An 85,083-nucleotide genomic window follows, 5' to 3' on the forward strand; every position below is an offset into this window, starting at 1 on the left:
CGCGTGTCCGTGGCCTTCCCTTCGGTCAGGCCGGCCCGGCTCCGCTCGGGCCTGGGGCCCCGCCCCCGCGGGCCCCCCGGCCCGGGGGGGGCGCGCCCGGGTCCGCGTCACGCCGGGGCCTAGGCGAAGGTGGCGAGCAGCGCCTCGGTCAGACCGGGGACCAGGTCCGGGCCGGTCAGCACCTCGCGCGCGACGTCCTTGGAACGCAGCCGCAGGGCGATCTCCTTCTTGCCGTCGCGCAGCACGGCGGCGGTGATCCGCACCTCCTCGCGCTTGGGGTGGTTGGCCACCCAGTCGGCGAGCTGGGCGTCGGAGGCGTTGCGCGGGCGGGACTGCTCGGCGCCCGGCGGCAGCATCAGGCGCTCGACCACCAGGGCGCAGCCGGCCACCGCGTCGGGCCAGGCGATGGTGGCGAGGAACTTGTCCAGCTCCATGCCGGCGGGCAGTTCGTCCTGCTCGACCGGGGTGAGACCGGCCTCCGTGCTGTCGGAGAGGCCGAGCTGCTCGGCGACCCGGGGGTCGGCCTTGCGCAGTGCTGCGCTGTCCACCAGGGCGAACAGTCGGGCCGGGAGGTCCCAGCCGAGGGTGGCGGCGTACTCGTCGATCTCCAGCGCGGCCCGGGTCAGCGGGGTCGCGGCCGGGAGCTTGGAGACGTCGTCGGGGGAAGAGGAGGCATCGGACATACCTCAATCCTCACACGCCGGGCGGGCCGGGCGGTGCCACCCGCGGTTCGGCGCGGGCGGTCGCGGCACGGGCGGCGGTGGCCGCGGGCCCCGGCGGGGGCGCCCCCGCCGGGGCCGGGTCCACGCCCGCGTTCCGGGGCGCGTTTCGGTGGCGCGTTCGGAGTCCGGACGGTCGGACGGCTGCGGCCGGGGAACGCCGGAGTAACCGTCTGCTAACGGTGGGAACTCGGCTAAAGCCTGGTTAAGTTGCACTGACGACCGATCGATTCGAGACGACACAGCTGAGGTGCCCCGTGGTATTCCAGATGCCGGAACGCTCAGGGCCGGGATTCCGGCGCAGGGTAGGCCCGCCCTCCCGGCGGGCGCGGGTGGCCCTGCTGACCCTGGGCGTACTCGCGGTGCTCTTCCTGCTGTTCGTCATGTTCGCCGGGTTCTGGACGGACTGGCTCTGGTTCAAGTCCGTCCACTACTCCTCGGTGTTCACCACCCAGCTCTGGACGAAGGTCGGCCTGTTCGCCGTCTTCGGCCTGCTGATGGCGCTGATCGTGGGCGCCAACATCTGGCTGGCGCACCGGCTCCGGCCGCCGCTGTCGGCGATGTCGGTGGAGCAGCAGAGCCTGGACCGCTACCGGTCCGGCCTGGCGCCGTTCAAGCGCTGGGCGCTGGTCGGGATCTCGCTGGTGATCGGCCTGGTGGCCGGCGCCGCTGCCTCGGGCCAGTGGCGGACGTGGCTGCTGTGGACCAACGGGACGTCGTTCGGCGTCAAGGACCAGCAGTTCGGCATGGACGTGTCGTTCTACGCCTTCGAGCTGCCGTTCTACGAGTTCCTGCTCGGCTTCGCGTTCAGCGCGGTGATCGTCTCGCTGCTGACCTCGACGCTGGTGCACTACCTCTACGGCGGGCTGCGGCTGCAGGGCCCGGGCCGTCGGGCCAGCGCCGGCGCACAGGGCCACCTCGCGGTGCTGCTCGGTGTGTTCGTGCTGCTGAAGGCGGTGGCGTACTGGCTGGACCGGTACGCGCTGGCGGTGAAGACCGGCTCGTACAAGGGCGTCACCGGCTGGACCGGCCTGCGCTACGTGGACGCCAACGCGTTCCTGCCGGCCAAGACCATCCTGTTCTTCGTCGCGATCATCTGCGCGGTGCTGTTCTTCCTGACCCCGATCCGCCGCACCTGGGCGCCGGCCCTGATCGGCCTCGGGCTGATGGTGCTCTCGGCGGTGCTGATCGGCGGGGTGTACCCGGCGATCGTGCAGCAGTTCCAGGTCAAGCCGAACGAGCAGGCCAAGGAGACGCCGTACATCCAGAAGAACATCGACGCGACCCGGCAGGCGTACGGGATCGCGGACAGCCAGACGACCCAGTACACCCCGCAGGGCTCGACCACGGCGGAGGCGCTCAAGCCGGACGCGCAGACCATCGCGGACATCCGCCTGCTGGACCCGAACGTGGTCTCGCCGACCTTCCAGTCGATCGAGCAGCAGCGCTCGTACTACGCCTTCCCGTCCACCCTGGACGTGGACCGCTACGGCAAGGGCGAGGGCGCCCAGGACACCGTGATCGGCCTGCGCGAGCTGGACCTCAACGGGGTCCAGCGCAACTGGATCAACGACCACTTCAAGTACACCCACGGCTACGGCGCCGTCGTGGCCAAGGGCAACCAGGTCAACGACAAGGGCCAGCCGGTCTTCACCGAGTCCGGCCTGCCGGCCACCGGTTCGCTGGGCGACTACCAGCAGCGGATCTACTACGGCGAGAAGACCGCCTCGTACTCGATCGTCGGCGGGACCAACCAGGAGATCGACTACACCACCGACACCGGTGAGAACAAGCAGTACCAGTACACCGGGGGCAGCGGCGTCTCGCTGGACAACCCGATCACCCGGGCCGCGTACGCGGTGAAGTTCGCCGAGCCGCAGATCCTCTACGCGGGGGCGATCACCGACGGCGCCAAGGTCATCTACGACCGGACGCCCAAGGAGCGGGTGGAGAAGGTCGCGCCGTGGCTGTCGATCGACGCCGACCCGTACCCGGTGGTCGAGAACAACCGGGTGGTCTGGGTGCTGGACGGCTACACCACCTCCGACGGCTACCCGTTCTCCTCCAAGACGACGCTGGGCACCGTCACCAAGGACTCGCTGACCAACCAGCGCGGTGAGCTGCTGACCGCCGCCAACCAGGTCAACTACATCCGCAACTCGGTCAAGGCCACCGTGGACGCGTACACCGGCGAGGTGACGCTCTACCAGTGGGACGAGAACGACCCGGTGCTGAAGACCTGGATGAAGGCCTTCCCGGACACCGTCAAGGCCAAGGCCGACATCCCGGGCACGCTGATGCCGCACCTGCGGTACCCGCAGGACATGTTCAAGGTGCAGCGCGACCTGCTCGGCCAGTACCACGTGACGGACTCCAACTCGTTCTTCAACGGCAGCGACATCTGGCAGATCCCGGTCGACCCGACCAGCGACACCAAGCAGCCGCAGCCGCCGTACTACCTCACCGTGCGGATGCCGGACCCGGCGGTCACCTCCGCCAGCTTCTCGCTGACCAGCACCTTCGTGCCGAGCGGCCGGGAGAACCTGGCGGCCTTCATGGCGGTCAGCGCCGACCCCGGGCCGGACTACGGGAAGATCCGGCTGCTCAAGGTGCCGGGGGACAGCAAGACGCTCGGCCCCAACCTGGTGCAGTCGCAGTTCAACTCGCGCCAGGAAGTGGCCCAGCAGATCACCCTGTTGAAGAGCGGCGGTGACTCGGAGCTGGAGTACGGCAACCTGCTGACCCTGCCGGTCGGCGGCGGCCTGCTCAACGTCGAGCCGGTGTACGTCCGCGGCCGCGGGGCCAAGTACCCGACGCTGCAGAAGGTGCTCGCGGTCTACGGCAACGACAACGTGGCGTTCGAGAACACCCTGGAGGAGGCGCTGAAGAAGGTCTTCGCGGGCGCCGCTCCGGCGACCACGCCCACCGCGCCGACCACCCCGGGGACGCCCACGCCGGGGACGCCCACCAGCCCCGGTACACCGACGCCCACCCCGACCGCGCCGACGCCGGGGACCGGCGGGGGCACCACTCCGGAGCTGCAGAAGGCCTGGGCGGACGTCGAGAAGGCGTACAACGACAGCCAGAACGCGTTCAAGAGCGGTGACTGGGCGGCCTACGGCCAGGCCCAGAAGGCGCTCGGGGACGCGATCAAGGCGGCCCAGGCGGCGCAGCAGAAGGCCGGCGGCACCCCCGCCGCCACGCCTTCGGCCACCGCGCCGACCGGCACCCCGCCGAGCCCCTCGGCGGGCCCGACCCCCTGAGCTGGGACAACCGATTTGATGTTCCACCCCGCGACCGTGCTATGGTTTGTTCACCGACGCGGGGTGGAGCAGCTCGGTAGCTCGCTGGGCTCATAACCCAGAGGTCGCAGGTTCAAATCCTGTCCCCGCTACTCAGTAGCACGAAGGCCCGGAGGATCATCCTCCGGGCCTTTGGCGTTTCCACCCGGGACCGGCGGGAGGCCCTCCGGTACTATCGACCGTCGCCAACGACGCCGGCATCGGGGTTTGTGGGACCCGAGTGTCGGGAAATCGACAAAGCGCCGAAGCAATTTCGTCGGCTTCGGTTCCGCGCCGCCGAATTCGGCCGGGGCAGGTGTACGCGGGTTGCGGGTGATGCGACGATGGGACACATGGGGGACGTTGCGCGGCTGCTGACCAGCCGTCGGATCCAGCGCGCCCCGTGGGGACCTCCTCGGCCGGTGGCCGGGGCCGGGTCCGTCCGGCCGCGGGCCGGGGGAGGATGCCGCGACACTCTGGGGGAGCGGGAGTCGGCATGAGGCTGATCGGCAAGAACGGGCCAGGAGCCAAGTCCGCCGCGACCACCGAGGCGGACACCGAGGGCTGGGCCGAGAGTTCCGAGAACCACCCCGGCGCCCTGCCGGCCCAGCGTACCGGCGGACTCATCGAGCGCCGGCCCGCCGGTGGCTACGGCCCCGACAGCCTGGTGCACGTCTCGGCGGGCCAGTTCGCCGCCGCCGTCGGCCCGTACGCCGCCACCACCGAGGACGAGGACGGCGGGGAGGGGCACGACCGCGCCGGGTTCGACTCCGCCAGCTTCGAGACCGCGCTGGCCGCCCGCGAGCAGGCCGCCTTGGAGACCCGGCACCGCCAGGCCGCCGACGACGGCGATCCGGACGCCGCGAGCCGGCTCGGCACCCTGCTGCTGCGCCGCGGTGACCTGGAGGACGCCGAGCCGTACCTGCGCGCGGCCGCCGCCGCCGGGCTGCGCGCCGCCGCCAACAACCTCGGCGTGCTGCTGCACCAGCAGGGTCACCGGTCGGAGGCCGCCCAGTGGTGGCGCCAGGCCGCCGTGGCCGGCAGCGCGCCCGCCGCGCACGCGCTGGGGCTGCACCTGCGGGACCAGGGCGAGGAGGAGGCCGCCGAGTACTGGCTGCACTTCGCCGCCGACCACGGCCACCCGCTCGGCGCCTACGCCCTGGGTGATCTGATGGAGCACCGGCGCGACGTGCGCGCCGAGCGCTGGTTCAAGGTCTCCGCCGACGCCGGCCACCGGGAGGCCGCCTACCGGCTGGCCCGGATGCGCGAGGCCGCGGGGGACAAGGGGACCGCCGAGACCTGGTACCGCACCGCCGCCGCGCGCGGCCACGCCCGCGCCGCACTGCGGCTCGGGGTGCTGCTGGAGGAGCGCTCCCGGGCCGACCACGCGCTGCTGGACGAGGCCGCCCGCTGGTACCGGCAGTCGGCGCAGAACGGCGAGCCGCGGGCGGCCTGCGCGCTGGGCTTCCTGCTGCGCGACTCCGGTGACCTCACCGCCGCCGCCGAGTGGTGGCAGGAGGCCGCCGAGGCCGGGGACGGCAACGCCGCCAACGCCCTGGGCGCGCTGCACGCCTCGCGCGGCCGGGCGGCCGAGGCCGAGCGCTGGTACCGCAGCGCACTGGACGCCGGTGACCAGAACGGTGCCTTCAACCTCGGGCTGCTCTGCGCCGGAGCGGGCCGCGACCAGCAGGCCGAGCAGTGGTACCGCCGCGCCGCGTACGCCGGACACCGGGAGGCCTGCAACGCACTGGCGGTGGTGCTGCTCCAGCGCGGCGACGAGTCGGGCGCCGAGCCGTGGTTCTCCAAGGCCGCCGAGGCCGGCAGCGTGGACGGCGCCTTCAACCTGGGCGTCCTGTACGCCGGGCGGGGGGACCAGCGGCAGGCGCAGGAGTGGTACGCGCGTGCCGCCGCCGAGGGCCACGGCGAGGCGGCGCTCCAACTGGCGGTGGTCCAGGAGCAGCGCGGCAACCTGGCGGGCGCGCTGGAGCGCTACCGGCAGGCGGCGGCCGGCGGATCGGCCGAGGGCGCGTTCCGGCTCGCCTCGGTGCTGGACCGGCGCGGTGACGCGGACGCCGAGGCGGAGCACTGGTACGCGGCGGCGGCCGACGCCGGCCACCGCCGGGCGCAGGTGCGGATGGGTGTGCGGGCGGCCGAGCGCGGGGCGTTGGAGATCGCGGAGAGCTGGTACCGGCGTGCGGCTGCGGCGGGCAGCCGCAGCGCCGCCTTCAACCTGGGCCTGCTGCTGGCCCGGCAGGACTGCGAGGCCGAGGCGATGCTCTGGTACACCCGGGCCGCCGACGCCGGCCACGGCCGGGCGGCGCTGCGGCTGGCCCTGCTGGCGCTGCGTCGTGGGGAGCCGGTGCAGGCGGAGAACTGGTGCCGGCGGGCCGCCGACCACGGCCCGGCCGAGGTCGCGGAGCGGGCCGGCCGTCTCCTGGGCGCGCTGCACGCGGAGTTGAGCGCGTAGCGCTCGCTCAGGGGCCGTTCGTACAGTCCGGACAGAGGCCCCGGTAGGTGATCTCGGCGCCGGTGACGGCGAAGCCGAACCGCTCGCTGTGCGGGAGGCCGGCCAGCGGGTCGCCCTGCGGCTGGACGTCGCGGATGGCGCCGCAGCCCGAGCAGATCAGGTGCTGGTGGGGCCGGTGCGCGTTGGGGTCGTACCGCTTGGCCCGGCCGTCGGTGGCGACCTCCAGCACCTCGCCGAGGCAGACCAGCTCGCCGAGCGTGTTGTAGACCGTCGCGCGGCTGATCTCGGGCAGGCGCTCCACGGCGCGGGAGTGCACCTCGTCCGCCGTGAGGTGGACGTGGTCACCGTCGAGGACCTCGGCCACGACCCGGCGCTGCGAGGTCAGCCGCCACCCACGTCCGCGAAGTCGTTCCAGCAGGTCGCTCATGCGTACAGGGTAAGTGAGGATCCGAACTTGGTTCCAGTGTTGACTTGGACAAAGTCCAAGTTAGGATCGAGTTGTTGTCACGACCGGATCACGTGGAGGCCCCGCTATGACCACTCAGGACGAACCGCGCCCCATCCTCACCACGGAGGCGGGTGCCCCCGTCGCCGACAACCAGAACACCGAGACCGCCGGCATCGGCGGCCCCGCGCTGATCCAGGACCAGCAACTCTTCGAGAAGCTGGCGCACTTCAACCGTGAGCGGATCCCGGAGCGCGTGGTCCACGCCCGCGGCGCGGCCGCCTACGGCACCTTCACCGTGACCGCCGACGTGAGCGCCTACACCCGGGCGCGCTTCCTGGGCGAGGTGGGCAAGCAGACCGAGACCTTCCTGCGGTTCTCCACCGTGGCCGGCAACCTCGGCTCCGCCGACGCCGTCCGCGACCCGCGCGGCTTCGCGCTGAAGTTCTACACCGAGGACGGCAACTACGACCTCGTCGGGAACAACACCCCGGTGTTCTTCATCAAGGACGCCACCAAGTTCCCGGACTTCATCCACACCCAGAAGCGGGACCCGTACACCGGCTCGCAGGAGGCGGACAACGTCTGGGACTTCTGGGGCCTGTCGCCCGAGGCGACCCACCAGGTGACCTGGCTCTTCGGCGACCGCGGCATCCCGGCCAGCTACCGCCACCTCGACGGCTTCGGCTCGCACACCTACCAGTGGCAGAACGAGGCCGGCGAGTACTTCTGGGTCAAGTACCACTTCAAGACCGACCAGGGCATCAAGAACCTGACGGCACAGGAGGCGGCCGCGCTCGCCGGCGAGGACCCCGACAGCCACCAGCGCGACCTGCGCGAGTCCATCGAGCGCGGCGAGTTCCCGAGCTGGACGGTCAGCGTCCAGATCATGCCGGCGGCGGACGCGGCCCAGTACCGCTTCAACCCGTTCGACCTGACCAAGGTGTGGCCGCACGCCGACTACCCGCTGGTCGAGTTCGGCACGCTGGAGCTCAACCGCAACCCCGACAACGTCTTCGCCGAGGTCGAGCAGTCGATCTTCTCGCCCTCGCACTTCGTGCCCGGCATCGGCCCGTCCCCGGACAAGATGCTCCAGGGCCGGCTGTTCGCCTACGCCGACGCCCACCGCTACCGCGTCGGCATCAACGCCGACCACCTGCCGGTGAACCGCCCGCACGCCACCGAGGCGCTCACCAACAGCCGGGACGGCTACCTCTACGACGGCCGCCACGGCCGCCGCAAGAACTACGAGCCCAACAGCTTCGGCGGCCCGGTGCAGACCGGCCGTCCGCTCTGGGCCGCCACCCCGGTCACCGGCGCCACGGGCACCCACGAGGCGCCCTCGCACGCCGAGGACGACGACTTCGTGCAGGCGGGCAACCTGTACCGGCTGATGGGCGAGGAGGAGAAGCAGCGGCTGGTCGCCAACCTGGCCGGCTTCATCGCCAAGGTGTCGGCCGACCGCGAGGACATCGTCGAGCGGGCGATCGAGAACTTCCGCCAGGCCGACGCCGACTACGGCCGCCGGCTGGAGACGGCTGTCCGGGAGCTGCGCAAGCAGAAGTAGCGGTACCCCGATGAGCCGCGGGCCCGGCGACCGGATGACCGGTCGCCGGGCCCGCAACCAGTTCGTCGCCCGCTCGCCGCTGTATCTTCGCCCGCTCGCCTCCGGGCCGCTTCGGTCCGGTGCCGACGGTCGGCGTTCCGGGCGCCGCTCGTTCCTCGCGTCGTCCTCGCTTCTTCCTTTCGGCACCGGCGCGGCCCTTCGGCACGGGGCGGGTGCGGCCGGGGCGAGCGTCAGACCTCGATGGCCGGGGTTCAGGCCTCCGGGTCGGGGTGTCCGGTCACGGCCGCTCGGGGCGGGGGCGCCCGATCGTGGTCGCGCCTGGGTCGTCAGACGCTCAGGCGGCGGAGGGCTTCGGCGTGCAGCAGGCCGTTGCTGGCCACGGCGTCCGCCCCGCCGGGGCCGGGGATGCCGTCCAGGCCGGTGAAGCGGCCGCCGGCCTCCTCGACGATGACGCAGTTCGCGGCCATGTCCCAGAGCGACAGCTCGGGCTCGGCGGCGATCTCCACCGAGCCCTCGGCGACCATCATGTACGACCAGAAGTCCCCGTAGGCACGGGTGCGCCAGCAGGCCCGGGTGAGGTCCAGGAACGGTTCGAGCCGGCCGCGCTCCTCCCAGCCGGAGAGCGAGGAGTAGGAGAACGAGGCGTCCTCCAGCCGGGAGACACCGGAGACGTGGATCCGGGAGGCCTTGGTCAGGCTGCGGCCGGCGAACGCGCCGAGGTCCTTGGCCGCCCACCAGCGGCGGTTCAGCGCCGGGGCGGAGACGATGCCCACCACCGGGCGCTCCACGCCGTCCGGGCCGTCCTCCAGCAGCGCGATCAGGGTGGCCCAGACCGGTACGCCGCGGATGTAGTTCTTGGTGCCGTCGATCGGGTCGATCACCCAGCGGCGCGGGCCGGTGCCCTGCAGGCCGAACTCCTCGCCGAGCACCGCGTCGCGCGGGCGGGCGCGCTGCAGCACGCTGCGCACCAGCTCCTCGGCGGCCTTGTCGGCGTCGCTGACCGGGGTGAGGTCGGGCTTGGTCTCGATCTTCAGGTCGAGGGCGCGGAAGCGCTCCAGGGTGACCGAGTCGGCCGAGTCGGCGAGGACGTGGGCGAGTCGGAGATCGTCGTGATAGTCGGCCATGGTCGAAACCCTAGCGAGCCCCACCCGATCGGGACAGTCGGGCTCGCGGAGCGGACCGCGGGTGCCCTCAGTGCGCCGATCCGCTCAGTTGGAGCCCGATCACACCGGCGATCACCAGGGAGATCGAGACCAGCTTGAGCACCGAGGTGGTCTCGTCCAGGAAGACCATGCCGTAGATCGCGGTGCCGGCCGCGCCGATGCCGGTCCAGACCGCGTAGGCCGGACCGACCGGCAGGCTCTTCAGGGAGAGGGTGAGCAGGCCGAAGCTGCTGAGGGCGAAGACGCAGAAGCTGATGGTGGGCCAGAGCTTGGTGAAGCCTTCACTGAGCTTGAGGTTGATCGCGAAGCCGGTCTCCAGCAGGCCGGCCAGGATCACCAGGGCCCATGCCATCGCGTGCTCTCCCTGTCGATCGTCGGGTCGGGCCGTGATCCGGCCCGACTTTCCTATGATCACCAGGCTGGCCCACTCCGACACCTCGAACGACCGAAAACGGCCGGGGCCGGCGCCGTCAGTCGCCCTCGCGGGCCTCCTTGCTCGCGAGCAGCCGGCGCAGCGAGTACAGCCGGGCCTGCTCCGCGTGGCCGTCCGCGATCCAGGCGTCCAGCGCGCAGTCCGGCTCGTCGTGGCTGCACGCGCGCGGGCAGTCCGCGGTGCCGGGCTCCAGGTCGGGGAAGGCGTGGATGACCCGGGACGGGTCGATGTGCGAGAGGCCGAAGGAGCGGAAGCCCGGGGTGTCGATCACCCAGCCCGGGTCGAGCGCCTTCTTCGAGCCCGGCTTGGCGCCCGGGGGCGGCGGCAGCCGCAGCGCCAGCGCCGAGACGGTGGTGTGCCGGCCGCGGCCGGTCACCGCGTTGACCACCCCGGTGGTCCGCTGGTGCAGCGGCACCAAGGCGTTGACCAGGGTGGTCTTGCCGACGCCGGAGTGCCCGATGAACACCGTCGAGCGTCCGCGCAGGTGCTCCCGGACGGCCTCGGCGCCCTCGGTGGCGAGTTCGTCCCGCCGGGTCACCACGTAGTCGATGCCGAGCGGCGCGTAGGCCTCCAGCAGCGGCTCGGCCGGTGCCAGGTCGGACTTGGTGAGCACCAGGAGCGGCTCCATGCCGGCGTCGTACGCGGCCACCAGGCAGCGGTCGATCAGCCGGGGCCGGGGCTCCGGGTCGGCCAGCGCGGTGACGATGGCCAGCTGCTGGGCGTTGGCGACGACGATCCGCTCGAACGGGTCGTCGTCGTCCGCGGTCCGGCGCAGCACCGAGCTGCGCTCCTCGACCCGGACGATCCGGGCCAGGGTGTCGGCGTCCCCCGAGAGGTCGCCGACGATGTTGACGATGTCCCCGACGACGACGCCCTTGCGGCCCAGTTCCCGGGCCTTCATGGCGACGATCTCGCGCTCCTGCTTCGTCCCGACATCCAGCAGGCAGGTCAGCCGGCCGCGGTCGACAGTGAGCACCATCGCCTCGGCCGCGTCGTCGTGCTTGGGCCGGATCCGGGTTCGCGGCCGGGAGCCCCGGCGCGCGGGGCGGTTGCGGATGTCGTCCTCGTCGGCGTCCTTGCCGTAGCGGCGCATGTGCCCAGTCTCCCGCTCAGCCGCCCACCACTGCCCCGCCGAGCAGCTCGTCCCACATCTTGGGGAAGTCCGGCAGGGTCTTGGCGGTGGTGGCCACGTTCTCCACCTGGACGCCCTCGACGGCCAGGCCGATCACGGCGGCGGCGGTGGCCAGGCGGTGGTCCTCGTAGGTGTGGAAGACGCCGCCGCGCAGCGCGCGCGGGCGGATCCGCAGACCGTCCTCGGTCTCGGTGACGTCGCCGCCGAGGTCGTTGATCTCCTTGGCCAGCGCGGCCAGCCGGTCCGTCTCGTGCATCCGCAGGTGGGCGATGCCGTACAGGTGGGACTCGGAGTCGGCGAGCGCGGCGACGGCGGCGATCACCGGGGTCAGCTCGCCGACGTCGTGCAGGTCCGCCTCGATGCCGTGGATCCGGCCGGTGCCGGTGAACTGCAGGCCTTCGTCGGTGAACTCGCAGACGCCGCCCATCTGCGTGTAGATGCCGCGCAGCTGGTCACCGGGCTGGGTGGTGTGCTTCGGCCAGTCGCGGACGGTCACCCGGCCGCCGGTCACCAGCGCGGCGGCGAAGAACGGCGCCGCGTTGGAGAGGTCCGGCTCGACCACCATGTCGCGGCCGAGCAGGGCGCCGGGGGTGACCCGCCAGACGTCCTTCTCGCCGCCGTCCTCCGGGGCGTCCACCTGGGCGCCGGCCAGTCGCAGCATCTCGACCGTCATCCGGATGTGGGGCAGCGAGGGGACCGGCCCGCCGACGTGGCGGACCTCCACGCCCTGGTTGTACCGGGCGCCGGAGAGCAGCAGGGCGGAGACGAACTGCGAGGAGGAGGAGGCGTCCAGCTCGACCACGCCGCCGTCCAGCGCGCCGGTGCCGTGCACGGTGAGCGGGAAGGCGCCGCGGCCGCCGTCCTCGATCCGGGCGCCGAGCGCGCGCAGGGCGTTGATCACGCCGTGCTGGGGGCGCTCGTAGCTGCGCGGGTCGCCGTCGAAGTGCACCGGGCCGTCGGCGAGCACGGCGAGCGGGGGGAGGAAGCGCATGACCGTGCCGGCGTTGCCGACGTCGACGGAGGCCGGGCCGCGCAGCGCGGGCGCCGGGATGACCCGCCAGGCCTCGCCGCCGCCGATGCCGCCGGAGTCGTTGTTGACCTGCTCCTCGATGCCGACGCCGAGCGCCCGCAGGCCGTCGGCCATCAGCTGGGAGTCGCGGCTGCGCAGCGGGCGCCGCACCCAGCCGGGTTCGGTGGAGAGGGCGGCCAGCACCAGAGCCCGGTTGGTGACCGACTTGGAGCCGGGGATGGTGACGGTGGCGTCAACGGGGGTGGTCGCGACGGGGGCGGGCCACAGGGTCTCGGTCATGGGGGCAAGTTTAGGGGCCGTACGGGAACTGTCGGCTCCGCGGCCGGATGCCGGAACGGCTCAGCGCGGCGGCAGCAGCCAGCTCGCGCCGAGCGCCAGGCAGGCCAGCGCGGTGATCAGGAAGAGGGCGACCCAGGCGAGGCCGGGTACACCGGTGAGCCGGGCCAGCTGGTCGGCGTCGGAATCCGGGGCCTGGCCGCGCCGCCGCTGGTACTGCAGTTCCAGTACCGGGCGGACGGCGCCGAACAGCAGGAACCAGCTGCCGAGCGAGGCGAAGCCGGCCTGGACGTCGGTGCTGCCGAACCAGGAGACCAGGAAGAACGCGCCGCCGGCGAGGACGACGGTGAGGAACCCGAAGGCGTTGCGGATCCGGACCAGCAGCGCCAGCAGCAGGGCGATCGCCAGCCAGAGCAGCAGGGTGATCCGGTCGGCCGCGAGCAGTGCGGCGGAGCCGAGGCCGAGCAGCGCGGGGGCGGTGTACCCGGCGGCGGCGGTGAGCACCATGCCCGGACCGGTGGGGCGGCCGTAGGAGAGGGTCACCCCGGAGGTGTCCGAGTGCAGCCGGATGCCCGCGAGCTTGCGGCCGGTGACGCGCGCGACCAGGCCGTGGCCGCCCTCGTGGGCGATGGTGACGGCGTTGCGGGCGAACCGCCAGAACGGGCGGACGGCCACGACCAGCAGCGCGACGGCGCCGGTGACCAGGGTGAGCCAGTCGGACGGGGCGGGCTGGGTGCCGGTGACGCGGTCCCACACCTCGCCGATGCTCTGTACGTCCATGCCCGCTCCCCGCTCTCGTCCGGCCCGCCCGGGTGCCTCCGTCGGCCCTGCCCGGGGTGGCAGCCTCCCATGCGGGGACGACCGGGCGGGAGCCGGTGGTTCGGACTTCGGGATGAGGAAGTGCTGAGAGCGGCGGCCGTGGCAAGCTGACGGCATGTGCGGTCGCTTCGCCTCCAGCAGCCAGCCCGAGGACCTCGTCGAGCTCTTCGGCGTCCAGCAGTGGGACCCGGCCGAGACCCTGGCCCCCAGCTGGAACGTCGCGCCCACCGAGCGCGCCTTCGTGGTGCTGGAGCGGCAGCGCAGGGGTGAGCCGGCGCCGGTCCGGCAGCTGCGGGTGCTGCGCTGGGGGCTGGTGCCGCAGTGGGCGAAGTCCCCGGAGACCGCGGTGAAGATGATCAACGCCCGCGCCGACACCGTGCACGAGAAGCCCTCGTACCGGCAGGCCTTCGCCTCCCGGCGGTGCATCCTGCCGGTCGACGGCTACTACGAGTGGCAGACCCTGCCGGGCGAGCGCGGCAAGCCCCGCAAGAAGCCCTTCTTCGTCTCCCGGGCCGACGGGGGGCCGCTGGCACTGGCCGGGCTGTACGAGTTCTGGCGCGACCGGGCGGTGCCCGCCGACCACCCGGAGGCCTGGCTGGTGACCTTCACCGTGGTCACCACCGAGGCGGAGGAACTGCTCGCCCCGATCCACGAGCGGATGCCGCTCTTCCTGGACCGGGAGTCCTACGACGACTGGCTGGACCCGGGGCAGGACGACCCGGACGCGATAGGCCGGCTGCTGGTCCCCCCGCCGCCCGGCGCGCTGCTGGCCACGCCCGTCTCGCCGGCGGTCGGCAGCATCCGCAACAACGGCCCGGAACTGACCCGGCCGTGGGCCGAGGTCGAGCACGAGACGACCCTGTTCTGACCTCCGGGCCCGCCGCCGCCCGGATGACGCCCCCTCAGCACCGCCCCCTTCCGAGCACTGGAGCCCACGTCGTGACGCAGGAACTCGTCCCCACCCCCGTCGGGGACGCCCGGATCAGCTACCACCGGGCGGACGCCCCGAGGGCGGTGCTGGCGCTCGGGCACGGCGCCGGCGGCGGGATCGGGGCGCGCGACCTGGTGGCCCTGGCCGGGGCGCTGCCGGAGCGGGGGATCACGGTGGCGCTGGTCGAGCAGCCCTGGCGGGTGGCCGGGAAGCGGCTGGGGCCGGCGCCCAGGACCCTGGACGCCGGGTGGACGCCGGTGGCCGAGCACCTCGCCGGGCAGGGGGTGCCGCTGGTGGTCGGCGGGCGCAGCGCGGGGGCCCGGGTGGCCTGCCGGACGGGCGCCGCCACCGGCGCGGTCGGGGTGCTGGCGCTGGCCTTCCCGCTGCACCCGCCGGGCAAGCCGGAGAAGAGCCGGGCCGAGGAGCTGCTGGAGTCGGGGCTGCCGACGCTGGTGGTGCAGAGCGTGGCGGATCCGTTCGGCGGGCCGGCGGAGTTCCCGGCGCTGCCGGCCGGGCACGAGCTGGTGCCGGTGCCCTACGGCAGCCACGGCTTCGAGGTGCCCAAGCGGGAACCGGCGGGACAGGACGAGGTGCTGGAGCTGATCACCGCGGCGGCCGGCGACTGGCTGCTCGGCCTGCTCTGACCTGCCGGGGAACGGACGGTCGCCGCCCGCTCACCCGGACGAGCGAGAACCTGCCGGGGAGCGGGAATGCGGGCGCCCCCGGCATGGTTGACATCCTCGTCAGCTTGAGTCCCGGGTGGAAGGCAGCACAGATGGGTTCGATCGCGTGCCCCGAGCGGCCCGAGGAGCGTGCGGCCTCCTCGGCGTTCGCCCCCTCATGGTCGGAGTGGCTTGTCGCGGGCGAGAAGCCCGTCAGCCCGATATCCTCCATTTCGGGGCGGCCCGCCGTGGGCCGCCATGCCGAGGAGGTGGGTCCGGTCGTCGGGACCGAGCACGAGGCCGAGCCGGGCCGGGGCCCGGAGGAGAGTCTGCCCGAGGGCGAGGCGCTCACCGGTGAGGAGCTGGCCGAGGCGATCGGTGAGGACACCTTCCGCGTGTCCGCGACGGAGAGCGAGGAGGCCCGGCGGGAGCGCTTCGAGCGCGACGCCCTGGGCTACCTGGACCCGATGTACTCGGCCGCGCTGCGGATGACCCGCAACCCGGCCGACGCGGAGGACCTGCTCCAGGAGGCGTTCGCCAAGGCGTACGCGTCGTTCCACCAGTTCCGCGAGGGCACCAACCTCAAGGCCTGGCTGTACCGCATCCTCACCAACACGTTCATCAACTCGTACCGCAAGAAGCAGCGGGAGCCCCAGCGGACCGCCGCCGAGGAGATCGAGGACTGGCAGCTGGCCCGGGCCGAGTCGCACATGTCGACCGGTCTGCGCTCCGCCGAGACCCAGGCGCTCGACCACCTCCCGGACAGCGACGTGAAGGACGCCCTCCAGGCCATCCCGGAGGAATTCCGGATCGCCGTCTATCTCGCGGACGTAGAGGGCTTTGCGTACAAGGAGATCGCGGACATCATGGGTACTCCCATCGGTACGGTGATGTCCCGGCTGCACCGTGGCCGTCGTCAGCTGCGCGGCATGCTGGAGGACTACGCCCGTGAGCGCGGGCTGGTTCCGGCCGGTGGCGGGGCAGGGCAGGAAGCGAAGGGCTCGGGCTCATGAGCTGCGGCGATCCGCACGACACCGAGTGTGGCGAGGTCCTCGACCACCTCTACGAATTCCTCGACAACGAGATGGCCGAGGGCGACTACGCCAAGCTGCGGGTGCACTTCGAGGAGTGCTCGCCCTGCCTGGAGAAGTACGGCCTGGAGCAGGCCATCAAGGCCCTGATCAAGCGGTGCTGCGGGTGCGACGACACCCCGGCCGACCTGCGGGGCAAGGTGCTGGCCAGGATCGACTCGATCCGCTCCGGTCAGCGGTCGGGCGAGGCGGTGGTGGTCGCCGTCGACGCCACGGTCGAGGCGCACGGTGACGTGGCCGGCCAGGTCCGGCCGTCGGCGAAGGCCTCCGCCGAGGCGGTGGCCAGGCCCGGTACACCGGTCGAGGCGGGCGCTCCGGCCGAGTGAGGGTGCGGCCCTCCCGCAGCGGGCCGTCCACCTGAGGACCCAGCGACCCCCGGAGCGTGTGCTCCGGGGGTCGCCCCCTTCCTGCTTGCGTGCGCCGTCACTCGTTCGAGTGAGTTGGTGGTGCGCCAACTGCGGCATTCCGCGATCATGCGTCCCCACGCCGGAACAGCGGCCTATCCTCCTGACGGACACTCACCGCCGGTAGCCCGGTGGGCTGAGCGCGGAGCGGGCCAGGACGGCGGGGAGGTCGAGATCGCTACCGACAGTGGAGACACGGACCTGCCGACGGGCGCGGTGTGCTATCTCGTGGCCGTCCCACTGGCGGCGCTCTGCTGTCTGGCGCCGCTGCTTCCACTGCCGGCCCCGGTGCGGGTACCGCGCTGGCTCGGCTCACCCGTGGACTGGCCCAAGGTCGGCCTGCTGGCCTTCCTGCACGGCTGCTGGGAGTCGCTCGCCCAGGGGCAGGCCACCCCCTGCCGGCGGATGCTGCGGGCGCTGCTGCGCCGGCCGCCGCTGCCGGTCCGGCCGCCGGCCCGGCCGCTCGCCAACGCCTTCTTCCCGGTGCTGTTCGCCGGGGTCCTGATGCTGGCGCCGGCCGCCGCCGCCCTGGTCGCGGTGCCGATCGCGCTGTTCGGCGACACCGAACCGGACTGCCGGCGGCGCCAGGTGTGGAACGGCGCGCAACTCGCCCTCTCCGCCTTCGCCGCCTCGGCGGTCTTCCACCTGCTCGCCGGGCCGCAACTGCTGCTCGGCTCCCGCTTCCCGGCCGCGCTGCTGCCCGGGTTCGCCGCCCTCGCCGCGTTCTGCCTGACCAACGGGGTGCTGGTGGGCGGCATGCTGGTGCTGGCCGAGGGCCGGCGGGCGGGCGTCCTGCTGCGCGGCCCGGCCGCCGCGCTCGGGCTGCCTGTTCTGGTGCACGCGGCCGGCGGGCTGATGGTCGCGGTGCTCTGGCAGGGCCCGTACGGAGCCTTCGCGGCACTGCTCGCCCTGCTGCCGCTCTCGATCTCGGCCTGGGTCTTCGCCCAGGGCCACCGTGAGCGGGACGCCCATCAGGCCACCGTCCGGGCGCTGGTGCAGGCCGTCGAGATCAAGGACTCCTACACCCGGGGCCACAGCGAACGGGTCGGCAAGGCGGCGGTGCTGATCGCCGGTCAGCTGGGAATGGAGGCGGAGCGGCTGCGCACCCTGCGGTTCGCGGGGATCCTGCACGACGTCGGCAAGCTCGGCGTCGCCACCGAGCTGCTGCGCAGAAACGGTCCCCTCGACGAGGCCGAGCGGCGGGCCGTCGAGGTGCACCCGGTGCACGGGTACGAGCTGGTGCGGGGGATCGCCTTCCTCGGCGAGGCGCACGCCGGCATCCTGCACCACCACGAGCGGATGGACGGCCGGGGCTACCCGAGCGGGCTGGCCGGCGAGCAGATCCCGGAGTTCGCGCGGATCATCTCGGTCGCCGACGCCTTCGACTCGATGACCTCCACCCGGTCCTACCGGCGCGGGCGGCCGGTCACCGAGGCGGTCGCGGAGCTGGAGCGCTGCTCGGGCAGCCAGTTCGACCCGGTGATGGTCCGGGCGCTGGTCGACGCGCTCACCGTGCACGACTGGCAACCGGTGCTGCCGCCCTCCGAGGACTGCATCCGGGCGGTGCCCGACATCCCGCTCGGTGTGCCCGAACCGGTGCGGGCGGGTCCGCGCCGGTTGCCCGCCCAGGGCGGCACCGTGCCGACGGCCGGACCCTCGTGAGCGGCGGCCCGCCGGCGGGCGGGGCGGCCGCGGTGCACGCCGGGGCCGTCGTCCTGCTGGCGTTCGCGTTCGGCGCGGTGGCGGTCCGCGGCATGGCCGAACCCGGGGTGGCCCTGGCCTTCACCGTGCTGATCGCGCTCGGCGAGTGCGTCCGGATCACTCTTCCGGGCGATCGCGAACAGGCGCCGATCGGCGCGGCCGGTGCGCTGGCGTACGCCCTGCTGGGGCCGCTGCGCGGGCTGCCGACCGCGCACGGCGTGCTCCAGGCGGTCGCGGTGACCGGCGCGGGCCTGCTGCTCGCCCTGCTGCCGGCGGTGGCGCTGCCCAAAGGCGTCCGGTGCCACCGCCCGGCGCCGTGGCGGGACCCGGCCCGGCTCGACGGCGCCGCCCGGCGGCTGCTCGGGGCGGGGTTCGCGGCCGCGATCTTCCAGCCGCTCTACAACGGCGGAGTGGTCGACCGGTTCTCGGCGGACGGTCCCGCGTACGGGGTCTTCCTCGCGCTGGTGGCGGCGCTGGCCGCGCTCTGCGACGCCACCCTGGCGGCGGTGCTGCGGCGGGCCCGGAGCGGGTTGCGGTTCCCGGCGGCGCTGGAGGACGAGCTGCGGTCGCTGTTCGGGATCGGCTCGGCGATCGCGGCCACCGGGATGCTGGTCAGCCTCGCGGCGGGCGAGGTCGGGCTCTGGGCGCTGCCGCTGTTCTGCGCGCCGCTGCTGCTGGCGCAGGTGTCGTTCCGGCGGGCCGCCGCCGTCCGGGCCACCACCGGGCAGACCATCGCCAGCCTGGCCAAGGCCACCGAGGTGGCCGGCTACACCCCGCGCGGCCACGCCCGCCGGGTCGCCGACACGGCGTGCGCGGTCGGCCGTGAGCTGGGGCTGAGCACCCGCGAGCTCGCTCTGCTGGAGTACGCGGCACTGATGCACGACATCGGGCAGCTGTCACTGGTGGAGCCGGTGCCGGGAGGGGCGACGGCGCTGCTCCCGGAGGAGGAACAGCGGCGGATCGCCCGGCTGGGCAGTGAGGTGATCCGGCGGACGGGGGTGCCGCGGCAGGTGGCCGAGCAGGTCGCCCGGCTGGCGGACCCCTGGCAGGGGCGGCCGGACGGGGACGAGCCGGCGGTCCCGCTCGCGGCGCGGATCATCCGGGTGGCGAACGCGCACGACGACCTGCTGACGGCCGCGCGGGGGCGTGGGGTGGGGGAGGCGGTGGGGCGGTTGGAGGTGTTGGAGGTGCTGCGGCTGGGGCGGGGGCGGATCTACGACGGGCGGGTGGTGGACGCGCTGGTGAGGGTGCGGGGGTAGCGGCGGGGCGTCCGGGGCGGGGGGTTGAGGGGGTTGGGGTTGAGGTGGGGCGCCGGGGCGGGCAGGCTGGGTAGGGGCGGGCGCCGGGAGCGGGCGGAAGCACGGTTGTGGGGAGCGCGGGCGGCGGCGGGCGTGGTTGGATGCGGTCGTAGCGTGGAACACCGACCCGGGGCACCGGGCCCGTGGCGCGGGAGCGGATACGGGACTTGAGCGGACGACGACGGCAGGGACGAACGTGAGGATCTTCCACCGGGCACGGCACCGGCCGTCCGCCACCTGGCGGCAGACGACCGATCGGGCTTTCACGCTGATCGGCGACGGCCGGTACGAGGACGCGGGTGCCCTGCTGGTGATGGCGGCCGATCTGGAGCCGTGGCTGTCGGACTCGTGGTTCAACCTCGCACTGCTGCACAAGTTCCGGCGGGACTGGGAGCAGGCCCGGGCGGCCGGGCTGCGCGCGGTGGCCCTGCTGGACCGGGAGCAGGGCGCCCCCGACTGGTGGAACCTCGGGATCACGGCGACGGCTCTGCAGGACTGGCCGCTGGCCCGCCGGGCCTGGCAGGCGTACGGGCTGCGGCTGCCGGGGGGCGCCGGTGCCGGCTCCCAGCCGGACGGCCCGGTCAGTCTGGACCTGGGGACGACGCCGGTGCGGCTGTCGCCGGACGGGGAGTCCGAGGTGGTGTGGGGGCGGCGGCTGGACCCGGCGCGGATCGAGGTGCTGTCCATCCCGCTGCCGTCCTCCGGCCGCCGCTGGGGCGAGGTGGTGCTGCACGACGGCGCCCCGCACGGTGAGCGGGTGACCGACGGGGTGGCCTACCCGGTGTTCGACGAGATCGAGCTGTGGGCGCCCTCCCCGGTACCGACCTACGTGGTGCTGCTGCAGGCCGCCACGGCGGCGGACCGGGACGCCCTGGAGAGGCTGGTCGCGGACGCGGGCTACGCGGCGGAGGACTGGACGTCCTCGGTGCGGCTGCTCTGCCGGGCGTGTTCGGAGAGCCGGATGGCCTCCGACGACGGGCACACCGCGCACCACGATCCGCACGACGACGGGGACGCGGCCCACCCGGGGCACCTGAGCCACCTGAGCCAGGGCGCGGGCGGGATGTCCTGGCTGGTGGAGCGGGAGTGCGGGATCGCGGCGCCGGCCGCGCTGGTGCGTGCACTGCTGGACCGCTGGGTGGCGACGGCCCCGGGGACGCGGGCATATCGGGATCTCGAAGAAGTCTGCTGAGCGGGCGGCTTACCCTTGATCGGTACGGCCAGACAGTCCAGGGAAGCGGAAGACAAGCAGCGATGGCGGAGCAGCACGACCACCAGCACGACCACGACCACGACCACCAGCACGACCACGAGCACGAGCACGGGTCCGCGCAGGGCGAGGCCCAGCCGGTGAAGGTGGTCGGCGAGGAGCCGGACCTCTCGAAGGGCACCGCGCGTCCGATCACCGTGTACGGCAACCCGGTGCTGCACCGGGAGGTCAAGACCGTCACGGCCTTCGACGGCGAGCTGTCGGCGCTGATCGACGACATGTTCCAGTCGATGTACGCGGCCGAGGGCGTGGGCCTGGCCGCCAACCAGATCGGCGTGGACCTCAAGGTCTTCGTCTACGACTGCCCGGACGACGAGGGCGTGCGCCACATCGGCCACGTCGTCAACCCGGTGCTGGAGGAGCTGCCGGCCGGCAGCAAGCGGGTGCTGGACGACGGCAACGAGGGCTGCCTGTCGGTGCCGACCGCGTACGCCGAGCTGGCCCGGCCGGACTACGCCGCGGTGACCGGGCAGGACAAGGACGGCAACCCGATCCGGGTCGAGGGCACCGGTTTCTTCGCGCGCTGCCTGCAGCACGAGACCGACCACCTGTTCGGGTTCCTCTACATCGACAAGCTGTCGAAGCGGGACCGCAAGGACGCGCTGCGGCAGATGGCCGAGGGCACCCCGCGCTACGCGACCGCCCCGAACGCCTGACCGTCCGTCGAAGGCCGGTGCGGGGGACCGCACCGGCCTTCGTGCCGCCCGGCCTCCTACGGGAGGAAGAGCCACTCCGGGCCGTAGCTGAAGCGGGGGTCGGCGGGGAGCTTGACGGCGTTGATCTGCTGGGCGGTGAGGCGCAACTCGCGCATCAGCGAGATCGCCCCGCCGATCGAGCCGGCCCCGTCGGCGCCCCAGGCGTGCTGGAGGGCGCCCAGCATGGCGCTGTAGTCCTGGTTGAAGGTACGCAGGAGGCCCGCGGTGGTCTCGTCGGGCTCGTTGCCGGGGGAGTTGGCCCAGCCGCCCCGGGGGACCCGGGCGACCGGCGAGGTGTCCGGCAGCGGGACGTCGGGGCCGATGAAGTCGAACTTCTGGGTGCGGGGGTCGAGGACGAACTTCCGGCCGACCGCGATCTCCTTGAAGGCGTAGTAGTGGGCGAGTTCGCCCGGGGCGCCGGGGAAGGGGTTGTCCGGGGAGGCGTCGGTGCCCTCGCCCTGGGTCTGGATGACGTGGATGGCGTTCAGCACGTCGTCGACGGTGTTCATCGCGACGATGTCGTTGCCGGCGCCGTGGCCCGACCCGAGCGGGAAGGTCACCTGCCGCTGCCCGGTGAGCAGGTGGGCGAACCTGGGGAAGACGGAGGCGATGCGCTGGTAGAAGGCGCCGATGGTGTTGCCGTCGGCGGCGAAGGCGAGCGGGTGCTCGGGCTTCTCGATGTCGGAGAAGAGGCCGGCCGACTCGCGGCTCAGCCCGCTGAGGAAGACGTCGAGGTCGGGGTTGACACCGCCGGGGAGCCGGCCGGGGTACTTCGGGACGGTGAGCGGATCCGTGAGGACGACGTCGCCGCCGATGCTGGTGAGCATGTTGCAGACGAGGCCGAAGTGGGACATCTCGTCGAAGACGATCTCGCGAATGGTGTGGCGGACCGGCTTGCCGTTGTCCGGGTCGGTGATCGACCAGAGGGCGGTGGCGTAGGGCGGGATGGTGGAGAGCTCCAGCATGATCGCCCGCTGGAGCGCGTCCTTGAGCTCCCGCTCGGTCCAGTCGTCCTCCGTCACGTTCATGAGTTGGACGATCGCGTCGCTCTCGTAGTCCAGCATCGTGGTCACGGGTGCCCCTTTCGTTCGGCTGTCGCCGGACGGTAGCCGGGGGCGGATCGTGTACGGACGCGTGTCGTCGGTGTGGCCCGGGGGTTCATCCGGACGGGCGGCGCGGGCCCACCGCCGCCTGCCCACCGCCGCTGTACCGGCCGGGCTCAGCGCTTGGTGGCGTCCACGATGACCGGTGTGCCGTTGGAGCCGCAGGGGCTGGCGTAGACGGGGTTCTTCTCGGCGGCGGCCTTGAACGCCTCGATGCACTGGCTCAGCAGGATCTTGTCGGTGAGCGAGTTGGCGATCGCGGTGTTGGCGGCGGCGGTGCTGTCGGCCTCGATCTTGCGCTTCTCGGCCTCGGCCTTGGCCGTGCGTACGGCCGCCTCCGCCTGGGCGGTGGTCTGGTCCTGCTGGATCTTCTGGTCGATGGCCTTCTGCAGGCCGTCGCTGGGGCGGACGTTGCGCAGGTTGACGCCGTTGACGAGGATGCCGCGCGGGGCGAGCCGGGCGGTGATCAGCTTGTCGATCTCGGAGGCGACCGCCTCCCGCTGCGAGCTGTAGCCCTCGACGCTGGTGTGGCGGGCGAAGACGTTGCGGACGATCTCCCGGCTGTCCGGGTAGACCAGGCGCTGCTGGACGGCGTCGGCGCTGCCGGCCAGCTTGAACAGCTCCGAGGTGTGCTCGGGGTCGATCGACCACTTCACCGTGAGGTCGGCGTACAGCACCCCGCCCTCGGAGGAGCGGACCTCGACGGTGGAGTCGCCGGTCAGGTCGAGATCGACGGGCCGGGTCGAGAAGGTGGTCACGTCGGTCAGCGGTGACTTGAAGTGGAGCCCGGGCTGCCAGGTGCGGCCGACCTTGCCGAGGCTGGTGGGCACCGCGACCTCGGTCGGCTCGACCACGTGGACGAAGGTGGTGAGCCCCAGCAGCAGTCCGAGGGCGCCGGTGAGGATGCCGCTGAGGGTGAGCGGCCAGGAACCGACCTTGCGCCACCGCAGGAGGAGCAGGCTGACGCCGACGGCCAGGAACAGCAGGGACAGGATGAGCATGGTGGGGTCCCTCGGACTGGAGTGATCAAGGCGGACGGCCGCAGCCTAGGAGCCCGGTCCACACTCCGAGGCGGCTTCAGATGATGTTCATATGATCAGCCCCTCGCATTGGCCATCGGCGTCCGCGAGGTGGGCGCCGGGGCCGATTCCGGTGGCCCTTCGGCCGACCGGAAACGCCAGTGGTGCCCCGCACGGGCTGTGACCGTGCGGGGCACCACGGGGGCGACGCTGTTCGGATCCGACGGCCGGGCCGCCGCCGGTGAGGTCGCCGACCTCACCGGCGCCGGCGCGGCCGCCTGCGGAGCGGGGCGCTCTAGAAGTCGTCGTCGAAGGCGACGGAGCCCTCGACGGCGACCTGGTACGCCGACACCCGGCGCTCGAAGAAGTTGGTCAGCTCCTGGACGTTCTGCAGCTCCAGGAACCCGAACGGGTTGGTGGAGCCGTAGCGGATCGGCAGGCCGAGCCGGGCGAGGCGCTGGTCGGCCACGGCCTGCAGGTACTCGCGCATGGACTCGGTGTTCATGCCCGGCAGGCCGTCACCGCAGAGGTCCTGGGCGAACTGGAGCTCGGCCTCGACGGCCTCCTCCAGCATCTCCGTCACCTGCTGGGCCATCCTGTCGTCGAAGAGGTCGGGCTCCTCCTCGCGCACGGTGTCGACCACCGACATCGCGAAGTCCATGTGCATGGACTCGTCGCGGAACACCCAGTTCGTCCCCGTCGCCAGGCCGTGCAGCAGGCCGCGGCTGCGGAACCAGTACACGTACGCGAAGGCGCCGTAGAAGAACAGGCCCTCCACGCAGGCCGCGAAGCAGATCAGGTTCAGGAGGAACGCGCGGCGGTCGTCCTTGCTCCGCAGCGAGTCGATGTGGTCGACCGCGTTCATGTACTTGAAGCAGAACTGGGCCTTCTGGTGGATGGAGGGGATGTTCTCCACCGCGGCGAAGGCCGCGTTGCGGTCCTCGGGGTCGGGCAGGTAGGTGTCGAGCAGCGTCAGGTAGAACTGGACGTGCACGGCCTCCTCGAACAGCTGCCGGGACAGGTAGAGCCGGGCCTCGGGGGAGTTGATGTGCTTGTAGAGGCTCAGCACCACGTTGTTGGAGACGATCGAGTCACCGGTCGCGAAGAAGGCGACCAGCCGGCCGATCATGTGCCGCTCGCCCTCGCTGAGCTTGGCGAGGTCGGCGACGTCGGAGTGCAGGTCCACCTCCTCGACGGTCCAGGTGTTCTTGATCGCGTCCCGGTACCGGTCGTAGAACGACGGGTAGCGCATCGGGCGCAGGGTCAGCTCGAAGCCGGGGTCGAGCAGCATCTTCTCGCGGTCGGGCCGGTCGTCGGGGGTGGTGCTCACTGGCAGGCCTCGCAGGACTCGGGGTTCTCCAGGGAGCAGGCCAGCGCGGCCTCCTCCTCCGGGCTGAGGGTCGGGGACGCCACCGGCACGGGCGCGGCGGCGCGGGCGGTGCCCGAGGCGGCCTGGGCGATCCGGGTCGCCGGCCGCGACCGCAGGTAGTAGGTGGTCTTCAGCCCGACCTTCCAGGCGTACGCGTACATCGAGCTGAGCTTGCCGATGGTCGGCGCCGCCATGAAGAGGTTCAGCGACTGGCTCTGGTCGATGTACGGCATCCGGGCGGCGGCCAGGTCGATCAGCGCGCGCTGCGGGAGCTCCCACGCCGTGCGGTACAGCGAACGCACCTCGGCGGGCAGCCAGTTGAGGTCCTGCACGGAGCCGTTGGCGTCGCGCAGCGCGTCCCGGGTCTGCTGGTCCCAGACCTCCAGCTCCTTCAGCTCGCGCACCAGGTACGGGTTGACCTGGAGGAACTCGCCGGAGAGGGTCTCGCGCTTGAACAGGTTGGAGACCTGCGGCTCGATGCACTCGTAGACACCGGCGATCGAGGCGATCGTGGCGGTGGGGGCGATGGCGAGCAGCAGCGAGTTGCGCAGACCGGTCTCGGCGATCCGGGCGCGCAGCGCCTCCCAGCGCTCGGCCCACTGCGGGGCGGCCGAGCCGAAGTGGTCGATGTGCAGCTCGCCGCGGGCGGCGCGGGTCTCGCCGTACGCCTCGTGGCGGCCCAGCTGCTCGGCCAGGTCGGCGGAGCGCTCGTACGCGGTGAGCATGATGCGCTCGGAGATCAGGGTGGAGAGGGTCTTCGCCTCGGCGGAGTCGAAGTCCAGGCGGAGCTTGAAGAAGACGTCCTGCAGGCCCATCACGCCGAGGCCGACCGGGCGCCAGCGCGAGTTGGACGTGCCGGCCTCGGGGGTCGGGTAGAAGTTGATGTCCACCACGCGGTCGAGGAAGGTGACGGCGGTGCGGACGGTGGAGTCCAGGCGCTCCCAGTCCATCGCGTTCAGCAGGTCGGCGGCGGTGGCACCGGCGGCGACGTGGGCGCCGAGGTTGACCGAGCCGAGGTTGCAGACGGCGGTCTCGGAGTCGTCCGTGACCTCCAGGATCTCGGTGCAGAGGTTGGAGCTGTGCACCGTGCGACCGGGCAGCGCGGTCTGGTTGGCGGCGCGGTTGGAGGCGTCCTTGAAGGTCATCCAGCCGTTGCCGGTCTGCGCCAGGGTGCGCATCATCCGGGCGTAGAGGGTCTGCGCGGGGATGGTGCGGACGGCCTTGCCGGCCTGCTCGGCCTTCAGGTATGCCTCGTCGAAGTCGGCGCCCCAGAGGTCGACCAGCTCGGGCACGTCGGCGGGGGAGAACAGCGACCAGTCGGCGTCGGCGTTGACCCGGCGCATGAACTCGTCCGGGATCCAGTGCGCCAGGTTGAGGTTGTGGGTGCGGCGCGCCTCCTCACCGGTGTTGTCGCGCAGCTCCAGGAACTCCTCGATGTCCGCGTGCCAGGTCTCCAGGTAGACGCAGGCCGCGCCCTTGCGCCGGCCGCCCTGGTTGACCGCGGCGACCGAGGAGTCGAGGGTGCGCAGGAACGGGACGATGCCGTTGGACTTGCCGTTGGTGCCCCGGATCAGGCTGCCGCGCGAGCGGATCCGCGAGTAGGACAGGCCGATGCCGCCGGCGTGCTTGGACAGGCGGGCGATCTGGGCGTACCGGGAGTAGATCGAGTCCAGGTTGTCCAGCGGCGAGTCCAGCAGGTAGCAGCTCGACATCTGCGGGTGCTTGGTGCCCGAGTTGAAGAGGGTCGGCGAGGAGGTCAGGTACTCCAGCCGGCTCATCAGGCCGTACAGCTCGGCGACCTCGCGCACCGACTGCTCGCTGTCGCCGACCGCCAGGCCGCAGGCGACACGGAGCAGGAACTGCTGCGGGGTCTCGACGACCTTGCGGGTGATCGGGTGGCGCAGCAGGTAGCGGGACTGCACGGTGCGCAGGCCGAAGTACTCGAAGCGGTCGTCGCCCTCGGGGTCGATCAGCGCGTCGAGGGCGGCGGCGTGCTTGCGGACGAAGTCGGCGGTGCCGTCGCCGATCAGGCCCTCGGCGTGGCCGACCGCGATCGAGTCCGCGAAGGAGACCGAGCCCTGGCTGACCGCCTCGTCGACGATCTCCAGCGCGAGCAGTCGCGCGGCCAGCTTCGAGTACTGCGGGTCCTCGGCGATCATCGACGCTGCGGCGTCCACGGCCAGCCCGCGCAGCTCGGCGAAGTCCGAGCCGGCGTGGCGGCCGCGCAGCGCGGCGGCGGCGACATGGCCGGGGTCCACCTGGGGGAGGTCGGCGCTGCGGTCGGTCAGCAGCCGGAGCAGCGTGCCACCGGGGTCGGACACCGTCGGGTCGACGGGGGCGGAGCTGGAACCCTGGGCGGGCAGGGTGACTGAGGCAGCGGTGGTCAAGGCGCTCTCTCCTGGCGGCGATCGGCGTCGGTGGCTCGGGGCCGGGCCGTTCGGGGCAGGGGAGCACGGCGCGACGACCGGACGGCGTCGCGCGACGGTGGCATCCCCGGCCCGCCCGCGAGGCCCGGAAGTAGTACTGCTGCGGAAGGCCTCTGCGGGGAGGCCGGGCGGCACGCCGTCGCCAGGTATTCGGACTCGCGGGCTCTCTCGGAGCCGCCCGCACACCGCTGCGGGGCAGTCCCGGATTCGCACCGGGTTCCCCTGCGTCGACAGCAGGGACGAGCATACATCTAGTGGTGTCTGCTCGATGCGACCCCACATGTTGTGCGGCATCGCGTGTCGACGTCCTGGTCGGTGGTACCGGCGCGGGCCTGTTCCGGGCCTGCGCCGGGGCTGTTCGGGGCTCCGGGGAGCTGCGGCGACCCGTGCGCCGGGGCCTGTTCCAGGGTGGCTCCAGGGGGCCTTCACGGGCCGCCGTGACGGTTGTCACCGGGTGGCCGCGGCCCGCCGGGTGTCCGGATTCGGGAACGGAATGGTCACCGGGCCGACCTGCCGTCAGGGGCATGCCCTACGATCTCGGCTCATGAGCGAGCGGAGCGAGCGAATCATCAACATCAGCGCGATTCGCGAAGCGACCGCCGAGCGCAGTGAGGTGGGCGCATGAGCGACGGAACGGGCGCGCCCGGGGAGTGGGCCGGTCAGCCCGCCTCGCCGGGTCAGCAGCCGCCCCCTCCCGCCGGGCCGGGGGGCGCACAGAACCAGCGGCAGCCGGGCACGTCCGGACCGCCACCGCAGGGCCCGCCGCCCGTCGGTGGTCCCGTCGTGCCGCCGGCTCCCGCACCGTACCCCGGTGCGCCGCAGCCGGTGCCGCCGGTCCCGGGCGGGTTCGGCCCGCCGCCTGCCTCGTACGGGCCGCCGGCGCCCGCGCCGCAGCCGGCCGTCCCGCCGGTGCCCGCGGTGCCGCAGCCGCCGGTGCACGGCCGGCCGCCCGCGCCGCAGCCGGTCCCGCACCAGCCGCCGCCGGCGCAGCCCCAGCCCCATCCGCACCAGCCGCCGCAGCACCAGTGGCAGCCGCAGCCCCCGCAGCCCCAGCCCCCGCTGCAGCACGCCGAGCCGGACTGGGCCGCCCTCGCGGACCGCAACGAGGCGGAGGCCAGGCGCAAGGGCCGGACCCGGATCATCGGGGCGGCGGTCGCCCTCCTGGTGGTCGGCGGCCTGGTCGCCGGCGGCCTGCTGCTCCTGAACAAGGGCGACGACAGGAAGCCGGTCGCCGAGCCCACCACCACCGCCACGGCGGGCACCCAGCAGCCGGCGCCCACGCCCTCCGGCAAGGCGTCCCCGACGGCCACCCCGAGCGCCACGCCCGAGGACCCGTCGAAGCCGCTCTGGGAGGCCGGCACCGACCCGGCGCCGCAGGACGCGGCGGCGCTCTTCTCGGCGCTCACCGTGACGGTCAACGGCGCCACCTGGAACCGCACCGTGGTCTCGCTCGACTCGCCCTGCTGGGACGGCAACTCCACGGTCGGCGGCCTCGGCAAGATCCTCGGTGACCAGGGTTGCCGCCAGGTGCTCCGGGCCACCTACGTCTCCGGCGACAGCGCCGTGACGGTCGGTGTCGCGGTCTTCGACCACAAGCAGCAGGCCGAGACCGCCGTGAAGAACTACGTCGGCCACCTCAAGGGCGCCGCCGCCCCCGGCTCCCCGGCGTTCTGCACCACTCCGGGCTGCACCAACACCAAGGGCACCCTGGGCCGGTACGGCTTCTTCACCGTGGAGGGCTCCGCCAAGGGCGGCAACACCGCGGACGCGGCCGCGACGGCCGCCGCGGTGGGGTTCGACGAGCACGTGAAGAACCAGCTGCTCCAGCGCACCAAGGCGGCGGGCGGCGCACCGGCCGCCGTCCCGGCGCCCTGACGGTCCGTCCGGGCCCGCGGGAGGCACGCCCCGGCCCGCGGCCGGGGCGGGTCCGCTCGCCCGGGCGCGGGGGAGTGTGACAGGCTCACCGCCTGTCAGTCGTACACGTGTTCCGGTTGTGATGGCGCAGGCCCTGCCGGTCAGCATCCGGAGGAGTGTTCGTGGCCCTGCCCCGCGCGCTGCGTGCCAGACCGGCCGTGCTGGCCGCGGCCGGCGTGGTGCTCGCCGCCGGCGCGGTGGTGCTGGCCGGGCAGGACGGCCGGACCGACGGCGGCCGCCCGGACGATCCGCCCCGGGGCGTGCTCACGCTGGGCGGCGCCGGGCGCGCCCTGGCACCGGAGGTCGGCAGCGAGCTGCTGGCCCGCGACCCCAAGGCCTCGCCCAACGCACGGGCCGTCCAGCAACTGCTCGCCGACCTGGAGCGCCAGGCCCGCTCCGGCCGCTCCGGCGGGACGGTGATCGGCCAGCACGTCGAGGCGCACAACGAGCTCTACAACCCCGAGTACGGGGACTACCGCGGCACCAAGCCGGTCGGCTACTACTACCGGAAGGCCGCCGACATCAGCGGCAAGCTGCCCGGATTCGTCGAGACCGACCTCGGTCCCGGCTACGGCCTGACCGGGTGGGGGGTCGGGAACCCGCGCTCCTACTCGGCGGGCCGGTGGCCGTCCTGCGCGGCCGGCTGGCAGTACACCGACGACGCGGTCGACCTGATGACCGCCGTCTGGTCCGGCCACCCGCGCCCGGACGACGGCACCTACGGGGCGTCCGGCACCCAGCGCAACTGCGACGGCACCACCACCGAGCTGCCCGACAACGGCGGCGGCCCGGCCGGGCTGGTCGGGATGTCCTTCCACCAGCCGTACCCGGGTTCGGACGTCAAGTCCTTCGACCGGGTGCTCTGCTCGGCCTCGCCCGGCGCGAAGGACCCGGGCTGGTTCGCCCGGGTCGTCGACGGTGCCGGGAACACCCCCGAGTACCGCGCGCTGCTGAAGGACCTCTCCTTCCTGGCGGACCACCTGGAGTACCTCGCGGCCCACGACGTGCCGGTGCTGCTGCGCCCGTACCACGAGATGAACGCGGCCGACTGCGCCCGGGGTTTCTGGTGGTCGGGCCGCAAGCCCGCCGACTACCAGGCGCTCTGGCGGATCACCTACCACTACCTGGTGGAGACCAGGGGCCTGCACAACCTGCTGTTCGCCTGGACCCCGGTCTCCTGGGACGGCGCTCCGGGTGTCGATCCCTGGGACTACTACCCGGGCGCGCGGTACGTCGACGTGGTCGGGGTGGACGACTACAGCGGCAGCCCGGCGCACCCGATCGGCACCGGCGAGGTGTGGACCAAGCGCTACTACGACGGCCTGGCCGGCTACGGCAAGCCGCGGATCCTGGCCGAGTCCTTCGCCGTCCCGGTCAACTCCCGTCAGCCGGACACCCTGCGGCGGACCCCGTGGACGGTCTGGACGGTCTGGGGGCAGTCGCTGACGGCGGACAACCTGACCGCTGACCAGCCCGGCAACTCCAACGCCGACGTCAAGGCCACCTACGCCAACGGCCTCGCGCTCACCGGCGGCTCCGGTCCGTTCGGCGCGGACGTCGACTGGAGCGGCCTGCACGTCCGTTGAACCGGCCGGCGTGCCCCGGTGACGTTCGCGACACATCCGTGTCCGGCCTGAACCCGCGGAATTCCTGGTCCGTTCGCGCGTATGGCATCCTGTGCCCCGGAATCGAACGGGTTGAAGCCGGGTGCGCCCGGCAGGGGCGGGGGTACGGGAGATGACACAGACGCGTCCTGACCGCCCGGCCGCCGGACTCGCGGTGGCCTGGGGAACCGCGCTGCTCGGCTGGGCGGTCTACAACTGCTTCTGGCAGGCCGGCTTCACCACCTTCGCCAAGGGGATCTTCTACTACGGCGGCTCCTCGGTGGTCGCCGAGACCGGCAGCCTCAACTTCGCGGTGCTGTACCTCGGTTCCGGCATCCTGCTGCTGCGCGGGCGGGACTGGGCCCGTGGCGTGGTGGTCGGGGTGGCACTGGTCGAGGGCTACAACCGGGTGCGCAGCCTGACCGGTGCGCTGCTGGACGAGCCGCAGCGCCGGTGGTTCACCGGGACCACCGAGGGGTGGCTGAAGCTGGTGACCTTCGGGCTCGGAGTGGCCGTCACGGCGACGCTGGCGGTGCTGCTGATCGGCTCGCTGCGCCGGTCCGGGTCGCGCTGGGCGCCGGCGCCGGGCCCGTGGGCGGCCGCCGGGCAGCCCTCGCCGTTCCAGCCGCTGCCGGCCCAGCAGCCCGGCCAGCTGCACTGGTCGCTGCTGCAGACGCTCCCGCAGGACCAGCCGCCCGGGCCGGCCCGGCCTCCGCAGGTCCAGCCCGCGCAGTGGCCGCAGCAGCAGCCGCCGCAGCACGCCCGGACGCAGCCCGGTTGGGCCCCGCAGCAGGCCCCGCAGCCGCAGCCGCAGACTTCCCCGCCCCGGCTTCCCCCGCAGGCCCCGCAGCAGCCCCACCAGCCCTGGCCGGCCCCGCCGGTGACGCCCGGGCCGGTGACCCCCGGACCGGTCCCGCCGGCCCCCGGGACGCCCCCCTACCCGGGGTAGCACGCAGACCCGCCGGCCCGGTCCGGCGGGGGTGAACGGACAGACGCAACAGACGAGGAACGACTTTCGCCATGACAGCACCAGCACCCGCGCGGACGGTACTGACCACGTCCCGCGAGGCCGCTCGGCTCGCCGACCGGCAGATGTCGTGGAAGCCGCGCATCGTCCCGTTCTACCTGTCGTTCCTGATCATCTTCAGCTTCTCGCTCTGGGCCTACGTGCCCAACCCGACCCCGCTCGGCTGGGCGATCACCATCCTCTGGGGCATGCCGGTCTTCGGCGTGCTGATCGGCTTCCAGGGCGTACTGATGGTCCGCCGCCGGCTGCGCAAGGCGGACCGGATGACGCCGGCGGCGCCGGCCGAGGACGACTACCTGATCGTCCTGGTGCCGACCATCGGCCGGCACGACACCTACCCGGCGCTGGAGCGCTCGGTGCTGTCGTACGTCGACCACCTGCCGGCGTACTTCCCGTGGATGCGGGTGGACATCCTCACCGAGGAGGGCTGCGCGGCCGGCGAGAAGATCGACGACCTGGCCGCCCGCAACCCGCTGATCCGGGTGGTGACCGTCCCGAAGGTCTACCAGACCCCGAACGGGACCAAGTTCAAGGCCCGGGCCAACCACTACTCCCACGAACTGCGGATCGAGGAGGGCGAGGCCGAGGACGACGTCTGGGTGCTGCACATGGACGACGACACCGGGGTCGGGCCGGACACCGCCGCCGCGGTGGCCCAGTTCATCAACCGCCAGCGCCGGGCCGGCGACGACGCCAAGCACATGGCGCAGGGCATCCTGACGTACCCCCGGGAGAACGCCGTCTCCACCTTCACCTGGCTCGCCGACGCGATCCGCCCGGCCGACGACATCGCCCGGTTCCGCGCGATGACCGGCACCGGGACGCCGATCGCCGGGGTGCACGGTGAGCTGCTGCTGGTGCGCTCCTCGGTGGAGGCCACCATCGGCTGGGACTTCGGCCCCGACACCATCGTCGAGGACGCCCAGATGGCGCTCAACTTCTGTGTCCGCTACCCCGGGCGCAGCGACTGGTTCAACGGCCGCTGCTACGGCGCCTCGCCGGCCGGCATGAAGGACTTCCTCAAGCAGCGCGAGCGCTGGGCCTGGGGCCTGGTGGCGCTCTGCTTCAACAAGACCATCCCGCTGCGGTTCCGGCTGTTCATCGGGATGGGCATGGTCAGCTGGGTGCTCGGACCGCTCCAGCACGTCGGCCTGGTGCTGCTGATCGCCTGGTTCACCGGGACGATGAACACCTCGCCGGTGACCCAGTCGGTGGTGCTGATCTGGTCGATCAACTTCGCCTACGTGATCTGGACGTACTGGGAGGGCCTGCGCCTGAACGTGGTGGGTTCCGCCGACCACCGGCGCAAGTGGTGGGAGCCGATGGCGGTGGTCGCGGCCATCCCGCTGTTCTCGCTGCTGGAGGGTTGGGGCGGGATGCGGGGGCTGATCAAGTTCCTGCGCCGCGAGGAGAACAAGTTCGTCGTCATCGCCAAGCCGGCCTGACCGGCGCTCAGGGACTGAAGCCAGAACTATGAAGCGTTTCGTCATCTTCATCCTGCCGACCGCCGTGCTCGGCATCACCGTGGGTGTGCCGATCGTCTGGGGCGACCACCCGATCAAGTTCGACCGCAAGCGCCCGACCGAGGTGCACTGGGCCGGCGCCGCCCACGAGCAGGGCCGGGTCTGGGGCTTCGGCAAGGACGCGCCGCCGGAGGACACCGGGCCCAAGGTGGCCCGGCCGTGGGCGCAGGGCAGCCCGGAGTGGGGCGTCCAGGTGTACTGGCTGGACGACCCCGCCGACCCGGAGAGTTTCGTCCAGGGCAAGGCGGACCGCATCGTCTCGTACGTGGTCGGGCTGAACGCCAACGCGCTCTCGGTGTCGTTCCCGTTCTACACGGTGGGCAGCAAGTCCAACGCGGTCGCGGCCCGGCCGACCACGCCGAGCCCGGAGCGGCTGGCGATCCTGCTGGACACCGCGCACCGGGCGGGCCTGCGCACGACCGTGCGGCCGATCCTGGACGAGGAGTCGCTGAAGCCGGCCAACAACGGCTGGCGCGGCAACATCGCCCCCACCGACCGGGACGCCTGGTTCGCCAGCTACTCGACCTTCCTGACGCCCTACCTGAAGTCCGCCCAGGAGCACGACGCGACCGAGTTCACCATCGGCACCGAGTTCAACTCGCTGGAGGGCGACCCGCACTGGGCCCCGCTGGTGGAGCAGGCGCGGAAGACCTTCCGCGGCGAGGTCGCGTACGACGCCAACTGGGACAACTGGTCCAAGGGCGTCGTCGCGGTGCCGACCGAGCGCACCGGCGTCGACGCCTACTTCCCGGCCAAGTCGGCCGGGGACGACGCCGCGACGGCCGACCTGGCGGCCAGCTGGAACTCCTGGCTGGACAAGCGCGGCAAGGGCCCGCAGCCGACCACCAAGCTGACCGAGGTGGGCATCCCGGCGCAGAAGGGCGCGTACAAGACGCCCGGCGACTTCTACACCAAGCGCGAGCTCAACGAGGCCGTGCAGGCCACCTGGTTCACCGCGGTCTGCCAGGTCGCGCAGGAGCGGAAGCTGGCCGGGGTGTACTTCTGGTCGCTCTACTTCGGCATCGACCCGACCCTGCCCACCAACCAGGACACCCCCCGGATGGACTTCGCCGGCCGCCCGGCCTCCGAGGAGGCGATCCGCGGCTGCTTCGCGCAGACCTACGCCGTTCCCGAGGTCGCGGCCGGCTGAGTGGCCGCCCGGCTCGGGCTCGTGGTGGGCTTGCGGGGCGGGGTGGTGGTGGGCTTGCGGCTCGGGGTGGCGGAGTGGCTCGGGGACGGCTGGTCGGTCGGGGTCGGCTGCTCGGTGGGCGCGGCCGGGGCGGTCGGCGTCGCCGGGGCGGTCGGGGTGCTCCGGGGAGCCTGCGCGGCGTCCTGCGGCCCGCCGGCGGGCCGGACCCCGGCCAGGGCGTCCGCGATCTGCTGCTCCAGCCAGGGCGTCACCAGCCGCATACCGGCCGGCGTGAGGTGCACGCCGTCGGTGGCGGGGGAGACCAGGTGGCCCTCGCGGTCCTTCCAGACGCAGCTGCCGCCGGGGCAGTAGAAGGCGTTCAGGTCGAGCAGCTGGACGGCGCCGCCGGAGGCCTTCACGAAGTCGCCGACCTGCTGGTTGTAACAGGTGCCCCAGGTCTTGTCGATCGCGCCGTTCTGCACCCGCTCGTTCATCAGCAGCACCCGGGCGTCGTGCGCGCGCTCCCGGACCAGGTCCGTCGCCTGGGTCAGCTGGGCGGTGTACCGGGTGCGGTAGTCCTCGTCGCAGGGGTTGAGCCAGCTGCCGTCCAGGTACTGCTCGGCGGCGTCCCAGCCGAGGTGGAGGACGACCGCCTTGGCCTGGACGCCGTCCAGGCTCTTCGCCCAGTGCGAGGTCCGGTCGCGGCACTCGTCGGTGGTGTCGAACTCCACCCGGGAGGTGCCGCGGACCTTCTCGGAGCCGAACACGCCGCAGCCGCTGATGCCGCCGTCGACCACCCGGAAGCGGTCGCCGTGCCGGTACAGGCCGGTGGCGAGGTCCTCGGAGAAGGAGTCGCCGAGCGCGAGCACCAGCGGCTTCTCGGCGGAGCCCGAGCGCATGTCGTGCTCGACCCAGGCGGGCAGGTACCAGGCGCCGGCGGTGGCCGTCAGCGCGGTGGCGGCCAGCAGCGGGATGGTCGGGAACGGCCGCCAGCGCAGCACCCGCAGCCGCTCGGTGCCGGTGTGCAGCAGCCAGGCCAGCGCCCAGGAGACGGGCGCGCCGACGGCCAGCAGCAGCGGCGCGGTGATGTCGTCGACGAAGCGCTGGAGCAGCCAGTAGACCGGCAGGTGCACCAGGTAGAGGCTGTACGAGATGGTGCCGGTGAGGCGCAGCGGGGGCAGCGAGAGCACCCGGACCAGCGGGCCGCGGTCGTGGCAGAGCGAGGCGGCGAGGACGGCGGAGAGCACCGCGACCCCGGCCAGTCCGCCCTGGTAGAGCCAGGGCTGGTGGTAGTTGTCGACACTGAGGCTGGCCAGCACCAGCCCGCCCAGGGCGGCCGTGCCGAGCAGGGTGAGCAGCACCGTGCTCGCCGGTCCCGCGTGGGCCAGCGAACGCCGCTGGGAGCGGGGGCCCGCGTCCGCGCCGTCCTGGGCCCGGCGGCGCAGCCGCAGGTAGACCACGAAGGCGGCGGTGGCGCCGGCCGCGAAGCCGACCGCGCGGGACTCGGTGCCCAGGTAGAGCCGGTCGCTGTTGGAGCCGTTCCACATCAGCGGGGCGACGGCCGCGGCGGCGGCGAACAGCACGCCGGTCACGATGCCGGCGGCCTTGAGCGAGCGGCGGCAGGCCGCGTGGATGAGCAGCAGGAGCAGCGGCCAGACCACGTAGAACTGCTCGGTGATGCTGAGCGACCACATCGCGGCCAGCGGGTCGATGCCGGCGAAGTGCTGCCAGTAGGCGTCACCGCGCTCCAGCTGCGCCCAGTTGGCGACCTGGGCCAGCGCGGCCAGCGCCTGCGGACGCAGTTCCTTCACGTCCTTGAGCGGGCTGAGCAGCGCCGAGACGAGGACCACCGCGAGGACGGTGACCAGCAGGCCGGGCAGCAGCCGCTTGGCCCGCCGGCGGTAGAAGACGCCGAGCGCGATGCCGTCGGTGCGGTCCAGCTCGCGGATCAGGACCAGGGTGACCAGGAACCCGGAGAGGACGAAGAAGGCGTCGACACCGAACAGCCCGTTCTGGAACCAGTTGGTGTGGTAGAGCAGCACGGACGCGATGGCGAGGCCGCGGAGTCCGTCCACCGCCTTGAAGCGCACCGACGGCGGCAGCGGGCGCGGGGGCGCCGGAGGCTCGGCGGGGATCGCGTAGCGGCTGCCGCGCGGGGCGGGGATCCCGCGGGCCTCGCGCATGTCCTGCGGGGTGGGTCCGCCGGGCGCGGAGGGCGCGTCGACGCTGGGCCCGTCGTACATGAGGTGCTGCTCCCCGGATCGATGGGCTGCCACGTGTCTCGATCAGAGGTTTATATCAAAAGAGCGCTTTGATCGTCCGTCGGCGACCGGCGCGGCCACCCGGGCGGGCCCCCGACGGGCCCCCGGGTGGTGCTCCGGTCGCCCCCGACCGTCCGTCAGAAGGCCATGCTGTAGACCATCAGGTTCATCCCCGGGTACGGCGCCCAGTCGCGCTCCGGGGTCCGGAGGAAGCCGACGCGCTCGTAGATGCGGTGGGCGGCCCGCATCTCCGGCCGGGTGGAGAAGGCCATCCCGGCCAGCCCGAGCTCGCGGCTGCGGGCGAGGGCGGAGCGGACCAGGGACTCGCCGACTCCCCGGCCGCGGGCGGCCGCCGCGGTGGCGAGCATCCGGATCTCGCCCTCGTCCGGGGTGGCGATGTCGGCCCACTCGGTGCCGCCCACCGCGAAGGTCACGCAGCCGAGGACCCGTCCTTCGGCCGTGTCGACCGCGACGAGGAGCTCGGCCTCCCGGGACCGGCGGGCGGTGTCGCGCAGGAGGCCGACGTACTGGCTCTCGGGCGAGGTGTACCCGTCGCCGACGAAGGCCTCGACGGTGATGCGGCCGGCTGCTTCGAGGTCCGCTTCGCGGGCCGGGCGGATGACGATGTCCATGCGGTCAGTGTGCCGGAGCCGTCCTCGGCCTCCGGTGCCGGGGCGTGGTCGTGGAGGCCGCCGCCGGCCGCCGCGGGGCGCGGGTCGGCGAGGGCGGTGGCCGGGTCGGCGTCGGGGCGGAGCGAGGCGGCCGGCATGGTGCCGTAGAGCCGGTCGGGCAGGGTCGGGTCGACGGGGTAGCCGCCGGGCCGGTGCCAGTTGTCGCGGCCGTTGGCGGCGCCGCGGTCCACCTCGTGCCCGATCAGGGTGCCGAGCAGGCCGAAGCCGCCGACGGCCCCGACCAGGGCGAGTGCGCTTGCGAGCGTGTCGGAGTCCATGGCTCCACTCTCGCGGCGCCGCCGGGCGGCGACGAGTGGCAGGAATGACCGATCACCTCGAAATCCTGCCATCCGGACCCTTCCCCGCGGACACCCCGGGGAGGCATCCTGGGCGGCATGCTGAAGAACGTGGTCGCCGTGGTGCTGGAGGAGCTCCACCCCTTCGAGCTCGGGGTGGCCTGCGAGGTCTTCGGCCTGGACCGCAGCGCGGACGGCCTGCCCCGGTACGACTTCGCCGTCGCCGGCGCCCACCCCGGACCGCACCGCACCCACGCCGGCTTCACGGTGGACGTCCCCTACGGCCCGGAGCGGCTCGCCGAGGCCGACCTCGTGGTCGTGACGGCCACCGGGGTGCGTCCGCACTACCCGGAGCCGTTGCTGGACGCCGTGCGGGCCGCCGTGGAGGGCGGTGCCCGGGTGCTCTCCATCTGCAGCGGCGCCTTCGTGCTCGGTGCCGCCGGGCTGCTGGACGGCCGTCGCTCGACCACGCACTGGCGGCACACCGAGGGGCTGGCCGCCCGCTTCCCGAGGACCACCGTCGAGCCGGACGTGCTCTACGTGGACGACGACCCGGTGATCACCTCGGCCGGTACGGCGGCGGGCATCGACGCCTGTCTGCACCTCGTGCGCAAGCTGCAGGGCGCCGAGGTGGCCCGCGGGATCGCCCGCCGGATGGTGGTGGCGCCGCACCGGGAGGGCGGGCAGGCGCAGTTCGTCGCCCGGCCGCTGCCCGAGGGGGACGGCGAGTCCCTGGCGCCGCTGCTCGACTGGATGCGCCACCACCTGGACGAGGAGTCCACCGTCGAGCAGTTGGCCGCCCGGGTGCACCTGTCCCCGCGCACCTTCGCCCGCCGCTTCCAGCAGGAGACCGGGACCACGCCGCACCGCTGGCTCACCGGGCAGCGGCTGTTGCTCGCCCAGCGGCTGCTGGAGTCCACCGCCGAGCCGGTCGACGCGATCGCGGCCCGCTGCGGGTTCGGCAACGCCGCCACCCTGCGGCACCACTTCGGCCGCCGCCTGGGGACGACTCCGCTGGCCTACCGCCGCTGCTTCGCCGAGCCGGCCGCCGGTTGACGGGCGGACGGGCGGACGGGCGGACGCCGTCGGCGGCCCGCTCGCCCGCCCGGGCCGCGCCCGGGCCGCCGCCCGCCGCCCGGAGGTCAGCCGAGGGCCAGGTGCCCGGTGTCGTTCCAGCGCGTCGGGCGCAGTCGCCCGCCGTCCGCGCGCCAGAGGCTGGTGGAGCAGTTGCGGACCGGCTCCAGGGCGGTCAGCTGCGCCTCGGTGAGCCGGTCCAGCGCGTAGCGGAGCATCAGCACCGTACAGTCGTGCGCGACCAGCAGGACCGGTCGCCCGGCCTCCTCCGCGCAGATGTCCCGCAGCACGCTGCGCACCCGCAGCGCCACGTCCGCCCAGGACTCGCCGCCCGGCGGACGGTAGTAGAGCTCGCCCATCTTGCGGCGTCTCGCCGCCTCCTCCGGGTGCTCGGTCTCGATCGCGGCCTTCGGCAGCATCTCCAGGACGCCCAGCTCGCGGTCACGCAGCCGTTCGTCGTAGCGGACGGCGAGCGAGACCGGTACCGCGCCCAGTCCGGCGGCCTGGGCCAGCGCGATCCGGGTGGTCTCGGCGGTGCGCTCGTAGGGGGAGCACCAGACGCTGCGCGGGCGGTCGGCGCCGGGCAGGCCGGCCCACCAGCGGCCGAGCGCCTGGGCCTGCTGCCGGCCGTGCAGGGAGAGCGGGATGTCCGCGTCACGGCAGCTGATCGGCACGCTCAGCGCGCCGGCCGCCTCGGCCAGCTGGAACTCGACGTTGGCGGTGGACTCGCCGTGCCGGGTGGCGATCAGCAGGGACGGCAGCGGGCCGGGCGTCGCGGCCGGCGCGGTGTGCGGGGCGGGCGACGCCGGGTAGGGCGCCGTGCCGGCCGGTGGGCCGGCCCGGTGGGTGGACTGGTGCGGACCGTTGAGCGTGGTGCCGAGATCTGCCATCGCCGCTGCTCCCCGTGGGTCGATCAGTTGCCGGCCGGATGCCGGTCCGGTCTGGTGGTGCCCTGCGTGTGCGGCCGTTCATACATATGATCGCGCCGCCTCCTCCAGTGTTCACGGAGGAGGCGGCGCGGTCACAGGGCGCGCGCGGTGCGAATCAGTGCGCCGCCACGGGCTCCGGCGCGTTCTTCAGCTCTTCGTCGCCGGTTTCGGCGCTGTAGTCGCCGGGCCGGGTCTCGTCCGGGCCGTCCGGCGCCTTGACCGCCCGGAGCACCAGGGTGAGCGTCACCGCGACCGCCAGGTTGAGCACGAAGGCGGTCAGGCCGATGTAGCCGAGCTCGCCGATCCCGGGGATCTCGGCGGCGTTCCCGCCGAAGTGCTTGGTGGCCGGGCTGGCGATGTCGTAGGCCTCCCAGGTGCCGTAGATCATGCCGACCGCCCAGCCGGCGAACAGCGCCCAGTGGTGGAACCACCGGGTGAACAGGCCGCCGACGATCGAGACGAAGGTCTGCAGGATCCAGAGCCCGCCCAGCAGCTGCAGGTTGATCGCCGCCTGCTTGTCCATGGTGAGCACGAAGACCAGCGCGCCGACCTTGACCAGCAGCGAGGCGATCTTGGCGACCCGGGTCTCGTCGGCCGGGGTGGCGGCCGGCTTCAGGAACTCCTTGTAGACGTTGCGGGTGAAGAGGTTGGCCGCCGCGATCGACATGATGGCGGCCGGCACCAGCGCGCCGATCCCGATGGCGGCGAAGGCCACGCCGGTGAACCAGTCCGGGAACATGTTCTCGAACAGCTGCGGCACCGAGAGCTGGGCGTTGAACTTCTTGTCGCCCTTGCCGATGCCGGCCGCGATCGCCATGAAGCCGAGCAGCGCCAGCAGGCCCAGCATCAGCGAGTACGCCGGCATGATCGCCATGTTGCGGCGGACCGTGTTGCGGGACTTCGAGGCCAGCACGCCGGTGACCGAGTGCGGGTACATGAAGAGCGCCATCGCCGAGCCGAGCGCCAGCGTGGCGTACGTCCACTGCTTGTTCTCCGGCACCGTGAGCGAGCCGGCCGACTTGGGGGCGCTGAACTTCTCGCCGACCGCGTCGAAGATGTGGCCGTAGCCGCCGAGCCGCATCGGGATGTAGATCACCGCGACGATGATCACGATGTAGATCAGGGTGTCCTTGACGAAGGCGATCAGGGCCGGCGCCCGCAGCCCGGAGGAGTAGGTGTAGGCGGCCAGCACGCCGAAGGCGATGAAGAGCGGCAGGTCCTTGACGAACCAGTTGGCGTTCTCGCCGCCGCCGACGCCCAGCACGTCCAGGACCGCCTGGATGCCGACCAGCTGCAGCGCGATGTAGGGCATCGTGGCCAGGATGCCGGTCAGCGCGACCACCAGGGCGAGCGGCTTGGAGCCGTACCGCCCGCGCACGAAGTCGGCCGGGGTGACGTACCCGTGCACCCGGGAGACCGACCAGAGCCGGGGCAGGAAGAGGAAGACCAGCGGGTACGCGATGATCGTGTACGGCACCGCGAAGAAGCCGGCCGCGCCGGTCGCGTAGACCGCCGCCGGGACGGCGACGAAGGTGTAGGCGGTGTAGAGGTCGCCGCCCAGCAGGAACCAGGTGACCCAGGTCCCGAAGCTGCGGCCGCCCAGACCCCACTCGTCCAGGTGCTGGGCGTTGTCCGCCCGGCGCCAGCGCGAGGCGAGGAAGCCCATCACGGTGACCAGCACGAAGAAGAGGACGAAGACGGTCAGGGCCGGTACGTTGACGCCGTTCATCGCGCGCCACCCGCCTTCCGGGCGGCCTTGCGGGCCTTCTCGTCCCGGTTGATCAGCAGGTAGGCCGCGACCGTGAAGACGGCCGAAGCCGGCACCCAGAGCAATTGGTACCAGTAGAAGAAGGGGACCCCGCCCGCCTCCGGGCCGGTCTTGTCGTACGAGGACACCCAGAGCATCGCGACGATCGGCACGAGCAGGGCGAGCCCGGCCAGCACGCGCTCCGGGGTCACCGCGGGAACGGCTCCCGAGCCCGGTGGCTCGGGCATGACAGATTCAACGGCAGCAGGCTCTGACGACATCTTTCGGCTCCGCTCCAGAGGGCTCACCCCGACGGCGCCGCAGCCCGGAGGTACCGCACGGCCCCCCGAGCCCGCCGAGCAGCACCACTGGTGATCGGCAGTCAGTACGGGTGCGAAATCTAGAGCATGGAGTGATCTGTGTCACCGGGAACGACAGAACTTTCCGCATTCCGGACGTGCCGCGCGCCGGGGCGGCCCCCCGCGCGCCGGGCCCCCGTACCAAAGCACCGGCGTACGCGTACGTACGCCGGTGCCCGGGGTTTCGGTGGAGGAGCGGCCGGAGGCTACTCGGGGCGCTTGAGCCGGGTGATGAACTTGTACCGGTCGCCGCGGTAGATGGACCGGACCCACTCGACCGGGTCGCCGTCCGCGTCGAAGGAGTGCCGGGCGAGCTGGAGCATCGGCAGTCCGAGGTCGGAGCCGAGCAGTCCGGCCTCGCGCGGGGTGGCCAGAGTGGTCTCGATGGTCTCCTCGGCCTCCGCCACCGTGACGGCGTACACCTCGCGCAGGGCCGTGTACAGCGAGTTGTGCTTGGCCAGGTTGCGGCGCAGGGCGGGGAAGCGCTTCGCGGAGAGGTGCGCGACCTCGATGGCCATCGGGTCGCCGTTGGCGAGCCGCAGGCGCTCGATCCGCAGCACCCGCCCGCCGGGCTTGATGTCCAGCAGCGGGGCCAGCCGGTCGTCGGCGGTGATGTAGCCGATCTCGATCAGCCGGGAGGTGGGCTCCAGGCCCTGGGCGCGCATGTCCTCGGTGTAGGAGGTCAGCTGGAGGGCCTGGGCGACCTTGGGCTTGGCGACGAAGGTGCCCTTGCCCTGGATGCGCTCCAGCCGTCCCTCGACCACCAGCTCCTGGAGCGCCTGGCGGACGGTGGTGCGGGAGGTGTCGAACTGGGCGGCGAGTGCCCGCTCGGGCGGGACCGGGGTGCCGGCCGGCTGGGTCTCGGTGAGCTGCAGCAGGTGGCGCTTGAGGCCGTAGTACTTGGGCACCCGCGCGGTGGCGTCCGCGCCGGTCTGCGCCGGGAGGTTCTTCACCTGGGGGTCGTTGACCTGGGCCGTGCTGCCCCCGTCGCTGCTCATCGGACCTGTCTCCCGCTTCTCGCGGGGCCTTTGGGGGCCCCGCCGCATCGTTAACAACTCACATCGTTGCATGTATGGCTACGGAACGAATACCTCATCACGCGATGAACGATGTGCGGTGTCGGCTTGATAACGGGTGGTCCGGATCGGTCGAAGAGCCGTTGACAGGCCCATTGGTCTAGGCCAAGCTCCAGGCATCTGGTCTACACCACTAGATCAGTAACTATGAATCCCCCCACCCGTTCGATGGGGTCGGCGGCACCTTTCCTCCCGCTTTACGTGGGTCTGCCGCAGCCACCCGACGGGGGTCACTCAGGCATCCCTCAGGAGGATGGCGTGAAGCGTCAGCTCATCGCGGCGGTCGGCGTCGCAGCAATGGTCGTCGGCCTGGCGGCTTGTGGTTCGGACGCCAAGAGCGACGGCGACAAGGCCGGCTCGTCCTCGTCCGCCGCCAAGAACTACAGCGGCAAGACGCTCAAGGTGTGGCTGATGTCCGGCTCCGCCCCCAAGGGCTGGGACGACGCGGTCAAGACCGAGTTCGAGACCACCTACCCGGGCTCCAAGATCGAGTACCAGATCCAGGAGTGGACCGGTATCGGCCCGAAGGTCACCGCCGCGCTGTCCGAGGGCTCGGTCGACGTGCTCGAGGTCGGCAACACCCAGACCGCGGGTTACGCGGCCACCGGTGGTCTCCTCGACATCACCAAGGACAAGGCCGCCATCGGCGGTGCCGACTGGAACGCCAACCAGAGCGAGTCCGCGATCCTGGACGGCAAGCAGTACGCCGCCCCGTGGTTCGTGACCAACCGCGTGGTCGCCTACAACAAGGAGATCTGGGGCAAGGCCGGCATCACCGCGCCGCCGAAGACCCTGGACGAGTTCTACGCCGACCTGGACAAGGTCAAGGCCGTCCCCGGCGTCTCCGACGCGATCTACATGCCGGGCCAGGAGTGGTACGTCTACTTCGGTCTCCTCACCAGCGAGGGCGGCAAGCTCGCGAAGAAGGACGGCGACAAGTGGGTCGGCGGTCTGTCGACCCCCGAGGCGCAGAAGGCCTTCGACACCTACAAGGCGCTGCAGAGCCACTCGGTCACCGGCCCCAAGGACGGTGACGAGGCCAAGCCGCAGCAGAAGGACGTCTTCGCCAAGGGCGACATCGGCTCGATCATCGGCCTCGGCTGGGAGATCCCGACCGAGAAGGAGATGCCGAAGGAGAAGATCGGCTACTTCCCGCTCCCGGGCAAGACCGCCGACAAGGCCTCCGGCGTGTTCCTGGGCGGCTCCAACCTGGCGATCGCCCAGGCGAGCAAGAACAGCGACATGGCGAAGGACTTCCTGAAGATCGCCCTGAACGACAAGAACGAGGGCCTGGTCGCCGCCGCCGGCAGCATCCCGAACAAGAAGTCGCTGGACGACAAGGTGGTCGGCGACTTCGCCGCCGCCGCCAAGCTCGGTGCCGCCTCCGGTGGCATCACCCCGACCACGCCGAACTGGGCGAGCGTCGAGAACAACCCGAACCCCATCAAGGAGTTCCTGACCGGCGCCCTGACCGGTGACTACGCCGCCGCTGCCAAGAAGGCCGACGACGAGATCGCCAAGCGTCTGAACGCCAAGCAGTAAGTGGTCGAGCGGCGTCGCTCACCGGCCCCCGGCGGGGGGCCGGTGAGCGGCGCCTGTCCGTCGTGGTCAGGTTGTCAGGAAGAGAGAACGATGGCTGTGCATTCGGAGCGGGTGCAGACACAGTCCCCGGACACAGGGAAGGCTGCTGTGGCCACTATTGAGACGCGCGTCGCCGACGGCGGCGCCAAGGGCACTCCGAAGAAGAGCACCAGAACGGCGGGCGGACCGGGCTTCGGCACGCGGTTCGCCCCGTACCTGCTGCTGCTGCCGGCCACCGTGGTCACCCTCGGTCTGCTGGGCTGGCCCCTGCTGAAGACCGTCCTGGTCTCGTTCCAGAACCTGAACGCGCGCCAGCTCGTCCAGCACCTGACCGAGTGGAACGGCTTCGAGAACTACACCGAGCAGCTGACCAACTCCGAGTTCTGGGCGGTCACCGGCCGGACGGTCGCGTTCACCCTGGTCAACGTGCTCCTGATCATGGTCGGCGGTTCGCTGGTCGGTCTGCTGCTCAACCGCCTCGGCAAGAAGATGCGACTGGTGCTCTCGGTCGCTCTGCTGCTCGCCTGGGCCATGCCGGTGGTCGCCGCGACCACCGTCTACACCTGGCTGTTCGACACCCGCTTCGGTGTCGTCAACTGGTTCCTGGACCAGCTGGGGTGGCACTCGATGGCCGCCTACAACTGGACCGGCAGCCAGTACTCCACCTTCTTCGTGATCATCCTGCTGATCGTCTGGGGCTCGATCCCCTTCGTGGCGTTCAACATGTACGCGGGCCTGACCACCATCCCGAAGGAGCTCTACGAAGCGGCCCGGATGGACGGCGCCGGCCCCGCCAAGATCTTCACCTCGGTGATCTTCCCGAGCCTGAAGCCGTTCTTCCTGGCCACGACCTTCCTTGAGGTCATCTGGGTCTTCAAGGCCTTCACCCAGGTCTACGCGATCAAGGCCGGCGGCCCCGACTCGCTCACCCGGACCCTGCCCGTCCACGCCTTCCTGGAGGGCACCGGCGCCCAGCACTACGGGACCGGCGCCGCGATCGCGGTGCTCACCATCCTGATGCTCGGTGTGCTGATGGCGTACTACTTCCGGATCATTCTGAAGCAGGAGGACGAGCTGTGAGGCGCTCGCTCATCGGACGTACCTGGCCGAACGTGATCGCGCTCGTCCTCTTCGTCTTCTTCATCTTCCCCGTCTACTGGATGGTCATCACCGCCTTCAAGGAACAGAAGGACATCGTCAGCCGGACGCCGGTCTTCCTGCCCCTCGACGCGACGCTCGACCACTTCACGACGGCGGTCAACGCCCCCAAGTTCTGGACGTACGTCACCAACAGCTTCACGGTGACCATCGTCGCGGTGCTGATCTCGCTGGTGATCGCCACCCTGGCGTCCTTCGCCATCGCCCGGATGCGCTTCCGCGGCCGCAAGGCCTTCGTGCTGGTCGTGATGGCCGCGCAGATGGCGCCCTGGGAGGTCATGACCATCGCGGTCTACCTGATCTCCCGCGACAGCGAGATGCTGAACAGCCTCGTCCCGCTGACCGCCTTCTACATGATGATGGTCCTCCCCTTCACCATCTGGACGCTGCGCAGCTTCATCGCCGCCGTCCCGAAGGAGCTGGAGGAGTCCGCGATGGTCGACGGCTGCACCCGCACCCAGGCCTTCGTGAAGGTGATCTTCCCGCTGCTGGCCCCGGGCCTGATGTCGACCTCGCTGTTCGGCTTCATCACCGCGTGGAACGAGTTCCCCCTGGTCCTGATCCTGAACAAGACCGAGGGGCAGACCCTGCCGCTCTGGCTCTCCTCGTTCCAGACCAACTTCGGCACCGACTGGGGCGCCACCATGGCGGCCTCGACGCTGTTCGCCCTCCCGGTGCTGATCCTTTTCGTATTCCTCCAGCGCAAGGCCGTCGGTGGTCTGACCGACGGTGCAGTGAAGGGCTGACGCGACGTGAGCATCCTTGTCCCCACCCTCCCGGCCAGCGACCAGCTGCACCGCGACGCGCTGACCGTCCTCCAGCCCGGTTTCGTCGGTACCGAGCCCCCGGAGTGGGTCCGCCGCCACCTCGCGGCCGGCCTCGGCTCGGTCGCCCTCTTCGACCGCAACGTCACCGGTCTCGACCAGCTCTCGGCGCTGACCAAGGCGCTGCGCGAGGAGAACCCGGACCTCCTGATCGCGATCGACGAGGAGAGCGGCGACGTCACCCGCCTGGAGGCCGGCTCCGGCTCCTCCTGGCCGGGCAACTTCGCCCTCGGCGCGATCGACGACCCGGCGCTGACCCGCGACGTCGCCCGCGAGCTGGGCCGCGCGCTGGCGGCCGCCGGCGTCAACTACAACTGGGCGCCCACCGCGGACGTCAACTCCAACCCGCGCAACCCGGTGATCGGCGTCCGGTCCTTCGGCGCCGACCCGGAGCTGTGCGCCCGGCACACCGCCGCCTGGGTCGAGGGCCTGCAGTCGGCCGGTGTGGCCGCCTGCTCGAAGCACTTCCCCGGACACGGCGACACCGCGGTCGACTCGCACCACGGCCTGCCGGTGATCGACGTCGACCTGGACGTGCTGCGCGCCCGCGACCTGATCCCGTTCCAGGCCGCGATCGCGGCCGGCACCAAGGCCGTGATGACGGCCCACATCATGATCCCGGCGCTCGACCCCCAGCTGCCGGCGACGCTCAGCCCCCGGGTCCTGCGCGACCTGCTGCGCGCGGCCCCGGCCGACGGTGGCCTCGGCTACCAGGGTCTGATCGTCAGCGACGCGATCGAGATGGGCGCCATCGCCGACACCTTCGGGATGGGCGAGGGCACCGTGCTGGCGCTGGCGGCCGGCGCGGACGCGATCTGCGTCGGCGGCGGTCTGGCCGACGAGGAGACCGTGCTGCTGCTGCGCGACGCCATCGTGGCGGGCGTGCGGGCCGGCAAGCTCGCCGAGGAGCGGCTGGCCGACGCCGCCGACCGGGTGCGCGCGCTCGGCAGCTGGGGCCGGATCGCGGCCCAGGGCGAGCGGCTGGAGCCCGACCTGGCGGTCGGCCTGCGGGCCGCCCGCCGCGCGCTGCGCGTGGTCCGGGCCCCGGGCCGGGAGGCCCACCCGGTGACCGAGCGCCCGTACGTGGCCTCGTTCTCCGACGAGCCCAACATCGCCGTCGGCGCGGTGACCCCGTGGGGCGTGGCGGACATGCTGGCCGACCGCTTCCCCGGCACCCGCACCCGGGGGGTCGGCCCCAAGGACGCCGCGCCGGAGCAGCTGGACGCGCTGGTCGCCGAGGTGGTGGCCGGCGCCGAGGGCCGCCGTCTGGTGCTGGTGGTCCGTGACGCCCACCGCTACGCGTGGATGTCCGCCGCGCTGTCCCGTCTGGTGGCGGCCCGGCCGGACGCCGCGGTGGTCGAGATGGGCCTGCCGCAGTCCGAGCCGGTGGGCGCGCTCCACATCGCCACCCACGGCGCTGCCCGGGTCTGTGGCCTGGCGGCCGTCGAGGTGCTCACCGGCCAGTCGGGAGCGATCGGCTGAGGTTCTGCCGGACCGTTACCCCGAGTGCCGGGAAGGTACTCGCGAGCGGGCCCGTCATGCGCATGGCGCATGGCGGGCCCGCTCCGTTTTCCCTCCGTTGACCTGCGGAGTTGTCACCTGTCGGTGTTCCCTCAAATCGGTCTTAAGTCAGCCTTAAGTTCTACTTAGGGTGATGATGCGGCGACTGATCGCCACGCGGTACAACAGGTCTGCAACGTCCTTTGCAGCCTGGTCATTTGGCGTTGACACCGCCAGTGGTCTAGGCCAGGCTCCAGTCCATCCGGTTCGAAATTCAACCTCACCGGATGTGGTATTGGCCCTTCCTGAAGCACTTCGCCGTCCCCGCCCGGAGCTCTCCGGGCGGACGCGCCATCACGCTGCCGGCGGGCACAGGCTCTAGCACCCTCGGAGGATGGCGTGAAGAAGCGTCAGCTCATGGCGACGTTCGGAATCATGGCGCTCGCCGCCGGATTGACGGCCTGTTCCTCGGGCGGTTCGCCCTCGGGGGACGGCAAGGCCGCCACGACGGACCCGAAGTCCGCCACCGGCACGGTCACCGTCTGGCTGATGGACGACGCCCAGAAGAACTGGCCGGACCTCGTGCAGCGGGTGAACGACGAGTTCGCGGCGAAGTACCCGAACGTCACCCTGAAGCTCGCCTACCAGGGCTGGGCCGACAAGGTGAGCAAGCTGGACAAGGCGCTCGCCGACGGCAGCGCCCCCGACGTCGTGGAGCTCGGCAACACCGAGACCATGAAGTACGTGCTGGCCGGCGCGCTGGCCCCGGTGGAGCGCTCCACCTTCGACAACTCCGACGCCTGGATCAAGGCGCTCGCCAACACCTGCACCTACCAGGACAAGCTCTGGTGCGTGCCGTACTACGCGGGTGCCCGGGTCGCGATCTACAACGCGAACGCCTTCCAGGCGGCCACCGGCAGCGCGGACTTCCCCAAGACCGAGGACGAGCTGCGGACGGCGCTGGACAAGGTCGCGGACAAGAACAAGGCCGACAAGAGCTACTCCGCGCTCTACCTGCCGGGCCCGTACTGGTACGCGGCGATGAGCTACGTCTCCGCGTACGGCGGCGCCATCGCCCGCTTCGACAGCGCCGGCAACTGGCACGGCACGCTGAGCGACCCGAAGTCCCAGCAGGGCCTGAACCACTTCGTCGACCTGGTGCGCAAGTACAACAAGGGCGACCTGGCGGTCAACGAGCAGAACCAGTTCGAGTCGATGGCCCGCGGGCACGCCGGAGCCTTCTACGGCAACGGCTACGAGGCCTCCAGCGTGAGCGCGCCGGTCACCGGAGACCCGACCCTCAAGGACGCCGTCAAGCTGGCCACCATGCCCGGCCCGGGCGGCAAGCCGCTGCCGACCTTCATCGGCGGTTCGGACCTCGCCGTCACCGCCAAGTCGCCGTCGGCCGCGCTGGCCACCGACTGGATCCGGATGTTCACCAGCACCAAGTCCCAGCAGGCGCTGGCGGACAAGGACATCCTGCCGAACAACCTCACCCAGCTGAACCCGCTGAAGAGCAAGCCGACCACCGCCGCCGCGGCCAACGCGGTGCCGGACGCCTGGTTCACCCCGCTGGCGCCGGGCTGGGGCGCGATCGAGAAGCAGAAGATCCTGCCGGACATGCTCACCGCGATCCTCAAGGGCAACAAGCCGGTGGACCAGGCCGCCAAGGAGGCGGACGCCGCGATCGACCAGCTGATCAACAAGCAGGGCTGAGCGGCGTCCGACGGGGCCCGTGAGCCGACGGGAGCCCCTTCCGGACCGCCGGGAGGGGCTCTCGAATGTGCTGCGCGGGGGAGGCCCCGTAGGATTGCCGCAGGAATCACCGCAGCGAGTGTGCGGACTCGCCGCCGTAGAGGTCCCCGCCGGGCATCCCCGCCCGGGTGGGGTCGAACCATCTCATCGGAGGCACATCCAGATGTCCGACACGCAGACTGTCCCCGTCCCCGGCCGGATCATGGCGGCGGAGATGGCCGAGCAGCCGGCCGTCCTCCAGCGCATCCTCGACGAGGGCGCCCCGAAGATCTTCGAGATCGCGGCCCAGATCGCCGCCCGCGACCCGCGCTTCGTCCTGCTCACCGCGCGCGGCACGTCGGACAACGCGGCGCTCTACGCCAAGTACCTGATCGAGATCCTGCTCGGCAAGCCGGCCGGCCTGACCTCGATGTCCACCACCACCGCGTACGGCGCCAAGCCGGACCTCACGGACGTGCTGGTCATCACCGTCAGCCAGTCCGGCGGCTCGCCGGACCTGGTGGCCTCGACCAAGGCGGCCCGCGAGGCGGGCGCCATCACGCTGGCGGTCACCAACAACGCCTCCTCGCCGCTGGCCGAGGTCTCCGAGTTCCACATCGACGTGCTGGCCGGCCCGGAGAAGGCGCTGCCCGCCACCAAGACCTACACCGCCGAGCTGCTCGCGCTGTACCTGCTGGTCGAGGGCCTGCGCGGCGGCGACGGCGCGGCCGCCAAGGAGCTGCCGTCGCTGGCCGCCGGCATCCTGGCCCGCCAGGGCGAGGTGAAGGCCCTGGCCGAGCGGTACCGCTTCGCCCAGCGCCTGGTCATCACCTCGCGCGGCTACGGCTACCCGACCGCCCGCGAGGCGGCGCTGAAGCTCATGGAGACCACCTACATCCCGGCCTCCCCGTTCTCCGGCGCCGACCTGCTGCACGGCCCGCTGGCCATGGTCGACAACGTCTCCCCGGTCATCGCGATCGTCCCGGAGGGCAAGGGCGGCGAGGCCCTGCAGCCGGTCCTGGACCGCCTGCGCGGCCGCGGCGCGGACCTGATGGTCATCGGCCAGCAGGACCAGGTGGACGCCGCCTCGGCGGGCTTCGCGCTGCCCGCCGGCGTGCCCGAGGAGGTCCAGACGATCCTGGAGATCCTGCCGCTGCAGCAGCTGGCCTACGAGGTCACCATCGCCCGCGGTCAGGACCCGGACGCCCCGCGCGCCCTGGCCAAGGTCACCGAGACCCACTGACACCTGGCACCGCGACGCCGAACCCCCCGTCCACAGCCTGTGGACGGGGGGTTCGGCGTCGCGCGGTCGGAGCAGGGCGGCCGCCGCCGGGCAGGAGGGGCCCGCGGCACCGCGGCCCGGAGCTGTCGTCGGGCGCCTCCACGGCACGCACCCGCGGCCGGAGGCGGAAAGCACTACGGGCCACGGCGCCGACACGGGACCCTCAACCCATGCGGCACCGCAGCCCGGAGCTGTCGTCGGGCGCCGGGTCGACCGAGAACTGTGCGGGGTCCTCGCTCGGCGGCGTCCGACCGAGGAGCGACCTCGCGCGGTCAGGGCAGTTGCGCGGGGGGTCTCTCCTTGGTGCTCTTTCATTGTGGACTAGACCAATCTGGGTTGTCCAGGGCTCCCCGAAAATTGGTCTGGACAACTTGGAGCCACCTCCGCGCGGGCGGGTGCGGCAGGCCCACCCGCCGGGCCTGGGGCTACGCTCGCCATGTGCCCTCGCTGAACGAACTCGTCCGCCGTCACACCACCCTGACCGGTGCCGATGTGGAATGGCTCCACATGCTGGTCTCGGAGTGGCAGCTGCTCTCCGACCTCTCCTTCGCCGACCTGGTCCTGTGGATCCCCACCTGGGACGGCATCCGGTACGTCTCGGTGGCCCAGATGCGGCCCAACACCGGGCCCACGTCCTACCAGGACGACATGGTCGGTCACCTCGTCCCGCGCGGCCGCCGGCCGCTGCTGGACGCCGCCTTCGACGAGGGGCGGATCGTGCGCGAGGGGGATCCGGAGTGGCGTGAGGAGGTGCCCGTCCGGGTCGAGTCGATCCCGGTGCGGCGCGAGGGCAAGGTGCTCGGCGTGATCGCCCGCAACACCAACCTGCTGACCGTCCGCACCCCCAGCCGGCTCGAACTCACGTACCTGCAGAGCGCCTCGGACCTGGCTCAGATGATCGCCGCCGGGACGTTCCCGTACCACGGTGTCGAGCAGACCGACATGGACGCGGCCCCCCGGGTCGGCGACGGTCTGATCCGGCTCGACGCCGACGGCATCGTCACCTACGCCAGCCCCAACGCGCTCTCCGCCTACCACCGGCTCGGCCTCACCACCGACCTGGTCGGCAGCCACCTCGGCCAGGCCACCGCCGAGCTGGTCCCGCCCTCGCGGTCGGCGGTGCACGAGGCGCTGGTGAAGCTGGCGAGCGGCTGGGCGCCCCGCCAGACCGAGGTCGAGGTGCAGGGCGGTGTGGTGACCCTGCGGGCGATCCCGCTCAAGCCCAAGGGCACCCTGACCGGCTCGCTGGTGCTCTGCCGGGACGTCACCGAGCTGCGGCGCCGTGACCGCGAGCTGATGACCAAGGACGCGACCATCCGGGAGATCCACCACCGGGTGAAGAACAACCTGCAGACGGTGGCGGCCCTGCTGCGGCTGCAGTCCCGCCGGATGGACTCGGACGCGGGCCGGGCCGCGCTGGACGAGGCGGTCCGCCGGGTGGGCTCGATCGCGATCGTGCACGAGACGCTCTCCCAGGCGCTGGACGAGCAGGTCGCCTTCGACGACATCGCCGACCGGGTCCTGGCCATGGTGATGGAGCTGTCCCAGGACGGCCGGGTGGCGACCCGGCGCAGCGGCAGTTTCGGCATCCTCTCCGCCGAGGTGGCCACCCCGCTGGCGATGGTGCTGACCGAGCTGCTGCAGAACGCGCTGGAGCACGCCTTCGGTCCGTCCGCCTCCGGCAATCTGGAGGTCAGCGCGTTGCGCGGCCGGGCGCCGGCCACCGGGATGGGCTGGTCGGACAGTTGGAACGGCGGCGCCCGGCCGGAGGAGTACCTGTTGATCACCGTGCAGGACGACGGGCGGGGCATGCCGGAGGGGTTCGACCCGCAGCAGGCGGGCAACCTCGGGCTGCAGATCGTCCGCACCCTGGCGACCGGGGAACTGGGCGGCACCTTCGACATGGTGGCGGGGCCGAACGGCGGCACCAAGGTGATCCTGGAGATCCCGGTCCCCTGAGCGCACCCGGGACCGGCCGGCGGGTGCCGCCGGCCGGAGCGCGGCGCACGAGGTGCAGTGGAGTGTGACGGGGGCGCGCGTCCGAAGGGGGCGCCGGGCGCGCACTCCAGCACCACCGCGAGCGACCGGAGGCGGGCGCCGGTAGCGAGACGGGGGCCACCACCCGGGCGCGGAAACAGAAACGAGGCCCTGTCGACCGGGGGGGGTGGGTCGACAGGGCCTCTCAACCCGTTCCGGCCGTCGGGGGGGAGTCGGCCGGAACGGGGGCTCTGGGTGGTGCGACACCCCACCAGTGCGTTGCACACGGTGAGCGCCTCAGCTCCACAATATTGCTCTAAGTGAACAGTATCAAGTGCCTGGGCGGCCCGGTGTCGCGGGACCGTGTCGAGCAAGGTCCTTTGTACGGAAGGCTTCGCCAGGAGGTGCAGGGAAGCCCTTGATCATGTGTTGATCGGTGGTGCGGTCACTACGGGTACTACGGCGTGTGATCAGGCGGTGCGGGCGCGGTTGCGGGCAGCGCGGCGCTTCATCGCGCGACGCTCGTCCTCGCTCATGCCGCCCCAGACGCCGGCATCCTGGCCGGTCTCGAGAGCCCACTGCAGGCACTGCTCCATGACCGGACAGCGGCGGCACACGGCCTTGGCTTCCTCGATCTGCAGCAGAGCAGGACCGGTGTTCCCGATCGGGAAGAACAGCTCCGGGTCCTCTTCGCGGCAGACAGCGCGGTGGCGCCAGTCCATGGTCGTCCAACTCCTCCTGCCGTCGGGGGTGACCCGGTCGGCATAATCGATGGCTTGTGAATGTGAACGCTTTCACGAATCCCGCAACAGCAAAAGAGACCAAAGGCCCATCGGGCCCGGGTGGTCTGTGCTGGGGAGGGATTCGGCGATTCGAGGGACACTCCGCGGTCGGCACCCGCCAGGGTCTGTGGTTGCCGTCGCTGCGATGTGTCCCGATCGCCATGTAGAGGTTCGCAAACCTCGGGCCCGGATACAACCCCCTTCAGGGAGGAATTTTTGATTCTTCGGTGTCGCCTAGCTCACAGCCAGTACTTCTATGGAGTGAAGGGGGCTTGTGCGTTCGAGAAGAAGGGTGAACCCCCCTTCCGGTCACACAATCACACGCAGTGCCCGCCGTACGCCTGTGAAACTGACGCGACTCCTGTCTCCAAGGTGGTCCCCGTCGACCTGGAATGGGGCCGGTTCCTGCGAAACCAAGGTGAAGTGCCGGGCGTCATGGTAGGAGACAACGTGCTTGCCGGACGGGCCGGCAGGGGCGGTGCCATCGTCCGAAGGCGTGTGCGACCGCAGGATCTGACGGACCGTTCGAGCGGTGCCGAACGCGGTCATCCGGGTGATGCCGAAGACGTCGAGGTCCGTGTCGAAGGAGGCGAGCGGCGACGGGTGGACCGGGCGGTTGCCCAGGAACGTCCATGGAGAGGTGTTGCTGACTATGGCCAGCACCAGGCCCGGAACCGGCGCCCGGCCCGGCATTTGCAGGGTGACCGGGCCCGATCGGCGCTGGTCACGCTGGGTGACGTAGTGCCGCAGGGCCTGCCCGACGTAGAGCGCGTGGGTGGACTTGCGCCCCGCCCTGCGCCGCTCCTCCACCCGGCCCACCACGCCCGCGTCGAAGCCGAGGCCGGCGGTGAAGGTGAACCAGCGGTCCGGCAGCCCGTCGGTCATCGCCTTGCCCAGGCCGATCGGCCGCTCCCGGTGGTTCTCCAGGGCGTTCAGCAGCGCCCCGGTGGCCTCCACGGGGTCGTTGGGCAGGCCCAGCGCGCGGGCGAACACATTGGTGGACCCGCCGGGCACCACGGCCAGCCGGGGGACCTTCTCGCCCGGGCCGTGCGCCAGCAGTCCGTTGACCACCTCGTTGACGGTGCCGTCGCCGCCCAGGGCCACCACGAGGTCGACGGCGCCGTCCTCGGCCGCCCCGCGGGCCAGGTCGCGCGCGTGGCCCCGGTACTCGGTCTGGGCCACCTCCAGCTTGAGGTCGCTGCGCAGGGCGTGGATCAACACGTCCCTGGTGCGGCCACTGGTGGTGGTCGCTTTCGGGTTGACGACCAGGAGAGCGCGCATGTGCTCAGCCTACGGGTCGGTACGGACCGACCGGCGGCTACCCTGCTGTCGTGACCGCAGAATCCTCCGCACCCGCACCCGTACCCGCGCCCGGCAGCGAGCGGCCGGCGGCCCTGACCGCAGGCGCCGCCATCACCGCCCTGGAGGGCGCCGCGCTCGTCGTCGTCGGCGTCTGGGACATGGTGTCCTCGCTGTCCGGCGACTCCAAGCAGCTCGTGCTGAACGAGTTCGGCGGCCTGGTGATCGTGCTGCTCGGCGTGCTGCCGCTGCTGGCCGCCCGGGCGCTGCTCAAGGGGCGCCGGTGGGGCCGCAGTCCGGCCGTCCTGACCAACTCGATCTGCCTGCCGGTGGCGTACTACATGTGGCAGAGCGGCGGCACCATGGTGGCGGTCGGGACGGCGATCGGCCTGTCCGGACTGGTCGGCATCGGCGCCCTGCTCACCCCGAAATCGACGGCGGCCCTCTACGCTCCGCACGAGGGCTGAGCACAGAGGGCCGGGGTCGGCGGCCGCCGCTGAGCGGCCGTCGGTTCTACTCCTCCACCAGGAGCTTCTCCCGGAGCTGGGCCAAGGTGCGGGCAAGCAGCCGGGAGACGTGCATCTGTGAGATGCCCACCTCGGCGGCGATCTGCGACTGCGTCATGTTGCGGAAGAACCGCAGCACCAGGATCTTCTGCTCCCGGGGCGGCAGTTGGGCCAGCAGCGGCTTGAGGGACTCCCGGTACTCGACGCCCTCCAGCGCCTCGTCGGTGGCGCCCAGGGTGTCCGCCACGGCCGGCGACTCGTCGTCGCTGTCCGGGACGTCCAGCGACAGCGTGGAGTACGCGTTGGCGGACTCCAGGCCCTCCAGCACGTCCTCCTCGGAGATCCCCAGGTGCTCGGCCAGCTCGTGCACGGTGGGGGAGCGGCCGTGCCGCTGGGAGAGCTCGCTGGTCGCCGTGGTCAGCGACAGCCGCAGCTCCTGGAGCCGGCGCGGTACCCGGACCGCCCAGCCCTTGTCCCGGAAGTGCCGCTTGATCTCGCCGACGATGGTCGGCGTCGCGTAGGTGGAGAACTCGACCCCGCGTTCGTGGTCGAAGCGGTCCACCGACTTGATCAGCCCGATGGTGGCGACCTGGGTGAGGTCGTCCAGCGGTTCGCCCCGGTTGCGGAACCGCCGGGCCAGGTGCTCCACCAGCGGGATGTGCATCCGCACCAGCTGGTTGCGCAGCTCGACGCGCTCCGAGGAGCCCTCGGGCAGCGCGGACAGCCGGACGAACAGGGCCCGGGCCGCCTCCCGGTCCGGCGCACCCGAACGGTGTGGGGCCTGGGAGGGCACCGCACCGCGCAGCGCCCCGGCCGCGTCGTCGCGGGGCGCCGGGGACTCCGGTGCCGCGGACGGGGGCGAGGGCGTGGGCGACGGATCAGACGTCGGCTCGGTCGGCTGGCTCATCCGGTGGGCGTCCTTCGGGTGCGCTTCGTCGTTGGCGGCGAGGCCGGGAACGCTCGCCTGGGTCGGTACGGCAGGGCCCGCCGTCGCGAGGCCGGTACGGTCCAGATCACTCACGGCCATTCCCCCGTTCCGTTCCGGGAGCACCGGGACCTGGGGCGGTCCCGGATTCGTCTCGTTGGTCGTACCGCGTGGTGGGCGGTACCGGGAGCCGTCCGCCGGTCCGGGTGGTGCCGGGCGGACGACTCTTGTTCGGTGCTGCTGTGGCGGCTCTAGTGGGCGGCGGAGCCGCCGCGCTTCTTGTGCAGGCTGATGGAGACGGTGTTGTCCTCGGCGACCGAGGACTCCACCTCGCCGGCCAGCGCGGAGAGCACCGTCCAGGCGAAGGTGTCCCGCTCCGGGGCCCGGCCGTCCGTGGTCGGGGCGGCGACGATGACCTTCAGCGAGTCGCCGACCAGCCGGAACTCGCAGGAGAGGACCGAGCCGGGCACCGCCTGCTGGAGCAGGATGGCGCAGGCCTCGTCCACCGCGATCCGGAGGTCCTCGATCTCGTCCAGCGTGAAGTCCAGCCGGGCCGCCAGCCCCGCCGTCGCTGTTCGCAGCACCGAGAGGTAGGCACCCGCCGCGGGCAGCCGGACCTCCACGAAGTCCTGCACTCCGGGCTCGCCGTCGATCTGGGACACCCTCACCTCCTGGGTGACGCGCTGTGCTTCCGGGCCGGTGGCCGCGGCACTGTCTGTTGCTTGGCTCAACTGCTTCGCCCCAACTGTCCAGAGGGGTGGTGCGGTACGTACCGGTCATACCCCGGCAGGGGTGGTCGGACGCCGCGCATCCGCCCGAGACGTTACCGCTATCGGCGGGCGGATGTCGCGATCCGGTCCCGCCTTCACGGGAACGAGCGACACCGGGTGCGAGGGTCACTCATGGTAGGCCCTCGCGACGCACCGTGGCAGCCCCCGGGAGGGACTCGCCCCGGCGGTCCGTCGGGTCAGCGGCCGCCGGCCTCGGCGAGGGCCCGGCCGCTGAGCCGGTGGACGGTCCACTCGTCCATCGGGACCGCGCCGAGCGACTTGTAGAAGTTGATCGAGGGCTCGTTCCAGTCGAGCACCGTCCACTCGACCCGCGAGTAGCCGCGTTCGACCGCGATCCGGGCCAGCTCCAGCAGCAGGGCCTTGCCGTGGCCGCCGCCGCGCGCCTCCGGGCGGACGTAGAGGTCCTCCAGGTAGATCCCGTGGGTCCCGCGCCAGGTCGAGAAGTTGAGGAACCAGACCGCGAAGCCGACCGTCTCACCGGTGGTGTCGTCCTCGGCGATCAGGCCGAAGACCGCCGGTGCGGCGCCGAACAGGGCCTCGCGCAGCTGCTCCTCGGTGGCGACCGCCTCCTGCGGCGCCTTCTCGTACTCCGCGAGTTCGCGGATCAAGGCGTGGATGACCGGGACATCGGTGACTACGGCGGTGCGGATCATGCCACGAGCCTACTTGGCCTGCTCGTCCTCGTCCCAGGCCTGGATCGAGGTCTGGTCGACGATCCGGCCGTCCCGCAGGTCCGCGACCGAGGTGACCAGCACCCGCACCCCGTCGGGATAGCGGCAGGACTCCATGAAGGCCAGGCGGTCGCCGTCGAGCAGGACCCGCTCCAGCCGGTGGCTCATCTCCCGGCCGTACACGTCGTCGAGCATGGCGCCGATCTCGTCCAGGCCGTGCATCACCAGCGGGTGGCTGGGCTGGGTCTTGCGGTCGACCACCCGCAGTTCGGCGTCGTCCGCGTACAGGGCAAGCAGCGCACCGGCGTCGCTGCGCTCGATTCCCTCGCGCAGCGCGCCGGTGTCGAAGGCGGACGGCGCGGCCATGATGGTCATGTTCTCGCTCCTCCGGTCGGTTCCGTCGGCTCGTACCTCCGAGCGTACGCCCGCCACCGCGCGCCTCAGCCGGTCGTCACACCGCGCAGGTACGCCGCGAGCGCGGTGATCGCGGCCGGGTTGCGCGGGCTCTCCACCAGGTCGACGTAGTCCAGGACGAAGATCCGGTCGTCGCGGACGGCGGCGACGCCCGCCAGCGGCGGGAAGGACTTGAGGAACGCCCGCTTGGCCTCGGCGTCGGGCGAGCCGTAGTTGTTGATGACGATCACCTCGGGGTCGCGCTGGACCACGCTCTCCCAGCCGACGGTGGTCCAGGAGTCGGCGAGGTCGCCCATCACGTTCTGCCCGCCGGCCTTGGCGATGATCTCCTCGGGCGCGGCGAACTTCCCCGAGGTGTAGGGCTTGTCCTCGCCGCTGTCGTACAGGAAGACCCGCGGCCGGCGCTCGGGCTGCGGGACGGCGGCGACCTGGGCCCGGAACTCGGCGATCAGCTTGTCGGCCCGGTCCCGGACGTCGAAGATCTCGCCCAGGTTGGCCAGGTCGGTGTAGAGCGCGTCCAGCGGGGACATCACCCCGCGCTCGGGGCCCTTGCCGCTGCGGCAGGACTCGCTGAGCACGTAGGAGCCGATGCCGAGGCCGGCCAGCGCCTGCGGGGTGAACCCGCCGGCCTCGTCGAAGCCGTAGTGCCAGCCGGCGAAGACCAGGTCGGCCTTGGCCTCCAGCGCGATCTCCTTGGTGATCTGCCGCTTGGAGAGCCAGGTGGTCTGCTGGTAGCCGTCCTTCCAGGCCACCTGGTCGACCCGGCCCTTGTCGTCGGGCATCACGTAGCCGGCCATCCGGTCGGCGAGGCCGAGCGCGAGCATCAGTTCGGTGATGCCGACGTCGTTGGTCACCGTCCGGGCCGGCTTCCGGTCGAAGGTGACCTTGGCGCCGCAGTTGTCGACGGTCACCGGGTAGTGCGCGGAGCCGGCGGCGGCGTCCCCGGCGGGGGCGATCTCGGCGCCGCAGCCGGTCAGCGCGAGGGTGAGCAGGGTGGCGGTGGCAACGGCCTTGACGCGCATGGGGTTTCCTCAGCGGGGGGAGTCGGCGGGGACGGGGGAGGACGGGCGGAGCCGGTCGAAGAGCAGTTGGACGGCGCCGGTCTCCGGGTGCCGCACGGGTGTCGCGCGGACGCCGAAGACCTCGGCCAGCAGGGCGGGTCGCAGGACCTCGGCGGGTGCCCCGGAGGCGACGATGCGGCCGGCCGCGATGACGTACAGCAGATCGCAGTGGCCGGCCGCCAGGTTGAGGTCGTGGAGCGCGGTGAGCACCGTCGGACCGGCCTCCCGGACCAGCGTCAGCACGTCCAACTGGTGGGCGATGTCGAGGTGGTTGGTGGGTTCGTCGAGCACCAGCACCCGGGGCTCCTGGACCAGCGCGCGGGCGATCAGCACCCGCTGCTTCTCGCCCCCGGACAGGCTCAGGAAGCCGCGTCCGGCCAGGTGGTCCGCGCCCACCCGGCGCAGCGCGCCGGCGCACCGGTCGGCGTCCGCGGCGGTCGGCCGGGCGAACCCGCCGCGGTGCGGCAGCCGGCCCATGCCGACCACCTCGGCCACCGTGAAGTCGAACTCGGCGGAGTGCTCCTGCGGCAGCGCGGCGACCCGCCGGGCGGCCTCGCGCGCGGTGAGCGCGTGCAGGTCCTCGCCGTCCAGCCGGACGGCGCCGGCGGCGGGCCGCAGGGCCCGGTAGACGCAGCGCAGCAGGGTCGACTTGCCGCTGCCGTTCGGCCCGACCAGGCCGACGACCTGCCCGGCGGCGGCGCCGAGCGTGACGTCGTGGACCAGCCGGGTGCCGGCCAGGTCGACCGAGACGGCGTCGAGGGCGAGATCCATCAGCGGCCTCCGAAGGTGTAGCCGCGACGGCGCATCAGCAGCAGGAAGCAGGGCACTCCGAGGACGGCGGTGACCACCCCGACCGGCAGTTCGGCCGGCGCCAGCAGGGTGCGGGAGACGATGTCCACCCAGACCAGCAGCAGCGCGCCGGCGAGCGGCGCGACCAGCAGCACCCGGCGGTGCCCGGCGCCGACCAGCATCCGGGTCAGGTGCGGCACCATCAGGCCGACGAAGCCGATCGCGCCGCTGACCGCGACCACGGTCCCGGTGACGGCCGCGGTGACCACGAACAGTTCGCGGCGCAGCCGGTCGCCGTCCACCCCGAGCGAGGCCGCCGTCTCGTCGCCCATGGCGAGGGCGTCCAGCCGCCCGGCGGCGCAGGCCAGATAGGCCAGGCCGGCCGCCACGGTGGCGGCGGCGATCGGGACGGACCCCCAGGTGGCCCCGCCGAGGCTGCCGAGCAGCCACATCATGGCGCTGCGGGCGGCCTCGCCGCGCGCGGCGCCGAACACCATCAGCGCCGTCACCGCCGAGAAGCCGTAGGACATCGCGGTGCCGGTCAGCACCAGCCGCAGCGGGGTGAGCCCGTACGCGGTCCGGGCGGCGGCGTACACCAGGACCATCGCCAGCAGCGCGGCGGCGAACGCGGAGACCGAGATCGCCCAGACCCCGAGCGAGGCGAAGGCGCCCAGCAGCAGGACGGCGTTGGCGCCGACCGAGGCGCCGGAGGAGATGCCCAGGACGAACGGGTCGGCCAGGGCGTTGCGGACCATCGCCTGCACCGCGACGCCAGTGGCCGCGAGCCCGGCGCCGACCACGGCGGCCAGCACGGTGCGCGGCAGCCGGATCTCCCAGACGATCGCGTACGCGGCCGCCTCCCCGGCCTCCAGCCGGCCACCCGTCAGCCCGGCGCCCAGCAGCCGCAGGACGCGCGTCCAGCCGAGCCCGCTGGAGCCCAGCGCCACCGCGCAGACCAGCGAGAGCAGCAGGGCCACGACCAGGCCGGCGGCCAGGGGTACGACGGGTATTCGACGGGCCGTCCGTTCGGGGGCCGGTGCGGTCACTGCGGTGCTCACGGGCGGCGCGCCTTCGCCTCGGGCCGTCGACGGCAGCGAGGCGGCGCGCCCGGGCCGCACTGCTGCCGGGGCGCCATCCCCTCGCAGTCCACGGCGAGTTGTCGGGAGATCCGCGTCCCGGGGCGATCGGGCTCGCGGGGCACGGGCCCCGCCCACCGTTGCGGGTCAGCGCCGGATTCACACCGGACTTCTCCCTGGGACGCTCCGGCAGCATAACAAGCGCCGGCACCCGGCACCCCTTACCGGGTCCCCGCGGGCGGGAACGCGCGACCGCCCCCGTCCGGAGGTCCGGACGGGGGCGGTCGGCGGTGTCTGATCGGCTGTCAGGCCTGCTTGGTCTCCCAGAAGATCTTGTCGACCTCGGCGATGAGGTCGAGCAGGGCCTGGCCGGTGGCCGGGTCCGTCGACGCCTTGGCGGCCGAGGCGGCCTTCAGGGTGTCGTTGATCAGCTGGTGCAGCTGCGGGTACTTCTCGAAGTGCGGAGCCTTGAAGTAGTCGCTCCACAGGACCGAGATGTGGTGCTTGACGGCCTCGGCACGCTGCTCCTTGATGATCAGGGCACGGGTGCGGAACGCCGGGTCCTCGTTGGCCTGGTACTTCTCCTGGGTGCCCTTCACCGACTCGGCCTCGATGCGGGCCTGTGCGGGGTCGTAGACGCCGCAGGGCAGGTCGCAGTGGGCGTGGGCGGTGGCGCGCGGTGCAAACAGACGAGAGAACATGGGAGTCCTTCCTTAGATCGTCTTCCCGCGCCCGAGATTACCCTTCCGGCCACCGGGTTTCGCGGTCGGGCGGCGGGCCTAGGGCAAAAGGTGGAGCCGGAACCGGGCCAATTCGGGCATCGGTCGAGGGCGGCCCGTACGGCAGACTGGGACGCGGCGAGCCGGGAGGAGGAGGCGTGGCGCGGATGGCGGAACCGGAGGGCGGCACCCCGGGGGGTGGCGCGCCGTTCGGGGTGATCGATGTGGCGGGACCCTCGATGGCGCCGACCCTGCGCGAGGGCGACCGGCTGCTGGTCCGGTACGGCGCGCGGATCAGGCCGGGGTCGGTGGTGGTGTTCCGTCACCCCTTCCAGCAGGACCTGCTGGTGGTGAAGCGGGCCGTCGAGCGGCGTGCGAAGGGGTGGTGGCTGCTCTCCGACAACCGGCCGGTGGACAGCGACAGCCGCAGCTACGGAGCGGTCCCGGACGAGCTGGTGCTCGGCCGGGTGCTGCTGCGGCTGCGTCCGCGCCCGGCCTGGCTGGCCCCCGGCCGCCGGCTGGAGCGCCTGCTGCTGACCGGCCGGCCCGGCCGGGTCCCGGGCCTGGCCCGCCGGCTGGGCGTCTGGGTCGACCCGGGCGGCCGCTAGGCCTGGCCCCGGCCGGCCAGGGCGGACGACTCCTGGGCCTCCTGCCGCTTGCGGGCGCGGTACGCGGCGACGTTGGCCCGGGTGGCGCACCGGTCGGAGCAGTACCGCCGGGAGCGGTTGGTGGAGGTGTCCAGGTAGGCGTTGCGGCAGGGGGCGGCCTGGCAGATGCCGAGCCGGTCGGCGCCCAGCTCGGTCAGGTGGACGGCCAGTCCCATGCAGGCGACGGCGCTGAAGTGCGCGGTGGCGGTCGGGGAGTTGTCGGCGAGGTGCAGGTGCCAGCGCGGCCGCCCGGCGTCGTCCAGGTAGTCGTGCCCGGAGACCAGCGGGCTGACCGGGTACTCCATCAGCAGGCTGTTCAGCAGGTCGACGCCGCGGATCTCGTCCCCCTCGGCGGCGGCTTCGAACACCCCGCGCAGCCTGGTCCGGACGGCCCGCAGCCGCGGCAGGTCCGCCTCCTCGGCGAGCGCGGCGGCCCGGGAGGAGTCGGAGAACAGCGACCGCACGGCGTCCACCGAGGTCAGTGAGTCGGTGCCGCGCTCGGGCTCCTCGGTGTTCACCAGCCGGACGGCCAGATCGGCGTACGAGGCGAGCTCCACGGTGGTCCTTCCAAATTCGGTAACGGGCTGATGGGCTCCAGCCTATTACCCGGGCGGGGAAAACGTCGGCGCCCGGCAGGACCGGCCTGCCGGGCGCCGTGACGGTGCGCTCAGAGCACCTTGGACAGGAACGCTCGGGTGCGCTCGTGCTGGGGGTCGGTGAGGACGTCCCGCGGGTTGCCGGCCTCGACCACCACACCGCCGTCCATGAAGACCAGCGCGTCGCCGACCTCGCGGGCGAAGCCCATCTCGTGGGTCACCACGACCATGGTCATGCCCTCCTCGGCGAGGCCGCGCATGACGTCCAGGACGTCGCCGACCAGCTCCGGGTCGAGCGCCGAGGTGGGCTCGTCGAAGAGCATCAGCTTGGGCTTCATGGCGAGCGCCCGGGCGATCGCCACCCGCTGCTGCTGGCCGCCGGAGAGCTGCGAGGGGTAGTTCTTCGCCTTGTCGGCCAGGCCGACCCGCTCCAGCAGGGCCATCCCGCGGTTGCGGGCGTCCGCCTTGGACTCGCCCTTGACCTGCACCGGCGCCTCGATGACGTTCTCTATGGCGGTCATGTGCGGGAACAGGTTGAAGCGCTGGAACACCATGCCGATGTCCCGCCGCTTGAGCGCGACCTCGTTCTCCTTGAGCTCGTAGAGCCGGTCGCCCTTCTGCCGGTAGCCGACCAGCTCGCCGTCGACCCAGAGCCGGCCGGCGTTGATCTTCTCCAGGTGGTTGATGCACCGCAGGAAGGTCGACTTGCCGGAGCCGGACGGGCCGATCAGGCAGAACACCTCGCCCTGCTTGACCTCCAGGTCGATGCCCTTGAGCACCTGGACCGCGCCGTAGGACTTGTGGACGTCCTCGGCCCGGACCATCGGGCCGCCGTTGCCGGCGTCGGCGGGGGTCTTGGTCAGATCGGTCATACGTGACCACCTCCCTCAAGCCCCGGGACCACGTCGGGGGTGGTCTTCGGGGTGGGCTTCCCGGCGAACAGTCTCCGCAGCCGCTGGATCGGCGTGGGCGGGAGCGTCCGGTTGGAGCCGCGGGCGTAGTGCCGCTCGATGTAGTACTGGCCGATGGTCAGCAGCGACGTGAAGAACAGGTACCAGAGGCTGACCACGATCAGCAGCGGGATGTTCTGGTAGTTCCGAGAGTAGATCACCTGGCCGGCGCGGAAGATCTCCTCCAGGGAGATCACGCTGACCAGCGAGGTGGTCTTGAGCATCGAGATGGTCTCGTTGCCGGTCGGCGGGATGATCACCCGCATGGCCTGCGGCAGCACGATCCGCCGCATGGTCTGGAACCGGCTCATGCCGAGCGCGTGCGAGGCCTCGCTCTGCCCCTCGTCGACCGACTGGATGCCGCCGCGGACGATCTCCGCCATGTAGGCGGCCTCGTTGAGGCCCAGGCCCAGCAGGGCGGCGACGAAGGTCGGGATCAGGACGTTGGTGGACTCGGACCAGAACTCCGGTCCCCACGGCACGCCGATCGAGAGCTTGGCCCAGATCAGGCCCAGGAAGTTCCAGAACACCAGCTGCACCAGGACGGGCGTGCCGCGGAAGATCCAGATGTAGATCCACGCGGTGCCGGAGAGCAGCGGGTTGGGGGAGAGCCGCATCACCGCGAGGATGATGCCGCCGACCACGCCCATGATCATGGCGAGCGCGGTCAGCTCCAGTGTCACGAGCATGCCGTGCACGATGCTGTCGTGGAAGAGGTACTTCCCGACGATGTCCCACTTGAAGGCGGGATTGGTGAAGAGGGCGCTCAGCAGCATCGCCGCGAGCAGGGCGATGACGACGGCGCCCGCCCAGCGTCCGGGGTGGCGGACGGGGACGGCCTTGATGGTCTCAGGCCGTCCCTTCGCCGCCTTCCCCTTGTCCAGAGAGTTCACGGTGTGGCCTCGGGGGAGAGAGAGTCAGACGGAGGGTCAGCTGACGGCGCCGTTGACGGTCGACTTGTCGAGCGCACCGGCCTCGACGCCCCACTTGGTGAGGATCTGCTTGTAGGTGCCGTCGTCGATCAGCGACTGGACGGCGCCCTGGACGGCGGGGGTCAGCGCCGAGCCCTTGGCGAGGGCGATGCCGTAGGGGGCGGCGTCGTAGGTGGCGCCGAGCTTCTCCAGCTGGCCGCCGGACTGCTTGATCGCGTAGTCGACGACCGGGGAGTCGGCCATCATCAGCTGGTCGCGACCGGAGACCACCGCGTTGGTGACGTCGGTCTGGAGGTCGAACTTGTCACCGTCGTTGACGATGCCCGGCTTGCCGGCCTTGGCACAGGCGGGGTTGCGGGTGTCGGTGATCTCCTGTGCCTGGGTGGTGCCGGTCTGGACGGCGACCTTCTTGCCGCACAGGTCATCGGCGTTGATCTTGTCCGGGTTGCCCTTCTTCACCGCGATGGCGCTGCCCGCGTTGAAGTAGGTGACCATGTCGACGGTCTGCTCGCGCTCCTTGTTGTCCGTCAGGGACGACATGCCGATCTGGAACTTGTTCGACTGGATGCCCGGGATGATCGCGGTGAAACCGGAGTCCTGGACGTCGACCTTGAGGCCGAGCCGGGCCGCGACCGCGGTGATCAGGTCGACGTCCATGCCCTCGATCTTGCCGTTGTCGGCCTTGAACTCGTTGGGCGCGTACGAGGCGTCCGAGCCGACCGCGAGCTTTCCGGCGGACTTGATGTCGGCGGGCACGAGAGCGGCCAGCTTGTCGTCGACCTTCACCTCGTTGACGGTCGCACTGGCGTTGGGGGCGCCGGAGCCCGTGTCGGTGCTGCTGCTGCTACAGGCGGTGAGGGCCAGGGAGACGGAGGCGAGTACCGCGCCGGCGGCGAAGAGACGGGTGCGCTGGGTACGGACGGTCATGAGGGGGATCTCCTCCTGAGGGAGAGGTCGGGCGGAGCGCGCCGCGGGGAGCGGCACACCGGGGCAGCAGGCCGTACGGCGCTGTACGGGTGTATGTCGCGGTACGTCGTCGAACGGGCAGTGCCGGTCGTGCTGAGCCTGGGCAGGGGTCGCGCAGGGTGGTGCGTGATGCGTCATCCGCCACCCTCCGCCGAGGTGGACGTTGATCGAACCGCCTCGACCAGTGGCCGGCCCGATCGGAGATGGGGGGAATCCTGCCATCTGATGACGGTCGGATGGCCCTCATTCAGATCAAAATCGGATAACGGGGGGTCACACTGTCCGCTATTCGGACCAATTCCGCGTCCCTGTCACCCTGCGTATAAGTATGCAGATCCCCCTGCGCTCTGCCCGGAGGCCCGCCCGCGCGCCCGCCGGATGGCGCCGCCGCGTTGAGCCGCCCGCGCGGCCCGCTCAGATCCCCCCGTTGACCACCGCGTTCTGGGCCGCGCCCGCGCTGACGTTCCACTTGGCGAGGATCTTGTCGTACTCGCCGCTGCGGATCAGCTGGTCCACCGCCTTGGCCAGGACGTCGCGCAGCTCGGTGTCCTCCTTGCGCAGCGCGATCCCGTACGGGTTGGACTTCGACTGCGCGCCGGTCACCTCGAAGCGGTTGCCGCCGTCGGTGGTCTTCGCCGCGTAGGCGGCCACCGGGAAGTCGTTCAGGCCGGCCACCGCCGCGCCCGAGGCGACCTCGGCCAGCGCCTTGGCGTCGCTGTCGAACTTGTGGACGGTCAGCGGCTTGCCGCCGCGGCCGCAGGCCAGTACCTGGCGGGCGACGATCTCGTCCTGGGTGGTGTTCTGCTGCACCGCGACGATCCGGCCGCACAGGTCGTCCAGGGTGTGGACGCCCTTCGGGTTGCCCTTCTGGACGACGATCGAGGTGCCGGCGATGAAGTAGTCCACGAAGTCCACGCCCGGGGTGACCTGCTTGCCCGTGTCGTCGAGGCCGTCGCGGCGCTGGCGGATGTCGCTCAGGCCGGACATCGCCACGTCGAACTGCTTGGCGTGAAGATTCGGTATCAGCTTCTCGAACGGGGTGTCGACGACCTCGATCCGCAGGCCGAGGATCTTGCCGACGGCGTTGGCGATGTCGGGGTCGATGCCGTCCGGCTTGCCCTCGCCGCCCCGGAAGTCCACCGGCGCGTAGTTGAGGTCGGAGCCGATCCGCAGCACCCCGGCGGCGTGCTGCGCCTTGGGGATCCTGCTGCGGAGGTCCTGGACCGGGTCCTTCGCGGCGGCCTGCTCGCCGCCGCCGCAGCCGGTCAGCAGCAGGGCTCCCGCGGTGGCCAGGGAGAGGGCCGCGGCGGCCCGGCGGCGGGGGTGGGCACGGTGGTGCATGAGGGTGCTCCTGTGGGAGGTACGTGGTGTCGCCGCGCCGTCGCGGAGGTGTACGCGAGACGGCGGAACAAGGGATCCTCCCATCCCGACCTGCCGGTCCCGGCGGCGGGTGTGTCAGAATTCGGTACCGGGTGACCCCCGAAGCTCGAACCGGACCACCGAGTCGCGACAGGCTCGGGGTGCGCAGGAACGGAAGTCCACGACGCCGACTCCGTATCCGTGGCACCGCCTCCCCGTCGTCTCCTGGTTCACCCCTGAGAGTGCGCGCGCTCGTTCGCCGTTGCCGCCGCCGGGGCCCGGAGTCACCAGACACCGGACGCCGACTTTTGGCCGCGTTGCGGAGTGAGCGCGTGCGACGAGGACGAAAAGGCATAGGTGCGATGCCGTCGTCCGACCTACGCTCGGCCCGGAAGAAGAAGCAGCACAGCTCAGGCTCAACAGTTACAAAAACCCTCATCCGAGGGCGCGGCCCCGACGGCAGCGCCCCGATCCAGCCCTTCCCGGGGCCGCCTCGGCGTACCCGGTTCCAAGCTTCCGGCCGGGTCGTCCGCCCGTCGGCCACGCGTCCTCGCTGATCAATGACGAAGAGGTCATCGTGGCAGCGGAGATCATCCACAGCAGCACCCAGGACACCGACGATCCGGTCGACGCCGTTTTCGCGCTCCACCGCGGCGGCAAGATGGAGGTCCGGGCGACCGTTCCGGTGCGCGACGCGGACGACCTGTCCCTCGCCTACACCCCCGGTGTCGCGCGCGTCTGCACGGCCATCGCCGAGCAGCCCGAGCTGGTGAACGACTACACCTGGAAGGCCAACACGGTCGCCGTCGTCACCGACGGCACCGCGGTGCTGGGCCTCGGCGACATCGGCCCGGAGGCCTCGCTGCCCGTCATGGAGGGCAAGGCCATCCTTTTCAAGCAGTTCGGCGGGGTGGACGCCGTCCCGATCGCGCTCGCCTGCACCGAGGTGGACGAGATCGTCGAGACCGTCGTCCGGCTGGCGCCCTCCTTCGGCGGCGTCAACCTGGAGGACATCTCCGCACCCCGTTGCTTCGAGATCGAGCGCCGCCTCCAGGAGGCGCTGGACATCCCGATCTTCCACGACGACCAGCACGGCACCGCGATCGTCACCACCGCGGCGCTCTGGAACGCGGCCCGGGTGACCGGCCGGGAGATCGGCGCGCTGCGTGCCGTCATCTCCGGCGCGGGCGCCGCCGGGATCGCGATCGCCAAGATGCTGGTCGCCGCCGGCATCGGCGATGTCGCGGTCTGCGACCGCCGGGGCGTCGTGTACGAGGGCCGCGGCGACCTGACCGACGTCAAGGCCGAGATCGCCGCGCAGACCAACCGGACCGGTCTCAAGGGCTCGCTGGCCGACGCGCTGGCCGGCGCCGACGTCTTCATCGGCGTCTCCGGCGGCACCGTGCCGGAGGAGGTCGTGGCCACCATGGCCGAGGGCGCGTTCATCTTCGCGATGGCCAACCCGAACCCGGAGATCCACCCCGAGGTCGCGCACAAGTACGCGGCGGTCGTCGCCACCGGGCGCAGCGACTTCCCGAACCAGATCAACAACGTGCTGGCCTTCCCCGGCATCTTCGCCGGTGCCCTGCAGGTCCGCGCGAGCCGGATCACCGAGGGCATGAAGCTGGCCGCCGCCAAGGCGCTGGCCGGCGTGGTCGCCGACGAGCTGACGCCGCAGAAGGTGATCCCCTCGCCGTTCGACGAGCGGGTCGCCCCGGCCGTCACCAAGGCCGTCGCCGAGGCCGCCCGCGCCGAGGGCGTCGCCCGCCGCTGACCGGCACCGCCTCGGCCGGGGCCCGGGACGCGCGTCACAGTCACGCGTGGTTCCGGGCCCCGCCCGTCGGGGCTATCGTCCGGACCATGTTTGCTGCCTACGCCGCACGAATCGACGCCGACGACCCGCTGAGCGGGCTGGATCTGGGCGAACTCCCCGAACCGCAGGCGCGCCCCGGGTGGAGCGTGGTCACGGTCCGGGCCGCCAGCCTGAACCACCACGACCTCTGGTCGCTGCGCGGGGTCGGTCTGCCCGCCGAGAAGCTCCCGATGATCCTGGGCTGCGACGCCGCCGGCGTCGACGAGCACGGGAACGAGGTGGTCGTCCACTCGGTGATCGGCCAGAGCGGCCACGGGGTGGGACCGGACGAGCCGCGCTCGATCCTCACCGAGCGCTACCAGGGCACCTTCGCCCAGCGGGTGGCGGTGCCCACCTGGAACCTGCTGCCCAAGCCGGCCGGGATCAGCTTCGAGCAGGCCGCATGCCTGCCCACCGCCTGGCTGACGGCCTACCGGATGCTCTTCACCAACGCCGGGGTGAAGCCCGGGGACACCGTCCTGGTGCAGGGCGCCGGCGGCGGTGTGGCGACCGCCCTGATCGTCCTCGGCAAGGCCGCCGGACTGCGGGTCTGGGTCACCGGCCGGGACGAGGCCAAGCGCGCCCGCGCCGTCGAGCTCGGCGCCGACGCCGCCTTCGAGAGCGGGGCCCGGCTGCCCGAGCGGGTGGACGCGGTGATGGAGACGGTCGGCGCCGCGACCTGGGCGCACTCGGTGAAGTCGCTGCGGCCGGGCGGCACCGTGGTCATCTCGGGGGCCACCTCCGGCCCCAACCCGAAGACCGCCGAGCTGAACCGGATCTTCTTCCTGGAGCTCAAGGTGGTCGGCTCGACCATGGGCACCAAGGAGGAGCTGGCCGGACTGCTCTCGCTCTGTGCCACCACCGGCGTCCGACCGGTGATCGACTCGGTGCTGCCGCTCGCCGAGGCCCGCGAGGGCTTCGCCCGGCTGGCCAAGGGCGATGTCTTCGGGAAGATCGTGCTCACCCCCTGAACGCCGCCGGCCGGCGCTCCCGGAGGAGCGCCGGCCCACGGCCGTCGGCACCGGCCCGCGCCGGCGGGGCGCTCAGCCCAGCAGCCGCCGCAGCCGCTCGCCGGCCGCGCCCAGCACCGAGCGGGCCTCGGCCAGCCGTTCGGCCGTCACCCCGCCGTCCCGGGCCGCGTCCCTGACCTGGTCCCGGAACCGGTCGAGCAGCCGCTCCAGCTCCCGGGCCGGATCGCCGGCCGGGTCGGTCGCCGCCCACGGCGGCAGGTCGGCCGGGGCACCGGCCGGCTCGTCCTTGTCCAGGTCGATCCGGGTCACGGTGACCTTCTCGGCGGGCGCGTCGGCGTCCGCCGCCGGGTGGCCCCAGCGGGCCGCGTCGGCCAGCCCGGCCAGGCCCTTGGTGAGCTCGGAGAGCCCCTCGGCCAGCCCGGTGGGCCAGTCGCCCCGCGCCGCGTGGTCGCGGACCTGCTGCTCGACCCGGCGCTTGATCCGCAGCGCCTCCTGCTGGGCCGCCGTCCGGGCCGCCCGGGACTGCTCGCGCAGCCGGCGGGCCTCGTCCTCGGCGGCCTTCGCCTTGGCCTTGGCCGCCTTCTCCTGCTCCTTGGCGCGCTTGGCCTGCTCCTTGGCGTGCTTCTTGAACTGGGTGAACTCGTCCTTGGCGCGCTGCCAGGCGTCCTTGTCGCCCCAGGGGCCGGCCCACGGGTCCCCGCTCTCGGCGCCTTCCGGCCGGGGCGCCTGCTTCGCCGCGCCCCACAGCTCCTCGCGCAGGCTCTTGGCGCTGTCCCGGACGTCCTCGCGGATCGCCCCGGCGAGCTGGGCCACCGAGTCGCGGATCTCCAGCTCCAGCTCGTCCAGCTCGCCCTGGCGGGTCGCCAGCTCGCTCCGGCCGGCGTCGGTGAGCCGGTAGACCTTGCGGCCGCCCTCGGTGCTGTGCGTCACCAGGCCCTCCTGCTCCAGCTTGGCGAGGCGCGGGTAGACCGTCCCGGCCGAGGGCGCGTACAGACCCTGGAAGCGCTCCTCCAGGAGGCGGATGACCTCGTAGCCGTGGCGCGGCGCCTCGTCGAGCAGCTTCAGCAGGTAGAGGCGGAGCCGGCCGTGGCCGAAGACGGGGGTCATCTCAGACCTCCTTGCTGAGGTCGGGGCCCTTGCCGAGGTCCGGGCCGGCCGGGAGTTCCTTGATGATCACCGGGCCGTCGTCCTCGGTCTCCGGCCGGCGCAGCACGGTGACCGCGCCGGAGACGGTGGTCACGACCAGGTTCCCCTGGCCGGAGCCGAGCTTGCCGGAGAGCCGCTTGGCCCCCCAGGAGCCGCCGACCTTGAGCTGCTCGAAGGTGCTGGTGACGTCGCCGCTGTTGGTGCCGGCCTCGACGTTGGTGTCGACCAGCGAGGGCAGCCGGACGCCGACCGAGCCGCTCACCGTGGTGACCTTGATCTCCGACGGGGTGGCCACGTCGAGGTCCAGGGTGACGTCCCCGTTGACCGAGTGGACCTGCACGTTGTCGGAGGCGCCGGCCAGCAGGGTGACCTGCCCGGAGGCGGTGTTGACCTTGAGGTCGCCGGAGACCGACTGGGCGTCGACGTCCCCGGAGACGGTGTTGACGTCCGTCCGGCCGGTCAGCCCGACCAGGGTGGCGTCACCGCCGGCGCTGTGCACCGAGACCGGCGAGGTGATGCCGGAGACGGTGGCGTGGGCCGACACGGTGCCCGCCTTGACCTTGGCGCCGGCCGGCACGGCCAGCGAGACCACGGCCCGGCGGGTGCGCCGCAGGCCGCCGAAGAACGACTTGATCGACTGCACCGACTTGACCGACTCGCCGAACTCGCTCCAGCTGAGGTCCTTGTAGGTGACCGTCAGGACCCCGTCGGCGAGCGTGACGTGCAGCGGCTCGCCCTCCAGCTCGGTGACCTCCAGCCGGGCCGGGCCCTCGGTGGCCACCACGTTCACGGCGCCCCCGACGATCCGGACGTGGAGGGTGTCGACCTCCCCGTCGATGGTGATCCTGTCAGGACCCTCGACCGTCCACTGGCTCATGTCTGCCGCCTCCCGTTACGACTCGCGATGTATCGCGTCTCCTGTGAAAGACGATATATCGCGTGACGGCGAAGTCAAGCGGTCCGGCCCCCGAGCCCGACCCTGACCGGACCCGGACCGGCCCCCGAGGCGTCCCCTACGGGCCGGGGTGCGCGAAGGGCCCGGGAGACCGCTGCCTCCCGGGCCCTTCCTGTACGGCCTACCGCGTCACTCGTCGTCCTCGTCGTCGAGCCGGGCCAGCCAGGTGGCCAGCCGCTCGACCGGGATCTCGAAGTCCGGGTTGAGGTCGACGAACTCGCGCAGGCGCTCGGCCAGCCACTCGAAGGTGACCTCCTCGTCGCCGCGCCGGTTCGCCAGCTCCTCGATGCCGCGGTCGGTGAAGTACACGGTTCGCTCCGGTCCGGTGGGGATTCGACCTGGTCAGGATAGTCCGGGCGGTGCCGGGTCCGGCGCGGCCCTAGGCGGCCCGCCAGGTGCTCAGGGTGATCTTGACGGTGCCGGTGGTGACGTCGGAGACCTCCACCACGGCGATCCCGATGTTGCGGGTGACCCGGTCGCGGATGCAGAGCAGCCGCCCGGGCGAGACCCGGTTGAAGGACAGGTCGGTGTCGGGCCGCGAATCGATCGCGGCGGCGCACTGGTCGGGCGTCACGCTCGGCTCGGTGATCACCGCGAAGTCCGACTTGCTGTCGCCGGCGGCGACGAAGGCGTTGGCCTTGCTGCTGCTGCCGGTGGCGGTCACGCCCAGGCCCCACTTGAGGTCGGTGCCGCGCGGCACGACCGTCCCGCCGTCCAGGTCGATCCGGTAGGAGTCGTAGTAGGCCTCGGTGCCGGGGACGGCCAGCGGCTTCTTGTCGAGCAGCGGCGTGTATCCGGCGGGCCGGGACGGCGCGGTCACCCCGCCGGCCGAGGTCGACGGTGCGGCCGTCACCTTGCCCGAGGAGGTGCTGGGCGTGCCGCTCGCCGGGGTCGGGGTGTCGGTCGCGGTGGTCGGCACGGGCGAGGTCGGGGCGGGGGCCGGGGCAGAGCCGCCCGACGAGGCGCTGTTGGCCTTGTCGTCGGTCTTCTTGTCCAGCTGCTTGACCAGCAGCACACCGCCCGCGGTGCCGCCGAGGGCCATCACCAGGGCGACCACCAGCAGGGCCTTCCAGGAGACGCCCTTGCGCCGGGGCTCCGGAGCGGGCGCGGGGGTGTCCGTCACCACCGGGCCGGGCGGCGGGGTGTCGTAGGACGGCGGCTCCTGGCGCAGCCGCACGGTCGGCGGCGAGGGCAGCACCGGTGCGGTGGGCGCCTCGTAGCCGGGCTGCGGGGGGCCGTACGCGCCGATCGGCGGCGGGGCGAAGCCGGGCGGCGGGGCGACCGGCTGCGGGCGGGGCGTGCCGAAGTCCGGAGCGCCGAAGGAGGGCGCGGTGGCCGGGCGGGCCGGCTGCGCGAGCGGCGGTGGCGGAATCGTGGGCGGGCCGCTCGGGGGCGGTGTCGGTGCCGTGGCCGGCGCGGCCGGCAGCGGGGTCGGCGGGGTCCTGGGCAGGTCCGAGCGGCGGGTGATCTCGGTGTTGACCTGGCGGGGCAGCCAGTCGTCGGCGAACCGCAGCTGCCCGCCGACCGACGGGTGGTTGCGGGCGATCTCGATGATCTCGGCGGGCTTCGGGCGGTCCTCGGGGGACTTCGCCAGGCAGCGCGTGATCAGCTCGCGCAGGTCGACCGGGACGGCGTCCAGGTCGGCCGGCTCGTGCACCACCCGGTAGAGCACGGCGGTGTCGGGGCCGTCGCCGAACGGCGCGGTGCCGCCGGCGACGTACGCGGCCAGCGCGCCGAGCGCGAAGACGTCGGTGGCCGGGGTGACCGGGCGGCCCTGGGCCTGCTCCGGGGACATGAAGGCGGGCGAGCCGATCCGGTAGCCCGTCCCGGTCAGCGCGGTGGCGTCGGCGGCCCGGGCGATGCCGAAGTCGATCACGCGCGGGCCGTCGCCGGCCACCAGCACGTTGGCCGGCTTGAGGTCGCGGTGCACCACCTCGACGCTGTGGATGGCCTGCAGCGCCTCGGCGATGCCGCCGATCAGCAGCAGCACGGTGCGCACCGGCAGCGCGCCGTTCTCGCGGACCACCTGCTGCAGCGACGGGCCCGGCACGTACGCCGTGACCAGCCAGGGGGCGTCGGAGTCCAGACCGCCGGAGTCGATCACCTGGGCGGTGTAGAGCCCGTGGATCCGCTGGGCGTTGCTGACCTCCTGGGCGAAGCGGCGGCGGAACTCTCCGTCCTCGGCGAACTCCGGGCGGACCACCTTGAGCGCCACCGGGCGGCCGCCCGGGGTGTACGACAGGTAGACCCGGCCCATGCCGCCGGCGCCGAGGCGGGCGAAGAGCCGGTAGCCGCCGACCTCGCGGGGGTCGTCCGGGTGCAGCGGCTGGAAGACCGGCGGGAGCGGCGAGGGCGTGGCGTCCCGTGGTGTGTCGGCGGTCATGCGGTGATCCCCCTGGGAGAGCGGTGAGGTCCGTCCGTCCGGCCGCGGGCGCGTCGACGGGCGCCCGGGCGTCGGTCCGGCGAGGCACAACCTATCGATCCGTCAGGTGTGCTCGCAGGTCGGTGGCCGTTTGGTTGCAGAGCTGCGACCTTGGCGCGGCGTCATGGGGCGGCCCGGGGCCGTTCGAGCCCGACCGGAGTCGGAGCGGGCTCAGATGGTGAAGATCTCCTCCAGCAGGGCCTGCTGCTCGGCGCCGTGACGCTTGGCCGAGCCGACCGCGGGGGCCGAGGAGGCCGTGCGGGCGACGCGACGCAGCCGCGAGCCGTTGGCACTGCGGCCGACGACGACCTGGAGGTGGTCGACCAGGTTCATCGCGATGAACGGCCAGGCACCCTGGTTGGCCGGCTCCTCCTGCGCCCAGACGAACTGGACGTCGTCGCCGTAGCGGGCCAGCTCCTCCTGGAGCTCGGCCACCGGCAGCGGGTAGAGCCGCTCGACCCGGACGATCGCGGTGTCGGTGACCCCGCGCTCGCTGCGGGCCGCCGCGACGTCGTAGTAGAACTTGCCCGCCGTGATGACGACCTTGCGGACGTTCGCCGGGTCGACGGTGGTGTCACCGATGACCGGGCGGAACGAGCCGGACAGGAACTCCTCGGTGGCACTCGCCGCGGCCTTCAGACGCAGCATCGACTTCGGGGTGAAGACGACCAGCGGCTTGTGGTGCGGGTTGTGCGCCTGCCAGCGCAGCAGGTGGAAGTAGTTCGACGGCAGGGTCGGCATGGCGACCGTCATGTTGTTCTGCGCGCACAGCTGCAGGAAGCGCTCCGGGCGGGCGGACGAGTGGTCCGGGCCCTGGCCCTCGTAGCCGTGCGGCAGCAGCAGGGTGACGCCGGAGTGCTGGCCCCACTTCTGCTCGGCGGACGCGATGTACTCGTCCACCACGGTCTGGGCGCCGTTGACGAAGTCGCCGAACTGCGCCTCCCACATGACCAGCGAGTTCGGGCGGGTCAGCGAGTAGCCGTACTCGAAGCCCATCGCCGCGTACTCGGACAGCAGGCTGTCGTACACGGTGTAGCGGGCCTGGTCCTCGGTCAGGTACAGCAGCGGGGTGTAGTCCTCGCCGGAGACCCGGTCGATCAGCACCGCGTGGCGCTGGCCGAAGGTGCCGCGGCGGCTGTCCTGGCCGGCCAGCCGGACCGGGTGGCCCTCCATCAGCAGCGAGCCGATGGCGAGGGTCTCGCCCATCGCCCAGTCGATGGTGTTGTCCTCGACCGAGGCGGCGCGGCGCTGCAGCTGCGGCAGCAGGCGCGGGTGGACGGTCAGCCAGTCCGGCAGGTTGACCTGCGAGGCGGCGATCCGCTTGACCATCTCCTGGGAGATGCCGGTCTGGATGTTGACCGGGAAGTCGGCCTGCGGCTTGCCGTTGGCGGCCGGCGCCGGCGCCTGGGCGGCGTCGCGGACCTCGGCGAAGACCTTCTCCAGCTGGCCCTGGAAGTCCTGGAGCGCCTGCTCCGCCTCTTCCATGGTGATGTCGCCGCGACCGATCAGGCCCTCGGTGTACAGCTTGCGCACCGAGCGCTTCTTGTCGATCAGGTCGTACATCAGCGGCTGGGTGAACGACGGGTTGTCGGCCTCGTTGTGACCGCGGCGGCGGTAGCAGATGAGGTCGATCACGACGTCCTTGTGGAACGCCTGGCGGAACTCGAAGGCGAGCCGCGCGACGCGGACCACGGCCTCCGGGTCGTCGCCGTTCACGTGGAAGATCGGGGCCTCGATCATCCGGGCCACGTCGGTGCAGTACATCGAGGAGCGCGAGGACGCCGGGGCGGCGGTGAAGCCGACCTGGTTGTTCACCACGACGTGCACGGTGCCGCCGGTGCGGTAGCCGCGCAGCTGCGACATGTTCAGGGTCTCCGCGACGACGCCCTGGCCGGCGAAGGCCGCGTCGCCGTGGATCTGGATCGGCAGCACCGGGAAGGTGGTGCCGCCCTGGTCCAGGATGTCCTGCTTGGCGCGGGCGATGCCCTCGACGACCGGGTCCACGGCCTCCAGGTGGGAGGGGTTCGCGGCGAGCGAGACCTTGATGGTCTCGCCGTCCAGGCCGGTGAAGGTGCCCTCGGAGCCGAGGTGGTACTTCACGTCGCCGGAGCCGTGCATCGACTTCGGGTCGAGGTTGCCCTCGAACTCGCCGAAGATCTTGCCGTACGGCTTGCCGACGATGTTGGCCAGCACGTTGAGGCGGCCGCGGTGGGCCATGCCGATGACGGCCTCGTCCAGGCGGTGCTCGGCCGCCGAGTCGATGGTCGCGTCCAGCAGCGGGATGAGGGACTCGCCGCCCTCCAGCGAGAAGCGCTTCTGCCCGACGTACTTGGTCTGCAGGAAGGTCTCGAAGGCCTCGGCCGAGTTCAGCCGGCGCAGGATGCGCAGCTGCTCCTCGCGCTCCGGCTTGGTGTACGGCTTCTCCAGGCGCTCCTGCAGCCACTTGCGCTGCGTCGGGTCCTGGATGTGCATGTACTCGATGCCGACCGTGCGGCAGTACGTGTTGCGCAGCAGACCGAGGATGTCGCGGAGCTTCATCATCCGCTGGCCGCCGAAGCCGCCGACCGCGAACTCGCGCTCCAGGTCCCACAGGGTGAGGCCGTGGGTGGTGACGTCCAGGTCGGGGTGCTTGCGCTGCTTGTACTCCAGCGGGTCGGTGTCGGCCATCAGGTGGCCGCGGACCCGGTAGGAGTGGATCAGCTCGATGACGCGCGCGGTCTTGTTGACCTCGTCGTCGTGCGTGGTGGCCACGTCGGTGGCCCAGCGGACCGGCTCGTACGGGATCCGCAGCGACTCGAAGATCTCGTCGTAGAAGCCGTTCTCGCCCAGCAGCAGCCGGTGGATCTCGCGCAGGAACTCGCCCGACGCCGCGCCCTGGATGACGCGGTGGTCGTAGGTCGAGGTCAGCGTCATGATCTTCGAGACACCGAGCCGGGACAGCGTCTCCGGGGCGGAGCCCTGGAACTCGGCCGGGTACTCCATGGCGCCGACGCCGACGATGGTGCCCTGGTTCTGCATCAGGCGCGGCACGGAGTGCACGGTGCCGATGCCGCCCGGGTTGGTCAGCGAGACCGTGACGCCGGTGAAGTCGTCCATGGTCAGCTTGTTGGCGCGGGCCCGGCGGACGATGTCCTCGTAGGCCTGCCAGAAGCCGAAGAAGTCGAGCGTCTCGGCCTTCTTGATCGCCGCGACCACGAGCTGGCGGTCGCCGTTCGGCTTCACCAGGTCGATGGCCAGGCCCAGGTTCACGTGCTCGGGCTTGACCAGGTAGGACTTGCCGTCCTTCACCTGGTAGCTGTGGTTCATGCCCGGCGAGGCCTTGATGGCCTGGACCAGGGCGTAGCCGATCAGGTGGGTGAAGGAGACCTTGCCACCGCGGGCGCGCTGCAGGTGGTTGTTGATGACGATGCGGTTGTCGATCAACAGCTTGGCCGGCACGGCGCGCACGGAGGTCGCCGTCGGCACCTCCAGCGAGGCGTCCATGTTGGTCGCCACCGCCTTCGACGGGCCGCGGAGCTGCACCAGCTCGGGGCCGCCGGTCTCGGCGGGCGTGGCCGGCGCCGCGGCGGCGGCCTTCGGGGCCGGGGGCGCGGCAGGGGCTGCGGCGAGGGGCGCGGGCGCCGGGGCCGCGGCAACGGGCGCGGGCGCGGCCGGTGCGGCGGGGGCGGGTGCGGCCGGAGCAGCAGCGGCGGGCGCGGGGGCGGCAACGGGGGTCGGCGTGGGGCCGACCTGGGTCGCGGCCTGGGTCACTGGGGTCACCTCGGTACCGGGCTTGTAGTCGGCGAAAAAGTCCCACCAGGCTCGGTCGACCGAGTTCGGGTCCTGGAGGTACTGCTGGTAGATCTCGTCGACGAGCCACTCATTGGGGCCGAAGCCAGTGGAGCTTGCCGAGCTGTTGGGGGTTTCTTGGGACTGTGGCGACACGGCGGCAACCGCCCTCTTCCGCTTCCTTTTGGGATGTTTGGACAGCGGGGATTAAGGCTACGCCCCTGACCAGTGATCGCGCAGTCCCCAGGGCTCAGGCGTCGCCCAGATCACAGTCCTGACCTGCAGGTTGGCTGAAAATGTGCGTTAGAAAGCCGCCTCGGAGGGGAACCGATCACTTCCGATCAGCTACCATATCCGGACGAAAACGGACAAATAACAGCTCGGGGGCTTCTGGGTCGTCCTCCACGTCTGTGTCGCTTCTGTGACATGCGGGCGAAGTCCGTGCGCCGCGGGGACAGCGTGCGCGGGTCACCGCCCCGGGAGCGTGCGCGGGGCCCGGCCGCGGGGCCCCCCCCCCGGGGTTCCGGGAGGCCCTACCGGGGGCCGGGCAGCCGGACCTCGATCCGGCAGCCGGGCGCGGCCTCCGCGACCTCGATCCGCCCGCCGTGCAGGTCCACCGCCCAGCGGGCGATGGCCAGCCCCAGGCCGGTGCCGCCGTCGGAGCCGGGCCCCTGGGCGGTGGCGGTGCCGCTGCGGCTGAACCGTTCGAAGACCCGGGTGCGGTCGGCCGCCGGGATGCCCGGCCCCTGGTCCTCGACCTCCAGCAGCAGCGCGCCGGGTTCGCCGCCCGGCCGGGCCCGGACCGTCACGGTGCCGCCGGGCGGGGAGTGCTTGCAGGCGTTGTCGACCAGGTTGGCGACCACCTGGTGGAGCCGCTCCGGGTCCGCCACGCCGGTCAGACCGACCGGGCTGACCTCCAGGGCCAGCCGGACGTCGCCGCGCCGGGAGAAGGCCCCGCCGGCCGTCGCGCCGTCCACGGTGACCCCGCGCAGCACGCCGTCCAGGAACTCGCGCACCTCGAAGGGGCGGGCGTCCAGGTCGACCACACCGTCGTTGATCTTGGAGAGGTCGAGCAGGTGGGTGACCAGCCGGCCGAGCCGCTCGGTCTGTTCCAGCGCGGCGCCCAGGGTCGCCGGGTTCGGCTGGACCACGCCGTCGACCACGTTCTCCAGCACGGCGCGCAGCGCGGCGATGGGCGTGCGCAGCTCGTGGGAGACGTTGGCGACCAGCTCGCGGCGGTGCCGGTCGGCGGCCTCCAGATCGGCCGCCATCTGGTTGAAGGTGGCCGCCAGTTCGCCGATCTCGTCGCGGGAGTTCACCTCGACCCGGCGGCTGTAGTCGCCGGAGGCCATCGCGCGGGCCGCCGCGGTCATGTCGCGCAGCGGGGCCGTCAGCCCGTGCGCGAGGAACTGCATGAACAGCAGTGAAGCGATCATGGAGAAGACCATGATGATCCGGATCTGCGTCTCGGAGCGGATCGCCACCACGACCATGCCGGTGGCGAGGAAGACCGAGACGATCACCAGGAGGGCGAGTTTGCCCTTGATCGAGCGGACCGGGTCGAGCGGCCGGATGTCGGCCCAGACCCGGTGGGCGGCGCGGGCGGCCAGCGTGGGCCGGTGGGCGCCGTCGGCGTCGCCGTTGCGTTGCTGTGGAAAGGTCATTGGTCCCCTGTGATCCCCGCGGGTCCGCGCGGCGGTTCGGGACACGGGCCCCCCGGAGGCCCGGTGCCCGAGGCGCCGCTAGGAGAGCGGGGCCTCCAGCGCGTAGCCGACCCCGTGGACGGTACGGATCCAGCTGGCGCCGATCTTCCGGCGCAGCGCCTTGACGTGGCTGTCCACGGTGCGGGTGCCGGACGCGTCCGTCCAGTCCCAGACCTCGGCCAGCAGTTGCTCACGGGTGAGCACCGCGCGCGGTTGCGCGGCCAGGCAGGCGAGCAGGTCGAACTCGGTCGGCGTCAGGTGGACGTCGCCCGAGGCCAGCCGGACCCGGCGCTGCACGTGGTCGATCTCCAACTCGCCGAAGCGCAGCGAGCCGAGGGCCGGTGTGCGGGCCGCCTGCTGGGCGCGCTCGACGCGGCGCAGCAGCACGTTGACCCGGGCCGCCAACTCCCGCATGGAGAACGGCTTGGTCATGTAGTCGTCGGCGCCCACGCCGAGGCCGACCAGGAGGTCCGTCTCGTCGTCGCGCGCGGTCAGCATCAGGACCGGCACCGGGCGTTGGGCCTGGATCCGGCGGCACACCTCCAGGCCGTCGAAGCCGGGCAGCATGATGTCGAGCACGACCAGGTCGGGCTGCCAGGTGTGGAAGCCGTCGACCGCGCCCGGTCCGTCGTGGGCCACGGCGACCTTGAAGCCCTCCGCGCCCAGCCGGGCCGCGATCGACTCGGCGATCGTGGGCTCGTCCTCCACCACCAGCACTCTGCGCTGGCTGCTCACCGTGCCGCCGCTGTTCTGGTTGTCCTGCTGAATTTCTGTCACGGTCACGCCACCGCCCCCAGGGCTGCGGGCCGGCCACCTGTGGGGATGGCGAGGCTCCGCTCGTAGTCTTGTTCCGTCGTGGACTGTGCCGGGTCCGCCGTCCCGTAGCGCGTGCGGAAGCGGAGGACAGGTGTGGACTGCCCGCCTTTCCCGCACACTTCGCAGCGTACGGACAACGAGTGCTTCCCGGCAGGTGGACCGGACGTTTCCGGCCCGTGGGCCGGCCGTCGGGCCGCCCGTCGGGCCCACTCGGAAGTGGGCACGGGCCAGTACCTTACCCGGCGATTTTTCACTCGGTAACGGTACGTATGCACTCCAGTTGACACCAAGCCGCCGGTCAGAGCCCGTACTCGTGCGTAGACGGAGTGCAGGTCTGTACCAATCCCGGGATCCCGGGCCGCGCGATGTTCACGGGGTATTCCCAGCTGGCTCCCAGGAGCCCGACGTACCGTGGTCACGACAAGTCGCAAAGGTGGGATTTCCGGCGTGCGCCGGTACGTTGAGCACCGGACGGGGGCCGGAGCGGCGGGTCTGGAGCGGAGGCGGCATGGCGGAGCTGCGCGGGAGTGCTGCGCGGAGCGGACCGTGTCCCGGGCCGCCGTACGGGATGCTGCGCCTCGGCCTGCGGACCGGGGTGGTCGAGTGGGTGCTCGCCCGGGTGCCGACGCCCCGGCGCAACCCCTTCGCGCTCGGGTACCTCGCCGTGGTCGGCGCCACCACGACCTTCGCCAAGCTGGCCGACCCGGGGTTGGTGCTCCGGCTGCAGGAGGCCTCCAGTTCGGACGGGCACAACCTGGTGCACCATCCGCTGCGCGCGCTGCTGTTCAGCGGGTTCTGGGTGGCCGGGACGATCTGGATGCCGTACCTCTGGGCCTTCGCCTTCACCGTCGCGCCGCTGGAGCGCCGGGTGGGCGCCGCCCGCGCCGCGGCGGTCTTCGCGATCGGGCACGTCACCGCGACGGTGCTCTCCCAGTCGGTGGTGATCGCCGCGGTGGCGACCGGCCGGATGGAGTCGGAGGCGCTGGACTTCCTGGACATCGGCGTCAGTTACGGCGTGCTGGTCAGTCTCGGCGCGCTGGCCGGACTGCTGTCGCCGCGCGGGCGACTGCCGGCGCTCGGCTCCGCCGCGCTCCTGATCGCCGAGCAGATCGTGGGCGACCGGGACCTGGTCACCGGCATCGGCCACCCGGCGGCGCTGCTGACCGGGGTGGCGCTCTGGCCCTGGCTCCGGCGCGGACCCGGCCGCCGGTGGCGGCGTTCCGAGGCGGCCCCGGCCGGCCCCCCGGGCTCGGCGCAGACCTCCGGCGGGCCGGCCGCGGTGCTGGACCGGGCGTAGCTCCCGGCGGTGGCCCGGGGTGCGGCCGGGCGTTTTTGACGGGCTTCCCCGGGGCCTTCCTTGTTCGCTCATGGCGAACATGACGGGGGGAACATTCGGTGGCCGTGAAACCTTAGTCAGGTCAGCTCAACTTCGCTGACTGGGGAGAGATCATGGCATCGACGTCCACACCGCTCACCCTGCCCGTACTGCCGCTCGACGACGAGGTCGTGCTCCCGGGCATGGTCGTTCCGCTGGATCTGAAGGACACCGAGGTGCGGGCCGCCGTCGAGGCCGCGCGGGCCGCGGCCGGCGACGCCGCCAAGCCCCAGGTGCTGCTGGTGCCGCGGGTGGACGGCTCGTACGCGGCGGTCGGCACCCTCGCCACCGTCGAGCAGGTCGGCCGGCTGGCCGACGGCCCCAACGGGGTGGGCCAGCCCGCGGCGCTGGTCCGCGCCGTGCGCCGGGTCCGGATCGGCGTCGGCACCACCGGGCCGGGCGCCGCGCTCTGGGTGGAGACCACGCCGTTCCGGGAGTCCTCGGTGGGCACGCCGGTGGCGGGCCGCGCCGCCGAGCTGGTCCGGGAGTACAAGGCGCTCTCCACCCAGTGGCTGCGCCAGCGCGGCGCCTGGCAGATCGTCGACCGGGTGGCCCAGATCGAGGGCGTCGGCGAGCTGGCCGACAACATCGGCTACGCGTCCTTCGCCACCGCCGAGCAGAAGCTCAAGGTGCTGCTGGAGGCCGACCAGGTGGCCCGCCTGGAGTACGCCCTGACGCTGCTGCGCGACCACCTCGCCGAGGAGGAGGTCAACGACACCATCCGCAAGGACGTCGAGGAGGGCGTGGCCAAGCAGCAGAAGGAGTTCCTGCTCCGGCGCCAGCTGGAGGCCGTCCGCAAGGAGCTGGCCGAGCTGAACGGCGACCCGGCCGACGAGGAGGGCGACTACCGCGCCCGGGTCGAGGCCGCCGACCTGCCGGAGAAGGTCCGCGAGGCCGCGCTCAAGGAGGTCGACAAGCTGGAGCGGGCGTCCGAGCAGTCGCCCGAGGGCTCCTGGATCCGCACCTGGCTGGACACCGTCCTGGAGCTGCCCTGGAACGAGCGCACCGAGGACGCCTACGACATCGCCGGCGCCCGTGCGGTGCTGGACGCGGACCACGCCGGCCTGGGGGACGTCAAGGACCGAATCGTCGAGTACCTCGCGGTCCGCAAGCGCCGGGCCGACCAGGGGCTCGGGCTGGTCGGCGGCCGCCGCGGCGGCGCGGTGCTGGCCCTGGTCGGGCCGCCCGGCGTCGGCAAGACCTCGCTGGGCGAGTCGGTGGCCCGGGCGATGGGTCGCACCTTCGTCCGGGTGGCGCTCGGCGGCGTCCGGGACGAGGCGGAGATCCGCGGCCACCGGCGCACCTACGTCGGCGCGCTCCCCGGCCGCCTGGTGCGCGCCGTCAAGGAGGCCGGCTCGATGAACCCGGTCATCCTGCTCGACGAGATCGACAAGGTCGGCTCCGACTACCGGGGTGACCCGGCGGCCGCCCTGCTGGAGGTGCTGGACCCGGCGCAGAACCACACCTTCCGGGACCACTACCTGGAGGTCGAGCTGGACCTCTCGGACGTGGTCTTCCTCGCCACCGCCAACGTGTTGGAGGCGATCCCCGAGGCGCTGCTCGACCGGATGGAGCTGGTCCGGCTGGACGGCTACACCGAGGACGAGAAGGTCGTCATCGCCCGGGACCACCTGCTCCCGCGCCAGTTGGAGCGGGCCGGACTGAAGGGCGAGGAGGTGGCGGTCGAGGAGGACGCGCTGCGCAGGCTCGCCGGCGAGTACACCCGCGAGGCCGGCGTCCGCAATCTGGAGCGCTCGATCGCCCGGGTGCTGCGCAAGGTCGCCGCCCAGTCCGAGCTGGGCGAGCGCGAGCTGCCCGCGGCGATCGCCGCGGGGGACCTGCGCGCGCTGATCGGCCGGCCGCACCACGTCCCGGAGGCCGCCCAGGAGCCGGCCGAGCGGCGCACCGCCGTCCCCGGGGTGGCGACCGGCCTGGCGGTGACGGGCGCCGGCGGCGACGTCCTGTTCATCGAGGCCTCGCTGGCGGACGCCGAGACGGGCGGCACCGGGCTCACCCTCACCGGGCAGCTGGGTGACGTGATGAAGGAGTCCGCGCACATCGCGCTCTCCTACCTGCGCTCGCGGGGCGCCGAGCTGGAGCTGCCGGTCACCTCGCTGCGCGACCGGGGCGTGCACCTGCACGTCCCCGCCGGGGCCGTCCCCAAGGACGGGCCCAGCGCCGGCATCACCATGACCGCGGCGCTGGCGTCGCTGCTCTCCGGGCGCCGGGTGCGCACGGACGTGGCGATGACGGGCGAGGTGTCGCTGACCGGGCGGGTGCTGCCGATCGGCGGGGTGAAGCAGAAGCTGCTCGCCGCGGACCGGGCCGGGGTCACCACGGTGATCATCCCCAAGCGCAACGAGGCCGACCTGGACGACGTCCCGGCCGAGGTGCTGGAGCGGCTCACCGTCCACCCGGTCGCGGACGTGCGGGAGGTGCTGAAGCTGGCCCTGGAGCCGGCCGGGGTGCTGGTCGCCGCCTGACGGGCGCGGGGAAGGCGGGGCAGGGCAGGGAGAGGCGGGGCAGCGGCCCGGCGGGGGGGGGGGGGGCCCCCGGGCCCCCGCCCCGGGGGGTGTAACTGGTTTTTGTTGAGAACCGAAATGAGGCCCCCAAGGCCCGGGGTTA

The 85,083-nt window shown here is 72.2% G+C and carries 69 protein-coding genes, 1 tRNA gene and 2 riboswitches; of the genes, 31 read left to right on the forward strand and 39 right to left on the reverse strand.

What is annotated here, in order from left to right:
- Positions 1-119 precede the first annotated feature (119 nt).
- Positions 120-683 (reverse strand): PPA1309 family protein, encoded by a 564-nt coding sequence (locus ACFXHB_RS22220; protein WP_380576329.1) that lies wholly within the window; start codon positions 681-683, stop codon positions 120-122.
- 305 nt (positions 684-988) lie between these two features.
- On the opposite strand from ACFXHB_RS22220, the gene ACFXHB_RS22225 reads away from it, so the two are divergent.
- The 3 genes from ACFXHB_RS22225 to ACFXHB_RS22235 all read left to right on the forward strand — a co-directional run bounded on the left by ACFXHB_RS22225 (position 989) and on the right by ACFXHB_RS22235 (position 6,467).
- Entirely contained in the window at positions 989-3,982 is a 2,994-nt protein-coding gene (locus ACFXHB_RS22225) for a UPF0182 family protein (RefSeq protein ID WP_380576330.1), read from the forward strand.
- A 57-nt stretch (positions 3,983-4,039) separates the two neighbouring features.
- A tRNA-Met gene (locus ACFXHB_RS22230) sits at positions 4,040-4,113 on the forward strand.
- Positions 4,114-4,496: 383 nt separating this feature from the next.
- Positions 4,497-6,467 (forward strand): tetratricopeptide repeat protein, encoded by a 1,971-nt coding sequence (locus ACFXHB_RS22235; RefSeq protein WP_380576331.1) that lies wholly within the window; start codon positions 4,497-4,499, stop codon positions 6,465-6,467.
- Between the two features lie 7 nt (positions 6,468-6,474).
- On the opposite strand, the gene ACFXHB_RS22240 is transcribed toward ACFXHB_RS22235, so the two are convergent.
- Positions 6,475-6,894 (reverse strand): Fur family transcriptional regulator, encoded by a 420-nt coding sequence (locus ACFXHB_RS22240; protein ID WP_380576332.1) that lies wholly within the window; start codon positions 6,892-6,894, stop codon positions 6,475-6,477.
- A 106-nt stretch (positions 6,895-7,000) separates the two neighbouring features.
- Between ACFXHB_RS22240 and ACFXHB_RS22245 the strand changes: the two genes are divergently transcribed.
- On the forward strand, positions 7,001-8,479 hold the full coding sequence (locus ACFXHB_RS22245; protein WP_380576333.1) for a catalase: 1,479 nt from the start codon (positions 7,001-7,003) through the stop codon (positions 8,477-8,479).
- A 326-nt stretch (positions 8,480-8,805) separates the two neighbouring features.
- Here ACFXHB_RS22245 and hisN read toward each other — a convergent pair whose 3' ends face one another.
- From hisN to ACFXHB_RS22270, 5 genes are all read right to left on the reverse strand, one after another.
- Positions 8,806-9,603 (reverse strand): histidinol-phosphatase, encoded by a 798-nt coding sequence (gene hisN, locus ACFXHB_RS22250; RefSeq protein ID WP_380576334.1) that lies wholly within the window; start codon positions 9,601-9,603, stop codon positions 8,806-8,808.
- Positions 9,604-9,670: 67 nt separating this feature from the next.
- Complete coding sequence (locus ACFXHB_RS22255) at positions 9,671-9,994, reverse strand: DMT family transporter (protein ID WP_380576335.1); 324 nt, start codon at positions 9,992-9,994, stop codon at positions 9,671-9,673.
- Between the two features lie 118 nt (positions 9,995-10,112).
- Complete coding sequence (gene rsgA / locus ACFXHB_RS22260; protein WP_380576336.1) at positions 10,113-11,168, reverse strand: ribosome small subunit-dependent GTPase A; 1,056 nt, start codon at positions 11,166-11,168, stop codon at positions 10,113-10,115.
- Between the two features lie 16 nt (positions 11,169-11,184).
- Entirely contained in the window at positions 11,185-12,516 is a 1,332-nt protein-coding gene (gene aroA / locus ACFXHB_RS22265) for a 3-phosphoshikimate 1-carboxyvinyltransferase (protein WP_380576337.1), read from the reverse strand.
- Positions 12,517-12,576: 60 nt separating this feature from the next.
- Complete coding sequence (locus tag ACFXHB_RS22270) at positions 12,577-13,293, reverse strand: M50 family metallopeptidase (protein ID WP_380576338.1); 717 nt, start codon at positions 13,291-13,293, stop codon at positions 12,577-12,579.
- 154 nt (positions 13,294-13,447) lie between these two features.
- Between ACFXHB_RS22270 and ACFXHB_RS22275 the strand changes: the two genes are divergently transcribed.
- From ACFXHB_RS22275 to def, 8 genes are all read left to right on the forward strand, one after another.
- Entirely contained in the window at positions 13,448-14,200 is a 753-nt protein-coding gene (locus ACFXHB_RS22275) for an SOS response-associated peptidase (RefSeq protein ID WP_380576339.1), read from the forward strand.
- Between the two features lie 23 nt (positions 14,201-14,223).
- On the forward strand, positions 14,224-14,907 hold the full coding sequence (locus ACFXHB_RS22280; protein ID WP_380576340.1) for an alpha/beta family hydrolase: 684 nt from the start codon (positions 14,224-14,226) through the stop codon (positions 14,905-14,907).
- 287 nt (positions 14,908-15,194) lie between these two features.
- The gene (locus ACFXHB_RS22285) at positions 15,195-15,938 is read left to right on the forward strand and encodes a sigma-70 family RNA polymerase sigma factor (protein WP_380576390.1); all 744 of its coding nucleotides are present in this window, start codon (positions 15,195-15,197) and stop codon (positions 15,936-15,938) included.
- Positions 15,935-16,342, forward strand: coding sequence for a mycothiol system anti-sigma-R factor (gene rsrA / locus ACFXHB_RS22290; protein ID WP_380576341.1), 408 nt, complete (start codon positions 15,935-15,937; stop codon positions 16,340-16,342). Before ACFXHB_RS22285 ends, rsrA begins: the two co-directional genes overlap by 4 nt.
- A 306-nt stretch (positions 16,343-16,648) precedes the next feature.
- Positions 16,649-18,082, forward strand: coding sequence for an HD-GYP domain-containing protein (locus ACFXHB_RS22295; protein ID WP_380576342.1), 1,434 nt, complete (start codon positions 16,649-16,651; stop codon positions 18,080-18,082).
- The gene (locus ACFXHB_RS22300) at positions 18,079-19,380 is read left to right on the forward strand and encodes an HD-GYP domain-containing protein (protein ID WP_380576343.1); all 1,302 of its coding nucleotides are present in this window, start codon (positions 18,079-18,081) and stop codon (positions 19,378-19,380) included. Before ACFXHB_RS22295 ends, ACFXHB_RS22300 begins: the two co-directional genes overlap by 4 nt.
- 235 nt (positions 19,381-19,615) lie before the next feature.
- Complete coding sequence (locus ACFXHB_RS22305; protein ID WP_380576344.1) at positions 19,616-20,611, forward strand: tetratricopeptide repeat protein; 996 nt, start codon at positions 19,616-19,618, stop codon at positions 20,609-20,611.
- A gap of 62 nt (positions 20,612-20,673) precedes the next feature.
- Entirely contained in the window at positions 20,674-21,345 is a 672-nt protein-coding gene (gene def / locus ACFXHB_RS22310) for a peptide deformylase (RefSeq protein WP_380576345.1), read from the forward strand.
- A gap of 56 nt (positions 21,346-21,401) precedes the next feature.
- Here the strand turns inward: def and ACFXHB_RS22315 are convergent, their stop codons facing one another.
- From ACFXHB_RS22315 to ACFXHB_RS22330, 4 genes are all read right to left on the reverse strand, one after another.
- The gene (locus tag ACFXHB_RS22315; protein WP_380576391.1) at positions 21,402-22,448 is read right to left on the reverse strand and encodes a ferritin-like protein; all 1,047 of its coding nucleotides are present in this window, start codon (positions 22,446-22,448) and stop codon (positions 21,402-21,404) included.
- A gap of 155 nt (positions 22,449-22,603) precedes the next feature.
- Entirely contained in the window at positions 22,604-23,488 is an 885-nt protein-coding gene (locus ACFXHB_RS22320; protein ID WP_380576346.1) for a prohibitin family protein, read from the reverse strand.
- Between the two features lie 313 nt (positions 23,489-23,801).
- Complete coding sequence (locus tag ACFXHB_RS22325; RefSeq protein WP_380576392.1) at positions 23,802-24,797, reverse strand: ribonucleotide-diphosphate reductase subunit beta; 996 nt, start codon at positions 24,795-24,797, stop codon at positions 23,802-23,804.
- A gap of 35 nt (positions 24,798-24,832) precedes the next feature.
- Complete coding sequence (locus tag ACFXHB_RS22330) at positions 24,833-27,238, reverse strand: ribonucleoside-diphosphate reductase subunit alpha (protein WP_380576393.1); 2,406 nt, start codon at positions 27,236-27,238, stop codon at positions 24,833-24,835.
- Between the two features lie 186 nt (positions 27,239-27,424).
- Positions 27,425-27,557: riboswitch (cobalamin riboswitch) on the reverse strand.
- Between the two features lie 662 nt (positions 27,558-28,219).
- Between ACFXHB_RS22330 and ACFXHB_RS22335 the strand changes: the two genes are divergently transcribed.
- The 5 genes from ACFXHB_RS22335 (at position 28,220) to ACFXHB_RS22355 (ending at position 34,519) form a co-directional block, all read left to right on the forward strand.
- A complete protein-coding gene (locus ACFXHB_RS22335) occupies positions 28,220-29,176 on the forward strand; it encodes a hypothetical protein (RefSeq protein ID WP_380576347.1) in 957 nt (318 codons plus the stop codon).
- 161 nt (positions 29,177-29,337) lie between these two features.
- On the forward strand, positions 29,338-30,801 hold the full coding sequence (locus ACFXHB_RS22340; protein ID WP_380576348.1) for a glycoside hydrolase family 26 protein: 1,464 nt from the start codon (positions 29,338-29,340) through the stop codon (positions 30,799-30,801).
- 151 nt (positions 30,802-30,952) lie between these two features.
- The gene (locus tag ACFXHB_RS22345) at positions 30,953-31,768 is read left to right on the forward strand and encodes a hypothetical protein (RefSeq protein ID WP_380576349.1); all 816 of its coding nucleotides are present in this window, start codon (positions 30,953-30,955) and stop codon (positions 31,766-31,768) included.
- 71 nt (positions 31,769-31,839) lie between these two features.
- Positions 31,840-33,291: a glycosyltransferase family 2 protein gene (locus ACFXHB_RS22350; protein ID WP_380576350.1), complete on the forward strand. Its 1,452-nt coding sequence runs from the start codon at positions 31,840-31,842 to the stop codon at positions 33,289-33,291.
- 28 nt (positions 33,292-33,319) lie between these two features.
- On the forward strand, positions 33,320-34,519 hold the full coding sequence (locus ACFXHB_RS22355; RefSeq protein WP_380576351.1) for a glycoside hydrolase family 113: 1,200 nt from the start codon (positions 33,320-33,322) through the stop codon (positions 34,517-34,519).
- On the opposite strand, the gene ACFXHB_RS22360 is transcribed toward ACFXHB_RS22355, so the two are convergent.
- Both ACFXHB_RS22360 and ACFXHB_RS22365 read right to left on the reverse strand, forming a co-directional pair.
- Positions 34,489-36,774, reverse strand: coding sequence for an acyltransferase family protein (locus ACFXHB_RS22360; protein WP_380576352.1), 2,286 nt, complete (start codon positions 36,772-36,774; stop codon positions 34,489-34,491). The genes ACFXHB_RS22355 and ACFXHB_RS22360 overlap by 31 nt on opposite strands.
- 122 nt (positions 36,775-36,896) lie before the next feature.
- Complete coding sequence (locus ACFXHB_RS22365; RefSeq protein ID WP_380576353.1) at positions 36,897-37,391, reverse strand: GNAT family N-acetyltransferase; 495 nt, start codon at positions 37,389-37,391, stop codon at positions 36,897-36,899.
- 434 nt (positions 37,392-37,825) lie between these two features.
- Between ACFXHB_RS22365 and ACFXHB_RS22370 the strand changes: the two genes are divergently transcribed.
- Complete coding sequence (locus ACFXHB_RS22370) at positions 37,826-38,782, forward strand: helix-turn-helix domain-containing protein (protein WP_380576354.1); 957 nt, start codon at positions 37,826-37,828, stop codon at positions 38,780-38,782.
- Between the two features lie 86 nt (positions 38,783-38,868).
- Here ACFXHB_RS22370 and ACFXHB_RS22375 read toward each other — a convergent pair whose 3' ends face one another.
- The 4 genes from ACFXHB_RS22375 to ACFXHB_RS22390 form a co-directional block, all read right to left on the reverse strand.
- Positions 38,869-39,690, reverse strand: coding sequence for a histidine phosphatase family protein (locus tag ACFXHB_RS22375; RefSeq protein WP_380576355.1), 822 nt, complete (start codon positions 39,688-39,690; stop codon positions 38,869-38,871).
- A gap of 154 nt (positions 39,691-39,844) precedes the next feature.
- Entirely contained in the window at positions 39,845-41,458 is a 1,614-nt protein-coding gene (gene mctP / locus ACFXHB_RS22380) for a monocarboxylate uptake permease MctP (protein WP_380576356.1), read from the reverse strand.
- On the reverse strand, positions 41,455-41,724 hold the full coding sequence (locus ACFXHB_RS22385; RefSeq protein ID WP_380576357.1) for a DUF3311 domain-containing protein: 270 nt from the start codon (positions 41,722-41,724) through the stop codon (positions 41,455-41,457). Before ACFXHB_RS22385 ends, mctP begins: the two co-directional genes overlap by 4 nt.
- 317 nt (positions 41,725-42,041) lie before the next feature.
- Complete coding sequence (locus tag ACFXHB_RS22390) at positions 42,042-42,833, reverse strand: GntR family transcriptional regulator (protein WP_380576358.1); 792 nt, start codon at positions 42,831-42,833, stop codon at positions 42,042-42,044.
- A gap of 336 nt (positions 42,834-43,169) precedes the next feature.
- On the opposite strand from ACFXHB_RS22390, the gene ACFXHB_RS22395 reads away from it, so the two are divergent.
- The 7 genes from ACFXHB_RS22395 (at position 43,170) to ACFXHB_RS22425 (ending at position 52,949) form a co-directional block, all read left to right on the forward strand.
- Positions 43,170-44,453: an extracellular solute-binding protein gene (locus ACFXHB_RS22395; protein WP_380576359.1), complete on the forward strand. Its 1,284-nt coding sequence runs from the start codon at positions 43,170-43,172 to the stop codon at positions 44,451-44,453.
- 90 nt (positions 44,454-44,543) lie between these two features.
- Complete coding sequence (locus ACFXHB_RS22400; RefSeq protein WP_380576360.1) at positions 44,544-45,572, forward strand: carbohydrate ABC transporter permease; 1,029 nt, start codon at positions 44,544-44,546, stop codon at positions 45,570-45,572.
- Positions 45,569-46,396, forward strand: coding sequence for a carbohydrate ABC transporter permease (locus tag ACFXHB_RS22405; protein ID WP_380576361.1), 828 nt, complete (start codon positions 45,569-45,571; stop codon positions 46,394-46,396). The genes ACFXHB_RS22400 and ACFXHB_RS22405 overlap by 4 nt, the downstream gene beginning before the upstream one ends.
- Before the next feature lie 6 nt (positions 46,397-46,402).
- A complete protein-coding gene (locus ACFXHB_RS22410; protein ID WP_380576362.1) occupies positions 46,403-47,956 on the forward strand; it encodes a glycoside hydrolase family 3 protein in 1,554 nt (517 codons plus the stop codon).
- Positions 47,957-48,391: 435 nt separating this feature from the next.
- Entirely contained in the window at positions 48,392-49,690 is a 1,299-nt protein-coding gene (locus tag ACFXHB_RS22415; protein WP_380576363.1) for an extracellular solute-binding protein, read from the forward strand.
- Positions 49,691-49,892: 202 nt separating this feature from the next.
- Positions 49,893-50,951: an SIS domain-containing protein gene (locus ACFXHB_RS22420; RefSeq protein ID WP_380576364.1), complete on the forward strand. Its 1,059-nt coding sequence runs from the start codon at positions 49,893-49,895 to the stop codon at positions 50,949-50,951.
- A gap of 477 nt (positions 50,952-51,428) precedes the next feature.
- Entirely contained in the window at positions 51,429-52,949 is a 1,521-nt protein-coding gene (locus ACFXHB_RS22425) for a sensor histidine kinase (RefSeq protein ID WP_380576365.1), read from the forward strand.
- Positions 52,950-53,437: 488 nt separating this feature from the next.
- On the opposite strand, the gene ACFXHB_RS22430 is transcribed toward ACFXHB_RS22425, so the two are convergent.
- Together ACFXHB_RS22430 and ACFXHB_RS22435 are read right to left on the reverse strand one after the other, a co-directional pair.
- Entirely contained in the window at positions 53,438-53,689 is a 252-nt protein-coding gene (locus ACFXHB_RS22430) for a WhiB family transcriptional regulator (protein WP_014138019.1), read from the reverse strand.
- Positions 53,690-54,058: 369 nt separating this feature from the next.
- Positions 54,059-55,030 carry a diacylglycerol/lipid kinase family protein gene (locus ACFXHB_RS22435; RefSeq protein ID WP_380576366.1) on the reverse strand — a complete coding sequence of 324 codons (972 nt, stop codon included), beginning with the start codon at positions 55,028-55,030 and terminating at the stop codon, positions 54,059-54,061.
- A 50-nt stretch (positions 55,031-55,080) separates the two neighbouring features.
- Here ACFXHB_RS22435 and ACFXHB_RS22440 point away from each other — a divergent pair, with 50 nt between their 5' ends.
- Positions 55,081-55,515 carry a hypothetical protein gene (locus ACFXHB_RS22440; protein ID WP_380576367.1) on the forward strand — a complete coding sequence of 145 codons (435 nt, stop codon included), beginning with the start codon at positions 55,081-55,083 and terminating at the stop codon, positions 55,513-55,515.
- Positions 55,516-55,561: 46 nt separating this feature from the next.
- On the opposite strand, the gene ACFXHB_RS22445 is transcribed toward ACFXHB_RS22440, so the two are convergent.
- The 8 genes from ACFXHB_RS22445 to sodN form a co-directional block, all read right to left on the reverse strand.
- Complete coding sequence (locus ACFXHB_RS22445; RefSeq protein WP_380576368.1) at positions 55,562-56,575, reverse strand: RNA polymerase sigma factor SigF; 1,014 nt, start codon at positions 56,573-56,575, stop codon at positions 55,562-55,564.
- A gap of 155 nt (positions 56,576-56,730) precedes the next feature.
- Positions 56,731-57,141: an anti-sigma regulatory factor gene (locus ACFXHB_RS22450; RefSeq protein ID WP_380576369.1), complete on the reverse strand. Its 411-nt coding sequence runs from the start codon at positions 57,139-57,141 to the stop codon at positions 56,731-56,733.
- 305 nt (positions 57,142-57,446) lie between these two features.
- Entirely contained in the window at positions 57,447-57,923 is a 477-nt protein-coding gene (locus ACFXHB_RS22455) for a GNAT family N-acetyltransferase (RefSeq protein ID WP_380576370.1), read from the reverse strand.
- Positions 57,924-57,932: 9 nt separating this feature from the next.
- Positions 57,933-58,316, reverse strand: a complete 384-nt coding sequence (locus tag ACFXHB_RS22460; RefSeq protein WP_380576371.1) for a nuclear transport factor 2 family protein — start codon at positions 58,314-58,316, stop codon at positions 57,933-57,935.
- 65 nt (positions 58,317-58,381) lie between these two features.
- Positions 58,382-59,377, reverse strand: coding sequence for an ABC transporter substrate-binding protein (locus ACFXHB_RS22465; RefSeq protein ID WP_380576372.1), 996 nt, complete (start codon positions 59,375-59,377; stop codon positions 58,382-58,384).
- Positions 59,378-59,386: 9 nt separating this feature from the next.
- A complete protein-coding gene (locus tag ACFXHB_RS22470; protein ID WP_380576373.1) occupies positions 59,387-60,187 on the reverse strand; it encodes an ABC transporter ATP-binding protein in 801 nt (266 codons plus the stop codon).
- A complete protein-coding gene (locus ACFXHB_RS22475; protein WP_380576374.1) occupies positions 60,187-61,263 on the reverse strand; it encodes a FecCD family ABC transporter permease in 1,077 nt (358 codons plus the stop codon). The genes ACFXHB_RS22470 and ACFXHB_RS22475 overlap by 1 nt, the downstream gene beginning before the upstream one ends.
- Positions 61,264-61,366: 103 nt before the next feature.
- Positions 61,367-61,485: riboswitch (cobalamin riboswitch) on the reverse strand.
- Between the two features lie 101 nt (positions 61,486-61,586).
- Entirely contained in the window at positions 61,587-61,982 is a 396-nt protein-coding gene (gene sodN / locus ACFXHB_RS22480) for a superoxide dismutase, Ni (protein WP_063347853.1), read from the reverse strand.
- Positions 61,983-62,167: 185 nt separating this feature from the next.
- Between sodN and sodX the strand changes: the two genes are divergently transcribed.
- Positions 62,168-62,608 carry a nickel-type superoxide dismutase maturation protease gene (gene sodX / locus ACFXHB_RS22485; protein ID WP_380576375.1) on the forward strand — a complete coding sequence of 147 codons (441 nt, stop codon included), beginning with the start codon at positions 62,168-62,170 and terminating at the stop codon, positions 62,606-62,608.
- On the opposite strand, the gene ACFXHB_RS22490 is transcribed toward sodX, so the two are convergent.
- The 5 genes from ACFXHB_RS22490 to ACFXHB_RS22510 form a co-directional block, all read right to left on the reverse strand.
- Positions 62,605-63,204, reverse strand: a complete 600-nt coding sequence (locus ACFXHB_RS22490) for a CGNR zinc finger domain-containing protein (protein WP_380576376.1) — start codon at positions 63,202-63,204, stop codon at positions 62,605-62,607. The genes sodX and ACFXHB_RS22490 overlap by 4 nt on opposite strands.
- Before the next feature lie 110 nt (positions 63,205-63,314).
- A complete protein-coding gene (locus tag ACFXHB_RS22495; protein ID WP_380576394.1) occupies positions 63,315-64,067 on the reverse strand; it encodes an amino acid ABC transporter ATP-binding protein in 753 nt (250 codons plus the stop codon).
- Positions 64,068-64,111: 44 nt separating this feature from the next.
- Positions 64,112-65,086: an amino acid ABC transporter permease gene (locus ACFXHB_RS22500; RefSeq protein ID WP_380576377.1), complete on the reverse strand. Its 975-nt coding sequence runs from the start codon at positions 65,084-65,086 to the stop codon at positions 64,112-64,114.
- A gap of 36 nt (positions 65,087-65,122) precedes the next feature.
- Positions 65,123-66,052, reverse strand: coding sequence for an ABC transporter substrate-binding protein (locus ACFXHB_RS22505; protein ID WP_380576378.1), 930 nt, complete (start codon positions 66,050-66,052; stop codon positions 65,123-65,125).
- Positions 66,053-66,505: 453 nt separating this feature from the next.
- A complete protein-coding gene (locus ACFXHB_RS22510) occupies positions 66,506-67,432 on the reverse strand; it encodes an ABC transporter substrate-binding protein (protein ID WP_380576379.1) in 927 nt (308 codons plus the stop codon).
- 595 nt (positions 67,433-68,027) lie between these two features.
- Here ACFXHB_RS22510 and ACFXHB_RS22515 point away from each other — a divergent pair.
- Both ACFXHB_RS22515 and ACFXHB_RS22520 read left to right on the forward strand, forming a co-directional pair.
- Positions 68,028-69,224 (forward strand): NADP-dependent malic enzyme, encoded by a 1,197-nt coding sequence (locus ACFXHB_RS22515; protein WP_380576380.1) that lies wholly within the window; start codon positions 68,028-68,030, stop codon positions 69,222-69,224.
- Between the two features lie 86 nt (positions 69,225-69,310).
- Complete coding sequence (locus ACFXHB_RS22520; RefSeq protein WP_380576381.1) at positions 69,311-70,273, forward strand: zinc-binding dehydrogenase; 963 nt, start codon at positions 69,311-69,313, stop codon at positions 70,271-70,273.
- Positions 70,274-70,345: 72 nt separating this feature from the next.
- Here ACFXHB_RS22520 and ACFXHB_RS22525 read toward each other — a convergent pair whose 3' ends face one another.
- The 7 genes from ACFXHB_RS22525 to ACFXHB_RS22555 form a co-directional block, all read right to left on the reverse strand.
- Positions 70,346-71,380 (reverse strand): PadR family transcriptional regulator, encoded by a 1,035-nt coding sequence (locus ACFXHB_RS22525; RefSeq protein WP_380576382.1) that lies wholly within the window; start codon positions 71,378-71,380, stop codon positions 70,346-70,348.
- A gap of 1 nt (position 71,381) precedes the next feature.
- A complete protein-coding gene (locus tag ACFXHB_RS22530; RefSeq protein WP_380576383.1) occupies positions 71,382-72,296 on the reverse strand; it encodes a DUF4097 domain-containing protein in 915 nt (304 codons plus the stop codon).
- Positions 72,297-72,503: 207 nt separating this feature from the next.
- Positions 72,504-72,683, reverse strand: coding sequence for a DUF6104 family protein (locus tag ACFXHB_RS22535; RefSeq protein ID WP_380576384.1), 180 nt, complete (start codon positions 72,681-72,683; stop codon positions 72,504-72,506).
- Between the two features lie 70 nt (positions 72,684-72,753).
- Positions 72,754-74,757 (reverse strand): serine/threonine-protein kinase, encoded by a 2,004-nt coding sequence (locus ACFXHB_RS22540; protein WP_380576385.1) that lies wholly within the window; start codon positions 74,755-74,757, stop codon positions 72,754-72,756.
- Positions 74,758-74,967: 210 nt separating this feature from the next.
- On the reverse strand, positions 74,968-78,720 hold the full coding sequence (locus ACFXHB_RS22545; RefSeq protein WP_380576386.1) for a multifunctional oxoglutarate decarboxylase/oxoglutarate dehydrogenase thiamine pyrophosphate-binding subunit/dihydrolipoyllysine-residue succinyltransferase subunit: 3,753 nt from the start codon (positions 78,718-78,720) through the stop codon (positions 74,968-74,970).
- Positions 78,721-79,097: 377 nt separating this feature from the next.
- Complete coding sequence (locus ACFXHB_RS22550; protein WP_380576387.1) at positions 79,098-80,228, reverse strand: sensor histidine kinase; 1,131 nt, start codon at positions 80,226-80,228, stop codon at positions 79,098-79,100.
- A gap of 78 nt (positions 80,229-80,306) precedes the next feature.
- A complete protein-coding gene (locus ACFXHB_RS22555) occupies positions 80,307-81,044 on the reverse strand; it encodes a response regulator transcription factor (RefSeq protein WP_209411241.1) in 738 nt (245 codons plus the stop codon).
- Positions 81,045-81,591: 547 nt separating this feature from the next.
- On the opposite strand from ACFXHB_RS22555, the gene ACFXHB_RS22560 reads away from it, so the two are divergent.
- Both ACFXHB_RS22560 and lon read left to right on the forward strand, forming a co-directional pair.
- Positions 81,592-82,380, forward strand: a complete 789-nt coding sequence (locus tag ACFXHB_RS22560) for a rhomboid-like protein (protein WP_380576388.1) — start codon at positions 81,592-81,594, stop codon at positions 82,378-82,380.
- Positions 82,381-82,532: 152 nt separating this feature from the next.
- Positions 82,533-84,941 carry an endopeptidase La gene (gene lon, locus ACFXHB_RS22565; protein WP_380576389.1) on the forward strand — a complete coding sequence of 803 codons (2,409 nt, stop codon included), beginning with the start codon at positions 82,533-82,535 and terminating at the stop codon, positions 84,939-84,941.
- Positions 84,942-85,083: the final 142 nt, after the last annotated feature.

The sequence above is a fragment of the Kitasatospora sp. NPDC059327 genome, assembly GCF_042752535.1.
In the GTDB taxonomy this organism is placed as follows: domain Bacteria; phylum Actinomycetota; class Actinomycetes; order Streptomycetales; family Streptomycetaceae; genus Kitasatospora.

Coding starts and splice junctions, on each gene's coding strand:
- ACFXHB_RS22270 (WP_380576338.1), bottom strand. CDS start 13,293: ATGGACGTACAGAGCATCGGCGAGGTGTGGGACCGCGTCACCGGCACC.
- ACFXHB_RS22280 (WP_380576340.1), top strand. CDS start 14,224: ATGACGCCCCCTCAGCACCGCCCCCTTCCGAGCACTGGAGCCCACGTC.
- ACFXHB_RS22220 (WP_380576329.1), bottom strand. CDS start 683: ATGTCCGATGCCTCCTCTTCCCCCGACGACGTCTCCAAGCTCCCGGCC.
- ACFXHB_RS22325 (WP_380576392.1), bottom strand. CDS start 24,797: ATGCTGCTCGACCCCGGCTTCGAGCTGACCCTGCGCCCGATGCGCTAC.
- lon (WP_380576389.1), top strand. CDS start 82,533: ATGGCATCGACGTCCACACCGCTCACCCTGCCCGTACTGCCGCTCGAC.
- ACFXHB_RS22400 (WP_380576360.1), top strand. CDS start 44,544: ATGGCTGTGCATTCGGAGCGGGTGCAGACACAGTCCCCGGACACAGGG.
- ACFXHB_RS22275 (WP_380576339.1), top strand. CDS start 13,448: ATGTGCGGTCGCTTCGCCTCCAGCAGCCAGCCCGAGGACCTCGTCGAG.
- ACFXHB_RS22345 (WP_380576349.1), top strand. CDS start 30,953: ATGACACAGACGCGTCCTGACCGCCCGGCCGCCGGACTCGCGGTGGCC.
- ACFXHB_RS22365 (WP_380576353.1), bottom strand. CDS start 37,391: ATGGACATCGTCATCCGCCCGGCCCGCGAAGCGGACCTCGAAGCAGCC.
- ACFXHB_RS22460 (WP_380576371.1), bottom strand. CDS start 58,316: ATGACCATCATGGCCGCGCCGTCCGCCTTCGACACCGGCGCGCTGCGC.
- ACFXHB_RS22525 (WP_380576382.1), bottom strand. CDS start 71,380: ATGACCCCCGTCTTCGGCCACGGCCGGCTCCGCCTCTACCTGCTGAAG.
- ACFXHB_RS22470 (WP_380576373.1), bottom strand. CDS start 60,187: ATGGATCTCGCCCTCGACGCCGTCTCGGTCGACCTGGCCGGCACCCGG.
- ACFXHB_RS22455 (WP_380576370.1), bottom strand. CDS start 57,923: ATGATCCGCACCGCCGTAGTCACCGATGTCCCGGTCATCCACGCCTTG.
- rsrA (WP_380576341.1), top strand. CDS start 15,935: ATGAGCTGCGGCGATCCGCACGACACCGAGTGTGGCGAGGTCCTCGAC.
- ACFXHB_RS22320 (WP_380576346.1), bottom strand. CDS start 23,488: ATGCTCATCCTGTCCCTGCTGTTCCTGGCCGTCGGCGTCAGCCTGCTC.
- aroA (WP_380576337.1), bottom strand. CDS start 12,516: ATGACCGAGACCCTGTGGCCCGCCCCCGTCGCGACCACCCCCGTTGAC.
- ACFXHB_RS22235 (WP_380576331.1), top strand. CDS start 4,497: ATGAGGCTGATCGGCAAGAACGGGCCAGGAGCCAAGTCCGCCGCGACC.
- ACFXHB_RS22495 (WP_380576394.1), bottom strand. CDS start 64,067: ATGGTCCGGGCCGAGGACGTCCACAAGTCCTACGGCGCGGTCCAGGTG.
- ACFXHB_RS22430 (WP_014138019.1), bottom strand. CDS start 53,689: ATGGACTGGCGCCACCGCGCTGTCTGCCGCGAAGAGGACCCGGAGCTG.
- ACFXHB_RS22435 (WP_380576366.1), bottom strand. CDS start 55,030: ATGCGCGCTCTCCTGGTCGTCAACCCGAAAGCGACCACCACCAGTGGC.
- ACFXHB_RS22505 (WP_380576378.1), bottom strand. CDS start 66,052: ATGACCGTCCGTACCCAGCGCACCCGTCTCTTCGCCGCCGGCGCGGTA.
- ACFXHB_RS22530 (WP_380576383.1), bottom strand. CDS start 72,296: ATGAGCCAGTGGACGGTCGAGGGTCCTGACAGGATCACCATCGACGGG.
- ACFXHB_RS22350 (WP_380576350.1), top strand. CDS start 31,840: ATGACAGCACCAGCACCCGCGCGGACGGTACTGACCACGTCCCGCGAG.
- ACFXHB_RS22355 (WP_380576351.1), top strand. CDS start 33,320: ATGAAGCGTTTCGTCATCTTCATCCTGCCGACCGCCGTGCTCGGCATC.
- ACFXHB_RS22550 (WP_380576387.1), bottom strand. CDS start 80,228: ATGACCTTTCCACAGCAACGCAACGGCGACGCCGACGGCGCCCACCGG.
- hisN (WP_380576334.1), bottom strand. CDS start 9,603: ATGGCCGACTATCACGACGATCTCCGACTCGCCCACGTCCTCGCCGAC.
- ACFXHB_RS22245 (WP_380576333.1), top strand. CDS start 7,001: ATGACCACTCAGGACGAACCGCGCCCCATCCTCACCACGGAGGCGGGT.
- ACFXHB_RS22420 (WP_380576364.1), top strand. CDS start 49,893: ATGTCCGACACGCAGACTGTCCCCGTCCCCGGCCGGATCATGGCGGCG.
- mctP (WP_380576356.1), bottom strand. CDS start 41,458: ATGAACGGCGTCAACGTACCGGCCCTGACCGTCTTCGTCCTCTTCTTC.
- ACFXHB_RS22415 (WP_380576363.1), top strand. CDS start 48,392: ATGGCGACGTTCGGAATCATGGCGCTCGCCGCCGGATTGACGGCCTGT.
- ACFXHB_RS22465 (WP_380576372.1), bottom strand. CDS start 59,377: ATGCGCGTCAAGGCCGTTGCCACCGCCACCCTGCTCACCCTCGCGCTG.
- sodX (WP_380576375.1), top strand. CDS start 62,168: ATGGCGGAACCGGAGGGCGGCACCCCGGGGGGTGGCGCGCCGTTCGGG.
- ACFXHB_RS22540 (WP_380576385.1), bottom strand. CDS start 74,757: ATGACCGCCGACACACCACGGGACGCCACGCCCTCGCCGCTCCCGCCG.
- ACFXHB_RS22390 (WP_380576358.1), bottom strand. CDS start 42,833: ATGAGCAGCGACGGGGGCAGCACGGCCCAGGTCAACGACCCCCAGGTG.
- sodN (WP_063347853.1), bottom strand. CDS start 61,982: ATGTTCTCTCGTCTGTTTGCACCGCGCGCCACCGCCCACGCCCACTGC.
- ACFXHB_RS22510 (WP_380576379.1), bottom strand. CDS start 67,432: ATGCACCACCGTGCCCACCCCCGCCGCCGGGCCGCCGCGGCCCTCTCC.
- ACFXHB_RS22315 (WP_380576391.1), bottom strand. CDS start 22,448: ATGCTGGACTACGAGAGCGACGCGATCGTCCAACTCATGAACGTGACG.
- ACFXHB_RS22520 (WP_380576381.1), top strand. CDS start 69,311: ATGTTTGCTGCCTACGCCGCACGAATCGACGCCGACGACCCGCTGAGC.
- rsgA (WP_380576336.1), bottom strand. CDS start 11,168: ATGCGCCGCTACGGCAAGGACGCCGACGAGGACGACATCCGCAACCGC.
- ACFXHB_RS22375 (WP_380576355.1), bottom strand. CDS start 39,690: ATGGCAGATCTCGGCACCACGCTCAACGGTCCGCACCAGTCCACCCAC.
- def (WP_380576345.1), top strand. CDS start 20,674: ATGGCGGAGCAGCACGACCACCAGCACGACCACGACCACGACCACCAG.
- ACFXHB_RS22255 (WP_380576335.1), bottom strand. CDS start 9,994: ATGGCATGGGCCCTGGTGATCCTGGCCGGCCTGCTGGAGACCGGCTTC.
- ACFXHB_RS22225 (WP_380576330.1), top strand. CDS start 989: ATGCCGGAACGCTCAGGGCCGGGATTCCGGCGCAGGGTAGGCCCGCCC.
- ACFXHB_RS22560 (WP_380576388.1), top strand. CDS start 81,592: ATGGCGGAGCTGCGCGGGAGTGCTGCGCGGAGCGGACCGTGTCCCGGG.
- ACFXHB_RS22385 (WP_380576357.1), bottom strand. CDS start 41,724: ATGCCCGAGCCACCGGGCTCGGGAGCCGTTCCCGCGGTGACCCCGGAG.
- ACFXHB_RS22240 (WP_380576332.1), bottom strand. CDS start 6,894: ATGAGCGACCTGCTGGAACGACTTCGCGGACGTGGGTGGCGGCTGACC.
- ACFXHB_RS22370 (WP_380576354.1), top strand. CDS start 37,826: ATGCTGAAGAACGTGGTCGCCGTGGTGCTGGAGGAGCTCCACCCCTTC.